Raw genomic sequence first — 88,488 nt, 5'->3', positions numbered from 1 at the left:
GGTGCGCCGTTCGGTCTGCGCGAAGCCGCGCAGCTGCTGCTCGGCGCAGCGTCTGGAACAGGCAGCGTCCGCCGAAGCCGATGACGCGCTCGGTCCGGAGCGCGTCCCAGCCGGCTTCGCGCCAGCGCTGCGCGAGCAGCGGCGAAGCGACCCAGACGAGCCGCTCCTCCAGAAGCGGCGTGAAAGCGAGCTCGCCGCGGCCCGGGTCGGCCGGCACGAAACCGAGCTCTGCCCGGCCAGATGCGACGGCATCGGCGTTCCTGCAGGAAGCCGCCTTCGAGCTGGAGCCGGATGCCCGGGTAGCGCCGGGCAAAACGGTTCAGCACCGGCGTCATGTGCGCGGTGCAAAAAGCTTCCAGCGCCTGCAGCCTGACTGTGCCGCGCGGCTCGTCCAGCGCCGCCATAGAGCTCGTCAGCGCTTCGCCGAGCTGGACGAAGCGCCGGGCGAAGCCGGCCGCTTCCAGTCCGGCTGCCGTCGGCTCAACGCCGCGCGGCAGCCGGTCAAACAGCCTCTTGCCAAACACCTCCTCAAGCTGCCGAATATGCGCTGTCACCGTCGACTGCACATAGCCGAGCCGCTCTGCGGCGCGGCTGAAGCTTTTCTCCTCCAAAACCGCAAGGAACGTCAGCAGACATCTTCCCTCCAGCAGCTCAAGCATCGAGCCAACACCTCTTCTTTCAATGTAGATATCGAATTTTCGAATTGATTTTATTTAATATATTCATTTATCAAATACCATATCCTCATGGTACCATAAGCCCTAAACGTAAGGAAAGAAGGAGATCATGATGCCACATACTACTCGTCCGAATGCCGCCCCAACGAGGTTTACCGCAACCTCGACCTCTACCGTTTCCTCCAATACAATTCCGTCCTCTCCCGCGACGGCGACGCCATCGCCGGGGATCGCCTTTGTATCGGCCACCGCCCCTGCAGCTGCCACCTCACGCAAGGCGCCGCTGCTCAAGCTTCCAGCTGCGTTCCCCGCCGCGCTCCGCTCCGCGGCCGGCGGCTTCCTCGCCATTTTGCTGTGCGCCGCTCTCGGCTCGCTCGGCCACGTCGCCTTGCTGATGGCTCCCTTTGGCGCGACTTGCGTGCTTGCTTTCGCTTTGCCGGATAGCCCGCTCGCCCAGCCTCGCAACATCGTCGGCGGCCACGCGCTGTCGACGGCAATCGGCCTCGGAACGATGGCCGTTTGCGGCACTCACGCCTGGAGCATGGCGCTAGCTGTCGGACTAGCCATCGCCGCCATGCAGCTGACGCGCACCGTCCATCCGCCGGCCGGGGCCGATCCGCTGCTCGTCATGCTGAGCGGCGCCGGCTGGAGCTTCCTGCTCGCTCCCGTCGTTGCCGGTTCTGTGCTGATCGTCGCCATTGCATATTTATACCACCGCCTTGCCGCCGGCAGCTCCACACAACGGCGGTATCCACAGCGCTGGCGGTAAGGATGCCCGTCCCCCAGCGGGACAAATCCTTGGCATGTCCGGCCCGCCCCCCGCATACAAATGGTACAAACTCAGGAAGCGGGGGAATGGCGATGAACAAAGTGATGTTTATTCGGCGCGGCCAGATCGTGCTGGGAGCGATTTTGCTGTGCGCGATTGCCGTGACGGGCTTGTATTTGAAGCATTCCGAGAGCAAGGCGGCGAGCGCCGGGATGGGCGGCGAACGGACGATTCATTTGGTGACGGGCGAATTCAAGACGACGATGCCGGACGGCAAAGAGATGGAGGCGTACCGCTGGGACCCGGGCACAATCCCGGTCAAAAAGGGCGAGAAAATCAATCTCAGCATCCTCGGCGTCAACGGTGCTTCCCATAAGTTTTTCATCGAAGGTTTGAACGTTAAGGGCGAAGTGAAGAAAGGCAAAGAAACGGTCGTCTCGTTCACCGCGATGAAAGAAGGCACGTACCGCATCATCTGCACCGATCATCCGGATGCTGCCCATAACGGGCCGATGATCGGCTATATCGTCGTCGATTAATCCGCCGGTCTCACCGCATCGCAGGCCGCCCGCATCACGCACCGCAGGCCAAATCGCCTGCGCATCCGGCCGATGCCGCGCAGCGGCCTACACCACCGTATCGCAGGCCGCCCGCATCACGCACCGCAGGCCAAATCGCCTGCGCAACCGGCCGATGCCGCGCAGCGGCCTACACCACCATATCGCAGGCCGCCCGCCGCGCGTCCGGGCAGTACCGTCACACCGGCGGCACGTTTCCGTCCGCTGCACGTCTCGCAGCTCGCAACTTGGGCGCATAGCACCCGGCATCCGCCGTCGCCCATCCGCCTCCGCCCGCATACACTGAACCGTATGATGCCAAGGAGCGAGAGGAGTCGAGCGGACGGATGACGACAGGCAAACCCGCCGAGAAGCATACCAAGCAGCTTCCTACCGTGCGCGGCGTTCGGCGCGCCTGCGCCCGCGAGTTGTACCGAGCCGCCAAACGGCTGAAGGTGTACATTCCTCCGGAGCGGATGGCGGAAGCGGAAAAGCTGTACGTCGGCAAAGTGCTGCAAAACCTTTTGTACATCGCCGAGAACGGCAGCAACCGGAAAGCGCTCGCCGATTGGTGGGATGAGAACGTTAACGCCGAAGTCGCGGCGCTCTGGAACGTCGAGCCGGAGAAGCTGGCGCGAGCGTTCCGCGACGCGTTCGGAGGCTAATACGATAGCACGGCAAAAAGGGATGGAGGAAGCAGACGATCTTGCTTCTCCATCCCTTTTTTTGCGCTGGTGCAAATTGGCAAACGGACTTAAAATTATAATCAGCATTACCCAACAAACCATCGAGGCGGTGGATGCAATGGAACTTGCAATTGGAACAGTGGCGGCGGTAAGCCGCAGCGCCGCGCATACGTTCAGCAAAACGAACGAGGCCGGCATCCGGCTTCTCGCCGGGCTCGGCGTCGAGGGAGACGCGCACATGGGCGCCACGGTCAAGCATCGGTCGCGGGTAGCGCAGGATCCGACCCAGCCGAATTTACGCCAGGTGCACCTCATCCACGGGGAGCTGCACGATGAGCTGCAGGCTGCTGGTTTCTCCGTAACGGCGGGGCAAATGGGCGAAAATATTACGACGCGCGGCGTCGAGCTGCTGAAGCTGCCTGTCGGCACGAGGCTGCAGCTGGGCAGCGAGGCTGTGGTGGAAGTGACCGGCTTGCGCAATCCGTGCCCGCAGCTGGACCGTTTTCAACAAGGCTTGCTGGCGGCGGTGCTTGACCGCGACGAGCACGGCAATATTATCCGCAAAGCCGGCATTATGGGCATCGTCATTACCGGCGGCGACGTTCGGCCCGGCGATCCGATCCGCGTCTCGCTCCCTCCGCCGCCGCATCGGCCGCTTGAACGGGTGTGAACAGCCGCGCTACTTCACGAACGTCATTTTGATCGCTTGGCTGTAATTGCCGAACTGCTCGCCGAACAAGTTCAGGCCGCGGCAGTTCGGCGCATCCGGCTCCACCTCGAACCGCACCAGAATCGGACGGAGAAAATGCAGCTCGAGCTCGTCCAGTGTCGTATCCGCCGTCCGCTGCTTCCCGACGTAGCAGCCGTCCCCCTCGATTCTCCATTCGTACAAGTCCCCGTGCTGCGTACCGTACGCCCACCACGTCGGGGTCAGCTTGCCGCGCTCCTGTCCGTAATCCCCGCCCGGCGTCACTGTGCCGATCCGTTTGCCGTTCACGTACAGCGTAATGTCCGAAGGCCACTCTTCGTTAAAACCGATCGCCTCCGAGCACAGCTCGGCGCTGATGCGCAGCCCTTTGAGCGGCAGCTCCGGCGGCACCGGATTCGGAAAACGGTACTCGACGTAGCCCGCTCCGCTGAACCAGAGCAGCTCCGCCCCCGCACGCTCCGGTAAATAAAACGAGCGCGGGTCGTCGGGGCAGCCGATAATGCCGTCCATGCCGGCAAGTCCGCATGTCGGCTGCACCGAGCAGCTCGTGTACAAGCCGACCGGCATGACGATCTCCTCCAGCTCGTGGAGCGCATCGCCCGGCGCGTTCGGCAGCTCGAACCGGACGTCGTCGCAGGAGCGGCTGCACAGCTTCTCGCGATTCGCCCCCTGCGTCGTCGTCACCAGTCCCGCTTGCTCGAGAATTTGCATGTTGATCGAGACGGTCGGCTGCGCCACGCCCAGCCCCTCCGCCAGCTGCGAGACGCTCATCGTCCGGTCGCCGAGCGTCTCCAGAATGCGCAGGCGCAAATCGCCGGACAGCGCCTTCGCCACTTCCTGGATTTGGGCGGGCGGCACCCGCTTCGTTCGTTCCGTTCCTTGCGACAACGTGAGTACCCCCTAAACTTTTTTCGATGAAGCTAGTTTACAATGCGCAATCATCATTGTAAAATCACAATATATATTGCAATTACATAATACACTAGGAGTGATACGATGTCATTACCCCGTCCCGAGTACCCTCGTCCGCAGTTTGTCCGCAACGAATGGATCAATTTGAACGGCGAATGGGAGTTCGAATTTGACGACGCCCGCACCGGCGAACGCGAAGGCTGGCACCGCGGCGCGCCGCTCAGCCGGCGCATTACGGTACCGTTCTGCCCGCAGAGCAAGCTGAGCGGCATCGGCGAGACCGGCTTCCACGACGTCGTCTGGTACCGCAAGCAGGTCGATATCCCCGCCGAATTCCGGCAAGACAAGCGGGTGCTGCTGCATTTTGGCGCGGTCGATTACGATGCAACGGTGTGGGTGAACGGCACGCAGGCGGCACGCCACAGCGGCGGCCATACGCCGTTTTCAGCCGATATTACGCCTTTACTGGATGAGCATGGTCGTGCCGACATCGTCGTCAAAGCGGTCGACTATCATAAGGACATGACGCTGCCGCGCGGCAAGCAGTATTGGAAAGAGCATTCGGCCTCGATCTTCTACACCCGTACGACCGGCATCTGGCAGACGGTGTGGCTCGAAGCCGTGCCCGATATTCACCTCAGCCATGTCAAAATGACGCCCGACATCGACACGAACGAGATCGGCATCCGCGTGTTTGTCGCCGGCGAGCCGGCCGGCCGCGACGTGCTGCTGCATACGCTGGTCACCTATCAAGGCGAGACGGTAGCGGAAGAGACGCGCCGCATCGAGCATGAGGAAACCCGCTTCCGGATCGGGCTGCACGACTACAACGACCATAGCGAAGGGCGCTGGTGGTCGCCCGGCCGGCCGAATTTGTACGATGTCCGGTTCACGCTGCTGCAAGCCGGCACGGAGACGGACCGCGTCGAAAGCTATTTCGGCATGCGCAAAATTTCCATCGAAGACGGCCGCATCTGTCTCAACAACCGCCCGTATCCGCTCAAAATGGTGCTGGATCAAGGATATTTCCCGGACGGAGTGCTGACCGCACCGACGGACGACGCGCTGCGCCAGGACGTCGAGCTGACGAAGGCGATGGGCTTCAACGGCGCGCGCAAGCATCAAAAAATCGAAGACCCGCGCTATTTGTACTGGGCCGACCGGCTCGGGCTGCTCGTATGGGGCGAAATGGCGAACGCCTGCGCTTATTCGGAGCAATATGTGCGGCGCATGACGAGCGAATGGCAGGAAGCGGTCGAGCGCGACTACAACCATCCGAGCATCGTCGCCTGGGTGCCGATCAACGAAAGCTGGGGCGTGCCGAATATTCTCGTCGACGAGTTCCAGCAGCAGCACGCGCTCGCCATGTACCATCTGACCCGTTCGCTCGACGGCACACGGCCGGTCATTTCCAACGACGGCTGGGAGCATGTGAAATCGGACATTTGCACGATTCACGATTACGAAAGCCGGCGCGAAGTGCTGGCTGAGCGCTATGCCAGCGTCGAATCGGCGGTCGGCTCGCGCCCGGCCCGCCGCTGGATCCACGTGCCCGGCTTCCCGTACGAAGGCGCGCCCATCGTCGTCTCCGAATACGGCGGCATTTCGTTCAAGAAGAGCGATTGGGAAGGCTGGGGCTATTCGGCCGCGACGAACGAGGAAGATTTCCTCGAGCGCTACCGCGCCGTAACCGAACCGCTGATCGACTCGCCGCACGTCCAAGGTTTCTGCTATACTCAGCTTACGGACGTCGAACAGGAAATCAACGGTTTGCTCACTTACGACCGGAAACCGAAAGTGCCTCTTGAGCAAATCAAGGAAATTAACGACACCTTTAAGTGACGACGGCTGAATTGTGGGGAGGTACTCATCCAGTGGCTGCAAACGATAACGCTAAAGCATGGGAAGCGGATTATTACGGGGAGCGCGCCGTCTGGCTCAAGGCCGGACGGTACGAGGCGGCGCTGCTGCCGGATACCGGCGGCAACCTGATCGCGCTGCGCGACACGGAGCACGGGCTGCGGTTTTTGCACGAACCGGGGGCAGAGGAACTGGAAGCGTTCAAAAACCGCCCGGTTATCCACGGCATCCCGGTGCTGTTCCCGCCGAACCGGTTCGAGGACGGCACGTTTACGCTCGGCGGCAAGACGTACAAATTCCCGGTTAACGAGACGCAACGGAACAACCATCTGCACGGGTTCTTGTACGACATTCCTTGGAACGTGACGGGTTTCGGCGCCGCGGAGGAAAGCAGCTTCGTGGAGATCGAGCAGAACGTCGACGAAGCGCACCCGGTTTATAGCCATTTTCCGCACCGGTTCCGGTTCCGCATCCGTTACACGTTGTCGGAGCAAGGGCTTCATCAAGCGGTGGAAGTAACGAACGAAGGCGGCGAGCCGATGCCTTGCATGGTTGCGTTCCACACCTCGGTTAACGCCCCGTTCGCTCCGGACGGCAGCGCGGACGACTACAAGCTGAAGCTTTCGATCGGCAACCGCTGGGAAATGAACGATCGGATGCTGCCTACGGGGAACTTCCAGCCGCTGACGCGGGACGAAGAGCTGATGGCGTCCACCGGCGTGTACCCGTTCTTCGGCTCGATGGATAACCATTACACGGCTGTGCCGGTAAACGGCGTCCATCTCATGACACTGACCGACACGAAGCTTGGTATTCGTCTCGTCTACGAAGCCGACCCGGCGTACAAGCAGTGGATGATCTGGAACAACAACGCAACGCCGGGCTTTTTCTGCCCGGAACCGCAATCGATGCTGGTCAACGCTCCGAACTCCGGCCTGCCGCCGGAGCAAACCGGAATCGTCATGCTGGCGCCCGGCGCCGCATGGCGCGCCGAGTGCCGGCTGTACAGCGAGACTGTGGGCAAGTGAGCCCCCGCAGCCGAGCGGTGAGTCTACGAAACGAACCGCACACTTTCTCCGATTGGGCCGCCTGGTATGTGCTATAATAGACAAAGTCGATTCATTCATAGGCGTCCAAGGCGGTGAAACATGGCGCAGGATCTTTCGTTTAAGGTCTTCAGGCCTCATCCTCGGCTGCAGCCCTACATCGGCTCGATTTTCGCACTCGAGACGAAGGCCGGACTCCCCAAGAGCGAGTTCAGCATGATCGCTCCGAACGGTCAAATCAAGCTGGTAATTCCTTATAAGAACAACATGAGGAGTACAATCGGCGGTGTTGAGCGTGAACATCAGGAGGCTTCTTGCTTCGTCATCGGGCTAACGACGCAGGCCGCCCTCATCGACAGCGATCTCGAATACGGCAATTTATGCGTCGAATTCAAGCCGCAGGGAGCGTACCGTTTTTTCGCGATCGCTCTAAACGAACTCACCGACGGCATCTTCGACTCGCAAAGCGTGTTCAATTGGCCTGGCTGGAAGCTTCAGGAACGAATTTCCGAGCTGCAGGACCTGGACGGCAAAGTCCAGTTCTTGCAGCAATTTTTATTGCAAAGGCTTGACGCACTGATCAGGTCGGATCCGATTACCGATTATGCCGTGGACCGTATCGTGGCAACCGGAGGATTGATCCGAATAAACGACATCTGTGACGAGATCGGCTGCTCCCGCAGGTACCTGACCGCCAAATTTGCGGATTATGTCGGCCTGAGCCCGAAGGAATACAGCTGTCTTGTCCGATTTAACCGGATCTACAAAAACCTCAATCTTAATCCGGCAGCGGTCCGAAGCGATGGCGATTATCACGACCAGTCCCATTTGATCAAGGAGTTCAAGAAGTTCACCGGCATTACGCCGGGGGACTATATTCGCCGGAGCAACCGTCTGGGAACGATTTTTTTCAATGAATAAGTTGTTCCCATTTTTACAATACAATCGGGCGCCGCACTGATAAGATGTGGACAAACATCTTTCAGGAGGGTTCGAGTATGAAACATTTGTTGAATTGGGTGGAAATTCCGGTCTCCAGCTTGGAGCGGGCTAAAGCGTTTTATTCCGCGATCCTGGACATGCCGATGGAAGAGCTGGAGATGGGCGAATTGCGCTATGCTTTTTTCAGCGTTGAGGATTCGCATAATAACGGAGCTTTAGTGCAGGGGCCGGATTATATGCCGGGACATGCGGGCCCCGTCGTGTACTTGAACGGCGGCAACGACCTGAATGCGGTACTGGGCAAGGTTGAGGGATCGGGAGGAAGCATCCTGATGCCGAAAACGTTCCTTTCCGATATGGCTGGCTATGTGGCTCTGTTTATCGACACGGAAGGAAATCGAATCGGCATCCAGAGTATGGCATAAATAGTTGACATGAACAGTGAGGATGGAGAACATGCATTTCATGATCAAGTATCCGCCGAAGAGACCTACATTCGCGCAGGACATGACGGAAGCGGAAAGGGAGATTATGGGCCGGCATATCGCTTACTGGACAGATCTGATGGACAGGGGCCATGTTCTGGTGTTTGGTCCGGTGCAGGCCCCCGGAGGCTTCTACGGCCTGGGGATTGTGGAGGCAGACAGTGAAGAACAGATCCGCGCCTTTATTCAGGACGATCCTGCTATCCGGGCGGGGTTAATGAACACGGAGTTCCATCCTATGCAGGCGATCGTGCCGAAGAAATGAAAGAAATCATTACTTACGACAAACTTTAACGGTGCCAAAGCAAAAAAAACGGGACTCCTTGCTGCTGAAGGAGTCCCTGCCTCATGAAAAGAGGGTTCGGCGATGAGCGGAAAAACTACCATTTACATAGTTAGACACGGGCAGACCGCATGGAATGTCGAGCATAGATTTCAAGGCCATCAGGACTCCCCCCTAACGGAGCTCGGAACGAAACAAGCCGAATGGTTAGGGGAATCGCTCCGAAATGAGCGAATCGATACCATTTTCTCAAGCTCAAGTCCCAGGGCTCGCAAAACAGCTGAACTCATAAGAGGCGCAAGGGACCTTGACATCATGGAAAGCGGCGCTTTGATGGAGATTCATTTGGGAATCTGGGAAGGCCTGACTCAAACCGAGGTTAAGCAGCTCTATCCGGAGCAATTGGATTATTTCTGGAACGATCCGGGCCAATTTCGCGTGCCGGGAAGCGAAACGTTTCAGGAGGTTTCCCGGCGCGCCGTCGACCAATTGCACCGCATAATTGGCGAAAACGAGGACAAATCTATTTTAATCGTGACGCACACCGTAGTAGTCAAGCTATTGATGGCCCATTTTGAAGACCGCCCGCTGAACCGGATCTGGAATCCTCCGTACATCCATCCGGCATGTTTATGCAAGGTTGAGATCGGGATGAATCAACCGGAAATCATTTTGCATGGGGATATTAGCCATTATAAAGAGGCGGGAAGCGAAGACTGATATGATAAGAAAAGCGAAAGGCCGGGCGTGCCGGCTTTCGCTTTTCTGCATGATGGAGGCTTTCTTATGATACTGCATAAAGGCGAGGTCTTGTTCCGTCAAGGAGAAACGGGGCCTCTGTATCGTCTCAGAAGCGGTTTGCTCAAAATCGTTCGAGTCCATCAAGACGGCTCGCAGATTTTGGTCAACATGATCGTGCCGGACGAAATTATACCTCATCATTCCCTGATCAGCCCGAATCCTTATTACGGTACCGCCGTGGCGGTCGTTACTTGCGAAGTTGACGTTTTGCCGGAGGCGGAATGGTACCGGGAGCTGGAGCAAGATCCGGACCGGTGCCGGTTCGTCGCTTTGCAGCTGCAGGACAAATTGCGGATGATGCAGCAGCGCATCGACCAGCTCACCGAAGTGTCGCCCGCCGAGAAGCTCCGAAAGCTCCAATCCTGGTTCCATACTTACGTCGCTCCGGACAGTTTGACAGACGTGCTGACGCAGGACGAAATCGGCCAGTTCATCGGGCTTCGCCGCGAGACGGTCAACCGGCTGCTGCGCAGCCAAGCGGAAACGCCGCAGCGTTCCGAGTCTTAGCGTTGCCCCGCAGCGACTTCCGGATTCGCGTTTGCGGCATCTTCCAAATTGCCGGTCGGACCGAAAAACTCATAATGAATATCCGCGGCGGCAACTCCCCATTCCTTTAACAAGCCGTTCAACGCTTGCATAAACGGAACGGGACCGCAGAAGTAGAAGCTTGCTTCTTTTGTCGGAACGACTTTCTGAAGCCATGGCAAGTCAATATACCCCTCTTTGTCGAATGCATTCAGCTCCTTGTCGCGCTGTGCCGGCTTCTCATAGCTCCAAAAGACGGACACGTGCGGCGAACGGCTCGCCAACTCCTCGACTTCTTGTTTGAGGGCATGAACATTCCCATTCCGAGCGGCGTGAAGAAAAGTCGCTTTGCGGGTGGAGTTCGTGACGGCCAGCGTGTTCAGCATGCTGACCAGCGGTGTCAAACCGACCCCGCCGCTGATGAACACGACAGGCCGAGTATCCTCCTGATCCAGGGTGAAATCTCCGGCCGGAGCCGACAGCCACAATACGTCGCCTTCGCCGACATGCTCGTGCAAGTACACCGACACTTTGCCCGCCGGCCGGCCGTGAATCGCGTCTTCCCGTTTCACGGAAATCCGGTAATACGGTTTGCCCGGAGCGTCGGACAGGCTGTACTGGCGAATATGCGTATGTTTTTCGCCCGGTATATCCATCTTCACGCTGATATACTGCCCTGGCTGGAAGGAAGCAAGAGCTTGCCCGTTCTGCGGCACCAAATAAAACGATGTGATGACGTCGCTCTCCCGGACTTTGCTCTTCACGACAAACGGCCTGAATCCTTCCCAGCCGCCGGCCTGTTCCTCGGCCTGCCGGTACATATCCGCTTCGACCCCGATAAAGGCGTTCGCGATGGCGCCATAAGCTTCCGCCCAAGCCTGTAGGATGTCTTCGCCAGCCGCGTCGCCGAGCACATCTTTAATGGCGGCAAGCAAATTTTTGCCGACGATGGGGTAGTGCTCCGGCTTGATGCCGAGACTGCGGTGCTTGTGCGCGATTTGCTTCACGACAGGCAAAATCGTCTCCAGCTTGTCGATATGCTGCGCCGCCGCGTAGACGGCGTTGGCGAGAGCCGTTTGCTGCCGGCCCTGGCTTTGATTCGCATGGTTGAAAATGTTCAGCAGCTCCGGATGATCGGCAAACAGCAGCTGATAGAAACGTTTTGTAATATCAGTCCCGTGCTTCTCCAGAACGGGAACGGTGGATTTGACGATAGCGATCGTTTTGTCGCTAAGCATGTGACTCTCCTCGCTTTCATAGACTTGACATGAATCAAGTATATAAATCGAGGTGCCCGGCGCATGTGATTTCAATCACAGCAAATAGCAACGATCTGTGAAAAGCTTATTTGTCCCGCTCCAATAACGAGGCTCCGGCAATGCCGGGTGTGTCATTTCATACGGGTTCAGGATGACATCGAGCTCTTCCTCGGTCAATACCTGATACAGAAGACAGAGCTCCCGCACCGGACGGCCCGTCTCGATCGCTTCCCGCGCGATTCTGGCCGAAGCCTCATAGCCGAGGTGCGGATTGAGCGCGGTAATAATCCCGACGCTGTTCTCGACGTACGCCCGGCACCGCTCCACATCCGCCTCTATCCCTTCCAGACAGAACGAAGCGAACGCTTGAAACGCCTGATTCATGATGCTGAGCGATTGCAGCAAATTGAAGAACAGGACCGGCTCCATGACATTGAGCTCGAGCTGCCCCGCTTCCGCCGCCAGGCAAATCGTATGGTCGTTGCCGATCACCTGGAAAGCGACCTGATTGATGACCTCGCACATGACCGGATTGACTTTCCCCGGCATGATGGACGATCCGGGCTGGCGCGCCGGAAGCCGGATTTCGCCGAAGCCGGCGCGGGGGCCGGAAGCCATCAGCCGGAGATCGTTGGCCATTTTGGACATATTCATCATGCATACTTTGAGCGCCGCCGAAACTTCCGTGTACACATCGGTGTTTTGCGTAGCGTCGACCAAATCTTCGGCGCTGCGGAGCGGAAATCCGCTTTCCTCGGCAAGCAGCTCCACGACGCGGCGAATATAACGGGGATCGGCATTAAGCCCTGTTCCTACCGCGGTAGCCCCCATGTTCACTTCGTACAAATGCGTTTTGGTTTTCTCGATGCGCCCGATGTCCCGTCCGATAAAGCGGGCGTAAGCCGCAAACTCCTGGCCGAGCCGGATCGGCACCGCATCTTGCAGATGGGTGCGGCCCATTTTGATGACGCTGTCGAATTCCTCCGCTTTCCGCTGAAATGCATCGTGCAATTCGTGCAACGTGTCCAGCAGCTTGTTCAGCAGCGACAGCGCCGCAATGTGCATAGCTGTCGGAAACGCGTCGTTGGTAGATTGCCCTTTGTTTACGTGCGAATTCGGACTGACCGTAAAATAGTCGCCTTTCTCGCCCCCGAGCAGTTCAAGCGCGCGGTTGGCAATCACTTCGTTGGCGTTCATATTGATGGAGGTGCCTGCACCGCCCTGAATGGGGTCGACGATAAACTGCTCGTCCCATTTGCCGCGAATCACCTCGTCCGCCGCCTGGGCGATCGCTTCGCCCAGCCGCGGCGGAAGCTGCTTGATCTCCATGTTGGCAAGAGCCGCGCATTTCTTCACGATGCCTAAAGCGCGAATCAATTCCGAATGAATCCGGTAGCCGGTAATCGGAAAGTTTTCCGCCGCGCGCATCGTCTGAATGCCGTAATAAGCGTCTTGCGGGACTTCCTTGTCGCCGAGAAAATCGTGCTCCACCCTCGTAGGACCGTTCGCTGCAACTGATTTCATCATCGTTTCATTCCTCCTGTTATGCGGCTTTTTTGATCGATTCGATAAACTTAAGGCCCTTGATGGAGTCGTACTTGCCTTCCCACTTCGACATAATGACCGCGGCGAGCGAATTGCCGACGACATTCACGACGGTTCTCGCCATATCGAGAATGCGGTCGATGCCGGCGATAAACATGAGCCCCTCCAGCGGTATGCCTACGGAACCGAGAGTAGCGAGCAGCACGACGAACGAGACGCCGGGGACGCCGGCAATGCCTTTGGAAGTGACCATCAGCACAAGCACCAGCGTGATTTGCGTGGAAAGCGGCATATGGATATGGTACATTTGGGCGATAAAGAGCGCCGCCAGCGACTGGTACAGCGTCGAACCGTCGAGATTGAACGAATATCCTACCGGGATGACGAACGATGTAATAGCCTTGGGGCAGCCGAACTTCTCCATCTTCTCCATGACCTTCGGCAGAACCGATTCGGAGCTTGCCGTGGAGTAAGCCAGAATGATTTCTTCCTTCAAAATTTTCAAGATGGACAGGAGGCTCGTTCCCGCCATTTTGGCGACGGCGCCGAGCACGACGACGACGAAAAACAGCATCGCCGCATAAACGGAAACGACCAGTTTGCCCAGCGGCAGCAGCGAGCTGACGCCGAACTTCGAAACGGTGACGCCGATCAAGGCGAATACCCCGACCGGAGCGAACTTCATGATCTGGTTCGTCACCCAAAACATCGCTTCCGACGCGCCTTGGAAAAAGCTGATGACCGGCTTCCCTTTCTCGCCGACCGCCGCTACGCCCAAGCCGAACATGACGGAAAAGAAAATGACGGCCAGCATATCGCCTTTCATCAAGCTTTCAAAAAAGTTCGTCGGCACGATGTTCACGAACGTATCGGCAAGGCTGTGGCTTTGCGTCGAATGGGCCGTATCCACGTAGCTTTTAATATCCGTTTTGGCCAAATGGCTCATATCCACGCCCGAGCCCGGATGAAACACATTGCCGAACAGCAGCCCGACAACGATAGCGGCCGTCGTCACGATCTCGAAGTACAGAATCGTTTTGCCGCCCAGTTTGCCGAGCTTCTTGATATCGCCGACCCCGGCGACGCCGACGACCAGCGAGGAGACGACGATAGGCACGACGATCATCTTGATCAGTCTCATAAAGATGTTGCCTAGCGGATTCAAATAAGTTTGCAGCGTAGGGTTTCCGTAAAATACGATGCCGGCGATAATGCCGAGTATAAGGCCGACTACAATTTGCAGCGCCAAACCAAATTTCTTCATGGTGCATGTCTCCTTTCTTGTAAACGCTTTCTGCGATGCGAATGAGTTGATGAAACGTTTATGAAACTCAAGTCTAATGATATTGTAAATGGCGGTCTACACAAACCTACGTATTTCGACAACAACTATTTTTATTTTAAGGGGTATGAGCTGTCCAGGCAAAAAAAAGCCGGAGGCGCCGCATCCGGTCTTTCTCCGCTGCTGTATTCGGCCGTCAAAACTTTTGTTTCCCCCCTTTCGCTTTTCCCGCTATCGCCTATACTGGTACGTGTTCGCGGCATTATTCAAGCACCGAGGAGTTGCTGTCATCATGGATCATCCGTCATTGCAAATGCTGCTGTTTCTGATCGGCTCCGGCTTCGTTGCCGCCTTTATCGATTCGGTCGTGGGCGGCGGCGGGCTCATCTCCGTGCCGGCGCTGCTGTTCACGGGGCTCCCGCCCAATCTGGTGCTCGGCACGAACAAGCTTGCCGGCACGATGTCGTCGCTGACGAGCACGATCTCGTTTCTCTCATCCGGCCGGATCGACCGCAAGCTGGGGCTGCGGCTGTTCCCGCTCTCGTTTTCGGCGCCGCCGGCGGCACTTATCTCGTGCACCTCATCCCCGCCGATTTTCTGAAGCCGCTTGTCATTATCATGCTGATCGCCGTGCTGATCTACACGCTGCTGAAGAAAAAATGGGACGGCCTCTCGACGTTCTCCGGGCTGAGCGGCTGGCGCGGCGTTGCGATCGCCGCCTGCGCTTTGGCGCTCGGCGTCTATGACGGCTTCTTCGGTCCGGGGACGGGTTCGTTTCTTATTTTCATGTATTTGCTGGCCGGCTTCGATTTCGTCGGGGCGTCGGCGAACGCCAAAGTGCTCAATTTCGGCTCCAACCTGGCCAGTCTCGCTACGTTTTTTGCTCTCGGCTCGGTCAACATCTATTACGGCTTGCCGATGGGCATCGCCATGATCGCCGGCGCCCTCGTCGGCACGCGGCTCGCCGTCCGCAAAGGCAGCGCGTACGTGAAGCCGCTGTTCATCATCGTCACGACGGTGCTCATCGGCAAACAGCTGTGGAGCGTGTTCACGGGATCGTGAAGGCTGCTTCGCAAGCAAAAAGGCGAACATAGAAGCCGCGTATGGTCAACCGCATTTGACGAAAAAACAGGCTGTTCCCAAAGTGGAGGCTCCCACTGCGGTAACAGCCTGCTTTTTATGTGTGCTGATGCTCCAATAGCTCTCACAGCAACTTCAGCGGACCGATTGCGTGAAATCGCGTTGCAGTTGCGCTCACTGCAATTGCAGCACGAGCAAGAAAGCACGCGCCGCGCATATACATAAATGAGTCGCCTGCAACTCCCCGCAACCGAGTCCTTGCCTCAGCTGCAGCGCTGCAGCGCCGCGCTTCCTTCCGCTGGCACCTGCTTGATCTGGTTGCGTTTGAACTCCTGCCACGGGTCGAGCGCCACATGCGGGTTGCTGACACCGCCAATGTCGTCCCAGTCGCAACTCACGAGAACGTGCGGCATCGTGCCGGCAAACATGCCGCAGCCTTGGCAAAAGCGCTGCAGCTGCTCGTCGTCCAGCTTGACGACGCGGTTGCGCAGGCAGCAGTATATTTCCCCGTTCTCGCTGCGGTAGTTGTGATGGCGGATGATCGACATCATTGTCCCTCCTGTCAAAAAAGACATGTAATTACAATCTATGCTTCCTATGTTAAAATAATGTCGGACATGTGTCGGCACCCTCAAATTAAACTCGGAGGCTTTATCGTTCATGAACCATGCTGTATCGCTCTTGTTTGTCGTCTTGGCCGTCGGCTTCGGCATTTATCGCCGCATCCGGCGCACGGTCGGCTTCCAGAAGCTGGAGCCGCGCCGCTTCATTTTCCGCTGCGTACTGTTCGCCGCGGTCGGACTGCTCGTTTTGGCCATGGCGGTGGCGCGGCCTGTTCTGCTGGCCGGCGACGCCGTCGGCATCATCTGCGGGCTGACGCTCGCTTATTACGGTATCCGCCACCTGAAATTCGAGAAGCGGGAGCAAGGCTGGTATTACCGCACGCACGGTATCGTCGAGGCGATTGTGCTCGTGCTCTTCATCGGCCGCATCGCGTACAGGCTCATTGAGATGGCACTGCTGAATCCCGGCGTGCCGAACTCTGCGGCGGCCGGCGGCGCCGGAGCGAACCCGTACGGGGATCTCTCCCGCGACCCGATCACATCGGCGGTGCTGTTCGTTATCGTATCGTACTACTTGACGTTCTTTACGTATTTGCTGGCGAAAGGAAAAACGCTCGAAGCCGCCGGTTCATGACGGCTCGCTTTCGGCTTCATTACTCGCAGACGGAGGAATGGACATGGCGGAGAAAGAAACGTTTCGTTTCACACTGCAAGGCGTCTGGTCGGGAGGACGCCGCGGCGTAGGCTCGATCTCGACGCGCGGGATGACGGCGCAAGTATCGATCCCCGCGGATATGGGCGGCCCGGGCATCGGCACGAATCCCGACGAGCTGCTGCTTGCCGCCGCAGCCAATTGCTATTTGATCACGCTGGCGTCGGTGCTCGAAAACCGCAAGCTGCCCATGCGCCGGCTGACGCTCGTGTCCGAAGGCGAGGTCGAGCGCGAGGGCGGACGCCTGACGTACCGCCGCATCGTGCATCGCCCGACGATCGAGCTGGACGGCGAGCTGTCGGCCGAGCGGCGCGAAGAGGCGCTGCTCGCCGCCGAGCGGGCCGAGAAAGCGTGCATGATCTCGCAAGCCGTGCGCGGCAACGTCGAGGTCGCGGTGGAAGCGATCGTGCGCAAATCCGGCAATTGACGATAGCGCACAAGCGCACAAATGGCCCGGCGCCCCCCGATTGGCGGGCGCCGGGCCATTTTGCCGTTCATGTATTGACTCTCACGCTGTTACCCGCCTCGGCGCATCGCTGCGGCGATTGCCGCGGCCAGCTGCCGCGCCATCGTCAGCACGTGATGGAGCGAGGTGCTCTGCAAAATATGGATCTGCCGCGGCCCGTCCGCATTGACGATAGCCGCCACCGCATAATCGCCGACGACGGGCAGCGCTTTGCCGACCGATTTGCCTGGCACGAGCGGCTGGTTCGATACTTGGAACAAGCCGACCGAAGCCGGCTGACCGAGACAAGCATCAATGGCGACGACGGTCGCTCCGGCCGGAATTTCCGCCAGCCGCTCCCCCAAATTGCTGGCGTCGCAAGGATGCTCCAGCGTGCCGATGACATGCGGGCAGCCGGCCTCCTGCAGCATCGTGCCGACGAGCGGCCCGAGCGCGTCGCCGGTCGAGCGGTCCGTGCCGATGCAGACAAAAGCGACCCGCTCCGCATCCAAGCGGCCGTCCGTCCCTATGCTGCGGAAAAACTCCGGGAGCCGGTCGCCCTTCATTTTGCGCCAATATTTGTCCTCTGTCCGGTAGGCCATGCGGCTTCCCTCCTGCGCCGGAATTTAGCTTTATTGTTTCACAACGATGCACGCCGTGTCTACAGACCGAACGCAAACAACCCCGTCTCCTGCTAGAGCGGGGTTGTTTGTCGCGCGTTCCGCGCGTTTTTATCCGGTTGGCTCTTCAGCCGCCCATTCCATGAGCGGTCGGTCCGAAAGGTTGAACGTTTCATACACATCAATAAACGCATCCACGATTTGCGGATCGAAATGGAATCCGCGCTGCTTCTTCACCTCGTCGACGGTTTCTTGCGGCGTCCACGCTTTTTTGTAAGGCCGCTCGTGCGTTAAAGCGTCGTAAAAATCGGCAAGCGCCACGATGCGCGCCTCGATCGGAATCGCCTCTCCTGCCAGCCTCCCGGGATAACCGGAGCCGTCCCATTTCTCGTGATGCGATCCCGCTATCGTTCGGGCCATTTTGAGCACGGCGAAGGAGCTTCCCTCCAGTATGGTAGCGCCGATCGTCGTGTGGGTCTTCATGCGCTCGAACTCTCCCGGTTCGAACGTCCCGGCTTTAACAGCAGGCTGTCGGGAATGCCGATTTTCCCGATATCGTGCAGCGTTGCCGCCATGCGAATCATGTCGGCGTGCCTTGGCGAAAGGCCAAGCCGCTCCGCGATCAGCCCCGACAACAGGCCGACCCGTTGCGTATGCCGTCCCGTCATGTCGTCCCGGTACTCCGACGCACGCCCGAGAAGCTGCAAAATCTCCATCTGGGCCCGCTCAAGCTCTGCCGTCCGTTCCCGGACTTTTTTCCTCCAGCGTTTCGCTGTGGCGCTGCAATTGCAAATGAAGCTGCCTGGTTTTGAGCAAATTGTTGATGCGCAGTATGACTTCCGTTCGATCGTAAGGCTTTGTCAAAAAGTCGTTGACGCCCGCCTGCAGCCCCTGCTGCTTGGCTTCCGACGTCATGTCGGCAGTCAGCATCAATACGGGCAAATAACTTTCCGCGCCTGTATGCTCGCGGATCAGATTGAGCACTTCGAGCCCGTCCATTCCCGGCATGTGCAAATCGAGCAGCACAATGTCCGGGTCGATCTCCGTCAGCAATTGCCGGATTTGCCGGGGATCCATTGTACTGTATAAGTGCTTGAAGCCCGCCCTGCTTAAAATTCGCTCCAATAAAGAAATATTATATTCCTGATCGTCAACGATTAAAATATTCGCGAGCTTGGTATCGTTCATCGAAATTCTCCGTTTCGTCGCTCATTCATTTCGATTGGCGAGTGCGGCATTGATTTTATCAAGCAAGCGCGCCATGACAACCGGCTTCGTGTCGAAATCGTCGCAGCCCGCTTCGTACGCCTTCTCCTGATCGCCCGCCATGGCGTGGGCAGTTAAGGCAATGACCGGTATATGCCGTGTCTCCGGCGAGCTTTTGAGCAATCGGGTCGCCTCCCATCCATCCAGAACGGGCAAGCTCAAATCCATCAGAATGACGTCCGGACGCTCTTCCAGCGCGAGGTCAACGCCCCGTCTGCCGTCTTCAGCCATGACGACCCGATATCCGCTGCGGGATAAACGCCGGGATAACATATCCCGGTTCATTTCGTTGTCTTCGACCAGCAAAATGGTGTGCAAACCGGTCAACCTCCTTCCTCCACCGAAACGGCGATGAGTCTGTGAATTTCCGCCATCAGATTTTTGTGATCGAACGCCCCTTTTTGAATGACGTCTTGCACATAGCCGTTTAATTTCTGCCGCTCATCGGGCGTTATCGACTTGGCCGTAACCACCACAACCGGGATGGAACGCCACACTTCTTGTTTTTGCAATTCCGTGACCAACTGGAAGCCATCCATCTCCGGCATCATCAGGTCAAGCAAAATCAGATCGGGCGTCCGCTTCCTTATATAATCCAATGCGCTCAGCCCGTTCCCCGCTTGCGCAACGGTGTATCCTTCCTTCTGCAGCAGGCGGGTCATCAGTTCGCTTGTTGCCTCGTCGTCCTCAATGACAAGAACGGTGTGGTCGGTCCGGCTTTGGATGTACTTGTTCATCACGCTGATGAGCCGCTCCCGCTGCACCGGCTTGGTCAAAAATTCGGCGGCGCCGAGCGCATAACCGAGCTGCCTGCGCTTGTCATCGACCAGATGACTACGGGGGTGTCCTGCAGCTCAGGATCGCTCTTGATTGCGGACAGCACGCTCCACCCGTCCATGCTTGGCATCAGAATGTCCAGGCAAATCACTTCCGGCCTAAGCTTTTTGGCAAGCTGCAATCCTTCCGGGCCGCTCGTCGCGAATGCCAGCGTCCAGCCTTCCTTGGCCAAATACCGCTGCATCAACTGATGGTTGAAAGGTTCATCGTCGATAAGCAAAATGCTGGCCGGATGCGTATTTTCCGGCTTCGCCCGCTCGTCTGCCGTTTTGTCCGCAGCCGGAACATGTCCGGGAGGGGTTGCGGGAAGCCAGCAAGTAAATGTGCTGCCGCTTCCAAGCTCGCTGTCGACCTCAATATCGCCGCCCATCAGACTGCAGAACCGTTCGCTGATCGCCAGGCCAAGTCCGGTGCCTCCATATTTGCGCGTCGTCGACGAATCGGCTTGCGAGAACGGTTGAAACAGCTTCTCGATCTGCTCGGGCGTCATGCCGATTCCCGTATCGCGGACGCGGAAGCCGTAACCCGGCACATGATTTTTGGTTAGCGGATATACATCGAAACCGACCGTGCCGCCCTGGGTAAACTTGCCTGCGTTGCTGAGCAAGTTGATCAAAATTTGCCGCAGCTTCGTCACATCCGTCGTCATTTCGCCTGCGGCGGAACGGATTTCAAACCGGTTGCCACCCTTTTCAACCAGCGGTTTGACGGTCGTCACCACGTCCTGGGTCAAGCCGGCCAGATCGCATGTCTCGTAGAAAATGTCCATTTTGCCCGCTTCAATTTTCGAAATGTCCAAAATATCGTTGATCAGCGAAAGCAGATGGTTTCCGGCTTTCCGAATTTTGCCGAGGTCTTCCGCGAACATCGGCTCGCTGAGCTCCTCCGCTTCTTCGATCAGCATTTCGCTGTACCCTATGATCGCATTAAGCGGAGTTCTCAGCTCATGGCTCATGTTGGCCAGAAACTGGCTTTTGATCATATTCGCTTTGATCGCTTCGTCATGTGCTTTTTCAAGCTGCGCCGTCCGTTCCTTCACGAGCTGCTCCAAATTTTCGTTCAGCATGCGCAGCTCCTGGTTCATAAAATAAATTTCGTGCGCTTTCGCTTCGATTTCCGAATCTTTGCGGGAAAAACGATTGGAAATAAAGATGCCGAACAGGGACAAGCCTAACGTGAACAAAGTGCCTCCCGCGATGAAATAAGCGAGCCATTTCTGGTCCAGCACAACCCCGTTAGCCGCTGCCGCTTGGGCGTCCAGGTGAAATTGAGCCGCCGCCATCCCCGTATAATGCATGCCGACGACCGCGGCGCCCATGACCAATCCGCTTCCGGCCTTTTTCCACCCTTCGCCCCCGGATCCCCCCTGGCGGAAATACAGCGATAACCAAAGCGCCGCGAACGATGCGGCCAGCGCGATCAACACCGACAGCGCGAAGTAGAACGGATCGTATGTAATTCCGACCATCATGGCGGCCATTCCAGTATAGTGCATCGTGCAAATGCCGATGGCAAGAAACACTCCGCTGACAAACAAGCGGCGAAGCGTGATGTGGGGTTGACCAACGACGAACAAGGCGATGAACGACCCGACCATGGCTGCCAGTACGGACAATACAACCAGTTTCAGATCATAGGCGACCGGAACGGGCAGCGAAAAGGCGAGCATTCCGACGAAGTGCATCGACCAGATGCCCATGCCCATCGCAACGGCCCCGAACGACAGCCATAGCCACCGGCTCCTTCCTCTTGACGTGCTAATTCTTCCGACCAGATCAAGCACCGTATACGAAGCTACGACGGCAACGACATACGAAAATACGACCAGCATAAAATCGTACGAACCGTGAACATGTTCCATGTGCTCCATTTGCAACCATCTCCCGTAGTAAAAATGCGATATGCGTTCATTTGTGCCGGCCGGCAGCAGCATGAGCCGCTTCCTTTTGCCTTATTTCGGCATTTTCAGCCATTCCGACAAACATATGCCATGTTATTGATAGGCCTAAAGTCCTTTTTTCCATTATACAGGAAGGATTTGAAACTTTTCTGAAACAAAAAAAGGGCGCCGCCAAGGCTGCCCAAACAGGCCGAATTCACAATAATGGGGATGCGCCGTTTTTCCAATCGTCAAACCACTTTCGAATCGAAGCATGAGGCTCCAGCCCCATTTCTTGACGAAGCATATGTTTCAGAAGCTCATATTGCTTTTCCACGGAGGAGCGGTCGGACAAACGGTCGTAGATGAGCATCAGTTCGAAATAAACGCTTTCCTCGGAAGGAAGTACGCTTTGAACCCGCAAGTAATGCGCCGCGGCTTCCGTAGCCATGCCTCGTTCCAGATAGCCGCTCCCGATTTGCTTCGCATGCCGCAGCCACATGGCCCGCAGCCTGCGCCTCTCCGTCTCCGCCCACAGATACGGGTATGCCGCAAGATAATCTCCTTGATAGAGGCAGGATAGCCGCACATGAAATTCCAAATTGTCCGGATCCGGAACGGGAGCCCCCTGCATCTGTTTTTCCCATTCCTCCGCATCCACCCGATTGCCGTTTATATCCAGCATGTAGCCGTCTTCGACGTTGACGATCCGGACATCGATTTGCTCGTCATGCAAAAGTTTGCGCATTTGATATATAGCCGTATAGAGCTGCATCATTCCTTTTTTCCAATCGGTATCGGGCCATAATTGCTCCAGCAGAACGTGCTTGCGCACCGGCTTTCCCCGGTGCTGAAGCAAATAGGCGAACAGCTCCTGCGCTTTGTAAGTTTTCCAGCGCAGCGACAACGGTTCCTTCCCGGCGATTTCAAACTGCAGCGAACCTAAAGTGCGTATGAGCAGCGATCCGCCCGACGGCGAGCTCTGTGTCCGGAGCTTGGCTCGTTCACTGAGCCGGGCGACTGTCCGCGCCAGGCGCTCGGCATGGAGGGGCTTCAAAATGTAATCGATCGCGTTCAATTCAAACGCTTTGACGGCGTATTCATCGTAGACAGTAACGAATACGATCATCGTGTCCGGGTGCCTCGCCAATATTCGTTCCGCCAGCTCGATGCCGCTCATTTCCGGCATTTCGATATCGAGAAAGACCGCCTCCGGCCTGCTCTTGTCCGCATGCTCGAGCGCCAGCTTCGGATTTCGAAACTTCCCGGCAATTTCCACGCCGCCGATTCGTTCCAGCTCCCCGGCCAAATGTTCCAGCGCGAGAGGTTCGTCGTCAACCAGCATCGCTTTCATGACAACCCACCTTTCCAATAGGCAGCCGGATATCAATTTCGGTGCCTTGCTCCGGCCTGCTTTTGATCGTTAATCCATAGCCGAACAGCTGCTTCAAACGCCGGTCGATATTTCGAATGCCGATCCCTTCGCCCGGAGAACTCTGGAACAAGCTCTCGAGCTTGGCGGGGACCATGCCGACTCCGTTATCCTTCACCAGAATCCGTATATCCCGTTCATCCCGGGTAACCTGGTTGCGGATATGCCCTCCGTTCGCTCTGCGCATAATGCCGTGCCGCACCGCATTTTCCACGAGCGGCTGGATCGTCAGCGGCGGGATGCGGAAGTCCGGAGCGGTTAGCAGTTCAATGTCGAACGTCAACCACTCGGCGAAGCGGACTTTTTCGATATGCAGGTACGATTTGACGAGCCCCAGCTCTCTCTCGAACGGAATAAGGGGTTCGGAATTGTCGAAGCGGAAGCTCTCCCGCAAGTAGTGGCCGAATTCGTTCAGCAAATCCGCCATCCTGTCCGGCTGGCGCTTGCTCAAAGCCGCAATCGAGTTTAACGTGTTGAACAAAAAATGGGGCTTGATTTGGGCTTGCAAAAATGCGAGCTCCATCCGGATCCGCTCTTGGGCCGAACGTTTCATGTGCAGCAAAGTGCGGACGCGGACGCGCAGTTCCGACGCTTCGATCGGCTTGGTCAGGAAATCGTTCGCTCCCGCCTGGCTGGCGGCGATGGCATGATCCGGGAAGCCGGCGGAACCGAGCAAAAGGACGGGAAGCTCGAACAACGAATATTGCTCGCGTATTTTGCGGCATATGTCGACCCCGGACATTCCCGGCAAAATGCGGTCCACAATGACCAGGTCCGCTTTTTGTTTGCGCTGCATCCAATCGAGCATAGCCGTGCCTTCCCGGAAAAAGGCCAGCCGGTAGCCGTCCAACGACAACAATTTCGACAAAATTTGCAGGCTGAGAGGATCGTCGTCCACCACAACGATATTCGCCGCATCCGTCCCCTTTGCAGCTTCTTCCGGGAACGCCGGCCGGGAAGCCCCGCTTTCGGGATCCGGGGGCGTTCGGCCGGACAAGCTGTTGCCGAGGAAATCGTCCGGGGCGGGTTGGGGCGCGGCTTCCGCGGATGGAATAGCAGCGGCAATCGGCAAAGCGAACGAAAATACGATTTGCGGCCCCGCCCGATCGGTCTCCGTATCGGCTGCCGCCCGGACGGCCAGGTGCCCGCCGTGCAGCTCGATCAAATCTTTAACGAGAAAAAGCCCGAACTTCGCTTCCTCTTGCGCCGATATATATTTCGCATCCGCCCGTTGCAAAAAAGTTTGAATTTCCGTCTGCAGCTCCGCCGTTATCCCGTTGCCGCTCATGATCGTGCGAAGCTCGACAGCTCCTTGTCCGGGACGCGCGCGAAAGCATACCGTTCCTTCAGCCAAAGTCTTGGCCGCAAATTGAATCATCCCCGACAAGATTTGATGCAGTCTCTGCTCATCGGCGAAAAGCGGAGGCAAATCCGCTTCAATGCCGTTCTCAAGCTTCACATTGTCCCCGAAGAAGGCCGCATATCGAAATCGTTCGATAGCATCGTTCACGACGGCAGCCAGCTCGATCGGCCGTTTGCGGAGCGCAATGTCGCCTTCGCGCAAGCGCGAGAAATCGAGCAAGCCGCTTGCCAGCTGTTTTGCCGTCCAACCGATTGATGTGATCAGGCGCAAATCGCGCTTTTGCTCGGGAGAAAGCCCTTTGCAGGAATACAGATTGGCATCCGCAATGCTGATGATGGCGTTCAAAGGAGTCAGCATCTGCTCCGAAATGCGTGCCATGAAGTCGTTCCGGAAACGGTCCTTGCGCTGCATTTCTTGCGATAACGCCTTTGTTTTTCGATATAAGCGCACATATTGCTGCAAAAAGAGGATGGAGATGGCGGCGCAGAAGCCGACCATCTGGATGAAAAACCATAGATTCGCTTCGCTTGCCCCGGATTGGAAATGCAAATTCAATAGCGCAAGCACCGAGAACAGGACGAAGGAGCAAAACTCGATCCAAGAGTTGTCGCTCAGGCGCAAATTCCGGAACAAAGCAACGAGCACCCAAACGTGCACGGCGGCCGAGACGAATACCCAGCATTGCAGAAGTACCGTAATCGCCGGCGTGGGCAACAGAAACGTGCAAATTGCGGAAACAGAGGCGAGCAGGAGCAATCCCCGTTTGAACAAAAGACTTCTTATGCCCTCATTCCGACGGCAGACAAACAAATACAAGCAAACGGTGAAGCCAATTGCTGAAAGGCAGTAGAGTTGAGCGACCGAGTGATAAGACAGGCCGGGCCACAACCGCAGCAGCCATCGCTCTCCCTGATCCGACAAAGCCAATGCGTTGCACAGGAAAAAAAGCGATAGACAGATCCACCCGTTCCGAGGCGCCTGAACCTGAATGATGGCGAAAATAAGAGCGAATAAAAGATAAACGATAATGATTCCGAATTCGAAAGCGGCTATGCGCCCGCGCTCTTCATTGAGGAGGGCCGGCGGCCCCATTTCGATCGAATGAACGATACCGCCGCTGACGGCATGATCGTAATTGGCGACCTGTACAAATATGTCAAAGCTCGACTGGCGAATTTCTTTGTAAGCGATGTAAGGGGCGACCCGGGGCACATTGCGGGCACGGTCGTCCGAAGGGCTGCCGCTTGCTCCGATCTCTTCATTGCCGATGAACAACCGATGCGCAGAACGAACGAGCGGAACCCGGAAAGCCCACAGGCCGGCATCGTTTTGATCCATAACGACATGCAAACGGTACGTTCCGTAGCCGAACGCTTTGCCGCTGACAGCCCCGTTCCATTTGCCGGGCACCTGCACCAAACGCGAAGGGCGGTCTCCTCCCGTATTTCCCCGAACATCGGCATCCGTTACCCACTCTTCCGGGTAAAATTCCCATTCCCCGCTCAATTGGATCGCCTGCAGCTTCCCTTCGCTCCAGCCGCGCAGATCGAGAACGCCCTCCCGGGCTCGGGGCTGGTTGTCCGAACCGGCAAGAGACAACATATTTCCGCAAACAAGCACAATGACGAATGCGAATATGAATATGGTACTGGAAGAGCGTCTATTCTTCATTTCGTTGTATCTCCATACTAACGGCGCCGATGCCGCCCTCTCACTGTTAGTTCGTATATCGGCCGTTCGCCCCTCGAATTGAAGAACATGACGGAAAATGCCCCTGTACTTGCCGCTCAGGCATGTACAGAGGCATTTTGCGCAAGCTTGTTACACCAAGTACACGATCGCCGTAATGTCGGGCAGCATATGCACCTTGAGCACGTGGCGCTCGGCATCGTGGGATACGGTTCCGCTGCCGACCGCGAGCACTTCTTCCGTGCCGAGCCCGTAAAACAGGTCGTCCGCCAGCGTACGGATGCATTCGGTTCGTTCCGCCGGCTCCAGCTCCTGCCAGCCCTCTTCCGTCATTTCAAAGCACGTGTACAGATCGTCGATTTGCCCTAAGGCGTCCGAGAAATCTTTAATGATGTCACCGTACGCCCGGCCGAATTTCACGCCCATCGCATCGCCTCATTTGCATCGTCTTGCTTTCATTTATACCGCGAATTGTAAACAAATGCAAAAATTGCGGCTTCCCGAGAAAAGCGGAGCGGAGGATGGGAATGTGGTTCTGAGAGCTACAAGTTTTGCGCAGCAAAACTCGCTTGGTAAGCATAAGCCTATGAACTCGTGTTCCCACCTCGTTTTCATATTTGAGGGAACACGAGTTCAAGGACGCCGGAGACCCACATTCTTAGGTCCGCAGCGCAGCCCTACTTACTAGGCAGCCTGAACAATTGCGGTTTGCGGACTACGGCTGATAGGCGGGAATATTGACAAGCTGGGGTACGGTCCGGAACGCATATCCCCGTTTATGCAGCTCGTTTACGACCACCGGGATCGCATCGACGGTGCCTTGCAGGTTCTCGCCGACGCCGCCGGCGCTGTGCTGCAAAATGATGGAACCGGGGCGGGTATTGGACAAAATGTTGGCCGCCACCTGCCTGGCGTTCAACTGCATCCAATCGAGGGAGTCGACGTTCCAGAAGATGATTTTTTTCTTCAGGCGAATGACCTCCTGCACGACCACGTCGTTCAAAGCGCCGTACGGCGGCCGGAACAACGCCGTAACTTTGCCGGTTTCCCGCCGGATTACGGCGTCCGTGCGCTCCAGCTCCGAGCGTACCTCATCGGCAGTAAGCTTCGTCAAATTGGGATGGCTCCACGTGTGGTTACCGACAATATGACCTTCCCGCACGATGCGGCGCAGCACGTTCGGGAATCGCTCGGCGCGGCGGCCGAAAATGAAGAACGTCGCTTTCACCTTTACCCGGGCAAGTTGGTCGAGCACTTTCGGCGTCCACACGTCATCCGGTCCGTCGTCGAACGTCAGCGCCACTTCTTTGGCCTCGGGCCCGCGCAGAACGATTTCGTTCGGGTAACGTGCCGACCAATCGACGTGCTCGACGTGGGGCGGGCGCTCTTCGGGCCGCTCCGGCCCGCCCGCGTGCGGTTCGACCGGCTGTCTGAACAGCAGGCCCGGTACCGGCACGCCCGTCGCACCGGGAACGCCGGGAGCGTAAAACGCGCCCGCAGGTACGTTCAAGCCGGGCCCGTAAAGTGAATAAACGTACGGCAGCGGCGGATGCATGCGCGGACCCACATAGATGCCGCCCGGGACAAACTGGCTGTAAGAGCCATACGGCGCATAAGGCTGCGGGATCGGCGCATTGCCTGCAGCGGCGCCGCCGGCGGCTGCGGCATCGCCGGAAGCGTGGCCAGGGGATGGATTGGACATATGAATCACTCCTTCAAAATCCATACCCTGCACTGTATGCGCCGCGCCGCCACTAGGTGCTTGCCCAGATAGCCGTGAAAAAATGGTTACGCCGTAGGGGCGCGTTGCAGATGGAAAACAACCGGTGAGACGCAGGCTGCCCGAGAAAGTATGGCTGCGCTGCGGAATGGGAATGTGAGTCTCCGGCTTCCTTGAACTCGTATTCCAATGAATTGGAAATCTTGTCGGGAACACGGTTCAAAGGCGCACGCTTCGCTCTCCGCCCCACATTCCCACCCTCCGCTCCGCATCCGTCGTATGAAAGAGCAGCCCAGGCCGCCTATGCCAGCAGCTTGACCAGGCCGAGCACGATCCCGATCAGAAACCCGCACACCGCGCCGTTGACGCGAATCCATTGCAGATCCTTGCCTACTTTGTCCTCCAGCATCTCGATCAGCTGGGCATCGTCCAGCTTGCGGATGTTATCGCGCACAAGCTGGCCGATCTTGCCGTGATTCGCTTCCACGAGGCGCACGAGCTGCTCGCGCATCCAGCCGTCTGCTTTATGCTGCAGCTCTTCGTTCGACCGCAATCCGGCCAGCAGACGCTCCAGCATCGGCTGCAGCGTGCGCTCCGCGAAGCCCGAGTCGGCCAGCGCCGCGAGCAGGCGCTCCTGCAGCCGGCTCAGCAGCTTGCCGAGCGGCGCGGTCAAGTCGAGGGAGTCCAGCTGCTCCGCCTTCCACTCCTCGAGCTGGGCGATGAGCCGCTGCGAGCGGCTGAGCTCCGCGATTTGGCGCCGAACGAAGGCGAGCGCTTCATCGCGGCGCGGATGCCCGGGGAAGCGCAGATCGTATATATAGCCCAAGCCGAAATTTTGGATCATGCTGCCGAGCTTGTCTTCGCTTAAGTAGCCGATGAAGGCGTTGACCGCAAACTGCATGAAGCCGCCAAGCTCGAGCTGGGCTACCGCACCCATAGCGATCCTGCCGAGCGAATCGCGCGTCTCTTGCTTCGCCAGCCACTCTTCGGCCTTCTCCAGCAGCGCGTCGAGCGCCTGCTCGTCCAGCCGGCGCGCCAGCACCTGCTCGCCGAGCTTCTGCAGCAGCGGCGCGATGTCCAGCTCGCGCAGCGCTTCCTTCGCCTGCTCCGCGGCGAAGGGGACGAGCAGGTCAAGCGGCGCATGCCGCACGGCCTGCTGCAGTCCCGCCGCGCACCACGCGGCGAGCTGTCCCTGCGGCACGCTGCGCTCCAGCGTGTCAAGCAGCGCCGCTGTCAGGCGGACGCCGCCCAGCTTGTCCGCAATGCTTTGCTTGCTCAGCAGCTCGTTTTCGACCGCGTTCACGAGCGCGTTCGTCACCCGCTCGCGATTGCGCGGCAAAAGCGCCGTATGCGGAATCGGGATGCCTAGCGGATGGCGGAACAGCGCCGTCACCGCAAACCAGTCCGCGAGCCCGCCGACAAGCCCGGCTTCAAAGCCGCTTTGCAGCACTGCCCCCCACGCCGCGCCGGCCGGCAGCGCGAAGGAACCGGCAAAGCCGGCCGCCATGACGCCGAGCGACACCGAGGCGATATGTTTTGTTCGTTTTTCCATGCAAGACGACCCTCCATGTTGTATGAAAACTTTAAGCCCATTTTGACACTCCTCACGGCTAAAGCCGTGGGATTCTTGGGTGTTTGGCGCACTCAGTTCATTTCTGCTTCGTGCAACTCCCAAGTTCGGGGCTGTGCCATCAGCCCGTCCTAAGACAGTGCATATAGCATCTTAGGCTGGCATGTTCCCTGCCGTAGTGACAAAATAGGAGTGCATTCACAGGCTGGGCAAGTGCTTCAAGTGCTTAAATTCTTAACGCAACGATCTTGAAGACGCCACTTCCAATTTGGCCATGATGTCTGGCGGACTATGGGTAGGGTGCACGTTCAAGAACAAATGCATATGATCGGGCATCCCTTTCATCGCGTAGCGCGGACAAAACATAAAATGATAGCTGATGAGTGAAACGGTTGTTGCAGTTCTTCAATATTCTTGCCCCATAGTACAATTGTATCAATTTGCGATATCCAACTGCAAAAGAATGTAAGATCACTAAGCTGTCCAACGGACAGCCCTTGTCCAAAGCCGATTCATCCCCTGCCTGAAAGAATGGGCTTTCTCGGCTGAATTTCTGTAATGTAGGGCAGGACATTAAGTAAAACTTCGACATATATTACGACATATGGCGAAGCTTTGTACAAAAATCATGAAACATCATGAAACTAAATGAATGATCGCGGACAAATTTATTGACAATAATGAACGATAGTGAATATGATGAGTATGATCATAAGGATATAGTTTCCAACCGGGTTGGGGGGATACGTTTTGCTAGCGGAAGAACGGCGGCAGCACATCTTGCAGCTGCTGGAAAAAGAACGGCGGGTCATCGCCAAGGACCTCGCCGAGCTGTTTCACATCTCGATTGACTCCGTACGCCGGGACTTGACGATCATGGAGGATCAGGGGCTGCTGCAGAAAACGTACGGCGGGGCGATACCGGCCGCGGCGCACCCGAAAGTGCGCAATTTCCCCCTGCCCCAAGCTTTGCGGTACGGAGACGGCGCGCCCCACCAAAATGCGATTTCCAAATTGGCCGCCACCTATATTCAAAAAAACGATACCGTGTTTATCGGCGGCGCCGGCATTCATTACGGCATGCTGAAATATCTCCCGCACGATATGCCGTTCACCGTCGTGACGAACTCGCTCAAAATCGCCGAATCGATCCGCGAGCGGGTCAATGTCGAAGCCTATCTCATCGGCGGCAAGCTGCGGCCTTCTTCCGGCAACATGATCGATTCCATCGCGCTCGAGATGATCGGCAAGTTTACCTTGGACGTAAGCTTTATTACCGGTGGCGGCATTTCGGCGAGCGGAATCAGCACCGCCACCCCAGAGGGAGCCGCGTTTACCCGCGCCCTCGCCGAAAGTTCCCGAAAAAAAATCGGGCTGGCCCCGCATGAAAAGCTCGGGCTCAAAATGTTCGCCATGTCTATCCCTATAGAACAATTGGATTTGCTTATTACGGATCGCGAGTCCCCGGAAAAAATCGTGCGCGACATCGAAAGCCGCAAAGTGAAAGTGATCGTCGCAGGGGAAGAAGAGCCAATCGGAGGTAATCAACATGAGGTGGATTGAAGTAGGGCGATCGCTCGAATTAAAGGGCTCCATCAAAATTCCCGGCTCCAAAAACAGCGCTCTGGCGCTGCTGGCCGCTGCCTGTCTGGCGGACGAACCGGTAACGCTGCTCGGCATCCCGAGCATTGCCGATATTAAAGTCATCTCCCAAATCGGGCGCGAAATCGGCCTTATCATAAGTTCGGACCGGCCCGGCGAAGTTCGTGTCGACCCGAGATACATCGAGCACGCCTGCATCGATCCGCACAAATCGTCCACGTTCCGAACCGCTTACTATTTTATCGGGGCCTTGCTCGCCAAATTCGGCAAAGTTTCGGTCGGGTACCCGGGCGGCGACGACTTCGTGCACCGCCCCATCGATCAGCATATTAAAGCTTTAACGATGATGGGGGCCCGCTTTACGTTTCATAACGATTATTACGAGGTGGAAGCCGCGCAGCTGAAAGGGACGACGATCTACTTCGACACGATCACCTCGGGCGCGACGATCAACAGCATGCTTGCCGCCGTCCGAGCCCAAGGCTGCACTGTGCTGCAAAACGCCGCCCGCGATCCCGAAGTGACGGATACGGCCAACTTCCTCAACCAGATGGGAGCGAAAATAACCGGCGCGGGCACGGACACGATCCGCATCGAAGGGGTATCCCACTTAACCTCTTGCACCTACACCGTCATACCGGACCGGCTCATCGCGGGCGCGTTTTTGATATCGGCGGGTATAACAAACGGAACCGTCACCGTGCAAGACGTCATCCCGGAGCATTTGACTTCGTGCATCCATAAATTGCAGGAAATCGGGCTGCACGTCGAAGCCGGCGACAATTTCGTTACGGCGCATTCCACCGGAATCGTCCGGGCGACCCGCGTCCGGGCGGCCATGTATCCCGGCTTCCCGACCGACTTGCAGCAGCCTTTGACCGCCCTTCTGACGCAAGCGTCCGGGAAAAGCATCGTCGCCGATACGGTGTTCCAAAATCGGTTCAATCACGCCTATCAACTGAAACGAATGGGCGCCGACATCAAAATCCGTTCCGGCGTCGCCTTTATCAAAGGAGGCACGAGGCTGAAAGGCGCTTACGTGCATGCCTCGGATATTCGCGCGGGCATTTGCCTCATTCTCGCCGGCCTCGCCGCCGACGGAACGACTTCGATTGCCGGCGTCCACCACATCGAACGCGGATACGAAAATGTCGTCGAAGCTTTCTCTTCCCTCGGCGCGAACATCGCCTTCCGCGATTCGGACGATGCTCTCGAACCCGTCGCGGAAGGATAATGGGGCGAGGAACGAACCAATAGAACTGCTTGCAAAAACGATGCGCCGGCCCCTGCCCGCCGCATCGTTTTACTTTACCGACCGGGGAGTCTATAATAAAAGCGACGTTCATTTCCCGGCAAAGGACCGTGATTTCGATGACCGTATCCACCGAATCGCTGCACAAATATGCTGAAACGCTGCTGCGCATTGGCGTCAACTTGCAGCCCGGGCAAAAGCTCGTCATTGACGCCCCGCTCGCGGCCGCCCCGTTCGTCCGCATCGTCACGCAGCACGCCTACGATCTCGGCGCTTCGCAAGTTCATTTCGAATGGTGGGACGACGAGCTGACTCTTATCCGCTATCGCCATGCTCCCGAAGCTTCGCTCGGCTACTACGCCGAATGGCGCGCAGACGGGCTCGCGCAGTACGCAGAGCAAAACGCGGCCTTTCTGTTCATTCATACGCCGAACCCGGAGCTGCTGAAGGACATCCCCGCAGAGCGCGTCGCCAAAGAAACGCGGGGCCGCAGCGCCATGCGCAGACGGTACCTCGATTACACCAGGCTGCATAAGGTGAGTTGGGTCATCGCTACGACGGCGAGCCCCGCGTGGGCCGAGAAGGTATACCCGGAATTGCCGCCGGAGCAAGCGTTAGCGCGACTGTGGGAGACGATCCTGCACGCAACGCGCATCGACCGTCCCGATCCGGTAGCCGATTGGAAGGAGCACCTTGCGACGCTGAAGCGCAAGACGGAGCAGCTGAACGCCATGCGCATCCGCAAGCTGCACTACCGCGCTCCGGGCACGGATCTGTTCATCGAGCTGCCGGAGAAGCACATATGGCTCGGGGGCGCCAAGCCGAACGCAGCCGGCACCCTGTTCGTCGCCAACATGCCGACGGAGGAAGTGTTCACGTTGCCGGCCAAAGACGGCGTGAACGGCGTCGTTCGCAGCACGAAGCCGCTGAACTACGGCGGCAGCCTGATCGACGATTTCTCGTTCACGTTCAAGGACGGGCGGATCGCCGGTTTCCAGGCGGGCAAAGGCGAGGACAAGCTGAAAACGATCGTTGAAACCGACGAAGGCTCCCGCTACCTCGGCGAGGTGGCGCTTGTACCGCATCATTCCCCGCTATCGATGCTGGACACGATCTTTTACAATACGCTGTTCGACGAAAACGCTTCCTGCCATCTGGCCATCGGCAACGCCTACCCGTCCAATCTGGAGGGCGGCAAAACCATGTCCGCCGAGCAGCTGGCCGCACATCGCGTCAACAGCAGCTTGATGCACGTCGACTTCATGATCGGCTCGCCGGAGCTCGATATCGACGCCGAGCTGCCTGACGGCTCCACGGTACCGCTGTTCCGGCGCGGCGATTGAGCCGAATAGCAGCGCAAGCGCAAAAAAGCCGCAGTTCCGCTTAAAGCGGGAACTGCGGCTTTTTCCGTTACAGCTTAAACCGGTGCGCCATGCTTTGCATATCGGCGGCCAAGCCGCTGAGCGACTCGGCGGACGCATCGATCTCCTCCATGGAAGCAAGCTGCTCCTCCGTCGAGGCGGTGATCGCATGCATCATATCGTTCGCCTTGCCGGCCAGCTGCTCCATCTCCTGCAGCGAAGCGGCGATCTCCTGCGAGCTGGCGGACATTTGCTCGGCGGCCGCGGACGCTTCCTGCACCTGATCGACGACGCTGCGCGTCGCTTCGAGAATGCGGGCGAACGCCTCGCCCGTATGGCGGATCGACTCCACTCCGGCTGCAACCTCGCGCCTCGCCCGATCCATCGAGCTCCCGCAAGCGCAATATCTGCCTGAATCGCCTCGATCAGCGCGGCGACCTGGGCCGCCGATTCGGCCGAACGTTCCGCCAGCTTCCTCACTTCGCCGGCGACGACGGCGAACCCTTTGCCCTGCTCCCCGGCGCGCGCCGCCTCGATGGAGGCGTTCAGCGCGAGCAAGTTCGTCTGGTTCGAGATGTCGGTAATGACGCCGACGATGTCGCCGATTTGCTGCGACCGCTCGCCGAGCTGGTCGACGATCGACGCCAGGTCGCCGACCGTCGCGCTGACGGCGTTCATTTGCTGCGACGACTGGCCGATGAGCAGGTCACCCTGCTCCGCTTCCTTGAGCGTTTGCAGCGACGCCTCGTAAGCCGTCGACGACGTCCCCGCCACGCGCTGAATCCCTTCTGCCATTTCCCCCATTGCACGCGCGCTCTCCTCCACGCTGCGCGTCTGCGTCTCGTTGCTGGCCGCCGCTTGCTGCACGGACAACGTGATGTTGTTCGTCGCCTGCGTCGTCTCCCCGATCGTTTGCGACAGCTCGCTGGACGCCAGCGAGAGCGCGTCGGAGCTCGTCGACAAACTGCCGGCGAGCTGCCTTAAGTTGCCGAACATCGTCTCGAACGAAGCGAACAGCTCCCCGATTTCGTCGCGGTTGTTCACGCGGAAATCGCCTTTGCTCAGGTCGCCGGCAGCGATCTGCTTCGCTTGGCGCGACAGGCGGACGAGCGGCCGCGAAATGTGCAGCGCGAACAGCGTCAGGATGACGGCCCCGACCGCGAGGCAAACGATCAGCGTCAGCAGCATCGTATGAAAATGCGCGTCACGCCCTGATCGTAATCTTGCATATAAGACCCTGCGGCAATAATCCAGCCCCAGTGCGGCGCCTGCAGAGCGTAGGCGATTTTCTCGGCTTCCTTGGTCGAATTCGGAAGCGGCCAGCTGTACGTGGTAAACCCGCCTTCCGGCTTTTTCCCCTCGGCGATCATATCTTTGATGTAGTAAACGCCGTCTGTCGTCTTCTTGTCGAGAATGTTTTGGCCTTCGAGCGAAGGATGCCCAAGCAGATCGCCCTTCTCGTTCAAGATGAAGAAGTACCCGTTCGCGCCCAGATTAATATGGCTGTTGATCGGCCGTTTGCCGTCCTGCCCTTTCGGGCCGAGCAGCATTTGCTTCACTTTCTCCTGGGCTTCGTCCTGAGTCATCGTTCCTTTCTTCACGGCGTCGTCGAACGATTTCGTCAGCTCTACGGCCATGTGCACCGTGTTTTTCAAGTTATCCTTGATCAGCTTTTCGCTCTCTACCGCTGACAGCTCGTAGCTGATGCCCCCCACCGCAAGCGTCGGCAGCACAAGGAGCACAAGCATAATGCCGAGCAGCTTTTTACGGATCGTCAGCCGCCACATATTTCTTTTTTTCGACATAGTTTACCTCCGAACATAAATCTTTGGTCGCAGCGTTACCTCGGATTATACTGCGAAAGTCGTCACACTTTCCCAAATTTTTCTTTAATGTCGAAAAGTATACGAAAAACTGTGACAGAATCGTGACGATCCGCTCATCGCTCTTGCGAAACAAAGCGGTGCCGAGCTTCGTTATATGTTTAGATCGAACACGTTGCGGTACGCTCCATTTTTATCCGGAAAGGACTTTTCCCGCCATGAAAAAACACCTCATGCTTTCACTCGCAGCCGCACTTTGCACCGGATGCTTGAACCCGGCCGCCCCTCTCGCAGCCGCCTCCGAAGCGCAGTCTGCGCCCACGGCCGCCGATGTCCGCGCCGCGCTGCGGCCTTCCGGGCAGCTGACGCTCGTCGGCAGGGAGCAGCTGTACGATCGCCCGGACACGAACGCCGGCACGGGCGCGTTTTTGTCGCCGCAAACGGTAGTCCCGCTCGGCTTTTCCGCCGAAACGGGCTTCTACCTCATCTCCACCTGGATCGGCGACAAGTGGATTCGGCCGAGCCACGGCGTGCTCGAAGGCATCGAACCGTACGAGAAGGAGGTCGTGCCGGACGCTCCGGTTTACTTGTTTGACGCCCCGTTAATCGGCAGCAATTCGGGCCAAACGAAGTCCGGCGTTTTGCAAGCCTTTGAAAAATGGCGCACCTGGTACCATATCCGCACGGAGGCCGGCGACAAATGGGTCAATTTGGCTTATGCGCTGCCCGAGCGTCTCCGGCCGTCCGAAGAGCCGGTCGCGCTTCCGGACGGAGCGACCTTGTTCCAGTACCCTTACGGCCTTTCCGGTGCAGTCGCCACGATCGGCCCGCAAACGGTAGTGCCGGTAGAGCATGGGGACGAGTGGTACCATTTGCGCGGCGATTACGGAGACGGCTGGGTCTATATCCACATGGACGACAACGAGCGGCAGTCGGCTGACGACGGCGTTCCCGTCAAGCGAACGAAAGCGATCGAGCTGGCGCGGCAGCGGCTCGGGCTATCCGCCGACTATGCGCTGGACGCCGCCCGTCTTGTGCAGCTCGGCGACGGCGAGAAGCGGTGGAACATCGCCTTCATGAAAAAGCAGGGAGACTCCATAGCCGGCTCGGGAGAAATTACCTTAAGCGCGGCGGACGGATCGGTCGATTGGTTCACAAAGAGCGGAGCGGTCAGCGTGCCCGGACTTGCGGACAAAGCGCAGGATGCCGCCGCGTTCAAGCAGCTCGCGGAACGGTTCGCCGCCGAAACGTCTCCCGTTCCGGACGCCAAATGGACGCTCGACGAAACGCCGCCGAGTCCGCTGGAAAAGCGCCATATCACGATGGGGGCTCCGGCGCGCTTCTTCCGCTTCGTCCGCACCGTGAACGGGCTGCCTTACCCGGAAAACTACATATCCATAACCGTCAATCCGATCCGAAACGAGATTTCCTATTCCTTGCTCTGGAGCGACAACAAGCGGTTCGACGCGCCGGAGGGACTGAAGACAAAAGACGAGGCCGAGAGCGCTTTTGCCGGCGCGTTTTTGACCAAGGCCGTTTTTATGGCGCCGTACGCTTCCCGCGAAAAGATGCCGCCCGTCTATGCCGTCGCCCCCCGTTTGTATGATACGATTGACGCGATAGACGGACATTGGAACGAGAGCGACGGCGGCATGAAGGTTCGCGGTCCGGTCACTGCTCAGCCATTAGCGGCCATGCCGACCGAAAACTTGAACGTTACGCTCGATCAAGCGGCAGACTCCGGTCGCCGGAAGCTCGGCCTGCCGGAGAACGCTGCCGTGGAAAACGCCCGGCAAGGGATTCATTCCTGGCTATTCCAGTTGAATGTTCCTGCGCCTGCCGCCGCTCAGTCCAAGCTGTATTTCTTGGAAGTCAGCACCGTGACCGGAGACATTGTGCAATATGCGAGCGATCTAACCGCGAATACGGCTTGGCTTACGGTTCCGGGCGTCAGCGAAGACCAGGCCCGGGCGGCGGCGGAACAAGCATTGCGGCAAATGCTGCCTGCCTATACGCACCAATTGTATGAGATCAGATCGGACCTCCGGCTTACGGAAGGCAACATGATCGCGAATCCGGAGTACCAGTTTACGTACCGGCGCCGCATCGACGGCATTTGGGGAGACCGGCAGGACGTAACCGTATCCGTCAGCGCCGCAAGCGGGAAGCTGCTGGCCGTTCAAAACCAGATGATAACCGGCATTTATCCCGCAAGCAGGCCGGCGTTCATAAGCGAGGATGAGGTGCTGAAGCTGATGCTCAGCCGGTACCGCGTCGAAGCTTATTACGCCAGCGACAGCTTGCTGCTGACGAATCCGTCCACGTCGATCCGCTACCGCCTTGTCCCGACAACCGAATCTGCCTATACGTCGTTGCTGGATGTGCAAACGGGCATTTGGCGCCAGTTCTCTACACTCGAACCCGAGAAGGCCGGTAAATCCGAACTGCCTAACTCACAATAGGGAGGATACAACTGGGCTTTCACGATACTTTTAGGTTTGGCGTTCATACCGTAATTTCGGATTCCGATGGCCGTGTACTTCTTTTAAAGTAAAGCGGCCCGGCGGCGGCGTAGAACCCGGCGAAACGATTCTTCAAGCGCTGCTTCGCGAATGTCGTGAAGAGCTTGGAATAGAAGTGCAGGATGCAGGATTAACGGGATTTTAATATCATAGCAGTCTCAATGCGCAAGTTGGCATATCTCGCTGCTCCATTCCAAAAGGCGAGGCAATAAAACTTAGTTCCGCGCACTCCGAATATCAATTGTCGGAATGAAGTGAGGTGCAGCGAATACGGGTTATATACGCTTTGAAGTATCGTGGACAAATAACAAGCCGCGCTTTTTAATTGGCACACTCGCAGCGGTACGGTAATTTGGTCCAAATCCCAAATGCCTTAAAGGAACGGAGTTCCGTTATTCTAAGGACTGAGGCGTTCGGATCGATCTTAACGGAACTCGGTTCCGTTATCGCATCTGAACCAAAGCGATTCTCGCCCAAAACGTGGGAATAACGTACTCTCGTTCCGCTATTTCCGGGAAATACTCGGGAAATAGGAAGATAACGGAACGATTTTTGGCTAACCCGAGAAATTGAAGCAGCAGACATCGACACCTGTGACTCCAAGCAAAGGGCTGCCTTGCGTACGAGCAAGGCAGCCCTTTATTTGCAGCACCGCCCCCTTCGTTCAGGCGCGCGGCGTGCTTTTACTTCCCGGCAGCTCCCGGGTCGAACGAGCTTTTCAGCGATACGGTCCGGTTGAACACCAGCTTGCCCTCCGTCGTGTTCTTCGGATCGACGTTGAAATAGCCGTGCCGGAAAAACTGGAACTTATCGTGCGGCTTCGCATCTTTCATATTCGGCTCGACGAAGCCGTGCACGACTTGCAGCGAATTCGGGTTCAGCTTGTCGAGGAACGACGGAGCGGCGGCGCCTTCCTCGTCCTCCTCGCCGTCCGCATCGGCGCCGCTCTTCGCCAGCAGCGGTTCGTACAGCCGGAATTCGGCCGGCAGCGCATGCGTCGCCTCGACCCAGTGAATCGTTCCTTTCACTTTGCGGCCGGTGAAGCCGGTGCCGCTCTTCGTCTCGGGATCGTATGTGCAGCGTAGCTCGACGACTTCGCCTGCGGCATTTTTCACCACGTCTTCGCACTTGATGAAGTAGGCGTGCTTGAGCCGCACTTCATTGCCCGGGAACAGGCGGTGATAGCCCTTGACCGGCTCTTCCATAAAATCGTCCCGCTCCACGTAAATTTCCCGCGAGAACGGGATTTGGCGCACGCCCATGTCCGGATTCTCGCTGTTGTTTTCCGCGTCGAGCCATTCGACAGACCCTTCCGGATAATTCGTGATCACGACTTTGAGCGGGTTCAGCACGGCCATCGTGCGCGGCGCCTTCAGCTTCAAATCTTCCCGCACGAAATGCTCGAGGTGCGACAGATCGATAACTCCGCCGCTCTTGGACACGCCCGTGTCGCTGCAAAAGTTCCGGATCGCCTCTGCGGTATAGCCGCGGCGTCGCACGCCCGAAATCGTCGGCATGCGCGGATCGTCCCAGCCGTCGACGCGCTTCTCCTCGACAAGCTGCTTCAAGTAGCGCTTGCCCATAATCGTATCGCTCAGCCGCAGCTTCCCGAACTCGTACTGGTGCGGCACGTTCGGCATTTCGCATTCGCGAACGACCCAGTCGTACAGCGGACGCTGCTCCTCGAACTCGGTCGTGCAGATCGAGTGCGTCACGCCTTCAATGGCATCTTCGAGCGGATGCGCGAACGAATACATCGGGTAGATGCACCACTTGTCCCCGGTGTTGTGATGTGTTGCATGCAAAATGCGGTAAAGAACCGGGTCGCGCAAGTTGATGTTGCCGGACGACATGTCGATTTTGGCGCGCAGCACTTTTTCCCCGTCTTTGAACTCGCCGCGCCGCATCCGCTCGAACAGGTCCAGGTTTTCCTCCACGCTGCGCCCCCGGTACGGGCTTTCTTTACCCGGCGCGGTCAGCGTGCCGCGCGTTTCGCGGATTTGCTCCGCCGTCTGGTCGTCCACGTACGCAAGGCCCTTCTTGATCAGCAGCACTGCGCGGTTATACATCTCTTCAAAATAGTTCGAAGCGAAAAACAAGCCGTCCCACTCGAAGCCGAGCCACTTGATGTCTTCCTGCATCGAGCGCACGAACTCCTCGTCTTCCTTCACCGGATTCGTGTCGTCGAAGCGCAGGTTCGTCCTGCCGCCGAACTCGTCCGCCAAAGTGAAGTTGAGCCAGATCGACTTGGCGTGCCCGATATGCAAATACCCGTTCGGCTCGGGCGGGAAGCGGGTCACGACGGTCTGCACTTTGCCGCTGTTCAGATCTTCCGTCACGATTTGCTTAATGAAATTGGTCGGCGCCGCCGGTTTCGTCTCCACTTCCATCGCCATTCCTCCTGAGTCGGTTATACAAACCAATTTGTGATATAACATCTATCATACACAATTCCGACCCGGGAAATCAAAGCTTACATGCCTATTCCCGCAAATTGTGACATGTTAGCGAACGTGTCGCTCAACCAATGGATGGCGCTAACCCCTCGGGAGCTGGTGCGAGACAACTTGCACGCCGGGACGGAGTTGATCGGCGCCCTGCGCAAAGAAAAATGGCCGGTCGTCAAATACGCGGCTCCGGCATCATCCTCCTAGCCAACAACTTATATAAACACAAAGCCACTCCTGGCAAGGGAGTGGGTTCTTTGTAGACAACTTCTCTTTCATGTATTTTCTGTCTCAAGTCGACCAGCAAAGTCGGTAAGGACGGCCGGATGGCGCAGGCACTGTGCAGTATTCAGCCTGTTCGGGGGAGTGCGCGTAAGGGCTCGAAAGAACGTCAAGAAGCCGCTTCATCACGCTGTAGTCTCCTTGTTTCACCGCAGCTTCCAATGCCTCTTCTACCCGGTGGTTGCGGGGGATTAGCGCGGGATTGCTGCTGCGCATCAACTGTTGCGAGGAGGCTTTCGGTTCCTGCTGCCGGCCAAGCCTGGCCTCCCACTGCTCATGCCACCGGGCAAATTCCGCGGTCTCAAACAAGACAGCACCCTCCGGCTTATCAAAAGTTAATGCGCGGAACGTATTAGTGTAGTCCGCATCGTACTTATGCATCATGCTAAGAAGTTCTTCAATTAGGGACTCATCCTGCGGCTCTTCGTTAAAGATTCCCAGCTTTGCCCTCATTCCGGCGAGCCAGTTACGGCGATATAATTCGGTAAAACCGGAAATCGCAGCCTCAGCCAGTTTGACAGCTTGGTCCTTGTTGTCATGCAGCAGCGGCAATAAGGTTTCGGCAAATCTCGCGAGATTCCAAGCAGCGATATACGGCTGGTTGCCATACGCATAACGGCCATGAATGTCGATGGAACTGAATACCGTGGCCGGGTCGTAGGCATCCATGAAAGCGCAGGGACCATAATCAATTGTTTCTCCGCTAATGGCCATGTTGTCGGTGTTCATCACTCCGTGAATAAAGCCGACGAGCTGCCATTTGGCAATCAGTGCAGCTTGTCGCTTGATTACTTCCCGGAGCAGAGAGAGATAGCGGCTCTCGCCGGCGTCAACTTCCGGAAAATGCCTCTGCAGCGTGTAATCGGCCAGCGCCCGGAGATCCTGGACAGTGCCCCATTTTGCCGCGTATTGAAAAGTTCCGACGCGCAGATGGCTTGCCGCCACGCGGGTCAGAATCGCGCCAGGCAGCTCGGTTTCGCGGATGACTTCCTCGCCGGTTGTCACCACCGCCAGGCTGCGGGTGGTAGCAATCCCAAGCGCATGCATGGCTTCGCTGATAATATATTCGCGCAGCATAGGCCCCAGTGCCGCCCTGCCATCGCCGCCGCGGGAGTATGGCGTTCTGCCTGAACCCTTCAGCTGAATATCAAACCGCTCGCCTCGAGGCGTGATCTGTTCGCCAAGCAGCAGAGCCCGGCCGTCCCCTAGCATCGTAAAATGCCCGAACTGATGCCCGGCATAAGCTTGGGCAAGAGGCGAGGCGCCTTCGGGAATCCGGTTGCCGGCAAGCCACGCCACGCCATCGTCGCTTTGCAGCCCTTGGACGTTCAAGCCCAGCGATGCTGCGAGCGGTTCATTAAGAATGATAAGCTGCGGTGAACGTACAGGGCTAGGATCGAGCCTGCTGAAAAACGATTCCGGCAGACGAGCATAGCTGTTGTCGAAGTTCCATCCCGTTTCTATGGTTGTTTTATTCTCCGTCATCGTATCTCCTTTTCTATGAAACAAAATCACAGAATGATATTTTTCGTTATCCGCTTCGTGCGTCAAAACAAGGAATCGCCTTTAGAGTTTACTTTTCCCAATATTATTATACTCTTTTCACACCTGGATGGCGCCCCCTCCGGATGAGCCGTTGAAAAAACGCGAACCGCCGGCACTATACCGACGGTTCCTTATCTTTTCAACCCTTCTATCGTTCATAAGATTTCCGAATCAAGAACTCGCGCATGGCCGCGTCTGTGCAAAGACCGACGGCGCGGGAGTAGGCGGCGTCCGCTTTTTCGAATTGTCCTAACTTTTTGTACAGCCGAGCGGCCACCGCCCAATAAGGCTGGTACGCATGCACGAGTTCCGGCGGCATCAATTCGAGCAGGGCCAACCCCTTTGCCGGGCCGTACGCCTCAGCCGCGGCAGCTGCTTGGCCCACCTTGGCACCGACTGTCGGCGCTATGTAAACTAGACCTTCATACAAGGCCGCCACCGCTTCCCAATCGGTTCGGCCGGTTATGGCCCGATGAGCGTGAACGGATTGGATAGCCGCTTCCAGCTGATAGCGCCCCGGACGGCGGGCTTGCGCCGCTTCGGTCAATAGCCGCTCTGCTTCCCTGATCATCGAATCCGACCATAGTGCCGTCACTTGCTCCGTAAGCGGCACATACTCCCCTGCCTGATTCCGGCGAGCGTCCCTGCGCGCTTCGCAATGCAGCATCAGGGCCAGCAAGCCCTTTGCTTCCGGCTCATCCGGCAGAAGCCGAACCAACAGACGGCCCAAGTAAATGGCTTCGCCAGTCAACCCTTTCAGCCGGGAATCCCCTCCGTGTACTTCCTCCCAGCCGCTGCCGTATGCGGCATACACGGCCTCCAGGACAGCGTCGAGCCTCTGCGGCAGCTCCGTTGGCTCAGGCCGCTCGAACCGGATGCGGGCGGTGCGAATTTTCGCTTTCGCCCGGCTCAGTCGCTGGCCCATCGTCGACGGTTTTACGAGAAAGGCGCTCGCGATGCGGGCGGCATCCAGCCCGAGTACGGTCTGCAGCATTAGCGGCGAACGAATGGAACGGTCAATGGCAGGGTGCGCGCAAAGAAACATCATTTCGAGCCGCTCGTCCGGAATCACCGTCTCCGAATCTGCATTCACCCTGCTTATCTCATCTTGCACCGACCGGATCCGGGAGATCAGCTGAGGGAGCGAGTTGGAGAGCACTTTCTGTTTCCGTACGGCATCCACAAGCCTGCGGCGGGCCACTGCGAGGAGCCAAGCCTCGGGCTTATCCGGAACGCCGACGCGAGGCCAGGTCTGCAACGCGGCCACAACCGCATCGGCTAACGCATCCTCCGCCATGGCGATATCGCGCCAGCGGGCTGTGATGTAGGCCATAAGCTTGCCATAAGAATCGCGAACGGCCTGCTCCACTGCGCACATCGTTTCGGCTCTTTGCTCCGCTGCGAACTGCATTTCCAAATGTTGCTCCCTCCTGTCTCCCCCTTCCTGGGGTGCCGCCTTGTTCAAACGAATAGGGCGTCAGTTGCGCGGGACCATATTCGGACGTACCTCTACGAGATGGCCGGGCGGTACCGGGCAACGAGCCGCCCAAGCAAGGGCGGTATCCAGATCGGGCACATCAATGATGAAAAAACCGCCCAACTGCTCCTTTGTATCGGCAACCGGGCCGTCCTGAACTAAAGGTTCCTCGCCACGCCGCAATCGGACGGTGGTCGCCGTTTCCGGCGGTTCCAGCCCAGCGCCCGAGACGAAGACACCGGACTCCCGAATCGCCTTCATGTAGAGGGGCCAAGCCGCCCAGTATTCCTTTTGGTGCTCGGGATCGTTCCGTTGGGCGAAATCCTCAGGTCTTTCATAGAACAACAGAGTGTAATGCATCGTTACATCCGCCTCTCATTTTTGTAACAGCTTTATCGCTGCTCACCTCATGTCGAACGAACATATGCCGTTTCGACATGCTGCCGAAAAAATTTTTCAGTTTTTCAACGTAAAATTTGAAGCATAGCCCGAAGCGTCGAATGGCTCCAAGTGAATTTTGTCCGCCCAGCTCATGTGTTTGAACGTACAAGATGGCCTAGGAATTCCGGAGGAAATTGAAACGGCAGAAATACCGTAAGGGGTACCCCTGGCGGCACTTTTAGGTGTGGTGCTAACTTACATAACGTTCATTGCTTTTCACGCGCTAACTTTCACTTGAGTAAGGCTCATCCTCTCTTGCGCGTTAACGGCCCGCCCCTCGCAACGACGCCATCGCTATTCCGGCAAACGATCCCCCGGGAAGCTGCGGCACGGGTGAATCTCATAAGTGAAGATGCCTGCTTGTACACCCGGATCTGCATCCATAATCGTCTTGACCTCCTCCTCGGGAGCGTTGAAAATGCTTATACCGCTTATGCCGCTTCCATCCATAATCGGACAAACAATAGACAATATCCCCTCTGCCCGCAAGCGAAAATTGTTCCTTCCATGCTCCCAGACGATGCGGTCGGCACCCTCCACTTGACTTCGGTTCGGAGCGGATTTGAGGATCACGACGGTATAGCCTTTGGTTGTAGTCAACATCTCTTTCATGTACTCATCGGTAATAACGGTGCTCACGGCGATCCCTCCCCAAGTCCCGATCGGGACAATTCAGCTTTATGGTCTTTATATTCGACGCGATCTATCCAAAACCTGTACTTGTATTACGCATCGCTAAAAAAGACGGCCGTCCCCGCGAGCGGGAACGGCCGTCTTTTGCCGCTTGCTCAAATCAGCTTGATGCCGCTTAGCAGCACGAGACTGGCGATCAAGGTGCGAAGCACGGACGTGGGCGCTTTCGCCGACAAAGCGCTGCCGATCAGCACGCCCGGCACCGAGCCGACGATCAAATTCAGCACGAGCCCGTAGTCGACATGGCCGAGTCCGGCATGGAGCAAGCCGCCGACGGTGGCGAGCAGGAAGGCGTGGGCGATGTCGGTGCCGACCAGGCGCGATGCGCTCATCGAGAAGAAGTACATCATCGCAATGGCGTACAGCGAGCCCGAGCCGATGGAAGTGAGGCCGACGACGAAACCGAGCGCGGCGCCGATCGCGATCGTCAGCCCTTTTTCCTCTCGATGGGCAGCCGCTGCCAGCGGTTTTCCTTCATCTTGTGGCCGTAGAACACTTTCACCAGCGTCGCAATCGAAACGAGAATGAGCACGTAACCGAGCGCATGCTTCATCAGCGTCTCCTGATTGTGGTAATAGGCCTCGAACAACCGCAGCATGACGACGGCCAAGACGACGCCGGGTATGCTGCCTGCCGCCAAGTAACCGACGAGCTTGAAGTCAATCGTTCGCTGCCGATAATGCTGCACCGTGCCGAACAGCTTCGTGACCGAATTGTACAACAGATCCGTGCCTACCGCTATCGACGGATTGATGCCGATCAGCACCAATATGGGGGTGAGCAGCGAGGCGCCGCCAACCCCGGTGAGGCCGACGAGAAAGCCGACCAATACGCCCATGGCGATAATTCCGATACTCATGTTGGTTCCCTCATCTCATCCGGTTCTCCCTTATCATATGGAGGTTGCCGCCGATGGGTGAACGTCACGGGTTGATCGGAAGTTCGCAGCCGCTGCGCGAACATTTCTGTAGTAGTTTGGCATGAAAATGGAAAACATGAAAGCGACAAACCTTCGCGATCGGAGGAACTCGCCATGGATAAACGCAAGTGGAGACGGCTTCGCATCGTTTGGCTGGCGGCGGCAATGTCGCTGGCATGCTCCGCCGTCGCCTTCGCCTCCGCTCCCGTCGAAAAGAAAGCGCCCGCAACGGTCTCTCCGCACGCACCGCTGCTCACGTTCGCAGTCGTCAGTGACATCCACGTGCAGAAGTGGAACCGGCACTCGCAGGCGAAGCTGAGGCGGGCGCTCGCCGATCTGCAGCAAGCGGAGCCGCTGGCGCAGGCCCTCGTCGTGAATGGCGACCTCGGCAACGGGCAGCCCGGCGATTACGAGACGTTGGGACGGCTCATGAACGGGCTGCCGCATCCGAAACGGCTGTTCTACAATATCGGCAACCACGAGTATTACAAAGCATGGTACGACAAATACGGCCATTGGTCCCCGGATTTCCCGAACGGCGAGAGCGAGCGGGCGTCGCAGCATCGGTTTCTGCAGTTTGCGGGGCGCAAACGGCTGTACGAGGACGCTTGGGTGAGCGGCTACCATTTCATTTTTCTCGGTTCGGAGCGGTATCGCCAATCCGATGTGCGGATCGGGGAGGACGCCTGGCTGTCGGACGGCCAGCTGAAATGGCTGGACCGCGCGCTCGCGGAAGAAGAGAAGCCGGGCAAGCCGATCTTCGTTTTCCTCCATCAGCCGTTGCCGTTCACGGTGGCGGGCAGCCATACGAGCCGGGGGGTCGTGCAGCACGAGCGGCTGCGGGCGGTACTCTCCAGGCACCCTGGGGCCATCTACTTTCGGGGCATACGCATTGGGAGCTGAGGTCGGCGAATACAATCGTCCGGAGCGGCTTCACGATGGTTGGCACGTCGTCGGTATACGAGCCGTACAGCGAAGCGGACATCGCTTACAGCCAGGAGGACGACCGGAGCGAAGGCGTGGCTGTGGAGGTGTACGAAGACCGGGTGCACGTGCGGGGCCGCAGCTTCGCCGACGGGGCATGGATCCCGGAAGCGCAGTTTGACGTGCGGCTGCCGGCAGCATTTCGTGCGCATTAAATGTGTCCGGGATGGCGGTTGAGCAGTTGGGTGGATAGGCAGTGTCCATAGTTGCTGGAGGCATCGCTGAGGTTAGGGTAGATTGCCTTTTGGTATGACGGCTGACGCAAGTCTCTCGAATGGCCTAAGCTTTTGGTTGACTGAAGCTTTAGGCCACCGACCTTTTCGGTCCGAAGGAGCTTTGATCGGGCAATATTTCGGGCCGTTACGACCAAGTTCGTTATTTTCAGACCGTAAGGACGTAGTTTTTGGCGAAAATCGTTCAAGCGGGCGGTTAGCGCCCTAATGTACGCACCGAACGAATATTGTTCTTTCGTCATGGAATGTTGATGCGCTAATCGCCGTTTCGGTCCTTTCAGGCTCTAACGACGTCCCGAATGAGGCTAATTTACGAATATGTTCGCTCGCAAGCGGAAAACGCCCTCACCCTCTTAAAGGCGTGCGCGTTCCCCCCCACCGGAATCCGGGTGCGGCGATAGTGCGGTTGCCCCGCGAACAATCGCCGCTAATTGAGCTTCCGCTGTACTGGAACGGCTTCTCAGGCCGAGGCAGCGCAAAAAGCCCTTCGCAGCCACATTCAGGCCGCGAAGGGCTTTTCGCTATGAGGTTGCGGTTATTGTGCGGACGCTGCCGGCGCCTGCCCGGAGGACGCCTGGCCGCTCGGCGCTTGCTCCGGCTTCGCCTTGTGCGTGCGCTCGACGAAGTTTTTGATTTTGTCCGTCATGCCGTCTTTGATGTGGGCAATCAGCGCATCCTCAGTGATGCCTTGCGCCTGGGCGATAGCCGCGAGCGACTGGCCTTCCTGCAGCTTCGCCTTCAGGTCGGTCTCCGACAGCTTGAGAAACGCAGCCAGATCCTGCATGTTCGCAGCGCCGAACTCGAAGCCGCCGCGCTTGCCTTTCATGCCGCCGCGGAAGTCAAACTTGCCTTCCACTGCCTTTTTCACGCGGTCCGCGAGATTCGCCTTCGCTTTATCCGCTTGCGCCTGCGTCATTTTGCCGCTTTGCACCTGCTCGTCAAGCTTCTTGCTGATCGCGTCGCTCAAGTTTTGCACAAGCGTGTCTTCGTTCCAGCCTTTGCTGTCCTGGGCAATTTGAACGAGCGTCTTGCCGCCGCGAAGATCTTGAACGAGCGTTTTCTCGTCCGTGCCGAGCAGCGTTGCCGCTTCTTTCAGCACGTTGCCCGCTTCCATGCCGGGGTGCTCGAACTTGCCGAACGCTTTATGCTGCTTCCCTCCGTTTGCCGACGTGTTGCTTGTTCCGTTGGACTGCGCCGAGGACGATGCCGTATTGTCCGCATAGGCGGTCGAGTGTACAAGCGCAGCGCCTCCGCCGATGAGGAGGGCGGCCGCCAGGGAAGTCGTCAGGAGCTTTTTGCCGATTGCTTGCTTCATAAGTACAATCACCTTTCTTATGTGGAATGTTGTTACACCACATAGTCTAGACCGCAATTATGAAACGGACATGAAACCAAGCTGAGACTCAGGTAAAGATTAGCTGAAAATACGCTGAATCTTCACCCGGGACGGCTGCACCGCTCGCATTGGTCAAAACGATAGCGCGGATGGTACAATAAGGTAACGACTACCGGCAAGGAGAGAATCCCGGCAATGAGGCGCAGGTTTGTTAATTTCTTAGGACTCTATTTCATATTGAATTTATATATCGGCTGGCATGGCTACGTGCTGCTGTCGCATATCGTTCCGCCGCAATATGAGACGGCGCCGGCGTATTGGCCGATTTTCGCCATCGTAGCGTTCGCCTACTTGCTTGGCCGCGTGCGATTTTTGTCGCGCTCGGTCCGGCTTTGTCTCACGTGGCTCGGCGCCTATTATATCGCTGTATTCGAATGGTCGCTTGTGCTCCTGCTCGTGGCGGATGTTGCGGCATGCCTCCTGTACCTGGCCGGCGTAGAGACGACCGCCAGCGTTCCCGCGCTCGGCCTTGCCGTCTGCGCCCTGCTGCTCGCGCTTCTGCTGCGCGGCTCCTGGAACGCCTGGACGCCGGTCGTCCGAACATACCGAATCGCCGTCGACAAGCCGGCCGGCGGACTTCAGCAGCTGCGTCTTGCCGTCGCCTCCGACCTTCACCTCGGCCACATCGTAGGGAACAGCCACCTGCGCCGGCTCGTGCGCGAAATGAACCGGCTGGAGCCGGATCTGATCCTGCTGCCGGGCGACGTGCTCGACCACGACATCGAGCCGTTCGTCCGCAAGCGAATGACGGACGAGCTGCGGCGGCTGCGGGCAACGCACGGCACTTTCGCCGCGCTCGGCAACCATGAATATTACGGCGGGCACATCGAGCAATACGTCGGGCTCATGAAAGAGATCGGCATCCGCGTGCTGCGCGATGAGGCTGCGGACGCTGCGGACGGGGCAGTGACGGTCGTCGGCCGCAAGGACAAAGCCGCTGAAAGCATGGATCCGGCAAGCCGGCGCCCCATCGCCGAGCTGCTGGCGGACGTCGACCGGTCGCGACCCGTCATCGTGATGGACCACCAGCCGCACCAGCTGGACAAGGCGGAGGCCGCCGGGGCCGACGTGCTGCTGTCCGGCCATACGCACCGCGGCCAATTCGCCCCGAATCACTGGATCACCCGCCGTATGTTCGAGCTCGATTGGGGTTATTTGCGCAAAGGCCGCATGCATGCCATCGTATCCTCAGGCTTCGGCACATGGGGGCCGCCGGTACGGATCGCCAGCCGTTCCGAGCTGCTGCACATCATCATAACGTTCCGGTCAAACGAGGCTGGTGTTAAGTAATTATAAAGCAATAGACCGGGGTTCCTTATCTAAAAAAGGAATCCCGGTCATTTTGCCTCCAAAAACTTATAATAAAGTTCTAGACTGCCTAACTTGTCTTCGTTAGCTTAGAGGATTACAGTCTTTTTGCGTTATTAAATCTATGTATACCAAATCCTTTGAAGTCAGAAGCTAATATTGCTTCTCGAAGAGGATATAGATTCGTTGTGAATCTTAATTCGACTCCTTTTTGGATTAATCTCTCTAACAAATTCCCATACGTATCAACTAACTTAGGCTTCACTACTTGACGAGAAATATAATAACCAGCAGTCTTGTCAAAAAGCTCAAAGCACTCATCATCAAAGCAATATCTAAAAATGGTTTGCTTTGAAATCCTTGTATACCAATCACTTTCTACCGTAACTATGATATCAGCAATTGTATTGTTAAAGAAAAGTTGCAAATGTTGGTCCGCTGTCGCCTCGTCTCTCCTACACACAATTCGGGGACAATTCCTCGGAAAATAGTATGTAAACTCATTCTCTTCATCAATTGCCCAAACTACCGCAGGAAAATCCGGTCGATTTTGTTTCTCTTTAGGTACAAATATTTTGATACTATCCTCCTCGCTAAAATGAAAAAGCACGTAATCCCTCCTCGTTATATTTACACCTTTAAATTCCATGTGGGCATTGTATTATCCTCGGTTAGTTGGGCACTTACGTCAGTCTAAAACTTATTGTTTCAGTCTATATCATTATTATCTAGTCTAAAACTTTAATATTTCCAAACATCTCCCCGTATGCGCAACTGATACCCCAAGCGGCAGCAAGAGGCGTTCGGTGCCCGCTGCCGCGAGAAGCGCCGCCGCCCCGCACACGCCAGCATGTGCTTGTTAACCACCGTTAATTTCAAAATCTCTTTATTTAGATGAAATCGTGAATTCTTCGGACTGCCCAGACCATTCTACTTTACTGTAATTTTATTTTTTGGCGACGGAACTGCCACATCAACGCTTACATTGTTTGGAGATGAAATACTCCCCAAATATGGTCCCTCCCCTCCAACATTGACGTTATTACCGCTAAATGAGTACTTGATTTTGTCAATTTTATCAGTACCCAAGTAAGTCAAAGAATAATTAGAGATAGTTTGATTAGCTTCCTTACCGTTTTTCACTTCGTATGTTGCAGACCAATTGTTCCCTTTGCCTTGGAATGACGTAATGGTGGTCTTTTGGGAACATCCAACCAATCCTACAGCACAACAAAAAACAATAACACTCAAAGCAAGTCTTAATCTCATCTCATTCCTCCTAATTCAATTGGATCATCTATCTATTATATGAATTATATACATTTATACTAAAATTTGGTCTATCATTTCCAATTTCAATTTTCAGTTTTCAGTTGAAGTGCGCTAGCAAGCCCTAATGGCCCTGATTGGGTCGTCAAGCATGAGAAGCCCGAAATCACGGACAAACATGTAATAATATGCCTTAAACCACAAGGATTCAGAGGACTCGAAGGGATTTTAATCTCTTCTAGTCCTTTTATTCGTTATTTAGCTAAAGCCAAGGGTGGAGGTTTCCGCGACATATGACGCTCCCCAACCGGGGGCAATTGTGTTTTGTCGTTGCGAGATAGATCCGCATATGGAAGTTGACGCTTAAGGTTATGCCCTTCATCTTATATAAACACACAAAATTGATTAAATGTTACAACTTATGGAAAAATTCCCCCTCCGGCAGCAAAAGGCGTTCGGTGATCGCGCTGCCGCGAGATGCAACGCCACCGCCTTGCCTACGCCGGCATGCACCGGCAGCGGCTCCCGGAAGGTGCCGCAGACATGCGCAGCGACCTGCCCGCACCGGAGCGCGCCGCAGGTCCGTACACGTCGGCAACAGTTAGCTTCGCCGTATGTAAAGTAATAATAAAGTAATAGACCGGGGTTCCTTATCTATAAAAGGAATCCCGGTCATTTTGCCTCCAAAAACTTATAATAAAGTTCTAGACTGCCTCATTGAACTCCCTCGTTCTCCGTTAGCACAAAAAATTAAAATATTGTCGGTACCATTCCTCCGTCCATGCGGATCGGAGATCCTTTGAAGGCGGAGGCCATCGGGCTGCAGATGAAAGCAGTCAATCGGCCAATCTCCGCAGGTCTGATAAACCGTTGGATTTCGGATTGAGGCAGGTTCTTCGTCATAAAATCTTTCTCTTTAGCCTCGAAGGTCATCTCTTCGTTCGAATAAATGCTCTCGATGATCTGCTGCACGTTCTCGGAGAGGGTCGGTCCCGGCAGGATCGTGTTCACGGTAACCTCGGCGCCGCGGGTCAGCTTGGACAAGCTCTTGGCCAACGACAACAGCATGGATTTGGTCACGCCGTATTGAGGCATCTGTCCGGAAGGCATGACGGCTTCCTCGCTCGCGATAAAGATAATGCGGCCGTATCCGCGACTCAGCATGGAAGGCAAATAAAACTTGGTCAAGCCGTTGGCGGCGAGAACGTTCGTGCGGAAGTACTTCTCCCATACGGCATCGTCTACGTCGTCATAGGACATGATCTCATAGATGCCCATGCTGTTGACGAGAATATCGACGTGGGGGAACTTCGCGAATAAAGCTTCTCTTTGCCGCGCATCGACGAGATCAGCCGTTGCATTTCGAGGTTCCGTCTCCGGGAACGCCGCTTGCATCTCCGCGACCGTGCGCTCTACGTCATCGTTGTTCCGACCATTTATGAGAACGTGAACGCCTTCTCTGGCAAGTTCTAAGGCAATCGCTTTTCCTATGCCTCGGGTTGATCCCGTTACTAAAGCCGTCTTATTCTTCAATCCCATATCCATCTGCCTGCACTCCTTATGTCTAGGATAGGGATAATGATACTTCGTTTCGCCTACCCGGTAACTAGCGCGGAACGCCAATGCTCTTGCGCGACGCGCCAATTGGCGGGAGTCTCCCCTTCCCATGAGCGGAACGCGCGATAGAACGAATTCTGGTCCTTGTAGCCGACGAGAAAAGCGACCTCTTTGATCTCCAGCGACGGGTCTGCCAAGTAAGCGACGGCCTTCTCGCGCCTGGTTTGCACCAGCAACTGCTTGAAGCTTGCGCCTTCGTCCGTCAGCCTGCGCTGCAAGGTGCGATCGCTCATCCCCAGCTCGAAGGCTACGCTTTGAATGTCGATTCGCCCTCGATTTAGGCATCGTGACAAGATCCGCTTCACCTTAGCGCTCACGGTGAGATGGCTCTGTCGTTCATCCAGCGTACGATCCAAGGCGGGAGTCAGAATCTCGAGAAGCTCTCCGTTGTACGACGCGAAGGGACGGTCCAGATCGTCGCGATTCAGCATTATCCGATTGCGGTCCGTCCCCATCCGAACGCGGCAGCCGAAATAACCTTCAAGGGCTTGAACGTCGCCCATGGGGTGTATGAATTCAACGGAACGAGCCGTCAGATAACGGCCGGTTCCCCGGCGCCCGAGCTCAAGCAGGTAGGCGAGCGTAATGCCGACAAGCACCGGCGGTCCGGGTTGCTCGGCATGCTGCCACTCCAATTCAATCGAGCATTGCTCGCCTTCTTCCTGAATGCGCAAGTTTTCCGGAGGGCACATTTGCTTATAGCGCGCCATTCGGTTCAGCGCGTCCCGGTAGTCGCGAGCGTGGAAGGTCGCCAAAGCGTCCGGCGGATACTGAGCCGTCTCGTACGCGGTCGCAAGCTTAACGATTCCCGTAGCGGTGTCTCCGACTAGTTCGGAATAGGCTTGCCAGATCGAATAATATTGTGCGGTCGTGACTAACGGTTCGTTGATGACGGTTAGCGGTAGACGGGCTTGGCGCGCTACGTCAATGGGTTCTACCCCTATTCCTCTCAGGCCAGTCCAGAAGCCTGGCGCGATCTTGATACGGTCTGCGGAAGGAGCGTTCATGGCTGTCGACCTCCAAGGACAAAGTCCATATTGCAAATGGTCCACGGAGAACGTGGACCATTGATTCTTCTGATTATAGCCTAAACGGGCGGGGTGAGCCACCTGGTTAATTAATTCGCGGTGGCCTCATGTTATGTTTCCAGCGCTATCGTAGCAGATAGCTTAATGCTGCTACCGTCGCGCACCCCACCTCCTCCGTTTACCATGTATCTCCTTTTCCTTGTGATAAAACATAACCCGCGGTGATTCTAAATTACCACGGATCGCCACTCCCAGATAACCGCCGCCTCCGAAACTACCTGCCTGGAGGCCTGGCTTTGTTCAATTTCACTAAAGAACTTTATTTCAATTAAATAACTTTATTTTCTTTCGCACCAGATAAAATAATTTGCATAATCCCCGCCCCATGCGTTACTATATTAAGATCGACAAATTTGCAGGTCAATACAAGGAGGTTTACGCGCCCATGTGCCCCCGTACCAAAGAACAAAATGAGCTCATCCGAATGCAGCGCAGAGAACAGATCCTGGACGCCGCCGCGCGCGCCTACTTCCGCACGGGTGGCAGCTTTGATATTCGCGACGTCGCCCGTGAGGCCGAACTCGGTTACGGCACGGTATACCATTATTACCCCAACCGGCATTTATTAATAGAAGATGTGCTGGGCAGCGGTTTCGAGCGAAGCGAGCAAGCCCTGGCAGAATGGTCAAACATCTGCGGCGGCAGCCCGGATGACAAGCAGCTGTTAACGTATTGCAAAGCGCTGCTCCGGCTGTGGCAGTCGGACGCCCGCGCATATCTCGTCTACAAAATGGCGGCGGAACATTATGCAGGCTTGCCTGAGAAGGATCGGCACCCCGCCAAAAGACGATTCATGGAACGGCTGTACGTTCCACTCCAATCGATCGCCCAGCGCGAAGACGACAGCGTCGACCATATGCTTGCCGTGCTGGTCGGCTGCTGCGGGCTGCACTACTATGCGGGCACTTCCGAGCTGGACGTCGATCGAATCGCCCAGCTCGCAATGCAAGCTATTACGAAGGAGTCCTAATACGAACATGATCATCCTAAAAAGCAAGCATGAAATTGAGGCCATCCGCAAGGCATGCCAAGTGGTGGCCGAATGCCATCGCACGATCGCCCCGCTCATCAAACCGGGCATCACGACGAACGATATTGAGCGCATATTCGAGGATATTATTTTGAAGCACGGCGCCAAACCATACACGAAGGGCTACAAGGGCTATCAATATGCGACCTGTGCCTCCGTCAACGACGTGATCGCGCATGGTTTTCCTAGCGATAAGCCACTCGAGGAAGGCGATATCGTGACGATCGATACGGTCGCGGAGCTCGACGGATGGCTCGGCGATTCGGCCTGGAGCTATGCGGTCGGGAAGATCTCGCCGACGGCTGAGAATCTGATGCGCGTCACGAAGGAATGCCTTGACCTGGGCATCGCGCAGGCGCAGCCCGGCAATCGGCTCGGCGACGTGACGAGCGCGATCCAGCGGCATGCCGAATCGAACGGCTTCGGCGTCGTGCGCGACCTTCTCGCTCATGGTATCGGCCGGGACCTGCACGAGGATCCGAACTATACGCATGTCGGCAATCCCGGCAAAGGACCCCGCATCAAGGAAGGCATGGTGTTCACGATCGAGCCCATGATCACCGAAGGAACCTACTACATGACAATCGATCCGGACGGCTGGACCGCGCGGACGCTGGACCGCAAGCTCGCTGCCCAATACGAGCATACGATCGCCATCACGGCTGAAGGTCCACAAATCCTGACGGCGCAATAGAATAATGAGAAGCCGACCAACGAGATGGTCGACTTCTTTTTTATGTATTCGGCATAGCATCTTTCTTCATCCGATATAAAAAATACTAAACACCAAATTGTCTTAAATGATGGTCTAGATGTTTATAAATTCCTTTACCCCATTGTTCGGGGGTGAATTTTCCAAAAAAAGGATGCGGATGCGATGAACATTTCTCCGGACCGTTACTTTGGAAAGTTAAAATCTTTTGTTTCAGTTTTTCTTTTTCTGTCTCAAAATCTTTGTCATCTAAAATAAGTATGGTCGAAATTGTAGACATATTGCGTGGTACCGGCTTGTCATTATAAAAAATAGGTTTCACAAACCTTCCTATTAACCTTCCTAGCCAATCTCTAGGGGGAAAGGAATTTCCCATTGCGATATCTTGAAACGATGAGCAGTGAGCCAACATTTGAGCAACATTCATTGTTCCCCATTGTGGTTTTGAATTTGGACTTAAATTCTCGATGCGGTTCAGTATATCCGCTGTATGCAATTGGTTGTATATATTTTTCATTCTTACACTCCATTAAAATTACCTTTTTTACTCGTGAATTTGGCTTGGAAAATCCCCGCATCAAGTTCCAATTTGGAACGGGAACCAGGAAAAAATATCTCGTTTGCGGAAGTTCACAAATGCTGTAGTCCGATGCGATTTCCTTCAGAATCTAGAAACATCCCCAAATAGCCAGCAGTCTCGCCAGTATACGTTTTCTCCATGATCACCTTTCCACCTGCCTCGTTAACCCGTGACAGAATTGGCGCTAGATCGGGGCTTCCGTCCAAATACACAGTGACGCCATCTGCTGCTGGCTTGTGATTCGGACCTTGAACCAGAGCCCCTCCATTAAACTGCTCCTCAACAGGGAAAAACGCATAATTACAATCCCCCATCGCCATTGTTGGCATTTCAATCTGAAAAAGCTGCTCGTAAAACGCTTTGGCTCGTTCCATGTTACCTACGGGAATTTCGACCCAAATAAATAAACGCTCCATGATGCTATACCTCCTAATTGATTTATATTTACGACTCCTCTAAACCATAATCAATCACTTATTCTCCTCATCGTTTTTTTCTCCAGTATTCATGCTTTGCCAATTTCTATTACTAAAGAAATTTACTTCCTTCTCCAGAATTCGCCCGACATTCTCAAGAGCATCTGCTATCTTATCCAATTGCTGTGGGTCGAGTTTGGTAATTAGATGCCGGTTCCATTCAGCATATTGTTCGTAGATAGCACCCAGTACTTCTGCACCTTTCGGAGTAAGTTCAATCAGCTTTGTGCGTCGATCGGTCTGGTGGTCCTTATAGATAGCCAGACCTTCGTTTACCAATACGTCTGCAACACGTTGCACGCTCTGACGTGCATGTCCCATATCACGAGCGATCTTTGCCACCGTTTGGGGTTTATATCCAACGCGACCAAGAACCTGCCACCTGGCACTGCTTTGATCAATTGAACGCGTGATGATGTCCCCGGAACGCATTAGTAACCCATTAATGTGGAATATACTCAGTGAAAATCTGCTTAGGGGATCCTCTGGTTTGTCTATTGTTTTCATGATTGCATCATAACATTTCGACAGCATGCTGTCAATCTAACGGAAGTATATCATTTTGACATGGATTGCTCAACGTGCTGAACATCTTCCTTTAACGAAAAAGCAGACCGCCGTGGCGGTCTGCTTGTTTCACTAACGTACCCGTTTCTTCAATGAGCAGGGGCGGTTCATTGCGGCGACTGCGCACAGCCGGCTCCAACTGATGGAGCCGGCCTCGTTTTCACGCGCCTACACAAGCGTCCGGAACAGGAGCCTGAACACGTCTTCTTCCGTAAGCTGTGTGCCGCTATCTTGGGCAATCAACCTGTGAACGCGCATGCCGTACATGAACACGACGAACAAGTTCGCCATTTGCCTCGCGTCCACGCTTTCGGGAATCGCGCCGGCTTTTTGCCCGACTTCGATCCAGCGGCTTGACGTCTGCAGCGAATACTCGTACACATCGTGCATGATGGCGGCAACTTTCGGATTGTCGATTTGGCTGAGCAAGTAGGTGAAAATTTTGCTGGAGACGGTTTCCTGCCCCGCATTCGCCACCATCGAACGGGCGATCGATTGGATGGGCGCCTTCGCTTCGCCTTGCGCCGCCTCCGCCACCGCCCGCTCGAAACGCTCGTTCACCGCTTCCATTCTGGCTTTCAGAATGAGCCCGAACAGCTCGTCCTTGCCGGAGACGTAATGATAGATCGCGCCTTTGGACAAGCCGGACCGGTCGATGATGTCCTGAAGCGTCGTCTGCCGGCAGCCTTTCTCGCCGATGAGCTGCTCGGCCGTTTCCAGAATGAGCTGGAAGCTCGCGGTGCGTTGCGTGGACTTGGACCCCTGCATGTCGGTTCGCTCCTCTTGGACAGCTTTTTCTCTTATTGTAAACCAACTGTCGGTATGGTCAAGTCGAAGCCGCGGCCGCCGGTTTCCAAGCGGCATGGCGGCGCTTCATTCGAGCAGCCGGTACACCCGCTCCGGCCGGCCGACGGTGCCGTAGGACAAATCCGCTTTGAGCCTGCCTTCGGAGACGAGGTATTCCAAATATCTCCTCGCCGTGGAACGGCTGGCCCCGATCGCCCGCGATACCTGCTCGGCGGTCAAGCTCTCCTTTTGCTTCGTAAACACCAGGCAAATTTTTTCCAACGTCAGCTTGTCGATGCCTGTCGGCAAATACAGGCCGTCTCTTTTCTCTTCGCCGCTGAGCAGCTGATCGATTTCGCCCTGGCTGACCTGGCGCCGCTCTTTTTGCATCTGAACGAGCTTGGAGCGAAAGGCGCGGAATTTCTTGAGCGATTCCTGGAGCCGTTCGAATACGAGCGGTTTCAGCACATAATCGAACGCGCCGCCTTTGACCGACTCGCGCACCGTATCGATTTCTTTCGCGGCCGTAATCATGATGACGTCGGTGTTCGGATAGCGCTGCTGAATGCTTTTCAACAACTCGATGCCGCTGCCGCTCGGCAAATAAATATCCAGCAGCACCAGATCGATGTCCAGCACATCGAGCAGATCGGCCGCCTGATCCGTATCCGTGGCGATCCCCACAACCTCGAATCCTTCGACGCGCTGCACGAACCTGCGGTTGATCTCGGCAATTTTTCTCTCGTCCTCGACGATCAACACCCGTAAACGTCGCTTTGTTTGTCGCCGGTCATGCCCCCAGCCCCCCTTGCTCCAAGCTTCCTTGCTTCGGAATCGCCACCGTGAACGCCGCGCCTCCGCTTGCGCTTTTGCCGACGGTCACGTAACCGCCCAGCTTGGCGGCAGCCCTGTTGACGAGAAACAATCCGACTCCCCGATCCTTATCGCCCTTCGTCGAGAAACCAAGCTCGAACACTCGGTCCCTGATCGGTTCCGGAATGCCCGCCCCGTTATCTTCGCATTCGATAATTAAATCTTCCCCCAAATCCGTAAAAAACACTTTGACCGACTTCTCCGCTTCCGCAGGCAGCTCGCAAACCGCGTCCATCGCATTGTCGATCAGGTTGCCGATAATCGTGACGAGCAGGTCGCGGTCGACGTCGGCAGGGACGTTGCGGAAGCTGCTCTCCCTGTCGATCTCGAGATGCACTTTCCGCTCCTGAGCCCGGTTGAATTTGCCGATGAGCAGCCCGCCGATGATCGGATCGGGAATTTCCGCCATGATGAACTGCACCAGATTTTGATGAATGTTCGATTCGCGCGTAATAACTTCGATAGCTTCTTGATACGATTCCAGCTGCAATAGGCCGGAAATCATGTACAGCTTGTTGGAAAATTCGTGCGTCTGCGCCCTTAACGCTTCCGCGTATTTTTTCACTTGCGACAGCTCCTGCCCGAGCTTGAAAATTTCCGATTTGCTCCGCAAGCTGGACACCGCGCCGATCACCTGTTTATGGCGGTCGTAGATCGGAATCCGGTTGACGATCAATTCGTTTTCTTCGAGCCACATTTGCTGGTCGAACTCCGCCTGGCCGCTGCGGATCACCTCGAGCAGCCTGGAATTCGGGATGATGTCCAGAATATGCCGGCCAACGACGGCCTCTTCGCCTGACAGTTCCAAAAGCTGGATTGCGGCCTGGTTCACCATCGTGATGACGCCCTTGGCGTTAACGGCGATGATCCCTTCCCGTATCGATTCGAGGATCGCTCTTTTCTCTTCGTACAGGGCGCGATCTCGTGCGGCTCGAGCCCGAGAATCGCCCGCTTCACCCGATTGGCGATAAAGATCGCGCCCGCCATGCCGATTAGCAAAATTACCGCGCCGATGAGCAAAATTTGATCCTGATAATCATTTGTGATGTCGTCGATATCTTCCAGCAGAAATCCGACGGATACGATGCCGATCACGTTGCCGCGGTCGTCGAATACCGGCGTCTTTCCGCGCAGCGCGGGCCCGAGCGATCCCGTCGCTTCGGAGATGATCGACTTCCCTTGCAGCACCGGCCCGTTGTCGCCGCCGACCATCTCCTTGCCGATTCTGTCCGGAAGCGGATGCGAATACCGCAATCCTTCCCTGTTGCCGACGACGACGTACTCCGCCCCCGTCTTCAAGCGAATTTCTTCGGCGATGGGCTGGATCTTTCGCCACGGCTCATCTTCGAAAAACGCGGCGCGAATGCTCGGCATGGAAGCGACGGTTTTTGCCACATGCAGCGCGCGGGTGCCGATCTGTTCCTTGATCGCGTCTTCCTCCATATATTGGAAAATTCCCGCCAGCAGCACGATGATGAGGAAAAGAAGCGAGCATATAAAGAGGATCAGTTTCGTTTGCAGCCGCATGGATGTGCCTCCGTTCCCCCCGATACGAATCGAACCCATCTCCACTATAACAGAGACGGGTTCTTTCCCCAATATCGCGCGTCAAGCTTCTTCGTTGATCAGCACCTTTTTGCCCCGCAGCTTCAAAACCAGCGGAATGACGAGCCACAGCGCACCGATGATCAGGAAGAGCAGCGATACCGGCTTTTGCAGGAAAATCGCAAAGTCGCCGTTGGAAATCGTCAGCGCCCTGCGCATGTTGTTCTCCATCATCGGCCCGAGAATGAGCCCCAGCACAAGCGGCGCCAGCGGAAAATCGTTTTTCGACAAATAGTAGCCGGCGACGCCGCAGCCCAGCATCAGCATCAGATCGAAAACGGAATACTGCACCGCATAAACCCCGAATACCGAAAACAGGATGATCAGCGGAATCAAATATTTCGTCGGCGTTTCAATCACTTTGGCGAACAAGCGAACGAGCGGCATGTTCAAAACGAGCAGCATCAGGTTGCCGACGAACATGCTGGCGATAACGCCCCAGGCAAGCTGCGGATGATCGGTGAACAGAAGCGGACCCGGCTGCACGTTGTACATAATGAACGCGCCCATCATGATGGCGGTCGTTCCCGAGGAAGGGATGCCGAGCGTGAGCAGCGGTATCATCGCTCCGCCGGCGGCGGCGTTGTTCGCCGACTCCGGCGCCGCCACGCCTTCGATGGCGCCTTTGCCGAATTTGCCGGGATTTTTGCTGATCTTTTTCTCTACGATATAGGAGAAGAACGACGCCAAAATCGCGCCGGCTCCCGGCAGCAAACCGATGAAAAAACCGAGCACCGAGCCTCTCCCGATCGCCCCGGCACTGTCTTTGAGGTCCTGCTTTGTCGGCGTGACCCGGTTGATTTTGGCCAGTTCCCCGTCGTTGCCTTCGCGGTGCAAAATCGTCTTGAACACTTCGCCGAGCGCGAACATGCCGACGGCTACCGTCAAAAACTCCAATCCTTGATACAGCTGGGGGATGCCGTAGGTGAACCGCGCAACCCCGGACACGCTGTCAATTCCGATCGTTGCCAGCAGCAGCCCGGTTACCGTCATGATGAGCGCCTTCAGCATCGACTTGCCCGCCAAGCCGCTGATCGCGAACAGTCCGAGCACCATTAGCGAGAAGTATTCGGCCGGCCCGAAGCGAATAGCGATTGCGGACAGCGGTTTGGCGAGGAAAACAAGCCCGATCATGGACACGAGGCCGGCCACGAACGAACCGATGGCCGCAATGGCCAGAGCGGCGCCGGCCCGGCCCTGCTTCGCCATCTGGTATCCGTCAAGCGTCGTTACGACGGAGGAAGATTCCCCCGGGGTATTGAGCAGAATCGACGTCGTCGACCCTCCGTACATTGCCCCGTAATAGACGCCGGCCAACAAAATAATCGAACTGGTGGCCGATTCTTCGGGCCCAAGTCCCGCCGTCATCGTCGCCGTAATCGGGATTAGCAGGGCCACGCCGCTCATCGGACCGATGCCCGGGAGAACGCCGACTACCGTACCAATGAGAACGCCCATAAAGACGAAAGCGATATTATGCCACTGCATCGCCGTGCCCAATCCGTTCAGCAAATATTCAACAGTGCTCATGTCAGTCCTCCTACGTTAAGCCAAGCCACGCCGGGAAGCCGGGCAGCGATCCGTCCAGCACATGGACGAACAAGTAATAGACACCGAATGAAAAAACGGCGGAGATGAGCAGGGAAACCCATATTCTCCCCCTTTGCATCGTTTGAAAGCCGATCATCAGAAACAGGAAGGTGCCGATGACAAAGCCGATCTCTTCCAGGAAAAAGGCGTATAAAACGGCCGCCGCCAAAATGATGCCGAACCTTTTGTAATCCAGGCTCTCCTTCTTCTTCTCCTCCTGCCGCTTGTAACGGAACGTTCCGTACACGAGGCGGAGGCTCAGCAGCGAGAGCAGCAGACCGAGCACGAACGGGAAAATGTTGGCCCCGATGCTGCTTCCGTAGGCGCTCGAAGAAATGTTTTTGCTTTCAAGCATGAACGCCGCGCCGGCGGCAAGGAACACGATGCCGGCATAGCGGTCGAACGTTCGATTCATGCGGTTTCATCTCCTATTCGTAAATCGGGAGAAGAGTCGCCTCTTCTCCCTCGGATTTGCGAACGATTATTTCTGCATGCCCAGAGCGGTCAACATATCTTTAACCAGGCCTTCCTGCTGATCGAGAAACTTCTTGAAATCTGCGGATGCTTTATAGTCGCTTTCCCAGTTGTTCGCCTGCAGCTCCTTTTTCCACTGCTCCGAATCGCTCAGCTTCTTCAGAGCGCCTTCCCAGTACGCTTTCGCGTCCGCGCTCATCTCTTTCGGCCCGAAAATGCCGCGCCAGATCGCAAATTCCGCATCGACGCCCTGCTCCTTCATCGTCGGCACATCTTTAAAGTTGCCGCCGAGGCGCTGTGGTGCCGCTACGGCTAGAACTTTGATTTTGCCGGCTTTCAAATACTGGTCGAGCGAGGAGGCGTCCGTTCCGATGGCGGCCGCGTTGCCGCCGAGCAATGCGGTCAGCGCCTCGCCGCCGCCGTCGTACGATACGTATTTGACTTTTTTCGGGTCGATGCCGAATTTGAAAGCCGGAAGGATGGCTACCAGATGATCCATCGAGCCCGGGGCGGAACCGCCGGCGATCGTGATTTTCGACGGATCCGCCTTCAGGTCGTTCAGCAGCGATTTCAGATCGCTGTACTTCGAGTTCGCCGGGACGGCGATCGCGCCGTAATCTTTCGTCAATTGGGCGAGCGGCGTCGTGTCTTTATAGCCGTAAGGGCTGTTGCCTTCCTTCTTCAGATTGTTGATCAGAATCGGCGGCGAGCTGACGAACAGCTTGTAATTGTCCTTGGCGTCCTTGGTCACGTATTCCGCAAGGAATACCGAGCCGCCGCCGCCCGGCTTGTTCTCGACCGTGATCGCCTTATCGACGATTTTGGCTTCGCCGAGAGCTTTCGAGATGGCGCGGGCCGTCATATCCCAGCCGCCTCCCGCTCCCGACGGGGCGACTACCGTAATCGCCTTCTCCGGATATTTGGACGAAGCCGCGCCTGCATTGCCTTTGTCTGCGGCCGCACCGCCGCCCGTGCCTGCGGCCGGCTTCGCTCCGCCGCTGCCGCAAGCGATCAGGCTTGCCGTCAGAACGAGCGAAGCGGATACTTTCATCACTTTTGCCAAATGGACTTGAAACATAGGGACCCTCCTCGTTTGTTTGTGCGCCGGTTTGCTCGGCGCAACCTGAAACCGCATTCTTAAAGCGCTTTCATTTTAGCATCGCGACTGCCGTTTCCAGAAGAATAACGCCATTACTCGTAAAAACCGCTTTACGATCATTTTGTTCATTTTGCTCACGCACCCGCCCGCGGCTATTGCATTTCTTTGGAAACGGGCCCGCTGCGGCTTGCCCTGATCTTGTCGGCGGCTTTTCCGTACAGCATCACGGCGGCCGCCGCTCCGGCCGGCAGCGCATAATGGCCCATCGGGATCAGCCCCTCGATCCAATGTCCGGCGGCGCGGTCGCCGAGCGCCATCTCTCCAGCAGTGTAGCCGAGCAAGCCCGCTCCCAGGTACACGATAACGGGGAATCGGTTCATGAGCTTCATCAGCAGCTGACTGCCCCATAAAATGAGCGGAATGCTGATGACAAGCCCCAGGCCGATCAGAAGCATGCTGCCTCCGGCGGCTCCGGCTACCGCGACTACGTTGTCCAGGCTCATAATGACATCGGCCGTAATGATGGTCCGAACGGCTTGGCGCGCCGTCGTCCCGGACGCGATCCGGCCGTGCCCGTCGTCGCCTTTCATGAGTTTCGCGGCAATCCAGATCAGCAAAATTCCCCCCGCCAGCTGCACGAAAGGAATGCTCAAAATCCATACGGCCGCAATCGTCAGCACGACCCGCAGTCCGACCGCGCCGAAGCCGCCCCACAGCATCGCCGTTTTTTGCCTGTCGGCGGGCAAGCGGCGGCAGGCCATGGCGATCACGACCGCGTTATCGCCGCTTAGCACGATATTGATCGCAATCAGCTTGACCAGTCCGACGAGCAGTTCGCTTTCCATGTTCTCACCCCTTTTGCGATGAAAGCCAATCGTATTGTGAACGGCTGTCCTATCATACTACGGATTCCCGGTTTCCCCACGTATAAGGAATTAAAACGAATAAAATTCATTTTGTTCACGCAAAAAAAACCTTTGCCTCCGGCAGGAAGGCAAAGGTTTGTTCATACGTTTATCCGTCGATGAATCGGATGCTCTGCAGCAGACGTTTCAATATGACCGCCGCCTGAGCCCGGTTCGCATTTTGTGCGGGTTCGAACTTGTTGTCCGCGATTCCGTTCATGATGCCGGCTTCCCACGTTTGCGCGACAGCCGGCAAAGCCCATGCGCTGATTGCGCTGTTATCCGCAAAAGGCAGCGAACCCGCCGCTTGCTTGCCGGACGGGGCATCGGCCTTCCCGGCAAACTGTTGCGCTCTGACCGCCATGACCGCCATCTGCTCCCGGGAAATCCGCTCGTTCGGGCGGAACGTTCCGTCTTCAAACCCGTTGATCAGCCCGGCTTTGGCCGCCGTACCGACGCTTCCGGCGTACCAAGCCGATTGATCTACGTCCTTGAACGTTGATGCGGGATTTGCCGTTGCCGGAAGGCCCAAGGCGCGGACGAGCATCGAAGCGAACTCGGCTCTCGTCACTTCCCGTTCGGGAGTGAAATTATGGTCTGTCGTGCCGTCAAGCAATAATTTGCCTGCCAGCAGCTCCACGTCCGCTCTGGCCCAATGTCCGGCCAAATCTTCAAACGATTTTTTCGCCTGAACGACGGTATAGATGCTGTTTCCGTTTCGTTTCATGACCACTTCGGTTTTTCCGTCTTTCACGTTAAACTGCGCGGGAACGAACGTATACTCGCCCGTATCCGGGTTATACAATGCCGCAGTCGCGCTGGCAGGATCGAGGACGGCGGGAACGATAACCGTTCTGCTTACATAAGTGTTGCCGAAATCGCGAATGTCCACCGTCTTGCCGCCGGCCTCCGCCGTCACGCGGAAATCTACCGGGGCGGCAAGCAGCTTGATGCCTTTATTTTCACCTTTATGCTTCATTTCATCGGCTGCGGTACCGGTTACGCTCTCCATCTGAACGGTAATCGTAATGCCTTTGGCGTCCGGGACCGCAAGCTGCCCGGCCAATCGGTTCACGTCCAAAAGCTTGACCGGGAGATCATAGCCGGCCGTGTCCGATTTGACCGTGATAACGGCATCAGGCACGTCCCGGATCGCATCGGCCAAGCTAGCCATCGGCAGCTCCACCCGGGGCGAATCGCCGGTTCCGTCGACACCGATAGATACCGTTTGCGCACCGCGGTCTTTATTTTTCAGCAGCCCCAACGCCCGGCCTAATTGGTCCGGATCCAGGATAACCTGCGTCACTTTCTTTCCGTTCTCATCCGTTGTATGTATGACGGTTGCAGCTCCTTTGCCGACAATCACGCCATGGTCGCCGTCCTGGACATCGCCGTTGCCGCCGGACGGATTCGATGCGCCGCCGGTGCTGCCGGTACCACCGGAGCCGCCGGTGCCGCCGGTATCGCCAGAGCCTCCGCCGCTGCCGCCGGTATCGCCGGTTCCGCCTCCCGAAGACGTACAGCCGCTCATGTCTCCGTACGGCGAACCGTTGTCACGGGAATCGGCCGTTCCGCCCGGCGTCCCGTTCCCGATCGGAATTTGGTCGAAATTCACTTCCGTAGTGCCGTACCAATTCCAAACCGCGGGTCCCAAATCGATGTTTGCACGGTAGCTTCCGGCTCGAGGCAGCAAAATTTCGTCCCCGCCGCTCGTGCTCGAAAGGCTCAACGTATACGTGTGGCCTTTAACGAGGGGATCCGTATGAAACTCAAGCATTCCGATAGAGGCAAACAGAAGCGGCTGCAAGTCCTTCAAAGCTACGGACTGATTGGCAGTCTCATCCGTAAGAGCCAAGTCGGACAGCGCAAACTTGTTCGCATCCACCGATGTATGATTGGTTCCGTTATACGACCAGTCTCCGGGAAGCTCCAGCCCCATATATGTGGTTGCATCTCTTTCCGGCGTAAAGCTGAACAGGCGCGCTCCGCTCGGGAGATAGGAGCCTGCCGGATGCTCGGAGAAATATTCCCGCCCCGTCGACCGGTATGAACCGGTTCGGAAGCCGTCATAAGTGTAATAACTGACCGTGCCGTTCACTGGCGACGTCCACGTTTTCACCTCCACCGGATTCCCGCAAACGGTCAAATCAATTTTGCCGGGCGCCTTAGGTCCCCACGCAATATCGTATTTTTTTTCCTGAATCCGCACGTTGTTGTCGTCGTACGTTTCGCTAATGACGGTACCGTCCTCAGCGGTAGGGCTATACGCCGAGTCGAATACGGTGACCTTCACTTTGTTCGGATCGTTGACGTATACCAAACCGCTTAAACGCCCCGTTGCCGGCTGATACGTCAGCCACATCGTCGAGGCCGCCCAAGAAAGAACCGGCAGCAGCAACGAGACGATCCACATGCAGGCCAGACCAAAACTGATTTTGGCGATCAAAGTCTTCAAATTCAACCTCATCCTCTCCTTCTCCGAATGAAACGTTTCGCAAACCGGACTCCTCGCTCCGCAGACAACGGCAAAAAAACCTCTTTCCGCAAAATGCGGGCGCACGAACAAACTTGCTGCGCGCCTGCTTTTGTGAAAAGAGGGCCGTCGCAACGTTTCGGCAGCCTGGCAATCGTGTTCCCGTCAAGGAAGTTAGACCCATGGCTTTGCGTCGCCGCCTTTCGGCGGGTTTGCCGTTATCGTACATTGGCGAAAGAAGTCATTTTTCCAGGAAATTTAATCCATAGCCAGTTTATCATTGTCGTGCTTATCTGACAAGAGTCGACTTATTTCTGCATTGCCTTATTCAAATCATTCAGCAGCGATGCATACAATTCGTCCTGCGGCGCCAGCTTGAGAGCGGCCTTCAGCTCCGCCCGAGCGGCTTCGTAGTAGGTGCGGTCCTTCGTCGTATTGCCTAGCAGCACATATCGTTTCGCCGATTCGTATTTGGCGGAATGGGACCAAGGCAACGTATTTTCTGCCGACTGCAAATGAATTCCAGCTTCCTGAAGCTTGCCGGCCAGCACCAGATTGACGCCCTCCACCTTTTCCAGGTACCCCCCGGCAAACCAGAAACCGATTACGGCAACGCAGAGCGACAACACGCCAAGTCCGATCCTTACTCCCGGAGGACGGAGCGAAATAGCCGGACGATGCACGCTTTCCGGCATCAGCATCATCCCGACCAGCAAGAACAACAGCAAGGGAAAGCTAAGGTCGAAATCGAATCCGGCATGGAGCAGCATGACCGAAACAAGGAGCAAAGACGCTTTGGCCCAATACTTCCGCTCTCCTTGTCCGTCTGCGCGAAAGGCGGCCTTGCCGGCCGTCTCATAAAACACTGCAATCAAGGCGAGCCAAACGAGCAGCCCGGGAATTCCGGTATCGAGCAAAATTTGCAAATATTGATTGTGCACGTATTTGACGTAGTAGGCCTGCGACTGGTACAGATGCTGCAGCATGCCCCAGCCCCCGCCGCCCGTTCCTCGCCACCAGCTGTGACGGACAATGTTGAGACTGTCCCGCCAATAGATCAGCCGAATTTGCAGCTCCGAAGCTTCGGGCTGAATGCTTTTGACCCTTTGCACAAAAAACAACGGGTCGCGCTTCACGGCAGATGCCAACAGCCAGCTTGACAGATGCCCCAGACCGACAAAGACCAAAGGCTTGCGTTTCCGAAGCTCGGGAAATAGAAGCAGAACGGCCAGTACGGACACCAGCCACAACACCCATACCGAACGGGAAAAGGTAAGCAGCAGGCCGGCACCGTTCGCCGCCAGCAGCAGCAAGTCCCGCACCCGCGACTCTTTCATGTAAAGAAACAAGCAAATCAGCAAGGCGACCAGCAGCAAAATCGCCAATGCGTTCGCATACTCCAGAAACGATTCCAGCCGGCCTTTGCGCTCCAAATGCAGCAGCGCGCCCGCCGCCGTCAATCCCGCTCCGATCCAGGGAATAACGCGCAGCAAGTGCCATCTTCGCCACTCCGGAAGCCAGGAAAACAACAGCGCGAACGGCAAAAGCAAGGAGAGCTTCGCCGTTTCGAGCATAGCCTGCTCGCGATCGGCTCCATACGATGCGGAAATTCCGTACAAGATGGCCATAAGTGCGATGAGGACAGGTACGATCGATAATTTGCCGGACTTAAAGAAGGTGACGGCGACGCCGAAGCCTAGCCATAGTACGGTCAGCAGCGGCAAATAGGCCGTTTCAACGAAAAAACCTTGAAATATCGCCCCTATGGCGAGAAGAACCCCCAAACATACGGATAATGCCAATTGAAAGAACGCCCCTTTGCTTGCGGCTCCGCCCGCTTTCCCGGCGAATCGCCTGGCGGTGCGGAAGCCTGCTCCGCATCCGGTCTCCCCCATACGAGTCCGCATAGCATTTTTCGTTATTTCAGTATAGCACGGGCGACGCCCTTTTTCCCGGAATTTTGGAGGTCCTGTCGAATTATCGGCGGCCTGTATTGTATAATAAGTTCAACTGTTCCCACACTTCGTTCCCGCCGCACCCTATCGCTAGCAGCCCTCCAGGGCCAAAGGAGTCGTACCCGCATGGATACTTCATCACTGCGCCAACTGTTCCGCAAGCTGCCTCGCTTTCTCGATGAAATCGACGATTCGATCTATATCATGAAAGTGGAAAACGGGGAGTTTACTTACAGCTACGTCAACCGCCCTGCGACTCGCTTTAGCGGCATTACGACGGAAGATGTCGGGAGTACGTTTTTCGCCAAAAACTCCGAGCAAATGGCCCACTATTTGCATCGCAAATATTCCCGCGCAGTCGCTGAGCGTACGGCCATCCGGTTTGAAGCCGGCGTCGTCATGCCGAACGGGATGGTGAGCGGCGAAAGCATCGTCACCCCGATTTTCGGCGAGGACGGCGAAGTCGAATACGTCGTATGCGTCACCCGCGACATTACGGCTTTCAAAAAGACCGAAGAGCTGCTCCGTCATTACGCTTATCACGACGACCTGACCGGGCTCGGCAACCGGCGTTACTTGCTCGAGCACGCGACGGGGCTTTCCTGCATCATGCTGCTGGACTTGGATCATTTCAAGAAGCTGAACGATACGTTCGGCCATGACGCCGGAGACGCGCTGCTGGTCGAGGTGGCTGACCGGCTGCGAGCCAGTTTCGGCGACGACTATACGCTCGTTCGGCTTGGCGGAGACGAGTTCGTCCTCGCCGCACACGGCAATGCGGCCGACCCGGAGCGCGTCGCTGAGGAGATTTTGAGCGTGTTCTGCGCTCCCTTCCCGCTGAAGGACCGGCAAATCGCCGTTGGCGTCAGCGTCGGCGTCGCCATCCGCGAAGACGGCGAAGACGTGCAGACGCTGCTCAAGCATGCGGACATCGCGCTGTATCAAGCGAAGGGCGAGGGCCGCCGCCGGTATCACATATACGAATCCGCCGCCCGCTACGATCATGTCGTCAAATTCGCTTACGAGCTCGCTTTGTCGCACGCTGTCGAGAACAGAGAGCTTGAGCTGCTGTATCAGCCGATCTACAACCCGTTCAAGCGCCGCATCGTCGGCTGCGAGGCGCTCATGCGCTGGAACCGGACGCCCGCCGAAGTCGTCTCGCCGCAAGAGTTCATACCCGTTGCCGAAGAAACCGGCCTCATCATTCCGATCGGCGACTGGGCGGTCCGGCAGGCGTGCCGCGATTGGCGCGAGCTGTCCAAGCGCTACGGCCCCGGCTTCAAAGTAGCGGTCAACATCTCGCGCATTCAGCTTCACGACGAAAGCTTCGTGGACCGCATTTTGCGCATGCTGCAAGCCGAAGGCGTCGATCCGTCCGCGCTGGAATTGGAAATTACGGAGAGCGTAGTGCTGCACAACGTACATATGGTCCAATCGATTCTTCACCGCCTGCGGCAAGCAGGCTTTACGATATCGCTTGACGATTTCGGCGCCGGATACTCGTCGCTCAGCATGCTGACGCTGCTGCCGATCGACACGGTCAAAATCGACCGCTCGTTCATACGCGACATGAACGCGGCGCTCGTGTCGGCCATGCTGGCCATGGCCAAGGCGCTTAACCTGCAGGTCGTCGCTGAAGGCGTCGAGGAAGCGCGCCATTTTGTCAAGCTGGTCGAAATGGATTGCCCGGGGCTGCAAGGCTATTACATTTGCAAGCCTGTAGCCCGCGACGACTTGCCCGAACGCGCTCCGCTCCGCAATGACGAAAAAGACGCCTGATGAAAAGGAAACCCCCGGGCTTGTTGTCCGGGGTTTCCTTCGTTACTCGTTATTTCAGCGGTTCGCCTTTACCGTACACGGCTTCCGTAACCGAGGATGTTCCTCCCCCGGCCTGAGCTTGCGCAAATACGGTGGCGGATAAAGCTATCGTCCCTAAGCATACGAGAACGAAGATCGCTATTTTCATTTCATTCGCTCCTCGCTTGTAGTGAGTTGTTACCAGTTTGGACGGCTCGCCGCGGTTTTAAACACCGAATCGGCGAACAGGACCGGACCGGTGTACGAGACGAATGTAAAAATCCCGCCAGCACGAGGCCGGCGGGATGGATTGACGAGGATAGCGAGCGGCTCAAAAAATGGCGAAGCCTCGCTTCGCTTGACGGTACCGGGCTTAGGAAGCGCGGCGCATCACCGGCATAACGGCCAGAATATTTTCCGCCTTAAGCGTCCGTACGGCTCGCCGTTCGTAGCAATATACGTTGACAATTCCATCGCGGATGCCGTATATCCGCACTTTTCGTTTCGTAAATACGCCGCTGCGGTCAAGGTAAATCATAACCACTGTACGTCCGACGTAACGTTGAAGTTCCCGAAGCATTGTTCGTATCGCCCCCAACTTTTGTTCCGGCTATGTACTCGCCATCGGAACGTTTGTTCTTATATATGATTATATGCGAACAAACCGCGAACATACAATGGTTTTTCAGCCCATTACCGAATCGTCCCGACCGCCTCGTCCACTCGCCATCCTTCTCCTCTTACATAACGAAGCTTAATGTCGGCTTTTTGGCCGGACTTATCGCCCATTGGGACAACGGCTTCGTACCGTCTCCACGTTCCGGCGTACTGTTCCAGCGTAATCTTGGCATCTCTCCAGCGTGCCACGCGGCCTCCATCGGCGTTCGGCTGCGCCAATTTACCGTCGATGTCGATCAGCGCCTTCGTTTCCAGCTGATGCTTCCAGAAACTGTCCGCTTTCCCGTCGACGATCAGCTTGACAACGTCCGGAGCGGCGTAAGCAACGCCCGAGAACACAACCGAACTGACGACAATCCACACACAAACGATTTGACATTTCCTGTTTTCATGTTTGCACCCCTGGCAAGTTATGGTAACCTGTTATTAGCCGTGACAAAAACGAAAATAGTTGCGTGCGTGCGGCAAAAGTTGAAATCCTGAAATCCCAAAGGAGGAAAGCAGCTGTGGCTAAACAAAAAATCCCCCGGTAACCTCGTGCCCCGCCTCCTCTCTTTTCACACGATACTCGTTTCGGAATGATAAAAGAGAGGATGGCAAACGATGAAATCTTTGCGAACAGACTGGAGAAGCCTGCAATTCGGCGTCGAAATTGAATTTGTCGGCGGTACCCCGGAGACTGTGGAGCTGTTGCCCGGCTGGATCATGTCGCTGGACGAACGGCAAATCGACGATACCGGAGAGGAGTCCGGCAGCGAGCTGAATCCGCCTCCGCTTCGGTGGGAAGACCGGGAGCAAATCCGCGAAATGCTTGCCCGGCTCCGGGCCCATGGGGCGACAGCCAATTGGAACTGCGGACTTCACGTGCACGTCGGTTTGGAGCCTTGGGGGCCGGATGCGGTGCCCCGCTTTATCGACGCCGCTTTGCTGTATCAGGAAGCTGTGAGGGCATTGCTGAAGACAAGCGAAGATCGGCTGGCGTTTTGCCCTCCCGTTACCCGGGAGATGCGGGACCGGTTCCGTTCCGAACGGGCGGAAGCCGCCCTCCGCCATAAAGGACGCCCCCAGTCTCACCGCTGCGGAATCAATCTGGCGGCGTGGTTCGATATCGGCACTGTGGAAATTCGTTATGCCAACGGATCTCTGAATGACGACGAGGTCATACGCACCGTTGAATTTTGCCTTCGTTTCGTAGCGGCCATTGGCGAGGGGCGCACGCTTCCCGGCGATCCCAAGCAATTGGCGGCCGAGCTCGGTGCGCCCGTCAGCGGCTATCCCGAACCAATCCCCGCTCCGCGGTGGTATCGCGAGAGAATATGGCTGGAGAACGCATTAGTTCCGGTGTTGGCTCCGCTTGCAGCAAATCTCGTTCAGGACGGCGAAATTTTGCATATTTTGCCTGAGCCGGACGGTATCGGAGTTGCAATTGAAGATGCCGACGGCAAGCTGCATAAATACCTGCTTCATCCGCCTTCCGCAGGCTGGGAAGTTGCACTTGCAAAGATGAGCTAACGATTGATGGCGAACACGCCAACCGCCCCCTTTATTCGGAAAGGGGGCTATTCACGTTATAGTTTTATCCTATTAACCTAATTCGATTTATATATTTCACCACTGGAGGTTTTGCCGTTACAATAAACGGAAAAGGAGGGAACGTTATGGACTCATCCGTAAAAAGCCTTTTTGACGCGATCGCAGCGATTATGACCGGCAGAGGCAACAGCTTATCCCTTGTTTCGAACAATTTTATGGCATGGCCTTGGCTTTGGCGGAAACTGCGAACCCAGCGCCGAAAATTCTCGATTTGGGGGCGGGTACCGGACTGTTTTCCGGCATGGTGCTGCAAAAATACCCCCATGCGCAGCTGACGCTCATGGACTTGAGCGAAAAGATGCTGGAAGGGGCGCGCCAACGTTTTCGCCAATTCGACAACGTCCATTATGTCGTTGGTGACTATTCGAGCTTCGCGTTTTCCGAATCGTATGACATCGTCGTCTCTTCGTTGTCGATCCATCATCTGACGCACCTGGCCAAACAGCAATTGTTTGCGACGATCCATCGGCTGCTGCTTGATGGCGGCATTTTTGTCAATGCCGACCAAGTGGCGGGGCGTACGCCTCAATCCGATATTTATTATAGGCAGCGTTGGCTCAAGTCTATTAACGAAAGCGGCCTTTCACAGGAAGCTATAGATGCGGCTGTAGAAAGAAGAAAGGTGGATATCAACGCCAAATTGGAAGATCAGCTCATCTGGATGGAACAAGCCGGATTCCGCGATGTCGATTGCATGTATAAATATTTGGATTTTGCCGTATTCTTCGGAAGAAAGTAACATGCGGCTTCAAAAGAGGACTGCCCAGCCATTCCCATGACTCGGGGCAGTCCCTTTCGTTTGCAATAGTTATGCCTCCAGCAGCTCCGGCTCGTCCGCCGAGTTGTCGTTGTCGCTGCGAATCGCCGGCAATTACACCATTTCGCTGATTCGACTACCAATTTGTGGGACAACACATTACGGATACAACATTCGCATACAATCGACTTTTTGCTTCATGCATGCAATTGCTTCGGCAGGCCCCAATATTTTCGCATTTTCCCCCAGCTGCCAGATCAAGTCCACATAGAACTCCAAGTCCTCAGCCGCAATTTTCACGTTCACCACCGCTCCGCTGCCATCTTCGTTGCGCTGTAGAAATGGCGCGAAACGAGGGTTGGATTCCAGCAGCCATACGCCTTTATTCGTCAACTCCAGCCGAAGCGCAGTCTGTTCCAGATGGTCTTTTTTCGGCTTATTCAATAAGGTTTGCCGGCTTACATCTTCCCGGCAAGGAATCGTTGCGTTGAGTGCGGCGGAGAGGATCCGATCGGCCCTGAACTGCCTGATGTTTTCCCGAAGGAAGCAATACGCGGGACAATACCAATATCCGGAGCTCGCATAGAGGCCGATCGGCTGAATATGGCGCTCCGACACTCCGCTGCTCGATTTGTATTCGATGGTAACGACGCTGCGAATCATAATTGCCTGCAGCAGCGTTTGAAGGACGTCCGCAGACATCGACCGATAAGGGCTCCAGAACATGATCCTGTTCTTTAACCGGTCAATCTGTTCTCTAACGTCGGCAGGCAAGTAATGGTAAAACTTATGAAGCGCGGACTCTGCCCCATCGCCAAAAGGCAAGGAGCTGAAATACTCCAGCGTCTGACACGCGAAAAACATAGCGATCGCCTCGCCCTCGGTGAAGCTGATCGGCGGCAGCAGTCTCTCTCGAAGAAGCCTGTAGCCTCCCCCTCTTCCCTGAACGGAATAAATAGGGACGCCGAGCTCGCTCAGCTCCTGCAAATCCCGCGTAATCGTTCGGGTGGACAGACCGAATTCATCGGCCAGCTCTCTGACGGTAAATGACTTTTTGGCGTTGAGCCTCATAATCAATTGAATTAAACGCTGTGACTTCAGCACCGAAAGTCCCCCCTCCGAATGTCTACTCCATTGTATCATGCAAATAAGACATAGATTGTCGTATTTAAGTGATATCATCGTCTCAAAAGCAATCCAAACCGTAGCCTACGAAGGAGAGAAAAGATAAGATGAAGCAGCGCACACCGGAAAAAATCGGTCTCGTATTTATACATGGAGCAGGTTTGGAAGGCCGGATCTGGAGCAAAGTCGCGACGGGGCTCGATCATCCCGTTTTGCTTGCGGAGCTTCCGCAAAGAAAGGGGGATGACGAAACGCGAAAAGGGCTTTCGTTGGCTGATTATGTGAATGGTATAAAAAGACAGGTGGACGAGTGGGGGATCCGGAAGTTCATGATCGTGGCACATTCGCTTGGGGGCGTTCTCGCGCTCGGGCTTGCATCCGAACTGAAGGGCCGGGTGGCAGGCATTGCCGCTATTGGGGCGGTAATTCCGGAAAACGGCGGTTCGTTCGTATCGGCAATGCCTTTTCCCAAACGGATTGTGCTGCCTGCCATCCTGCGAAAAATGGGCACGAAGCCGCCCGCTGCCGCCATCCGCGCAGGATTATGCAACGACCTCCCGGCGGATCAGGCGGCGGAGATCGTTAGAGGATTCATTCCCGAGGCTGTACGCGTGTATACCGATCGAATCGGCGTATCCGTTCCGAATGTGCCAAAGCTATATGTGAAGCTAACCAAAGATAAGGAGCTCGCTCCGTCCTTACAAAATAAAATGATCTCGAACTTCTCCCCGCAATCCGTCCGCAGTCTGGAAACCGGACATTTACCGATGCTAAGCGATCCGGATGGACTGAGGTCGATATTGGAAGATTTTCTGGCAGATGCGGGTTACAATGATTGATTCTCCAAAAATTCAAGTATCGCATCGTTGACCAATATCGGGCTTTCCCTTAACATATGAGGCCTATGGCTCCCGCCCGGAACAACGAGATACGTCGAGCCTTTGACAAGTGCGCTCAATTGTTGGACTCTTGCCTCGCCGGCAAACGGGTCATGTTCCCCCGTGATGAACAAGGCCGGACAACGAATTTCGCTCAGTTGTTCTTTCGTAAGCTGCGGGTACAGGCGCCAGTCCTCCGCAGCTTGCCGCATATGCTCTTGCCAATTGCCTCTATGCGCTTCCTCATGCCGTTCAAGCATTTGATTGATCGTGTCGTGTTTCTCGTGTTCAATAAGCCATTCCGGTTCGAATTGTTCGACGCCTGTCGGATCGCAAAAACCGCCGGTACCGATCGTAGTAAGGGTAACCACCCTTTCGGGACGGTTTACGGCAATATACAATCCAACATTCGCCCCCAAGCTGTAACCTATCATATGCGCCTTTGCGATGCCCAACCGATCCATAAATTGCACAACGTCATCGGCAATTTGGGGAGTACTCCATTCCAAGCTCGCACACCGTGTCCTGCCATGGCCTCTAAAATCCGGGAAATAACAGGTATATTTTCTTTGGAAATCCAGCATTTGGCTGGCAAAAGCCAATATCCCCCGCGAATATCCGCTATGCAAAAAGATAACCGTTTCTCCGAAACCCATTTTCTCATAAAACATTTCCAAGTCTTTAACCTGTATATACGGCATATGTTCCTCCTAAGCCTGTTTGTACGCTGAGCCCCCAGCCGAACATTCCCTCTACGCTTGTAACTTCCGCACGTATGGTGTTTAACCCGGCTTTCCAGCTCACAGGCACACTGGCATGATCGGAGCGAATTCGCCCGTCGGTCGCTTTCCCCGGCGAATGCCACTTCCATTCCCCCTCATAGACCGCCGCATCGTTCACCCATAAACGTAAACGGTCGCTGAACCCGAAGCTAAGATCTGATTCTTTCGCTTCAGAAAGATAGAACGAGCATTGGGCTTGTACAACGGCACCCTCCTCCGAAGCATAGAGCCGGTTTAAATTCAGCGTTCCGTTTTCTTCGACGCGCGCTCTTGTCCAAGCATGCTCGGGGAGTTTGGATACCATCCACTCTGTTACAAACGCGACTTCCTCTAGCTGCGGTAAATCCGCCGCTTTTTCGGCGAACGGTGCGGTTTCGATTTTCCGTACGGCCAGATTTCGCATGTAACTGTTGGAGCTGCCCCACACGCCGATTTTTCCGCCCGACGCGCTTCCGTGCATCGGATTAGCAATGATAAGGCTTGGTGCCGATCCCTCTCCAACGAAAATGGAAACGCTGTCCGGCTGAACCTGCAAAGACAGCTTGACCCATTGTTCGGCAGGTACGGAAACAAGCGCCTGATAACGAGGGCCGTGATAAATTTGCCACGTGCTGGACCCATTCATAACCGGGTCGTACTGAAGATTGGGCAAATGCCATTCGTTGTCCGCCGAAACATACACCAGCTCGAAATTGTCCGCATCGGCAGCCCCGAACACGAGACCCACGAAGCTTTCCGGCGTGCAAGCAACTTCCGCTTCAAGCAGGTAGCTATCCATCGGCAACGGTTCGCGAAGCAGAACAGGAAAACAATGTCCGCCGTCAAAGCATAGTGCGTCGGAGTCGCGCCATCTCCCTGCTCTCGCGCCCGATTTGCCCAAGTCAAACTCTGTTAAATCATCGCTAAGGCTCCACTGGAGCTTAAACATCCACAACACATCCTTATTTGGGATACAGTTACCAACATTATACAGAACTAATGTTCCCGTGTATACTAAATAAATATAAGGGACTTTTGCTTTTCGCAAGCAAAAGTCCCTTCAAGTCATTGCCCGCCGCTCAATTCCGCTTTCGTTTGTCCCAGCCCGTTCTTTTCGCCCCTGGCAGGAACGATCATCCGGGCATTGCCCATGAACAGGATCGCGACGAACGCCAAAACGGGTAACACTAGAGCCCATACAAACATCGTCGAGATCGAGGACGAAAGGAAATCGACGATTTTGTCCATCATTTCTTTCGGAATGGCCGCCCGTTTCTCGGGAGTCAGCAGCTCGCGCGCATTGCCGAACGTTTCGGGCGCGGTTCCGCCCGCGCCGCCGAACGCGCCGCTCAGCTTGCCCGTCAGCACGTTGCGCTGAACAATGCCGAACACCGTCAGCCCCACTGTCATGCCGAGCGAGCGGACGAACGCCAGCGTGGAGTTGGCAGAGCCTCTTTGGCGCATGTCGAAGCTGTGCATGCCGGCCATTCCAAGCACCGAGTAAGAAAATCCGACGCCGAAGCCGGCTATGATCATATAAACGGTAAGCAGCCATTTGGACGTACCCGGCGTAATCGTGCCGAGCAGGAACGTACCTAACGCAAAAACGAGCGCGGAGAAAAGCATGATGTTTCTGTACGACGTCTTCGCCGTCAATATGCCGCCGACTTGCGAGGCCACCACCGAGCTAAGCGTCATTGGCAGCAGGATGAGCCCCGAATTGGTCGCCGAGCCGCCCGTTACGCCTTGCACGTAAATCGGGATAAACATCGAGAACGTAATGAACCCCGCGCCGTAAAACAGGCTGGTGATTGTGCTTGCCGCAAACAGCCGCTTCCGAAACATTGCGTACGAGATGATCGGCTCCTCGGCCTTCGTTTCCGCATACAAAAACACGGCCATGAACACGGCAGCCGCCGCGAACAATCCGATTATGACGGAGGAGCCCCACGCGTATTGCTGCCCGCCAAGCTCGAGCCCGAACATGAGGCATACAATCGAGGCGACGAGCGTAGCGGCGCCCCACCAGTCAATCCGCTGTTTGAAATGCTTTGCCGATTCATGATAGGAGAAAAGAATCAGCGCAAGCGCGATCAAACCGATCGGCAAGTTGATGTAAAAAATCCAGCGCCACTGAATGTGATCCGTAATGTAGGCGCCGAACAGCGGGCCGAGCAAGCTCGACGCTCCGAACACGGCCCCGAACATACCGCCCATGCCGCCCCGCTTTTCCGGCGGAACGACGTCGAACATAATCGTAAACGCGACTGGCATCAATGCCCCGCCGCCTATCCCCTGGATAGCGCGGTAAATGCTCAGTTCGACAATCGTATGCGCTGTCCCGCACAGGATCGATCCGAGCAAAAACAAGAAGACGCCGAGCACGAAAAACCGCTTCCTGCCGTACATATCCGACAGCTTGCCGAAAATCGGCATCGCGGCCATCTCGGTCACGAGATAGGCGGAAGTGACCCATACGAATTTGTCGAGGCCGCCGAGATTGGCGACGATCGTGCCCATCGCGGTCGCAACGATCGTGTTGTCGATCGCCGCCGCGAAAATGCCGAGCAGCAGCCCCGTGATGATAAGGCCCAGCCTGCTTTTTTGCTGATCCATCGGTGTTAGCTCCTTTTCGGTAAAGAAACTCACTGGATGACGGTAACTTTACTAAGATCCGCTTTATAGCCTTTCAGAATGGCGTAGGTCACTTTATCCATTGCCGCGCCGTCAAAAATCGCCCTTTTCACTTCCGACTTAAAAGATACGTTGCGCAGGACGGCATTTCGGAAAGAAGCTCCCTTTAAGTTGGAATAGTCAAATACGGTGCCGGTCATGGTTAAATGATCGAAACATACGCCTGACAAATCGGACCAAATCAATCGTGCGCAATCTAATCTGCAGCCTTTGAAGCCGGCCCCTGTCAAGTCGGATTTGTTGAAGACGGCTCCGCTCAAATCGGCGCCATCGAATTTGACGTTTTCCAGGTTGCTGCATTTGAAGGAGCTGCCTGTCAAATCGGCTTGGCTGAAATCGGACCCTGTCAGATCGCTATAGTTAAATTGCCCTTCGCGCAAGTTCAAATCGCGCAAATCGGAGTATTTCAAGCTGCTTTTGGAAAAATCCATCCCTTTCGAAGCCATCGTTGCATTTGTCATTTCAAACGCCTCCTCAATTTGTTTTTCTTATAGTCGTTATATTACTATTAATAATAATACTATGTCAATGGTCTTTTTCACTTTGTTTGGAATCGCCGCAATAAAAAGAACCCTTATGCATGCTTCGCATAAGGGTCAGAAAACTTTACACGTTTTATTCGTGAGAACCGAACTGCTGCGCGATATTCCGCAGCCACTCGTCATCCCATGCAAGCCGGCCGGACCGCATATCGTCGACAACGGAGCGAACCCAATTCAGTTCGGCCCTAATTACAGTCCGCTTATACTCCGTTTCGAGCATGAACAGCCTGGGGATCGTATCTTTATACGTTTGAAGCGCCGAATCGAGCCGCCCAAGCTCCTCCTCGAGAGCGACCGTTCTCTTCTCAAGCTGCTGCTGAACATCTTCGAACTTCAGCATGCCGAGAAAAGAGATGGCCACGGGAAATTCGGGGAACTCCTGCGACAGCTCGGACAAAATGTCCCGAAGCCATTTCCGGAGCACCGTCTGCCCTTCTTCTGTCGCCTCGTACACGGTCCTGTCGGGCCGCCCCGCTTCCCGCAACGTTTCTCGCACCGCGATAAGCTCGTCCCGCAGCAGGCGCTCGATGGTCTGGTAAATATTCGTACGCTGGCGTACGTTAATGACTTCGTCCTTTCCTCGCTCTTTGAGCAGCTGCTGCATGCGGTACGGATGCATAGGTTCTTCCGCAAGAAGGGCGAGTATGGCAATCGCCAGCGGGGATCGTTGGATTTTTTTATTCGTGTTCATAGTAATGAATATACTATTGAAAATGGAACTATGTCAAACGATGCAAGGCAAGGCTCTCGATTGTGCCATAAAATCGCGCAGCAACACGATTCCTTTATCAATTTCGTCCGGCTCCAGATGTCCGTAGCCGAACAGCAGCTTGTCGACGTGCGCGCCCTTTCGGATACAATGATATTCCACAGGCGTAATGCGAATTCCGTTCTGTCTGCCGCATTGCGCAAACGCGTCGTCAAACGACATGCCGGGAAACTCGACGGCTAGATGCAGTCCGGCAGCATCTCCCCAGGGACGCCACGCATCGCCGAAACATTCTTTCAGCGCTGTCAGCAGCGCGTGTCGGCGTTCTCTGTACAGCTTTTTCATTTTCCCGATATGTCGGTCAAATTTTCTTGAATGCAAAAATTCCGCTACAATGGCTTGTTCGAACGGCGGGTTCTGCACATCCGTATGCGTGCGCAGCTGGCGCCAGCGCCCATGCAGCTTGTCCGGGACAATCGCATAGCCGATGCGAAGCGCCGGAAACAAAACTTTACTGAAAGTGCCGACGTAAATGACACGCTCGGGATCCATGGCATAGAGCGGCGCTACCGGGTCCCCGTAATACCGAAACTCGCTGTCGTAATCGTCTTCCACAATGTAGCTGCCCGTTTCCCTCGCGTATCGAATCAATGCGGCGCGGCGGCTTGCCGGCAAAATTCCCCCCAGCGGAAACTGATGGGACGGTGTAACGTAAACCGCGCAAGCGCGTTTTCCGTCCAAGTATTCCGGCAGCAGCCCCATTGCGTCGACGGGGATCGGCGTTAGCGGATATCGCTTGTTATGCAGCGTCTGCATCATGCCCCTGTTGCAAGGATCTTCGACCAAAATCTCCTTGCCTTCCTCATACAACAAGTCGGCGATTACATGCAGGGCGTGGGTTGCTCCCGCTGTTATGAAAATATTTTGCGCCATGGCCGTCAGTCCCTTGCTGCGATAAAGCCATGCGGCAATTTCTTCGCGCAGCCTCGGCAGCCCCTGCGGGCCGGTATATCCTAACAGGCTTGGCGGCATCGCTTGCAGCGTCTTCTGCGCCAGCTGCTGCCAAACATAGCGCGGAAATTGGCGCAAATCCGGATGGCCTGTACGGAAATCGGCCAGAAGCGAAAGCGGCGCTTCCCCCTGCGCTGGCGGCTCGGAAGCCGGCTCCTTGTCCAAGCGCAATCCTTCGGCCACCCGTGTCGCCGCTCCCTGGCGGCTCCAGACGTACCCTTCGGCAAGCAGCATGTCGTAAGCTTCATTTACCGTATTGCGGGAAACTTTCAGCTCATGCGCCAGCTCCCGGGTGGAAGGGAGCGCTTCGCCCGCCTGCAGTTTGCCGCTTAAAATCCCGTCCCTCAGCGCCAAATAAATTTGGCGTTTTAAAGGCACTTCGCTTTTTCGTTGCAGTTCGATTCCCCACATATGTCCTCCGACTGGTTCGTATGAATTTGCACCTGACTGGACCTTTACCCATACCAGTTTCTTCACTACGATTGTAACATGATTTTCTTAGAAACGGTTGTTATACTGGGAGGCGATGGATTGGGACGGTTGAAAGGACTGTTTTTTTTGCTGTGCGCGTTTTCGCTTGCCGGCACTTCGGTAATTGCCGCGCGGTTTTTCCATGACGGCCCGGGTGCGTTCACCGTAACGGGGGCCAGTTTATTGTTGACGCTTCTGATCTTGCTTCCGTTCGGCTGGCGGGAGCTCGCGGCTGCGGTCCGCCGCTTGCGTGCGAAGGATTGGGTGCTCCTGTCATGTCAGGCACTGTTCGGCATTTTTTTGTTCCGCATGTTTTTGTTGTACGGTCTTGCCCGCACAAGTGCCGGAGAGGCCGGGATCTTAACCGGCGCAACGCCTGCCGTTACCGCTTTGCTCGCCATGCTTCTGCTCAAAGAAACGATGGATCGAACGGCGCTGCTCGGTATACTAAGCACCGCTATTGGCATTATTCTGTTGCAAAAACTGCCTGTATCAGGACTGGAGAGCACCTTCTCCATGAGCCATTTTACCGGGAATGTGCTGGTGCTCTGCGCCGCGCTAAGCGAATCTTTGTTTAATATATTTTCGCGCAGCGCCGCCGTTAACGCCGAAGCTGCACAGCGGGAGCCGATTCATCCTATTGCTCAAACCGCGCTTGTCTCCGCCATGGCGTTGGCGCTTTGCTTGATCCCTTCGCTCCCGGAGCATCCGGTATCCTCGCTCGCCGCAATGGGATGGCAAAAGTGGCTGGCGCTCGTCTGGTACGGACCGGTCGTCACGGCTCTGGCATTCATTTGTTGGTACGCAGGCATCAAAAGATGCCGCGCGCAGACGGCAGCCGCTCTATCGGGCATGATGCCGTTTACCGCGCTATTGCTGTCTGTGGCTATACTGGGCGAGCATGCGGGCTGGCAGCAATGGGCGGGCGGGGGGCTGGTGGTGCTGGGGATCGTCCTGATCGGTGGAAACCAACGGCCCGGCGTGAAGACACGCCGTGCGGAACGTTTATTGGACAAGAAGAGGGAGGCGGCAACCTGATGTACCTGATTGAAAATACATGCAAAAATGGCCCTGGCGCTTGCTCCATGGGCATACTGATCTTGCGACATGTCGAAAACGTCGAGTCCGCTGCCAAACGGCTCGAGCCGGTGAAACGCGACCTCGAGCAAACGATAAGAGAACAATACGGGCAAGCATCGCGCAAACAGTTGGCGAGCGTCCATCCGACGGATGTGTACGTCTCGTACTATAAAACATTTGGCTACAGCTATCATGTGCTGCTTCAGCTCGAATCGGTGATTAAGGGGAAACCGATACCGAACGTATTGGCGCCGGTCACCGCCATGTTCGTGGCAGAGCTGAAAAATACGGTGCTGACCGCGGGACACGATCTGGAAAAAGTCACGTTCCCTCTGCAAGTAAAGCGAGCGACGGGAAATGAACGGTACACCTCGATAAACGGCAAAGAATTATCGGTTGTGCCCGAAGATATTTTGCTTGCCGATCAGGAAGGGGTTATTTCCAGCATCTTGAAGGGACCTGACGATCGGACCAGTATTCGCAAGCAGACCCGCCATCTTCTGTTTACGGCATATGCCCCGTCCGGGATCGAGCAGGAGCTGGTTGAGCGGCATTTGGACGATATTGAAGCGTACATACGGATGTTTGTACCCGAATCGGTTACTGCGCTGAAACTAGTGTATTGAGGTGGGGACCGGTGGGGGTACTTCTGCCGCGAACGCAATACCTATCACGTCGGGTGCCGATATGTTACTATCGGGTTGCAATCGAATAGTCTTGCAAGGGCGGTCGGCTAGCTCCCGGAAGGGGTGCTGCCTGCCTACCTGAAAAAGAAACAGACCGCCACCCGGTCCAAGGTTGCGGTCCATTTCGCTGCTTACCTGTTCAAAGCCTACCGCCCTTAAAGTGTTTGCAGGGCGTGGGTCGGCAAGACCCCCGACAGCGGCACCCGCAGCATCGATAGCATCACCTATGATTTGTTTTTACCTTTGAGCACACTATGGTCAACTATATCCTTATCTGCTACTCTTGCTAAACTGCGCACATTTAACGTGGTTCCCATATCGCCAGTATTGGAGCTTCCAGAGCCATAATAAGTTTTCGAATCCGATACCGGTGCAATTAAAAATGTATCCCCATTGTTGATTGTACTTGAAACACTGGTACTGATAATCCTAACGTTATGAACAAATGAAGGCATAGAGAACACCCATCCTTAAGTGGTTTTAACACATCGTATGTGCAGATGCCTAAATGGTTACACAATGCAATGTTTACCCTGACTTAGCCACGGGTCGCCTTGGCGATCTTAAGATACCCAATCCTTCTGTCAATCTGCTACATAACTATCACGTCAGATGTCGATATGCTATAAATTGGGTGCAATCGAATAGGCTTGCGAGGGCGGTCGGCTAGTCTCCCGGAAGGGAGGTGATGCCATGGAGGTATTTCAAGCGCTGCAATTGATGTTCCTGTTTGGAATGTTTATTCTGGCGCTGCTTGCCTACCTGAAAAAGAAATAAACCGCCCTCGTCCAAAGGTAGCGGTCTATTTCTCTGCTTAACCCATTACAAGCCTACCGCCCTTAAAAGCGGCTATTGTGCATCGGGAGTCGTGTTCGCAGCAGGGCTCTTTTTGCATTGTACACATTTCTTGAATCCAGTATACCACAAGCGAGTCACATGTGCATCTGGTCGATGCAGCTTGCCGGTCATCACCTAACCTATGCTTCCGTCAATCAAAATCGTACCTTTGCTCCTGCCAGGGATCGCCGTGAATAAGACAGGGGAACCGTTCAAAGGCGCACTCAATGATCGTACTATGAATGCTATTGTTCCCGTCGTTCAACCGTCCTTTTACATTACTGGCGCCAATCCCGCCGCCACAACCTCTAACACATCTCGCACCATCGCTTCCTTCGTGCGGCTTTGAGAACTTCGACTCCACTGTACGGCTGTCCCCAATATGCCCCAACTTATGACGAGAGCTGTAGTTTCCACAATCTCTTGTGAGGCAGAAGCACTCGATTCTTCGCTTAACCACCTGAACAGGAGTCCGTAAAGTTCTTTTTGCATCGCAATTTCAAACAGCGGTTCATACTGACTGTTCGCTGGAGTCCGAGTCATGTACTGCCTGGTACGGGCAAGAAAATCGAAAACGGTTAAAATGAGGGTTCGCAAGCTGCTCATATTCGTTATTGAACAATTAGGCAAGGTTTCCTCCAATTTCCTTTGGAATTTTTCCCTCATCCAACATTCAAGGAAAGCATATTTGTCTTCGAAGTGCGCATAAAACGTGGCCCGATTTACTGTCGCTCGATCAGTAATGTCTTGAACTGAAATGGAGTAAATATTCTTCTTTTGTTCAAGCAATTCCATAAAGGACTGTATTAACAACTGACGCGTGCGTTTCACGCGGGGATCGTTTTGATTTACCGGCATGTACGACCTCACTCCTCGAATAAGGAATATCCAGGGTTACGCTACAGACATGAAGCCAAAAAACATTTGCGACTCAAAGACAACAAAAACGCACAGATGTTGTCTATACAACGATAACGACCATTTGCTGATTGCTCGGATCGCTCAAACCGCTTAACATTCATTATACAGTATAGATTACACGAAATTGATGTTTAAACAACACTGTAGTTTTTCTGAGTCGACCGCTCGAACGAACCATTTAGGCCGACAAAACACAAGAAAGGATGATTGGTTTTCATGATTGTCATCACTACTCCCACCGGCCAGATCGACCGCCAGGTCCTTGACATTGTGCTTGATAGCGCAGAGGCAATCCGCGTAATCGCACGCGATCCCTCCCGTCTTCCTCCCCGCGTGAGAGAACGCGTCGAGGTCGTCCAGGGAGCGCATGACGACATCGATGTCGTCACCAAGGCGTTCGCAGGCGCTGATTCCGTATTTTGGCTGGTGCCCCCAAATCCCCACGCCAAGAGCATACAGGACCACATTCTGAGCTTCGTCCGGCCGGTATGCGAAGCTATCAACAGCCAGGGCGTTAAACGCGTCGTCGGTGTCTCGAGCCTGGGCCGCGGGATAGCCAAGAACGCCGGACAGATCTCAGCGATATTCGCCATGGACGATCTGATCGAGAGTACGGGCGTCAATTACCGCTCGCTGTGTATGCCGGGGTTCATGGAGAATATGCTCTGGCAGGTCGAGCCGATCAAACGCCAAGGGATGTTCTTCTATCCGATGTCCGGGGATCGCAAGGTCCCGCACTGCGCTACCCGAGACATTGCCGCCGTCGCCGCCGAGCTGCTGCTCGATCACTCCTGGAGCGGACAAGACAGCATCCAGGTACGCGGCCCCGAGGACCTGTCCTGCAATGACATGGCACAGATCGTGTCCGAGGTGCTCGAGATGCCGATTCGTTTCCAGCAGGTCCCCGGTGAGGCCTACAAAGCCACGATGATGCAGCACGGGATGACCGAGGCGTGGGCGCAGGGGCTTATCGACATGGCGGCAGCGGTCGACCGGGGCATATACAACGCAGAGCCTCATACTCCGCTGCCCGCCACCCCCACCAGCTTTCGCCAATGGTGCGAAGAAGTGCTCAAGCCAGCCGTTCTAGACTGAACACCACCTCGCAGCGCTGTGATATTAACGGTGTCTGCATTGTGAAATAACGAAATTTAAAATAAATAGCGGACCCTCAAAATCCAGGGGGGCCGCTATATATATTCTTGCAACGAATCTGCCCGTTCAGCTCAACAAGATATTGGGTTGTATTACGCGAAACAAAAAAAGGGGGTCTCCCCCCTTTAATCAAAATCGTACCTCTGTCCTTCCACGGATCACCGTGGATCAGTCATGGTAACCATCGGCCCGGCGATCGATGATCCCGCTCGGCGCACTCCATGCGAAATTAAGTCGATCCAAACGTTACAAACCGGATTCTTCCGCCTTTGATGTCTATCAAGCTTTGCTTTTATTGTTTTCGATTCGTTGATATAGCACTGCATACAGCCCAACTTGTGCGGGTAGGCTCCTCCGGAAAGGAGGAATGCCTATGGAAACTTTCCAAGCGATCATGGTTATGTTTGCGTTCGGGATGTTTATTCTGGCGCTTCTGACTTACATCGACAAACGAAAGTAACCCGCTCCTAGGTTGGCTCCTAAGCGGGTTACTCCAAACGGGTTTAACGACTCGGAGGACTTTGCCGCCAAGTCTGTATGCGGGGACGGTGTAGGAGCACCGTCTCTTTGTAGTATAAGCATATCACGCGGCAAGTATGCTAATCAATAGCCTCCGAATCCGAAATAGAACGGGATCGCTTTAATGCTTTAAAGTCTAATCAAAATCATACCTCTGTTCCTGCCAGGGATCTCCATACATATGATACCCGTTCCGCTCCCAGAAGCCCGGCTTGTCCTTGGCCATGAACTCGATGCCGCGCACCCATTTCGCGCTTTTCCAGAAGTATAGATGCGGCACGACGGCACGCACCGGATAACCGTGGTCCGGGGTCAGCGTTTCGCCGTTATGCTTCAGGCCGAAGAAGCTCGTCTCGCGGGCAAAATCGTCCAGCGGCAAGTTCGTCGTCCAGCCGTGCTCGGCATGCAGCATGACGTACTTCGCTTCCGGCTTGATCCGCACGAGCTTCAGCAGCTCAGCCACGGGAACGCCTTCCCATACGTTGTCCAGCTTCGACCAGGTCGTGACGCAGTGAATGTCGTTCTTGAATTCCCGGCGCGGCAGAGCCATGAACTCGTCGTAGCTGAGCCGCACTTCTTCTTCGACGAGGCCGAACATGCGAAAATCCCATTCCTTGCTCACATCGCCGTAGTGCGGCACGCTGCCGTAGTGCAAAACGGGGAAGCCCTGCGTCAATGTCTGGCCCGGCGGCGTGCGTTCCGCAGCGTCTGCCGGGGTTTTGGATCCGAACAGCATACCGACAATCCTCCTTACTTCCATCGCCCTGCGAGCTTCCCGACTAACCGATCAGCGCTTCGTACTCGGCAGCCTTCAGCAGCCCGTTCAACGCTTCCGGCCCGCTGATGTCCACTTCCGCCATCCAGCCGTCGCCGTACGGGCTGGCGTTCACCTGCTCCGGTTCCGTCTCGAGCGCATCGTTCACGGCCGCAACCGTTCCCGACACCGGGGAGAAAATATCCGATACCGTCTTGACCGACTCGACGCTGCCGATGCTTTCGTCGGCCTTGATAACCGCCCCCGGCTTCGGCAGTTCGACAAAGACGATGTCGCCGAGCTGTTCCTGGGCGAAATGCGTAATGCCGATGCGCACCTTCGTATCGGACAGCACCTCAACCCATTCATGCTCTTTCGTGTACAGCAGATTGGACGGAACTTGACTCATAGGGACGACTCCTCGCTTTTCCGGTGAAATTTTGCTTTTAGCTTATGCAATCTCCCGGCGAAAGTCAAGACGTTCCATCCGGACTCCGAAAAGCGGGGGTGTTCTTGCGGGAAAAATCGGGTAGGAGGCTACCCATTAGTTGAGTAGCCGACCTCCCACACCACCGTACGTACCGTTCGGTATACGGCGGTTCCTTAGTTCACGCAGTTACTT

82 protein-coding genes, 12 pseudogenes and 1 riboswitch are annotated in these 88,488 nt (G+C 55.9%); of the genes and pseudogenes, 34 read left to right on the top strand and 60 right to left on the bottom strand.

Annotated features, from left to right (window positions below; all coding sequences use genetic code 11):
• Nucleotides 1-217, bottom strand: a pseudogene (locus SD70_RS40410) (LysR family transcriptional regulator); the annotation flags it as partial.
• Between the two features lie 112 nt (nt 218-329).
• Nucleotides 330-659 (bottom strand): annotated as a pseudogene (locus tag SD70_RS40405) (LysR family transcriptional regulator); the annotation flags it as partial.
• Between the two features lie 127 nt (nt 660-786).
• On the opposite strand from SD70_RS40405, the gene SD70_RS40400 reads away from it, so the two are divergent.
• From SD70_RS40400 to SD70_RS16695, 4 genes are all read left to right on the top strand, one after another.
• Nucleotides 787-1,446: an HPP family protein gene (locus tag SD70_RS40400; protein WP_394297978.1), complete on the top strand. Its 660-nt coding sequence runs from the start codon at nt 787-789 to the stop codon at nt 1,444-1,446.
• A gap of 92 nt (nt 1,447-1,538) precedes the next feature.
• Entirely contained in the window at nt 1,539-1,985 is a 447-nt protein-coding gene (locus SD70_RS16705; protein ID WP_041048676.1) for a cupredoxin domain-containing protein, read from the top strand.
• 365 nt (nt 1,986-2,350) lie between these two features.
• The gene (locus tag SD70_RS16700) at nt 2,351-2,668 is read left to right on the top strand and encodes a hypothetical protein (protein ID WP_041048661.1); all 318 of its coding nucleotides are present in this window, start codon (nt 2,351-2,353) and stop codon (nt 2,666-2,668) included.
• Nucleotides 2,669-2,807: 139 nt separating this feature from the next.
• Complete coding sequence (locus SD70_RS16695; RefSeq protein WP_041048675.1) at nt 2,808-3,359, top strand: MOSC domain-containing protein; 552 nt, start codon at nt 2,808-2,810, stop codon at nt 3,357-3,359.
• 9 nt (nt 3,360-3,368) lie between these two features.
• On the opposite strand, the gene SD70_RS16690 is transcribed toward SD70_RS16695, so the two are convergent.
• Nucleotides 3,369-4,286, bottom strand: coding sequence for an ArsR/SmtB family transcription factor (locus tag SD70_RS16690; protein ID WP_041048660.1), 918 nt, complete (start codon nt 4,284-4,286; stop codon nt 3,369-3,371).
• A 108-nt stretch (nt 4,287-4,394) separates the two neighbouring features.
• Between SD70_RS16690 and SD70_RS16685 the strand changes: the two genes are divergently transcribed.
• The 7 genes from SD70_RS16685 (at nt 4,395) to SD70_RS16655 (ending at nt 10,234) form a co-directional block, all read left to right on the top strand.
• Nucleotides 4,395-6,152, top strand: coding sequence for a glycoside hydrolase family 2 protein (locus tag SD70_RS16685; protein ID WP_041048659.1), 1,758 nt, complete (start codon nt 4,395-4,397; stop codon nt 6,150-6,152).
• 32 nt (nt 6,153-6,184) lie between these two features.
• The gene (locus SD70_RS16680) at nt 6,185-7,198 is read left to right on the top strand and encodes an aldose 1-epimerase (RefSeq protein ID WP_041048658.1); all 1,014 of its coding nucleotides are present in this window, start codon (nt 6,185-6,187) and stop codon (nt 7,196-7,198) included.
• A 120-nt stretch (nt 7,199-7,318) separates the two neighbouring features.
• Nucleotides 7,319-8,137: a helix-turn-helix transcriptional regulator gene (locus SD70_RS16675; protein WP_041048657.1), complete on the top strand. Its 819-nt coding sequence runs from the start codon at nt 7,319-7,321 to the stop codon at nt 8,135-8,137.
• Between the two features lie 77 nt (nt 8,138-8,214).
• Complete coding sequence (locus tag SD70_RS16670) at nt 8,215-8,583, top strand: VOC family protein (RefSeq protein ID WP_041048656.1); 369 nt, start codon at nt 8,215-8,217, stop codon at nt 8,581-8,583.
• A gap of 31 nt (nt 8,584-8,614) precedes the next feature.
• Entirely contained in the window at nt 8,615-8,908 is a 294-nt protein-coding gene (locus SD70_RS16665; protein ID WP_197081065.1) for a YciI family protein, read from the top strand.
• A gap of 102 nt (nt 8,909-9,010) precedes the next feature.
• On the top strand, nt 9,011-9,646 hold the full coding sequence (locus SD70_RS16660; protein WP_041048654.1) for a histidine phosphatase family protein: 636 nt from the start codon (nt 9,011-9,013) through the stop codon (nt 9,644-9,646).
• A gap of 66 nt (nt 9,647-9,712) precedes the next feature.
• The gene (locus tag SD70_RS16655; protein ID WP_041048653.1) at nt 9,713-10,234 is read left to right on the top strand and encodes a Crp/Fnr family transcriptional regulator; all 522 of its coding nucleotides are present in this window, start codon (nt 9,713-9,715) and stop codon (nt 10,232-10,234) included.
• On the opposite strand, the gene hmpA is transcribed toward SD70_RS16655, so the two are convergent.
• The 3 genes and pseudogenes from hmpA to SD70_RS16640 form a co-directional block, all read right to left on the bottom strand.
• On the bottom strand, nt 10,231-11,490 hold the full coding sequence (gene hmpA, locus SD70_RS16650; RefSeq protein ID WP_041048652.1) for an NO-inducible flavohemoprotein: 1,260 nt from the start codon (nt 11,488-11,490) through the stop codon (nt 10,231-10,233). The two genes, SD70_RS16655 and hmpA, sit on opposite strands and share 4 nt — an antisense overlap.
• A gap of 106 nt (nt 11,491-11,596) precedes the next feature.
• A pseudogene (gene aspA, locus SD70_RS16645) lies at nt 11,597-13,035 on the bottom strand (aspartate ammonia-lyase).
• Between the two features lie 19 nt (nt 13,036-13,054).
• Nucleotides 13,055-14,320 carry a cation:dicarboxylate symporter family transporter gene (locus SD70_RS16640; protein ID WP_041048651.1) on the bottom strand — a complete coding sequence of 422 codons (1,266 nt, stop codon included), beginning with the start codon at nt 14,318-14,320 and terminating at the stop codon, nt 13,055-13,057.
• A 310-nt stretch (nt 14,321-14,630) separates the two neighbouring features.
• Here SD70_RS16640 and SD70_RS16635 point away from each other — a divergent pair.
• A pseudogene (locus SD70_RS16635) lies at nt 14,631-15,400 on the top strand (sulfite exporter TauE/SafE family protein).
• A gap of 281 nt (nt 15,401-15,681) precedes the next feature.
• Here SD70_RS16635 and SD70_RS16630 read toward each other — a convergent pair.
• Nucleotides 15,682-15,969: a hypothetical protein gene (locus SD70_RS16630; RefSeq protein WP_231571252.1), complete on the bottom strand. Its 288-nt coding sequence runs from the start codon at nt 15,967-15,969 to the stop codon at nt 15,682-15,684.
• Nucleotides 15,970-16,078: 109 nt separating this feature from the next.
• Between SD70_RS16630 and SD70_RS16625 the strand changes: the two genes are divergently transcribed.
• Both SD70_RS16625 and SD70_RS16620 read left to right on the top strand, forming a co-directional pair.
• Entirely contained in the window at nt 16,079-16,615 is a 537-nt protein-coding gene (locus tag SD70_RS16625) for a hypothetical protein (protein ID WP_041048649.1), read from the top strand.
• A gap of 43 nt (nt 16,616-16,658) precedes the next feature.
• Entirely contained in the window at nt 16,659-17,120 is a 462-nt protein-coding gene (locus SD70_RS16620; RefSeq protein WP_041048648.1) for an OsmC family protein, read from the top strand.
• An 89-nt stretch (nt 17,121-17,209) separates the two neighbouring features.
• On the opposite strand, the gene yyaC is transcribed toward SD70_RS16620, so the two are convergent.
• From yyaC to SD70_RS34950, 12 genes and pseudogenes are all read right to left on the bottom strand, one after another.
• Nucleotides 17,210-17,740, bottom strand: coding sequence for a spore protease YyaC (gene yyaC, locus SD70_RS16615; protein WP_041048647.1), 531 nt, complete (start codon nt 17,738-17,740; stop codon nt 17,210-17,212).
• Between the two features lie 129 nt (nt 17,741-17,869).
• Nucleotides 17,870-18,426, bottom strand: a pseudogene (locus tag SD70_RS38160) (HD-GYP domain-containing protein).
• A 58-nt stretch (nt 18,427-18,484) separates the two neighbouring features.
• A complete protein-coding gene (locus tag SD70_RS38155; protein WP_231571251.1) occupies nt 18,485-18,946 on the bottom strand; it encodes a response regulator in 462 nt (153 codons plus the stop codon).
• Nucleotides 18,947-18,967: 21 nt separating this feature from the next.
• A complete protein-coding gene (locus tag SD70_RS16605; protein WP_082053430.1) occupies nt 18,968-19,342 on the bottom strand; it encodes a response regulator in 375 nt (124 codons plus the stop codon).
• A gap of 5 nt (nt 19,343-19,347) precedes the next feature.
• A complete protein-coding gene (locus SD70_RS33465; protein ID WP_052487543.1) occupies nt 19,348-19,800 on the bottom strand; it encodes a response regulator in 453 nt (150 codons plus the stop codon).
• Nucleotides 19,797-21,731 carry an MHYT domain-containing protein gene (locus SD70_RS33460; protein WP_197081064.1) on the bottom strand — a complete coding sequence of 645 codons (1,935 nt, stop codon included), beginning with the start codon at nt 21,729-21,731 and terminating at the stop codon, nt 19,797-19,799. The genes SD70_RS33465 and SD70_RS33460 overlap by 4 nt, the downstream gene beginning before the upstream one ends.
• A gap of 226 nt (nt 21,732-21,957) precedes the next feature.
• Nucleotides 21,958-23,094 carry a response regulator gene (locus SD70_RS16595; RefSeq protein ID WP_041048646.1) on the bottom strand — a complete coding sequence of 379 codons (1,137 nt, stop codon included), beginning with the start codon at nt 23,092-23,094 and terminating at the stop codon, nt 21,958-21,960.
• The gene (locus SD70_RS16590) at nt 23,075-26,206 is read right to left on the bottom strand and encodes an ATP-binding response regulator (protein WP_041048645.1); all 3,132 of its coding nucleotides are present in this window, start codon (nt 26,204-26,206) and stop codon (nt 23,075-23,077) included. The genes SD70_RS16595 and SD70_RS16590 overlap by 20 nt, the downstream gene beginning before the upstream one ends.
• Nucleotides 26,207-26,356: 150 nt before the next feature.
• A complete protein-coding gene (locus SD70_RS16585) occupies nt 26,357-26,650 on the bottom strand; it encodes a hypothetical protein (protein WP_041048644.1) in 294 nt (97 codons plus the stop codon).
• A gap of 289 nt (nt 26,651-26,939) precedes the next feature.
• The gene (locus SD70_RS16580) at nt 26,940-27,926 is read right to left on the bottom strand and encodes a polysaccharide deacetylase family protein (protein WP_231571250.1); all 987 of its coding nucleotides are present in this window, start codon (nt 27,924-27,926) and stop codon (nt 26,940-26,942) included.
• A gap of 319 nt (nt 27,927-28,245) precedes the next feature.
• Nucleotides 28,246-29,496, bottom strand: a complete 1,251-nt coding sequence (locus SD70_RS16575) for a DUF445 domain-containing protein (protein WP_041048643.1) — start codon at nt 29,494-29,496, stop codon at nt 28,246-28,248.
• 219 nt (nt 29,497-29,715) lie between these two features.
• A pseudogene (locus SD70_RS34950) lies at nt 29,716-29,880 on the bottom strand (transposase); the annotation flags it as partial.
• 384 nt (nt 29,881-30,264) lie between these two features.
• On the opposite strand from SD70_RS34950, the gene SD70_RS16570 reads away from it, so the two are divergent.
• From SD70_RS16570 to SD70_RS16560, 3 genes are all read left to right on the top strand, one after another.
• The gene (locus tag SD70_RS16570; protein WP_041048642.1) at nt 30,265-31,077 is read left to right on the top strand and encodes a DeoR/GlpR family DNA-binding transcription regulator; all 813 of its coding nucleotides are present in this window, start codon (nt 30,265-30,267) and stop codon (nt 31,075-31,077) included.
• Complete coding sequence (gene murA, locus SD70_RS16565; RefSeq protein WP_041048641.1) at nt 31,064-32,350, top strand: UDP-N-acetylglucosamine 1-carboxyvinyltransferase; 1,287 nt, start codon at nt 31,064-31,066, stop codon at nt 32,348-32,350. Before SD70_RS16570 ends, murA begins: the two co-directional genes overlap by 14 nt.
• A 137-nt stretch (nt 32,351-32,487) precedes the next feature.
• Complete coding sequence (locus tag SD70_RS16560) at nt 32,488-33,711, top strand: aminopeptidase (RefSeq protein ID WP_041048640.1); 1,224 nt, start codon at nt 32,488-32,490, stop codon at nt 33,709-33,711.
• 67 nt (nt 33,712-33,778) lie between these two features.
• Here SD70_RS16560 and SD70_RS39280 read toward each other — a convergent pair whose 3' ends face one another.
• The 4 genes and pseudogenes from SD70_RS39280 to SD70_RS16550 all read right to left on the bottom strand — a co-directional run bounded on the left by SD70_RS39280 (nt 33,779) and on the right by SD70_RS16550 (nt 35,534).
• A complete protein-coding gene (locus SD70_RS39280) occupies nt 33,779-33,907 on the bottom strand; it encodes a hypothetical protein (protein WP_269432480.1) in 129 nt (42 codons plus the stop codon).
• A 78-nt stretch (nt 33,908-33,985) separates the two neighbouring features.
• A pseudogene (locus SD70_RS40395) lies at nt 33,986-34,114 on the bottom strand (hypothetical protein); the annotation flags it as partial.
• A gap of 26 nt (nt 34,115-34,140) precedes the next feature.
• A pseudogene (locus SD70_RS16555) lies at nt 34,141-34,917 on the bottom strand (methyl-accepting chemotaxis protein); the annotation flags it as partial.
• Nucleotides 34,908-35,534, bottom strand: coding sequence for a cache domain-containing protein (locus tag SD70_RS16550; RefSeq protein WP_041048639.1), 627 nt, complete (start codon nt 35,532-35,534; stop codon nt 34,908-34,910). The gene SD70_RS16550 and the pseudogene SD70_RS16555, both read right to left, overlap by 10 nt.
• 236 nt (nt 35,535-35,770) lie before the next feature.
• Between SD70_RS16550 and SD70_RS16545 the strand changes: the two genes are divergently transcribed.
• Together SD70_RS16545 and SD70_RS39825 are read left to right on the top strand one after the other, a co-directional pair.
• Nucleotides 35,771-38,014, top strand: coding sequence for a YcdB/YcdC domain-containing protein (locus SD70_RS16545; RefSeq protein WP_156158062.1), 2,244 nt, complete (start codon nt 35,771-35,773; stop codon nt 38,012-38,014).
• Between the two features lie 115 nt (nt 38,015-38,129).
• Nucleotides 38,130-38,219, top strand: a pseudogene (locus SD70_RS39825) (NUDIX domain-containing protein); the annotation flags it as partial.
• A 538-nt stretch (nt 38,220-38,757) separates the two neighbouring features.
• Here SD70_RS39825 and SD70_RS16540 read toward each other — a convergent pair.
• A complete protein-coding gene (locus tag SD70_RS16540; protein WP_394297977.1) occupies nt 38,758-40,470 on the bottom strand; it encodes a glutamine--tRNA ligase/YqeY domain fusion protein in 1,713 nt (570 codons plus the stop codon).
• A gap of 111 nt (nt 40,471-40,581) precedes the next feature.
• Between SD70_RS16540 and SD70_RS36135 the strand changes: the two are divergent.
• Nucleotides 40,582-40,728, top strand: a pseudogene (locus tag SD70_RS36135) (oxalate decarboxylase); the annotation flags it as partial.
• An 84-nt stretch (nt 40,729-40,812) separates the two neighbouring features.
• Here SD70_RS36135 and SD70_RS16535 read toward each other — a convergent pair.
• From SD70_RS16535 to SD70_RS16515, 5 genes and pseudogenes are all read right to left on the bottom strand, one after another.
• Entirely contained in the window at nt 40,813-42,288 is a 1,476-nt protein-coding gene (locus SD70_RS16535) for a protein adenylyltransferase SelO (protein ID WP_041048672.1), read from the bottom strand.
• Between the two features lie 208 nt (nt 42,289-42,496).
• Nucleotides 42,497-43,759, bottom strand: coding sequence for an RNA polymerase sigma factor (locus SD70_RS16530; protein WP_052487544.1), 1,263 nt, complete (start codon nt 43,757-43,759; stop codon nt 42,497-42,499).
• Nucleotides 43,760-43,825: 66 nt separating this feature from the next.
• Nucleotides 43,826-44,185: a YciI family protein gene (locus SD70_RS16525; RefSeq protein WP_041048636.1), complete on the bottom strand. Its 360-nt coding sequence runs from the start codon at nt 44,183-44,185 to the stop codon at nt 43,826-43,828.
• 375 nt (nt 44,186-44,560) lie between these two features.
• Nucleotides 44,561-44,905, bottom strand: coding sequence for a hypothetical protein (locus tag SD70_RS16520; RefSeq protein WP_197081063.1), 345 nt, complete (start codon nt 44,903-44,905; stop codon nt 44,561-44,563).
• Between the two features lie 149 nt (nt 44,906-45,054).
• Nucleotides 45,055-45,818 (bottom strand): annotated as a pseudogene (locus SD70_RS16515) (sulfite exporter TauE/SafE family protein).
• 174 nt (nt 45,819-45,992) lie between these two features.
• Here SD70_RS16515 and SD70_RS16510 point away from each other — a divergent pair.
• Together SD70_RS16510 and SD70_RS36130 are read left to right on the top strand one after the other, a co-directional pair.
• On the top strand, nt 45,993-46,781 hold the full coding sequence (locus tag SD70_RS16510; RefSeq protein ID WP_156158061.1) for a metallophosphoesterase family protein: 789 nt from the start codon (nt 45,993-45,995) through the stop codon (nt 46,779-46,781).
• A gap of 35 nt (nt 46,782-46,816) precedes the next feature.
• A complete protein-coding gene (locus SD70_RS36130) occupies nt 46,817-47,017 on the top strand; it encodes a hypothetical protein (protein ID WP_156158060.1) in 201 nt (66 codons plus the stop codon).
• A 613-nt stretch (nt 47,018-47,630) separates the two neighbouring features.
• Here the strand turns inward: SD70_RS36130 and SD70_RS33455 are convergent.
• Nucleotides 47,631-48,410, bottom strand: coding sequence for a hypothetical protein (locus SD70_RS33455; protein ID WP_052487540.1), 780 nt, complete (start codon nt 48,408-48,410; stop codon nt 47,631-47,633).
• A gap of 258 nt (nt 48,411-48,668) precedes the next feature.
• Between SD70_RS33455 and SD70_RS16500 the strand changes: the two genes are divergently transcribed.
• A complete protein-coding gene (locus SD70_RS16500; protein WP_331436796.1) occupies nt 48,669-49,781 on the top strand; it encodes a metallophosphoesterase in 1,113 nt (370 codons plus the stop codon).
• A gap of 115 nt (nt 49,782-49,896) precedes the next feature.
• Here the strand turns inward: SD70_RS16500 and SD70_RS16495 are convergent, their stop codons facing one another.
• The 4 genes from SD70_RS16495 to SD70_RS16485 all read right to left on the bottom strand — a co-directional run bounded on the left by SD70_RS16495 (nt 49,897) and on the right by SD70_RS16485 (nt 53,692).
• Nucleotides 49,897-50,409: a DUF6886 family protein gene (locus tag SD70_RS16495; protein ID WP_041048634.1), complete on the bottom strand. Its 513-nt coding sequence runs from the start codon at nt 50,407-50,409 to the stop codon at nt 49,897-49,899.
• 320 nt (nt 50,410-50,729) lie between these two features.
• A complete protein-coding gene (locus SD70_RS36125) occupies nt 50,730-51,068 on the bottom strand; it encodes a hypothetical protein (RefSeq protein WP_156158059.1) in 339 nt (112 codons plus the stop codon).
• A gap of 750 nt (nt 51,069-51,818) precedes the next feature.
• Nucleotides 51,819-52,613, bottom strand: coding sequence for an SDR family NAD(P)-dependent oxidoreductase (locus SD70_RS16490; protein WP_041048633.1), 795 nt, complete (start codon nt 52,611-52,613; stop codon nt 51,819-51,821).
• Between the two features lie 50 nt (nt 52,614-52,663).
• Nucleotides 52,664-53,692 (bottom strand): helix-turn-helix transcriptional regulator, encoded by a 1,029-nt coding sequence (locus SD70_RS16485; protein WP_041048632.1) that lies wholly within the window; start codon nt 53,690-53,692, stop codon nt 52,664-52,666.
• A gap of 505 nt (nt 53,693-54,197) precedes the next feature.
• Between SD70_RS16485 and SD70_RS16480 the strand changes: the two genes are divergently transcribed.
• Both SD70_RS16480 and map read left to right on the top strand, forming a co-directional pair.
• On the top strand, nt 54,198-54,743 hold the full coding sequence (locus SD70_RS16480) for a TetR/AcrR family transcriptional regulator (RefSeq protein WP_231571249.1): 546 nt from the start codon (nt 54,198-54,200) through the stop codon (nt 54,741-54,743).
• Between the two features lie 7 nt (nt 54,744-54,750).
• The gene (map, locus tag SD70_RS16475; protein WP_041048630.1) at nt 54,751-55,497 is read left to right on the top strand and encodes a type I methionyl aminopeptidase; all 747 of its coding nucleotides are present in this window, start codon (nt 54,751-54,753) and stop codon (nt 55,495-55,497) included.
• Nucleotides 55,498-55,582: 85 nt separating this feature from the next.
• Here the strand turns inward: map and SD70_RS34935 are convergent, their stop codons facing one another.
• The 12 genes and pseudogenes from SD70_RS34935 to SD70_RS16420 all read right to left on the bottom strand — a co-directional run bounded on the left by SD70_RS34935 (nt 55,583) and on the right by SD70_RS16420 (nt 68,838).
• Nucleotides 55,583-56,032, bottom strand: coding sequence for a DUF1569 domain-containing protein (locus tag SD70_RS34935; RefSeq protein ID WP_082053426.1), 450 nt, complete (start codon nt 56,030-56,032; stop codon nt 55,583-55,585).
• 113 nt (nt 56,033-56,145) lie between these two features.
• Nucleotides 56,146-56,511: a VOC family protein gene (locus SD70_RS16470; protein ID WP_041048629.1), complete on the bottom strand. Its 366-nt coding sequence runs from the start codon at nt 56,509-56,511 to the stop codon at nt 56,146-56,148.
• A 54-nt stretch (nt 56,512-56,565) separates the two neighbouring features.
• Complete coding sequence (locus tag SD70_RS16465) at nt 56,566-57,078, bottom strand: MarR family winged helix-turn-helix transcriptional regulator (RefSeq protein ID WP_082053425.1); 513 nt, start codon at nt 57,076-57,078, stop codon at nt 56,566-56,568.
• A 228-nt stretch (nt 57,079-57,306) separates the two neighbouring features.
• Nucleotides 57,307-57,906, bottom strand: a complete 600-nt coding sequence (locus SD70_RS16460) for a TetR/AcrR family transcriptional regulator (protein ID WP_041048628.1) — start codon at nt 57,904-57,906, stop codon at nt 57,307-57,309.
• Nucleotides 57,907-58,011: 105 nt separating this feature from the next.
• Nucleotides 58,012-58,686, bottom strand: coding sequence for a DUF977 family protein (locus SD70_RS16455; RefSeq protein WP_041048627.1), 675 nt, complete (start codon nt 58,684-58,686; stop codon nt 58,012-58,014).
• A gap of 28 nt (nt 58,687-58,714) precedes the next feature.
• Nucleotides 58,715-60,324 (bottom strand): annotated as a pseudogene (locus SD70_RS16450) (ATP-binding protein).
• Between the two features lie 81 nt (nt 60,325-60,405).
• Complete coding sequence (locus tag SD70_RS16445; protein WP_041048626.1) at nt 60,406-61,932, bottom strand: tripartite tricarboxylate transporter permease; 1,527 nt, start codon at nt 61,930-61,932, stop codon at nt 60,406-60,408.
• 10 nt (nt 61,933-61,942) lie between these two features.
• Nucleotides 61,943-62,407, bottom strand: coding sequence for a tripartite tricarboxylate transporter TctB family protein (locus SD70_RS16440; RefSeq protein WP_041048625.1), 465 nt, complete (start codon nt 62,405-62,407; stop codon nt 61,943-61,945).
• Nucleotides 62,408-62,473: 66 nt separating this feature from the next.
• Nucleotides 62,474-63,544, bottom strand: coding sequence for a tripartite tricarboxylate transporter substrate binding protein (locus SD70_RS16435; protein WP_041048624.1), 1,071 nt, complete (start codon nt 63,542-63,544; stop codon nt 62,474-62,476).
• Nucleotides 63,545-63,717: 173 nt separating this feature from the next.
• Nucleotides 63,718-64,410: a TerC family protein gene (locus SD70_RS16430; RefSeq protein ID WP_041048623.1), complete on the bottom strand. Its 693-nt coding sequence runs from the start codon at nt 64,408-64,410 to the stop codon at nt 63,718-63,720.
• A gap of 169 nt (nt 64,411-64,579) precedes the next feature.
• On the bottom strand, nt 64,580-66,931 hold the full coding sequence (locus SD70_RS33450; RefSeq protein ID WP_052487538.1) for an S-layer homology domain-containing protein: 2,352 nt from the start codon (nt 66,929-66,931) through the stop codon (nt 64,580-64,582).
• A gap of 150 nt (nt 66,932-67,081) precedes the next feature.
• Nucleotides 67,082-67,170: riboswitch (cyclic di-GMP riboswitch) on the bottom strand.
• An 81-nt stretch (nt 67,171-67,251) separates the two neighbouring features.
• Nucleotides 67,252-68,838, bottom strand: a complete 1,587-nt coding sequence (locus tag SD70_RS16420; protein ID WP_041048622.1) for an O-antigen ligase family protein — start codon at nt 68,836-68,838, stop codon at nt 67,252-67,254.
• Between the two features lie 186 nt (nt 68,839-69,024).
• Here SD70_RS16420 and SD70_RS16415 point away from each other — a divergent pair, with 186 nt between their 5' ends.
• On the top strand, nt 69,025-70,677 hold the full coding sequence (locus SD70_RS16415; protein ID WP_052487537.1) for a putative bifunctional diguanylate cyclase/phosphodiesterase: 1,653 nt from the start codon (nt 69,025-69,027) through the stop codon (nt 70,675-70,677).
• A 49-nt stretch (nt 70,678-70,726) separates the two neighbouring features.
• Here SD70_RS16415 and SD70_RS36120 read toward each other — a convergent pair whose 3' ends face one another.
• The 3 genes from SD70_RS36120 to SD70_RS16405 all read right to left on the bottom strand — a co-directional run bounded on the left by SD70_RS36120 (nt 70,727) and on the right by SD70_RS16405 (nt 71,736).
• The gene (locus SD70_RS36120; protein WP_156158058.1) at nt 70,727-70,864 is read right to left on the bottom strand and encodes a hypothetical protein; all 138 of its coding nucleotides are present in this window, start codon (nt 70,862-70,864) and stop codon (nt 70,727-70,729) included.
• A gap of 204 nt (nt 70,865-71,068) precedes the next feature.
• Complete coding sequence (locus SD70_RS16410; RefSeq protein WP_041048621.1) at nt 71,069-71,275, bottom strand: hypothetical protein; 207 nt, start codon at nt 71,273-71,275, stop codon at nt 71,069-71,071.
• Nucleotides 71,276-71,388: 113 nt separating this feature from the next.
• Entirely contained in the window at nt 71,389-71,736 is a 348-nt protein-coding gene (locus SD70_RS16405; RefSeq protein WP_041048620.1) for a DL-endopeptidase inhibitor IseA family protein, read from the bottom strand.
• A gap of 240 nt (nt 71,737-71,976) precedes the next feature.
• On the opposite strand from SD70_RS16405, the gene SD70_RS16400 reads away from it, so the two are divergent.
• A complete protein-coding gene (locus SD70_RS16400) occupies nt 71,977-72,885 on the top strand; it encodes an amidoligase family protein (RefSeq protein ID WP_041048619.1) in 909 nt (302 codons plus the stop codon).
• A 253-nt stretch (nt 72,886-73,138) separates the two neighbouring features.
• Complete coding sequence (locus tag SD70_RS16395; protein WP_231571248.1) at nt 73,139-73,705, top strand: class I SAM-dependent methyltransferase; 567 nt, start codon at nt 73,139-73,141, stop codon at nt 73,703-73,705.
• 177 nt (nt 73,706-73,882) lie between these two features.
• Here SD70_RS16395 and SD70_RS16390 read toward each other — a convergent pair whose 3' ends face one another.
• Nucleotides 73,883-74,827 carry a helix-turn-helix transcriptional regulator gene (locus tag SD70_RS16390; protein WP_041048618.1) on the bottom strand — a complete coding sequence of 315 codons (945 nt, stop codon included), beginning with the start codon at nt 74,825-74,827 and terminating at the stop codon, nt 73,883-73,885.
• Between the two features lie 128 nt (nt 74,828-74,955).
• Here SD70_RS16390 and SD70_RS16385 point away from each other — a divergent pair, with 128 nt between their 5' ends.
• On the top strand, nt 74,956-75,687 hold the full coding sequence (locus SD70_RS16385; protein ID WP_041048617.1) for an alpha/beta fold hydrolase: 732 nt from the start codon (nt 74,956-74,958) through the stop codon (nt 75,685-75,687).
• On the opposite strand, the gene SD70_RS16380 is transcribed toward SD70_RS16385, so the two are convergent.
• The 6 genes from SD70_RS16380 to pdxR all read right to left on the bottom strand — a co-directional run bounded on the left by SD70_RS16380 (nt 75,675) and on the right by pdxR (nt 81,854).
• A complete protein-coding gene (locus SD70_RS16380; RefSeq protein ID WP_082053421.1) occupies nt 75,675-76,427 on the bottom strand; it encodes an alpha/beta fold hydrolase in 753 nt (250 codons plus the stop codon). The genes SD70_RS16385 and SD70_RS16380 overlap by 13 nt on opposite strands.
• Entirely contained in the window at nt 76,408-77,436 is a 1,029-nt protein-coding gene (locus SD70_RS16375) for a hypothetical protein (RefSeq protein ID WP_041048616.1), read from the bottom strand. Before SD70_RS16375 ends, SD70_RS16380 begins: the two co-directional genes overlap by 20 nt.
• A 116-nt stretch (nt 77,437-77,552) precedes the next feature.
• Complete coding sequence (locus SD70_RS16370) at nt 77,553-79,103, bottom strand: MDR family MFS transporter (protein ID WP_041048615.1); 1,551 nt, start codon at nt 79,101-79,103, stop codon at nt 77,553-77,555.
• 29 nt (nt 79,104-79,132) lie between these two features.
• The gene (locus SD70_RS16365) at nt 79,133-79,642 is read right to left on the bottom strand and encodes a pentapeptide repeat-containing protein (protein ID WP_052487536.1); all 510 of its coding nucleotides are present in this window, start codon (nt 79,640-79,642) and stop codon (nt 79,133-79,135) included.
• A 154-nt stretch (nt 79,643-79,796) separates the two neighbouring features.
• Nucleotides 79,797-80,414, bottom strand: a complete 618-nt coding sequence (locus SD70_RS16360; protein WP_082053420.1) for a PadR family transcriptional regulator — start codon at nt 80,412-80,414, stop codon at nt 79,797-79,799.
• A gap of 33 nt (nt 80,415-80,447) precedes the next feature.
• Nucleotides 80,448-81,854 (bottom strand): MocR-like pyridoxine biosynthesis transcription factor PdxR, encoded by a 1,407-nt coding sequence (gene pdxR / locus SD70_RS16355; protein ID WP_041048613.1) that lies wholly within the window; start codon nt 81,852-81,854, stop codon nt 80,448-80,450.
• Between the two features lie 120 nt (nt 81,855-81,974).
• Here pdxR and SD70_RS16350 point away from each other — a divergent pair, with 120 nt between their 5' ends.
• Both SD70_RS16350 and SD70_RS16345 read left to right on the top strand, forming a co-directional pair.
• The gene (locus SD70_RS16350; RefSeq protein ID WP_041048612.1) at nt 81,975-82,952 is read left to right on the top strand and encodes a DMT family transporter; all 978 of its coding nucleotides are present in this window, start codon (nt 81,975-81,977) and stop codon (nt 82,950-82,952) included.
• Between the two features lie 47 nt (nt 82,953-82,999).
• Complete coding sequence (locus SD70_RS16345; protein ID WP_197081062.1) at nt 83,000-83,620, top strand: phenylalanine--tRNA ligase beta subunit-related protein; 621 nt, start codon at nt 83,000-83,002, stop codon at nt 83,618-83,620.
• 284 nt (nt 83,621-83,904) lie between these two features.
• On the opposite strand, the gene SD70_RS40390 is transcribed toward SD70_RS16345, so the two are convergent.
• Nucleotides 83,905-84,135 carry a spore germination protein gene (locus tag SD70_RS40390; RefSeq protein ID WP_082053419.1) on the bottom strand — a complete coding sequence of 77 codons (231 nt, stop codon included), beginning with the start codon at nt 84,133-84,135 and terminating at the stop codon, nt 83,905-83,907.
• Nucleotides 84,136-84,373: 238 nt separating this feature from the next.
• Between SD70_RS40390 and SD70_RS36115 the strand changes: the two genes are divergently transcribed.
• The gene (locus SD70_RS36115; RefSeq protein WP_156124776.1) at nt 84,374-84,457 is read left to right on the top strand and encodes a putative holin-like toxin; all 84 of its coding nucleotides are present in this window, start codon (nt 84,374-84,376) and stop codon (nt 84,455-84,457) included.
• A gap of 333 nt (nt 84,458-84,790) precedes the next feature.
• Here SD70_RS36115 and SD70_RS16340 read toward each other — a convergent pair whose 3' ends face one another.
• Complete coding sequence (locus tag SD70_RS16340; RefSeq protein WP_041048610.1) at nt 84,791-85,375, bottom strand: TetR/AcrR family transcriptional regulator; 585 nt, start codon at nt 85,373-85,375, stop codon at nt 84,791-84,793.
• 279 nt (nt 85,376-85,654) lie between these two features.
• Between SD70_RS16340 and SD70_RS16335 the strand changes: the two genes are divergently transcribed.
• Both SD70_RS16335 and SD70_RS38150 read left to right on the top strand, forming a co-directional pair.
• Nucleotides 85,655-86,533 (top strand): NmrA family NAD(P)-binding protein, encoded by an 879-nt coding sequence (locus SD70_RS16335; protein WP_041048609.1) that lies wholly within the window; start codon nt 85,655-85,657, stop codon nt 86,531-86,533.
• Between the two features lie 427 nt (nt 86,534-86,960).
• Entirely contained in the window at nt 86,961-87,053 is a 93-nt protein-coding gene (locus tag SD70_RS38150) for a putative holin-like toxin (protein ID WP_331436795.1), read from the top strand.
• 195 nt (nt 87,054-87,248) lie between these two features.
• Here SD70_RS38150 and SD70_RS16330 read toward each other — a convergent pair whose 3' ends face one another.
• Together SD70_RS16330 and gcvH are read right to left on the bottom strand one after the other, a co-directional pair.
• Nucleotides 87,249-87,848, bottom strand: a complete 600-nt coding sequence (locus SD70_RS16330; protein ID WP_052487534.1) for a sulfite oxidase-like oxidoreductase — start codon at nt 87,846-87,848, stop codon at nt 87,249-87,251.
• A gap of 43 nt (nt 87,849-87,891) precedes the next feature.
• Entirely contained in the window at nt 87,892-88,275 is a 384-nt protein-coding gene (gcvH, locus tag SD70_RS16325; protein WP_041048608.1) for a glycine cleavage system protein GcvH, read from the bottom strand.
• Between the last annotated feature and the right edge of the window lie 213 nt (nt 88,276-88,488).

Source organism: Gordoniibacillus kamchatkensis, assembly GCF_000829455.1.
GTDB classification, from domain to species: Bacteria; Bacillota; Bacilli; order Paenibacillales; family NBRC-103111; genus Gordoniibacillus; species Gordoniibacillus kamchatkensis.
This window is presented reverse-complemented; position numbering and strand designations above follow the sequence as displayed.

What these genes read in the sequence shown, in the direction of transcription:
- SD70_RS38155 (WP_231571251.1), bottom strand. Translation starts at nt 18,946, where the DNA reads ATGAACGATACCAAGCTCGCGAATATTTTAATCGTTGACGATCAGGAA.
- SD70_RS16700 (WP_041048661.1), top strand. Translation starts at nt 2,351, where the DNA reads ATGACGACAGGCAAACCCGCCGAGAAGCATACCAAGCAGCTTCCTACC.
- SD70_RS16705 (WP_041048676.1), top strand. Translation starts at nt 1,539, where the DNA reads ATGAACAAAGTGATGTTTATTCGGCGCGGCCAGATCGTGCTGGGAGCG.
- SD70_RS16640 (WP_041048651.1), bottom strand. Translation starts at nt 14,320, where the DNA reads ATGAAGAAATTTGGTTTGGCGCTGCAAATTGTAGTCGGCCTTATACTC.
- SD70_RS16380 (WP_082053421.1), bottom strand. Translation starts at nt 76,427, where the DNA reads ATGCCGTATATACAGGTTAAAGACTTGGAAATGTTTTATGAGAAAATG.
- SD70_RS16620 (WP_041048648.1), top strand. Translation starts at nt 16,659, where the DNA reads ATGGCGGAGAAAGAAACGTTTCGTTTCACACTGCAAGGCGTCTGGTCG.
- SD70_RS16370 (WP_041048615.1), bottom strand. Translation starts at nt 79,103, where the DNA reads ATGGATCAGCAAAAAAGCAGGCTGGGCCTTATCATCACGGGGCTGCTG.
- SD70_RS16470 (WP_041048629.1), bottom strand. Translation starts at nt 56,511, where the DNA reads ATGGAGCGTTTATTTATTTGGGTCGAAATTCCCGTAGGTAACATGGAA.
- SD70_RS16445 (WP_041048626.1), bottom strand. Translation starts at nt 61,932, where the DNA reads ATGAGCACTGTTGAATATTTGCTGAACGGATTGGGCACGGCGATGCAG.
- SD70_RS16490 (WP_041048633.1), bottom strand. Translation starts at nt 52,613, where the DNA reads ATGGATATGGGATTGAAGAATAAGACGGCTTTAGTAACGGGATCAACC.
- SD70_RS16660 (WP_041048654.1), top strand. Translation starts at nt 9,011, where the DNA reads ATGAGCGGAAAAACTACCATTTACATAGTTAGACACGGGCAGACCGCA.
- SD70_RS16340 (WP_041048610.1), bottom strand. Translation starts at nt 85,375, where the DNA reads ATGCCGGTAAATCAAAACGATCCCCGCGTGAAACGCACGCGTCAGTTG.
- SD70_RS16410 (WP_041048621.1), bottom strand. Translation starts at nt 71,275, where the DNA reads ATGCTTCGGGAACTTCAACGTTACGTCGGACGTACAGTGGTTATGATT.
- SD70_RS16585 (WP_041048644.1), bottom strand. Translation starts at nt 26,650, where the DNA reads ATGGGCGTGAAATTCGGCCGGGCGTACGGTGACATCATTAAAGATTTC.
- SD70_RS39280 (WP_269432480.1), bottom strand. Translation starts at nt 33,907, where the DNA reads ATGATGCATGCGATCACCGCCTCGACGGAGGAGCAGCTTGCTTCCATG.
- SD70_RS16590 (WP_041048645.1), bottom strand. Translation starts at nt 26,206, where the DNA reads ATGAAGAATAGACGCTCTTCCAGTACCATATTCATATTCGCATTCGTC.
- SD70_RS16580 (WP_231571250.1), bottom strand. Translation starts at nt 27,926, where the DNA reads ATGTCCAATCCATCCCCTGGCCACGCTTCCGGCGATGCCGCAGCCGCC.
- SD70_RS40390 (WP_082053419.1), bottom strand. Translation starts at nt 84,135, where the DNA reads ATGCCTTCATTTGTTCATAACGTTAGGATTATCAGTACCAGTGTTTCA.
- SD70_RS16385 (WP_041048617.1), top strand. Translation starts at nt 74,956, where the DNA reads ATGAAGCAGCGCACACCGGAAAAAATCGGTCTCGTATTTATACATGGA.
- SD70_RS16540 (WP_394297977.1), bottom strand. Translation starts at nt 40,470, where the DNA reads ATGGCGATGGAAGTGGAGACGAAACCGGCGGCGCCGACCAATTTCATT.
- SD70_RS16345 (WP_197081062.1), top strand. Translation starts at nt 83,000, where the DNA reads ATGGGCATACTGATCTTGCGACATGTCGAAAACGTCGAGTCCGCTGCC.
- SD70_RS16510 (WP_156158061.1), top strand. Translation starts at nt 45,993, where the DNA reads ATGGATAAACGCAAGTGGAGACGGCTTCGCATCGTTTGGCTGGCGGCG.
- SD70_RS16335 (WP_041048609.1), top strand. Translation starts at nt 85,655, where the DNA reads ATGATTGTCATCACTACTCCCACCGGCCAGATCGACCGCCAGGTCCTT.
- SD70_RS36120 (WP_156158058.1), bottom strand. Translation starts at nt 70,864, where the DNA reads ATGAAAATAGCGATCTTCGTTCTCGTATGCTTAGGGACGATAGCTTTA.
- SD70_RS36130 (WP_156158060.1), top strand. Translation starts at nt 46,817, where the DNA reads ATGGTTGGCACGTCGTCGGTATACGAGCCGTACAGCGAAGCGGACATC.
- SD70_RS16360 (WP_082053420.1), bottom strand. Translation starts at nt 80,414, where the DNA reads ATGAACACGAATAAAAAAATCCAACGATCCCCGCTGGCGATTGCCATA.
- SD70_RS16430 (WP_041048623.1), bottom strand. Translation starts at nt 64,410, where the DNA reads ATGGAAAGCGAACTGCTCGTCGGACTGGTCAAGCTGATTGCGATCAAT.
- SD70_RS16530 (WP_052487544.1), bottom strand. Translation starts at nt 43,759, where the DNA reads ATGCAGTTCGCAGCGGAGCAAAGAGCCGAAACGATGTGCGCAGTGGAG.
- SD70_RS38150 (WP_331436795.1), top strand. Translation starts at nt 86,961, where the DNA reads ATGCCTATGGAAACTTTCCAAGCGATCATGGTTATGTTTGCGTTCGGG.
- SD70_RS16485 (WP_041048632.1), bottom strand. Translation starts at nt 53,692, where the DNA reads ATGAACGCTCCTTCCGCAGACCGTATCAAGATCGCGCCAGGCTTCTGG.
- SD70_RS16400 (WP_041048619.1), top strand. Translation starts at nt 71,977, where the DNA reads ATGAAATCTTTGCGAACAGACTGGAGAAGCCTGCAATTCGGCGTCGAA.
- SD70_RS16560 (WP_041048640.1), top strand. Translation starts at nt 32,488, where the DNA reads ATGACCGTATCCACCGAATCGCTGCACAAATATGCTGAAACGCTGCTG.
- SD70_RS16525 (WP_041048636.1), bottom strand. Translation starts at nt 44,185, where the DNA reads ATGCATTACACTCTGTTGTTCTATGAAAGACCTGAGGATTTCGCCCAA.
- SD70_RS16625 (WP_041048649.1), top strand. Translation starts at nt 16,079, where the DNA reads ATGAACCATGCTGTATCGCTCTTGTTTGTCGTCTTGGCCGTCGGCTTC.
- gcvH (WP_041048608.1), bottom strand. Translation starts at nt 88,275, where the DNA reads ATGAGTCAAGTTCCGTCCAATCTGCTGTACACGAAAGAGCATGAATGG.
- SD70_RS36115 (WP_156124776.1), top strand. Translation starts at nt 84,374, where the DNA reads ATGGAGGTATTTCAAGCGCTGCAATTGATGTTCCTGTTTGGAATGTTT.
- SD70_RS16465 (WP_082053425.1), bottom strand. Translation starts at nt 57,078, where the DNA reads ATGAAAACAATAGACAAACCAGAGGATCCCCTAAGCAGATTTTCACTG.
- SD70_RS33455 (WP_052487540.1), bottom strand. Translation starts at nt 48,410, where the DNA reads ATGAAGCAAGCAATCGGCAAAAAGCTCCTGACGACTTCCCTGGCGGCC.
- SD70_RS16630 (WP_231571252.1), bottom strand. Translation starts at nt 15,969, where the DNA reads ATGATGTCGATCATCCGCCATCACAACTACCGCAGCGAGAACGGGGAA.
- murA (WP_041048641.1), top strand. Translation starts at nt 31,064, where the DNA reads ATGAGGTGGATTGAAGTAGGGCGATCGCTCGAATTAAAGGGCTCCATC.
- SD70_RS16365 (WP_052487536.1), bottom strand. Translation starts at nt 79,642, where the DNA reads ATGACAAATGCAACGATGGCTTCGAAAGGGATGGATTTTTCCAAAAGC.
- pdxR (WP_041048613.1), bottom strand. Translation starts at nt 81,854, where the DNA reads ATGTGGGGAATCGAACTGCAACGAAAAAGCGAAGTGCCTTTAAAACGC.
- SD70_RS16330 (WP_052487534.1), bottom strand. Translation starts at nt 87,848, where the DNA reads ATGCTGTTCGGATCCAAAACCCCGGCAGACGCTGCGGAACGCACGCCG.
- SD70_RS33460 (WP_197081064.1), bottom strand. Translation starts at nt 21,731, where the DNA reads ATGGAGCACATGGAACATGTTCACGGTTCGTACGATTTTATGCTGGTC.
- SD70_RS16595 (WP_041048646.1), bottom strand. Translation starts at nt 23,094, where the DNA reads ATGAAAGCGATGCTGGTTGACGACGAACCTCTCGCGCTGGAACATTTG.
- SD70_RS16435 (WP_041048624.1), bottom strand. Translation starts at nt 63,544, where the DNA reads ATGTTTCAAGTCCATTTGGCAAAAGTGATGAAAGTATCCGCTTCGCTC.
- SD70_RS16675 (WP_041048657.1), top strand. Translation starts at nt 7,319, where the DNA reads ATGGCGCAGGATCTTTCGTTTAAGGTCTTCAGGCCTCATCCTCGGCTG.
- SD70_RS34935 (WP_082053426.1), bottom strand. Translation starts at nt 56,032, where the DNA reads ATGAAAAATATATACAACCAATTGCATACAGCGGATATACTGAACCGC.
- yyaC (WP_041048647.1), bottom strand. Translation starts at nt 17,740, where the DNA reads ATGGCCTACCGGACAGAGGACAAATATTGGCGCAAAATGAAGGGCGAC.
- SD70_RS16670 (WP_041048656.1), top strand. Translation starts at nt 8,215, where the DNA reads ATGAAACATTTGTTGAATTGGGTGGAAATTCCGGTCTCCAGCTTGGAG.
- SD70_RS16550 (WP_041048639.1), bottom strand. Translation starts at nt 35,534, where the DNA reads ATGTCGAAAAAAAGAAATATGTGGCGGCTGACGATCCGTAAAAAGCTG.
- SD70_RS40400 (WP_394297978.1), top strand. Translation starts at nt 787, where the DNA reads ATGATGCCACATACTACTCGTCCGAATGCCGCCCCAACGAGGTTTACC.
- SD70_RS16575 (WP_041048643.1), bottom strand. Translation starts at nt 29,496, where the DNA reads ATGGAAAAACGAACAAAACATATCGCCTCGGTGTCGCTCGGCGTCATG.
- SD70_RS16480 (WP_231571249.1), top strand. Translation starts at nt 54,198, where the DNA reads ATGCAGCGCAGAGAACAGATCCTGGACGCCGCCGCGCGCGCCTACTTC.
- SD70_RS16535 (WP_041048672.1), bottom strand. Translation starts at nt 42,288, where the DNA reads ATGACGGAGAATAAAACAACCATAGAAACGGGATGGAACTTCGACAAC.
- SD70_RS16695 (WP_041048675.1), top strand. Translation starts at nt 2,808, where the DNA reads ATGGAACTTGCAATTGGAACAGTGGCGGCGGTAAGCCGCAGCGCCGCG.
- map (WP_041048630.1), top strand. Translation starts at nt 54,751, where the DNA reads ATGATCATCCTAAAAAGCAAGCATGAAATTGAGGCCATCCGCAAGGCA.
- SD70_RS16375 (WP_041048616.1), bottom strand. Translation starts at nt 77,436, where the DNA reads ATGTTTAAGCTCCAGTGGAGCCTTAGCGATGATTTAACAGAGTTTGAC.
- SD70_RS16460 (WP_041048628.1), bottom strand. Translation starts at nt 57,906, where the DNA reads ATGCAGGGGTCCAAGTCCACGCAACGCACCGCGAGCTTCCAGCTCATT.
- SD70_RS16685 (WP_041048659.1), top strand. Translation starts at nt 4,395, where the DNA reads ATGTCATTACCCCGTCCCGAGTACCCTCGTCCGCAGTTTGTCCGCAAC.
- SD70_RS16665 (WP_197081065.1), top strand. Translation starts at nt 8,615, where the DNA reads ATGCATTTCATGATCAAGTATCCGCCGAAGAGACCTACATTCGCGCAG.
- SD70_RS16440 (WP_041048625.1), bottom strand. Translation starts at nt 62,407, where the DNA reads ATGAATCGAACGTTCGACCGCTATGCCGGCATCGTGTTCCTTGCCGCC.
- SD70_RS16415 (WP_052487537.1), top strand. Translation starts at nt 69,025, where the DNA reads ATGGATACTTCATCACTGCGCCAACTGTTCCGCAAGCTGCCTCGCTTT.
- SD70_RS16655 (WP_041048653.1), top strand. Translation starts at nt 9,713, where the DNA reads ATGATACTGCATAAAGGCGAGGTCTTGTTCCGTCAAGGAGAAACGGGG.
- SD70_RS16420 (WP_041048622.1), bottom strand. Translation starts at nt 68,838, where the DNA reads ATGGGGGAGACCGGATGCGGAGCAGGCTTCCGCACCGCCAGGCGATTC.
- SD70_RS36125 (WP_156158059.1), bottom strand. Translation starts at nt 51,068, where the DNA reads ATGAGATTAAGACTTGCTTTGAGTGTTATTGTTTTTTGTTGTGCTGTA.
- SD70_RS16545 (WP_156158062.1), top strand. Translation starts at nt 35,771, where the DNA reads ATGAAAAAACACCTCATGCTTTCACTCGCAGCCGCACTTTGCACCGGA.
- hmpA (WP_041048652.1), bottom strand. Translation starts at nt 11,490, where the DNA reads ATGCTTAGCGACAAAACGATCGCTATCGTCAAATCCACCGTTCCCGTT.